The organism is Amycolatopsis antarctica (genome assembly GCF_002262875.1).
Classification (GTDB): domain Bacteria; phylum Actinomycetota; class Actinomycetes; order Mycobacteriales; family Pseudonocardiaceae; genus Amycolatopsis; species Amycolatopsis antarctica.
The window spans coordinates 57,672-173,014 of record NZ_NKYE01000008.1; the positions used below are offsets into that span (position 1 = coordinate 57,672).

106 protein-coding genes and 1 pseudogene (2 of these 107 cut by a window edge) are annotated in these 115,343 nt (G+C 70.6%); 47 read left to right on the forward strand and 60 right to left on the reverse strand.

Annotated features, from left to right (window positions below; translation table 11 throughout):
- From CFN78_RS14805 to CFN78_RS14830, 6 genes are all read right to left on the reverse strand, one after another.
- Positions 1-175 carry the 5' end (the start) of a hypothetical protein gene (locus CFN78_RS14805; RefSeq protein ID WP_094863381.1) on the reverse strand. It extends 206 nt beyond the left edge of the window, so only the first 175 of its 381 coding nucleotides appear in the window; its start codon is at positions 173-175; its stop codon lies off the left edge, out of view.
- A 138-nt stretch (positions 176-313) separates the two neighbouring features.
- On the reverse strand, positions 314-1,465 hold the full coding sequence (locus tag CFN78_RS14810) for an acyl-CoA dehydrogenase family protein (RefSeq protein ID WP_094863382.1): 1,152 nt from the start codon (positions 1,463-1,465) through the stop codon (positions 314-316).
- Between the two features lie 165 nt (positions 1,466-1,630).
- Complete coding sequence (locus tag CFN78_RS14815; RefSeq protein ID WP_094863585.1) at positions 1,631-3,133, reverse strand: PAS domain S-box protein; 1,503 nt, start codon at positions 3,131-3,133, stop codon at positions 1,631-1,633.
- Between the two features lie 14 nt (positions 3,134-3,147).
- Positions 3,148-3,777: a response regulator transcription factor gene (locus CFN78_RS14820; RefSeq protein WP_094863586.1), complete on the reverse strand. Its 630-nt coding sequence runs from the start codon at positions 3,775-3,777 to the stop codon at positions 3,148-3,150.
- 103 nt (positions 3,778-3,880) lie between these two features.
- A complete protein-coding gene (locus tag CFN78_RS14825; RefSeq protein WP_094863383.1) occupies positions 3,881-4,480 on the reverse strand; it encodes a TetR/AcrR family transcriptional regulator in 600 nt (199 codons plus the stop codon).
- Between the two features lie 53 nt (positions 4,481-4,533).
- Positions 4,534-5,469 carry an alpha/beta fold hydrolase gene (locus CFN78_RS14830; protein ID WP_240519458.1) on the reverse strand — a complete coding sequence of 312 codons (936 nt, stop codon included), beginning with the start codon at positions 5,467-5,469 and terminating at the stop codon, positions 4,534-4,536.
- Between the two features lie 165 nt (positions 5,470-5,634).
- Here CFN78_RS14830 and CFN78_RS14835 point away from each other — a divergent pair, with 165 nt between their 5' ends.
- The gene (locus CFN78_RS14835; RefSeq protein ID WP_094863384.1) at positions 5,635-7,689 is read left to right on the forward strand and encodes a diguanylate cyclase; all 2,055 of its coding nucleotides are present in this window, start codon (positions 5,635-5,637) and stop codon (positions 7,687-7,689) included.
- Positions 7,690-7,714: 25 nt separating this feature from the next.
- Here the strand turns inward: CFN78_RS14835 and CFN78_RS14840 are convergent, their stop codons facing one another.
- Positions 7,715-8,368, reverse strand: a complete 654-nt coding sequence (locus CFN78_RS14840) for a thiaminase II/PqqC family protein (protein WP_094863385.1) — start codon at positions 8,366-8,368, stop codon at positions 7,715-7,717.
- Positions 8,369-8,530: 162 nt separating this feature from the next.
- Here CFN78_RS14840 and CFN78_RS14845 point away from each other — a divergent pair, with 162 nt between their 5' ends.
- The 3 genes from CFN78_RS14845 to CFN78_RS14855 all read left to right on the forward strand — a co-directional run bounded on the left by CFN78_RS14845 (position 8,531) and on the right by CFN78_RS14855 (position 10,307).
- Positions 8,531-9,127: a class I SAM-dependent methyltransferase gene (locus CFN78_RS14845; protein ID WP_094863386.1), complete on the forward strand. Its 597-nt coding sequence runs from the start codon at positions 8,531-8,533 to the stop codon at positions 9,125-9,127.
- Between the two features lie 76 nt (positions 9,128-9,203).
- Entirely contained in the window at positions 9,204-9,824 is a 621-nt protein-coding gene (locus CFN78_RS14850; protein WP_094863387.1) for an L-threonylcarbamoyladenylate synthase, read from the forward strand.
- Positions 9,825-9,881: 57 nt separating this feature from the next.
- A complete protein-coding gene (locus tag CFN78_RS14855; RefSeq protein ID WP_094863388.1) occupies positions 9,882-10,307 on the forward strand; it encodes a hypothetical protein in 426 nt (141 codons plus the stop codon).
- A gap of 9 nt (positions 10,308-10,316) precedes the next feature.
- Here the strand turns inward: CFN78_RS14855 and CFN78_RS14860 are convergent, their stop codons facing one another.
- Together CFN78_RS14860 and CFN78_RS14865 are read right to left on the reverse strand one after the other, a co-directional pair.
- Positions 10,317-12,542, reverse strand: a complete 2,226-nt coding sequence (locus CFN78_RS14860; RefSeq protein WP_094863389.1) for a bifunctional polysaccharide deacetylase/glycosyltransferase family 2 protein — start codon at positions 12,540-12,542, stop codon at positions 10,317-10,319.
- Between the two features lie 9 nt (positions 12,543-12,551).
- The gene (locus tag CFN78_RS14865; RefSeq protein WP_094863390.1) at positions 12,552-13,241 is read right to left on the reverse strand and encodes a hypothetical protein; all 690 of its coding nucleotides are present in this window, start codon (positions 13,239-13,241) and stop codon (positions 12,552-12,554) included.
- A 581-nt stretch (positions 13,242-13,822) separates the two neighbouring features.
- Here CFN78_RS14865 and CFN78_RS14870 point away from each other — a divergent pair.
- Complete coding sequence (locus tag CFN78_RS14870; protein WP_094863391.1) at positions 13,823-14,104, forward strand: hypothetical protein; 282 nt, start codon at positions 13,823-13,825, stop codon at positions 14,102-14,104.
- 75 nt (positions 14,105-14,179) lie between these two features.
- Here CFN78_RS14870 and CFN78_RS14875 read toward each other — a convergent pair whose 3' ends face one another.
- Complete coding sequence (locus tag CFN78_RS14875; RefSeq protein WP_094863392.1) at positions 14,180-15,793, reverse strand: amidohydrolase; 1,614 nt, start codon at positions 15,791-15,793, stop codon at positions 14,180-14,182.
- Between the two features lie 228 nt (positions 15,794-16,021).
- On the opposite strand from CFN78_RS14875, the gene CFN78_RS14880 reads away from it, so the two are divergent.
- Positions 16,022-16,642, forward strand: coding sequence for a YigZ family protein (locus CFN78_RS14880; RefSeq protein WP_094863393.1), 621 nt, complete (start codon positions 16,022-16,024; stop codon positions 16,640-16,642).
- 55 nt (positions 16,643-16,697) lie between these two features.
- On the opposite strand, the gene groL is transcribed toward CFN78_RS14880, so the two are convergent.
- The 8 genes from groL to CFN78_RS14920 form a co-directional block, all read right to left on the reverse strand.
- Positions 16,698-18,386: a chaperonin GroEL gene (gene groL, locus CFN78_RS14885; RefSeq protein ID WP_094863394.1), complete on the reverse strand. Its 1,689-nt coding sequence runs from the start codon at positions 18,384-18,386 to the stop codon at positions 16,698-16,700.
- A 226-nt stretch (positions 18,387-18,612) separates the two neighbouring features.
- Entirely contained in the window at positions 18,613-19,347 is a 735-nt protein-coding gene (locus tag CFN78_RS14890; protein ID WP_240519459.1) for a metal-sulfur cluster assembly factor, read from the reverse strand.
- Positions 19,344-20,393 carry an amidohydrolase family protein gene (locus CFN78_RS14895; protein ID WP_094863395.1) on the reverse strand — a complete coding sequence of 350 codons (1,050 nt, stop codon included), beginning with the start codon at positions 20,391-20,393 and terminating at the stop codon, positions 19,344-19,346. Before CFN78_RS14895 ends, CFN78_RS14890 begins: the two co-directional genes overlap by 4 nt.
- A gap of 73 nt (positions 20,394-20,466) precedes the next feature.
- On the reverse strand, positions 20,467-20,835 hold the full coding sequence (mimD, locus tag CFN78_RS14900) for a propane 2-monooxygenase effector subunit MimD (RefSeq protein WP_094863396.1): 369 nt from the start codon (positions 20,833-20,835) through the stop codon (positions 20,467-20,469).
- Entirely contained in the window at positions 20,832-22,001 is a 1,170-nt protein-coding gene (locus CFN78_RS14905) for a ferritin family protein (protein ID WP_094863397.1), read from the reverse strand. The genes mimD and CFN78_RS14905 overlap by 4 nt, the downstream gene beginning before the upstream one ends.
- 64 nt (positions 22,002-22,065) lie before the next feature.
- Positions 22,066-23,124, reverse strand: coding sequence for an FAD-binding oxidoreductase (locus tag CFN78_RS14910; protein ID WP_094863398.1), 1,059 nt, complete (start codon positions 23,122-23,124; stop codon positions 22,066-22,068).
- 69 nt (positions 23,125-23,193) lie between these two features.
- Entirely contained in the window at positions 23,194-24,843 is a 1,650-nt protein-coding gene (locus tag CFN78_RS14915) for a ferritin family protein (protein WP_094863399.1), read from the reverse strand.
- Between the two features lie 198 nt (positions 24,844-25,041).
- Complete coding sequence (locus CFN78_RS14920) at positions 25,042-25,290, reverse strand: hypothetical protein (protein ID WP_094863589.1); 249 nt, start codon at positions 25,288-25,290, stop codon at positions 25,042-25,044.
- A gap of 204 nt (positions 25,291-25,494) precedes the next feature.
- Here CFN78_RS14920 and CFN78_RS14925 point away from each other — a divergent pair, with 204 nt between their 5' ends.
- Complete coding sequence (locus CFN78_RS14925; RefSeq protein WP_240519460.1) at positions 25,495-27,300, forward strand: sigma-54-dependent Fis family transcriptional regulator; 1,806 nt, start codon at positions 25,495-25,497, stop codon at positions 27,298-27,300.
- An 812-nt stretch (positions 27,301-28,112) separates the two neighbouring features.
- Positions 28,113-29,216 (forward strand): HNH endonuclease signature motif containing protein, encoded by a 1,104-nt coding sequence (locus CFN78_RS14930; RefSeq protein WP_094863400.1) that lies wholly within the window; start codon positions 28,113-28,115, stop codon positions 29,214-29,216.
- A gap of 362 nt (positions 29,217-29,578) precedes the next feature.
- Here the strand turns inward: CFN78_RS14930 and CFN78_RS14935 are convergent, their stop codons facing one another.
- On the reverse strand, positions 29,579-30,976 hold the full coding sequence (locus CFN78_RS14935; protein WP_240519462.1) for an SDR family oxidoreductase: 1,398 nt from the start codon (positions 30,974-30,976) through the stop codon (positions 29,579-29,581).
- Positions 30,977-31,152: 176 nt separating this feature from the next.
- Here CFN78_RS14935 and CFN78_RS14940 point away from each other — a divergent pair, with 176 nt between their 5' ends.
- The 3 genes from CFN78_RS14940 to crcB all read left to right on the forward strand — a co-directional run bounded on the left by CFN78_RS14940 (position 31,153) and on the right by crcB (position 32,722).
- On the forward strand, positions 31,153-31,530 hold the full coding sequence (locus CFN78_RS14940) for a glyoxalase superfamily protein (RefSeq protein WP_094863402.1): 378 nt from the start codon (positions 31,153-31,155) through the stop codon (positions 31,528-31,530).
- Positions 31,531-31,967: 437 nt separating this feature from the next.
- Positions 31,968-32,348: a fluoride efflux transporter FluC gene (locus tag CFN78_RS14945; RefSeq protein ID WP_205660531.1), complete on the forward strand. Its 381-nt coding sequence runs from the start codon at positions 31,968-31,970 to the stop codon at positions 32,346-32,348.
- Positions 32,345-32,722 carry a fluoride efflux transporter CrcB gene (gene crcB / locus CFN78_RS14950; RefSeq protein WP_094863404.1) on the forward strand — a complete coding sequence of 126 codons (378 nt, stop codon included), beginning with the start codon at positions 32,345-32,347 and terminating at the stop codon, positions 32,720-32,722. The genes CFN78_RS14945 and crcB overlap by 4 nt, the downstream gene beginning before the upstream one ends.
- 11 nt (positions 32,723-32,733) lie before the next feature.
- Here crcB and CFN78_RS14955 read toward each other — a convergent pair whose 3' ends face one another.
- The gene (locus tag CFN78_RS14955) at positions 32,734-33,249 is read right to left on the reverse strand and encodes a metallophosphoesterase family protein (protein ID WP_094863405.1); all 516 of its coding nucleotides are present in this window, start codon (positions 33,247-33,249) and stop codon (positions 32,734-32,736) included.
- A gap of 113 nt (positions 33,250-33,362) precedes the next feature.
- Between CFN78_RS14955 and CFN78_RS14960 the strand changes: the two genes are divergently transcribed.
- Both CFN78_RS14960 and CFN78_RS14965 read left to right on the forward strand, forming a co-directional pair.
- Positions 33,363-34,721 (forward strand): NAD(P)/FAD-dependent oxidoreductase, encoded by a 1,359-nt coding sequence (locus tag CFN78_RS14960; RefSeq protein ID WP_094863406.1) that lies wholly within the window; start codon positions 33,363-33,365, stop codon positions 34,719-34,721.
- A complete protein-coding gene (locus CFN78_RS14965) occupies positions 34,718-34,927 on the forward strand; it encodes a DUF2795 domain-containing protein (protein WP_094863407.1) in 210 nt (69 codons plus the stop codon). Before CFN78_RS14960 ends, CFN78_RS14965 begins: the two co-directional genes overlap by 4 nt.
- A gap of 161 nt (positions 34,928-35,088) precedes the next feature.
- Here the strand turns inward: CFN78_RS14965 and CFN78_RS14970 are convergent, their stop codons facing one another.
- Positions 35,089-35,862 (reverse strand): ANTAR domain-containing protein, encoded by a 774-nt coding sequence (locus CFN78_RS14970; protein ID WP_420807883.1) that lies wholly within the window; start codon positions 35,860-35,862, stop codon positions 35,089-35,091.
- A 542-nt stretch (positions 35,863-36,404) separates the two neighbouring features.
- Positions 36,405-37,505, reverse strand: coding sequence for an LLM class flavin-dependent oxidoreductase (locus tag CFN78_RS14975; RefSeq protein WP_094863408.1), 1,101 nt, complete (start codon positions 37,503-37,505; stop codon positions 36,405-36,407).
- 166 nt (positions 37,506-37,671) lie between these two features.
- Between CFN78_RS14975 and CFN78_RS14980 the strand changes: the two genes are divergently transcribed.
- The 8 genes from CFN78_RS14980 (at position 37,672) to CFN78_RS15015 (ending at position 44,562) form a co-directional block, all read left to right on the forward strand.
- Positions 37,672-38,436, forward strand: coding sequence for a thioesterase II family protein (locus CFN78_RS14980; RefSeq protein WP_240519463.1), 765 nt, complete (start codon positions 37,672-37,674; stop codon positions 38,434-38,436).
- A 162-nt stretch (positions 38,437-38,598) separates the two neighbouring features.
- Positions 38,599-38,778 (forward strand): hypothetical protein, encoded by a 180-nt coding sequence (locus CFN78_RS14985; RefSeq protein ID WP_094863409.1) that lies wholly within the window; start codon positions 38,599-38,601, stop codon positions 38,776-38,778.
- 124 nt (positions 38,779-38,902) lie between these two features.
- Positions 38,903-39,628: a DUF998 domain-containing protein gene (locus tag CFN78_RS14990; RefSeq protein ID WP_094863410.1), complete on the forward strand. Its 726-nt coding sequence runs from the start codon at positions 38,903-38,905 to the stop codon at positions 39,626-39,628.
- A gap of 61 nt (positions 39,629-39,689) precedes the next feature.
- On the forward strand, positions 39,690-40,451 hold the full coding sequence (gene fabG / locus CFN78_RS14995; RefSeq protein WP_094863411.1) for a 3-oxoacyl-ACP reductase FabG: 762 nt from the start codon (positions 39,690-39,692) through the stop codon (positions 40,449-40,451).
- A 38-nt stretch (positions 40,452-40,489) separates the two neighbouring features.
- Positions 40,490-40,942, forward strand: coding sequence for a MaoC family dehydratase (locus CFN78_RS15000; RefSeq protein WP_094863412.1), 453 nt, complete (start codon positions 40,490-40,492; stop codon positions 40,940-40,942).
- Between the two features lie 64 nt (positions 40,943-41,006).
- Positions 41,007-42,236: an acyl-CoA dehydrogenase family protein gene (locus CFN78_RS15005; protein WP_094863413.1), complete on the forward strand. Its 1,230-nt coding sequence runs from the start codon at positions 41,007-41,009 to the stop codon at positions 42,234-42,236.
- Positions 42,233-43,420 (forward strand): acyl-CoA dehydrogenase family protein, encoded by a 1,188-nt coding sequence (locus CFN78_RS15010; RefSeq protein ID WP_094863414.1) that lies wholly within the window; start codon positions 42,233-42,235, stop codon positions 43,418-43,420. Before CFN78_RS15005 ends, CFN78_RS15010 begins: the two co-directional genes overlap by 4 nt.
- Positions 43,417-44,562, forward strand: coding sequence for an acyl-CoA dehydrogenase family protein (locus tag CFN78_RS15015; RefSeq protein WP_094863415.1), 1,146 nt, complete (start codon positions 43,417-43,419; stop codon positions 44,560-44,562). The genes CFN78_RS15010 and CFN78_RS15015 overlap by 4 nt, the downstream gene beginning before the upstream one ends.
- Before the next feature lie 45 nt (positions 44,563-44,607).
- On the opposite strand, the gene cutA is transcribed toward CFN78_RS15015, so the two are convergent.
- The 3 genes from cutA to CFN78_RS15030 are packed head-to-tail and all read right to left on the reverse strand — an operon-like array spanning position 44,608 to position 46,518.
- Entirely contained in the window at positions 44,608-44,928 is a 321-nt protein-coding gene (cutA, locus tag CFN78_RS15020; protein WP_094863416.1) for a divalent-cation tolerance protein CutA, read from the reverse strand.
- 55 nt (positions 44,929-44,983) lie between these two features.
- Positions 44,984-45,769 (reverse strand): SDR family oxidoreductase, encoded by a 786-nt coding sequence (locus CFN78_RS15025; protein ID WP_094863417.1) that lies wholly within the window; start codon positions 45,767-45,769, stop codon positions 44,984-44,986.
- A complete protein-coding gene (locus CFN78_RS15030; protein ID WP_094863418.1) occupies positions 45,766-46,518 on the reverse strand; it encodes an SDR family oxidoreductase in 753 nt (250 codons plus the stop codon). Before CFN78_RS15030 ends, CFN78_RS15025 begins: the two co-directional genes overlap by 4 nt.
- A 47-nt stretch (positions 46,519-46,565) precedes the next feature.
- On the opposite strand from CFN78_RS15030, the gene CFN78_RS15035 reads away from it, so the two are divergent.
- Positions 46,566-47,180: a TetR/AcrR family transcriptional regulator gene (locus tag CFN78_RS15035; protein WP_094863419.1), complete on the forward strand. Its 615-nt coding sequence runs from the start codon at positions 46,566-46,568 to the stop codon at positions 47,178-47,180.
- Positions 47,181-47,219: 39 nt separating this feature from the next.
- Positions 47,220-47,699 (forward strand): nucleoside deaminase, encoded by a 480-nt coding sequence (locus tag CFN78_RS15040; protein WP_240519464.1) that lies wholly within the window; start codon positions 47,220-47,222, stop codon positions 47,697-47,699.
- Here CFN78_RS15040 and CFN78_RS15045 read toward each other — a convergent pair.
- From CFN78_RS15045 to CFN78_RS15090, 10 genes are all read right to left on the reverse strand, one after another.
- On the reverse strand, positions 47,672-48,871 hold the full coding sequence (locus CFN78_RS15045) for a YbfB/YjiJ family MFS transporter (RefSeq protein WP_165777563.1): 1,200 nt from the start codon (positions 48,869-48,871) through the stop codon (positions 47,672-47,674). The genes CFN78_RS15040 and CFN78_RS15045 overlap by 28 nt on opposite strands.
- Positions 48,872-49,043: 172 nt before the next feature.
- Positions 49,044-49,304, reverse strand: a complete 261-nt coding sequence (locus tag CFN78_RS15050) for a hypothetical protein (RefSeq protein WP_094863421.1) — start codon at positions 49,302-49,304, stop codon at positions 49,044-49,046.
- Positions 49,305-49,345: 41 nt separating this feature from the next.
- Complete coding sequence (locus CFN78_RS15055) at positions 49,346-49,978, reverse strand: TetR/AcrR family transcriptional regulator (protein WP_094863594.1); 633 nt, start codon at positions 49,976-49,978, stop codon at positions 49,346-49,348.
- Complete coding sequence (locus tag CFN78_RS15060) at positions 49,978-50,811, reverse strand: SDR family oxidoreductase (RefSeq protein WP_094863422.1); 834 nt, start codon at positions 50,809-50,811, stop codon at positions 49,978-49,980. Before CFN78_RS15060 ends, CFN78_RS15055 begins: the two co-directional genes overlap by 1 nt.
- Positions 50,812-50,827: 16 nt before the next feature.
- Complete coding sequence (locus CFN78_RS15065) at positions 50,828-51,985, reverse strand: acyl-CoA dehydrogenase family protein (protein WP_094863423.1); 1,158 nt, start codon at positions 51,983-51,985, stop codon at positions 50,828-50,830.
- Between the two features lie 32 nt (positions 51,986-52,017).
- Positions 52,018-54,012: an ATP-binding protein gene (locus tag CFN78_RS15070; protein ID WP_094863424.1), complete on the reverse strand. Its 1,995-nt coding sequence runs from the start codon at positions 54,010-54,012 to the stop codon at positions 52,018-52,020.
- A 4-nt stretch (positions 54,013-54,016) separates the two neighbouring features.
- Positions 54,017-55,615 carry an acyl-CoA carboxylase subunit beta gene (locus CFN78_RS15075; RefSeq protein WP_165777564.1) on the reverse strand — a complete coding sequence of 533 codons (1,599 nt, stop codon included), beginning with the start codon at positions 55,613-55,615 and terminating at the stop codon, positions 54,017-54,019.
- The gene (locus tag CFN78_RS15080) at positions 55,612-56,760 is read right to left on the reverse strand and encodes an acyl-CoA dehydrogenase family protein (RefSeq protein WP_094863425.1); all 1,149 of its coding nucleotides are present in this window, start codon (positions 56,758-56,760) and stop codon (positions 55,612-55,614) included. Before CFN78_RS15080 ends, CFN78_RS15075 begins: the two co-directional genes overlap by 4 nt.
- Entirely contained in the window at positions 56,757-58,382 is a 1,626-nt protein-coding gene (locus CFN78_RS15085) for an acyclic terpene utilization AtuA family protein (RefSeq protein ID WP_476692354.1), read from the reverse strand. Before CFN78_RS15085 ends, CFN78_RS15080 begins: the two co-directional genes overlap by 4 nt.
- 65 nt (positions 58,383-58,447) lie before the next feature.
- Complete coding sequence (locus CFN78_RS15090; RefSeq protein ID WP_094863427.1) at positions 58,448-59,239, reverse strand: TIGR03084 family metal-binding protein; 792 nt, start codon at positions 59,237-59,239, stop codon at positions 58,448-58,450.
- Between the two features lie 176 nt (positions 59,240-59,415).
- Here CFN78_RS15090 and CFN78_RS15095 point away from each other — a divergent pair, with 176 nt between their 5' ends.
- From CFN78_RS15095 to CFN78_RS15125, 7 genes are all read left to right on the forward strand, one after another.
- Positions 59,416-60,273: an enoyl-CoA hydratase-related protein gene (locus CFN78_RS15095; RefSeq protein ID WP_094863428.1), complete on the forward strand. Its 858-nt coding sequence runs from the start codon at positions 59,416-59,418 to the stop codon at positions 60,271-60,273.
- On the forward strand, positions 60,270-60,890 hold the full coding sequence (locus CFN78_RS15100; RefSeq protein ID WP_094863429.1) for an acetoacetate decarboxylase family protein: 621 nt from the start codon (positions 60,270-60,272) through the stop codon (positions 60,888-60,890). Before CFN78_RS15095 ends, CFN78_RS15100 begins: the two co-directional genes overlap by 4 nt.
- Complete coding sequence (locus tag CFN78_RS15105; RefSeq protein ID WP_094863430.1) at positions 60,887-62,347, forward strand: flavin-containing monooxygenase; 1,461 nt, start codon at positions 60,887-60,889, stop codon at positions 62,345-62,347. The genes CFN78_RS15100 and CFN78_RS15105 overlap by 4 nt, the downstream gene beginning before the upstream one ends.
- Before the next feature lie 399 nt (positions 62,348-62,746).
- The gene (locus CFN78_RS15110) at positions 62,747-65,731 is read left to right on the forward strand and encodes a ribonucleoside-diphosphate reductase subunit alpha (RefSeq protein WP_094863431.1); all 2,985 of its coding nucleotides are present in this window, start codon (positions 62,747-62,749) and stop codon (positions 65,729-65,731) included.
- An 80-nt stretch (positions 65,732-65,811) separates the two neighbouring features.
- Positions 65,812-66,891, forward strand: a complete 1,080-nt coding sequence (locus CFN78_RS15115) for a ribonucleotide-diphosphate reductase subunit beta (RefSeq protein WP_094863432.1) — start codon at positions 65,812-65,814, stop codon at positions 66,889-66,891.
- 437 nt (positions 66,892-67,328) lie between these two features.
- Positions 67,329-69,143: a putative bifunctional diguanylate cyclase/phosphodiesterase gene (locus CFN78_RS15120; protein ID WP_094863596.1), complete on the forward strand. Its 1,815-nt coding sequence runs from the start codon at positions 67,329-67,331 to the stop codon at positions 69,141-69,143.
- Positions 69,144-69,237: 94 nt separating this feature from the next.
- Positions 69,238-69,699 carry a peroxiredoxin gene (locus tag CFN78_RS15125; RefSeq protein ID WP_094863433.1) on the forward strand — a complete coding sequence of 154 codons (462 nt, stop codon included), beginning with the start codon at positions 69,238-69,240 and terminating at the stop codon, positions 69,697-69,699.
- Positions 69,700-69,823: 124 nt separating this feature from the next.
- On the opposite strand, the gene CFN78_RS15130 is transcribed toward CFN78_RS15125, so the two are convergent.
- The 3 genes from CFN78_RS15130 to CFN78_RS15140 all read right to left on the reverse strand — a co-directional run bounded on the left by CFN78_RS15130 (position 69,824) and on the right by CFN78_RS15140 (position 73,294).
- The gene (locus tag CFN78_RS15130; RefSeq protein WP_094863434.1) at positions 69,824-71,035 is read right to left on the reverse strand and encodes an LCP family protein; all 1,212 of its coding nucleotides are present in this window, start codon (positions 71,033-71,035) and stop codon (positions 69,824-69,826) included.
- 105 nt (positions 71,036-71,140) lie between these two features.
- Positions 71,141-72,469: a class I SAM-dependent methyltransferase gene (locus tag CFN78_RS15135; RefSeq protein ID WP_420807884.1), complete on the reverse strand. Its 1,329-nt coding sequence runs from the start codon at positions 72,467-72,469 to the stop codon at positions 71,141-71,143.
- 114 nt (positions 72,470-72,583) lie between these two features.
- Positions 72,584-73,294, reverse strand: coding sequence for an alpha/beta hydrolase (locus tag CFN78_RS15140; RefSeq protein WP_094863435.1), 711 nt, complete (start codon positions 73,292-73,294; stop codon positions 72,584-72,586).
- A gap of 176 nt (positions 73,295-73,470) precedes the next feature.
- Here CFN78_RS15140 and CFN78_RS15145 point away from each other — a divergent pair, with 176 nt between their 5' ends.
- Positions 73,471-74,199 (forward strand): SIS domain-containing protein, encoded by a 729-nt coding sequence (locus CFN78_RS15145; protein ID WP_420807885.1) that lies wholly within the window; start codon positions 73,471-73,473, stop codon positions 74,197-74,199.
- 148 nt (positions 74,200-74,347) lie between these two features.
- A complete protein-coding gene (locus tag CFN78_RS15150; RefSeq protein WP_420807889.1) occupies positions 74,348-75,634 on the forward strand; it encodes a glycosyltransferase 87 family protein in 1,287 nt (428 codons plus the stop codon).
- Here CFN78_RS15150 and CFN78_RS15155 read toward each other — a convergent pair.
- The 4 genes from CFN78_RS15155 to CFN78_RS15170 all read right to left on the reverse strand — a co-directional run bounded on the left by CFN78_RS15155 (position 75,621) and on the right by CFN78_RS15170 (position 80,075).
- Positions 75,621-75,830: a helix-turn-helix domain-containing protein gene (locus tag CFN78_RS15155; RefSeq protein ID WP_094863438.1), complete on the reverse strand. Its 210-nt coding sequence runs from the start codon at positions 75,828-75,830 to the stop codon at positions 75,621-75,623. The two genes, CFN78_RS15150 and CFN78_RS15155, sit on opposite strands and share 14 nt — an antisense overlap.
- Before the next feature lie 188 nt (positions 75,831-76,018).
- Entirely contained in the window at positions 76,019-77,647 is a 1,629-nt protein-coding gene (locus CFN78_RS15160; protein ID WP_094863439.1) for an ABC-F family ATP-binding cassette domain-containing protein, read from the reverse strand.
- 150 nt (positions 77,648-77,797) lie between these two features.
- On the reverse strand, positions 77,798-78,466 hold the full coding sequence (locus CFN78_RS15165) for an acVLRF1 family peptidyl-tRNA hydrolase (RefSeq protein ID WP_094863440.1): 669 nt from the start codon (positions 78,464-78,466) through the stop codon (positions 77,798-77,800).
- A 34-nt stretch (positions 78,467-78,500) separates the two neighbouring features.
- Positions 78,501-80,075, reverse strand: a complete 1,575-nt coding sequence (locus tag CFN78_RS15170) for a deoxyguanosinetriphosphate triphosphohydrolase family protein (protein WP_094863598.1) — start codon at positions 80,073-80,075, stop codon at positions 78,501-78,503.
- Positions 80,076-80,152: 77 nt separating this feature from the next.
- On the opposite strand from CFN78_RS15170, the gene CFN78_RS15175 reads away from it, so the two are divergent.
- Positions 80,153-81,283, forward strand: a complete 1,131-nt coding sequence (locus tag CFN78_RS15175) for a lycopene cyclase family protein (RefSeq protein ID WP_094863599.1) — start codon at positions 80,153-80,155, stop codon at positions 81,281-81,283.
- Positions 81,284-81,312: 29 nt separating this feature from the next.
- Here the strand turns inward: CFN78_RS15175 and CFN78_RS15180 are convergent, their stop codons facing one another.
- Both CFN78_RS15180 and CFN78_RS15185 read right to left on the reverse strand, forming a co-directional pair.
- Complete coding sequence (locus CFN78_RS15180; protein ID WP_094863441.1) at positions 81,313-81,963, reverse strand: response regulator; 651 nt, start codon at positions 81,961-81,963, stop codon at positions 81,313-81,315.
- Between the two features lie 34 nt (positions 81,964-81,997).
- Positions 81,998-83,293: a sensor histidine kinase gene (locus tag CFN78_RS15185; protein ID WP_240519465.1), complete on the reverse strand. Its 1,296-nt coding sequence runs from the start codon at positions 83,291-83,293 to the stop codon at positions 81,998-82,000.
- Between the two features lie 398 nt (positions 83,294-83,691).
- Here CFN78_RS15185 and CFN78_RS15190 point away from each other — a divergent pair, with 398 nt between their 5' ends.
- The 4 genes from CFN78_RS15190 to CFN78_RS15205 all read left to right on the forward strand — a co-directional run bounded on the left by CFN78_RS15190 (position 83,692) and on the right by CFN78_RS15205 (position 88,236).
- Positions 83,692-84,696, forward strand: a complete 1,005-nt coding sequence (locus tag CFN78_RS15190) for a hypothetical protein (RefSeq protein WP_094863442.1) — start codon at positions 83,692-83,694, stop codon at positions 84,694-84,696.
- Between the two features lie 19 nt (positions 84,697-84,715).
- The gene (locus tag CFN78_RS15195; protein WP_094863601.1) at positions 84,716-85,336 is read left to right on the forward strand and encodes a hypothetical protein; all 621 of its coding nucleotides are present in this window, start codon (positions 84,716-84,718) and stop codon (positions 85,334-85,336) included.
- Between the two features lie 71 nt (positions 85,337-85,407).
- Positions 85,408-86,109, forward strand: coding sequence for an HD domain-containing protein (locus CFN78_RS15200; RefSeq protein WP_240519467.1), 702 nt, complete (start codon positions 85,408-85,410; stop codon positions 86,107-86,109).
- A gap of 177 nt (positions 86,110-86,286) precedes the next feature.
- A complete protein-coding gene (locus CFN78_RS15205; protein WP_094863443.1) occupies positions 86,287-88,236 on the forward strand; it encodes an ABC1 kinase family protein in 1,950 nt (649 codons plus the stop codon).
- 66 nt (positions 88,237-88,302) lie between these two features.
- Here the strand turns inward: CFN78_RS15205 and CFN78_RS15210 are convergent, their stop codons facing one another.
- From CFN78_RS15210 to CFN78_RS15240, 7 genes and pseudogenes are all read right to left on the reverse strand, one after another.
- Positions 88,303-88,719: a metal-sulfur cluster assembly factor gene (locus CFN78_RS15210; protein ID WP_094863444.1), complete on the reverse strand. Its 417-nt coding sequence runs from the start codon at positions 88,717-88,719 to the stop codon at positions 88,303-88,305.
- 80 nt (positions 88,720-88,799) lie between these two features.
- A pseudogene (gene sufU, locus CFN78_RS15215) lies at positions 88,800-89,225 on the reverse strand (Fe-S cluster assembly sulfur transfer protein SufU); the annotation flags it as partial.
- Positions 89,226-89,229: 4 nt separating this feature from the next.
- On the reverse strand, positions 89,230-90,516 hold the full coding sequence (locus CFN78_RS15220) for a cysteine desulfurase (RefSeq protein ID WP_094863446.1): 1,287 nt from the start codon (positions 90,514-90,516) through the stop codon (positions 89,230-89,232).
- 49 nt (positions 90,517-90,565) lie between these two features.
- A complete protein-coding gene (gene sufC / locus CFN78_RS15225) occupies positions 90,566-91,336 on the reverse strand; it encodes a Fe-S cluster assembly ATPase SufC (RefSeq protein WP_094863447.1) in 771 nt (256 codons plus the stop codon).
- Positions 91,337-91,388: 52 nt separating this feature from the next.
- Positions 91,389-92,576 carry a Fe-S cluster assembly protein SufD gene (gene sufD / locus CFN78_RS15230; protein WP_094863448.1) on the reverse strand — a complete coding sequence of 396 codons (1,188 nt, stop codon included), beginning with the start codon at positions 92,574-92,576 and terminating at the stop codon, positions 91,389-91,391.
- A gap of 1 nt (position 92,577) precedes the next feature.
- Complete coding sequence (gene sufB / locus CFN78_RS15235) at positions 92,578-94,023, reverse strand: Fe-S cluster assembly protein SufB (RefSeq protein ID WP_094863449.1); 1,446 nt, start codon at positions 94,021-94,023, stop codon at positions 92,578-92,580.
- Positions 94,020-94,856 carry a helix-turn-helix transcriptional regulator gene (locus tag CFN78_RS15240; RefSeq protein ID WP_420807886.1) on the reverse strand — a complete coding sequence of 279 codons (837 nt, stop codon included), beginning with the start codon at positions 94,854-94,856 and terminating at the stop codon, positions 94,020-94,022. The genes sufB and CFN78_RS15240 overlap by 4 nt, the downstream gene beginning before the upstream one ends.
- A 215-nt stretch (positions 94,857-95,071) precedes the next feature.
- Between CFN78_RS15240 and mptB the strand changes: the two genes are divergently transcribed.
- The 5 genes from mptB (at position 95,072) to CFN78_RS15265 (ending at position 100,564) form a co-directional block, all read left to right on the forward strand.
- Complete coding sequence (mptB, locus tag CFN78_RS15245) at positions 95,072-96,646, forward strand: polyprenol phosphomannose-dependent alpha 1,6 mannosyltransferase MptB (protein ID WP_094863603.1); 1,575 nt, start codon at positions 95,072-95,074, stop codon at positions 96,644-96,646.
- Between the two features lie 25 nt (positions 96,647-96,671).
- Complete coding sequence (locus CFN78_RS15250; RefSeq protein ID WP_094863604.1) at positions 96,672-97,598, forward strand: ABC transporter ATP-binding protein; 927 nt, start codon at positions 96,672-96,674, stop codon at positions 97,596-97,598.
- 74 nt (positions 97,599-97,672) lie between these two features.
- On the forward strand, positions 97,673-98,398 hold the full coding sequence (locus CFN78_RS15255) for an ABC transporter permease (RefSeq protein ID WP_094863605.1): 726 nt from the start codon (positions 97,673-97,675) through the stop codon (positions 98,396-98,398).
- A gap of 66 nt (positions 98,399-98,464) precedes the next feature.
- Positions 98,465-99,463, forward strand: a complete 999-nt coding sequence (locus CFN78_RS15260) for a COX15/CtaA family protein (protein ID WP_240519469.1) — start codon at positions 98,465-98,467, stop codon at positions 99,461-99,463.
- A 156-nt stretch (positions 99,464-99,619) separates the two neighbouring features.
- Positions 99,620-100,564, forward strand: a complete 945-nt coding sequence (locus CFN78_RS15265; protein ID WP_094863450.1) for an acyl-CoA desaturase — start codon at positions 99,620-99,622, stop codon at positions 100,562-100,564.
- Positions 100,565-100,591: 27 nt separating this feature from the next.
- Here the strand turns inward: CFN78_RS15265 and CFN78_RS15270 are convergent, their stop codons facing one another.
- From CFN78_RS15270 to CFN78_RS15295, 6 genes are all read right to left on the reverse strand, one after another.
- Positions 100,592-101,836: a cytochrome P450 gene (locus tag CFN78_RS15270; protein WP_094863451.1), complete on the reverse strand. Its 1,245-nt coding sequence runs from the start codon at positions 101,834-101,836 to the stop codon at positions 100,592-100,594.
- A 71-nt stretch (positions 101,837-101,907) separates the two neighbouring features.
- Positions 101,908-102,171 carry a hypothetical protein gene (locus CFN78_RS15275; RefSeq protein WP_133116359.1) on the reverse strand — a complete coding sequence of 88 codons (264 nt, stop codon included), beginning with the start codon at positions 102,169-102,171 and terminating at the stop codon, positions 101,908-101,910.
- 29 nt (positions 102,172-102,200) lie between these two features.
- The gene (locus CFN78_RS15280) at positions 102,201-102,434 is read right to left on the reverse strand and encodes a hypothetical protein (RefSeq protein ID WP_094863453.1); all 234 of its coding nucleotides are present in this window, start codon (positions 102,432-102,434) and stop codon (positions 102,201-102,203) included.
- A gap of 49 nt (positions 102,435-102,483) precedes the next feature.
- Entirely contained in the window at positions 102,484-102,771 is a 288-nt protein-coding gene (locus CFN78_RS15285; protein ID WP_133116360.1) for a hypothetical protein, read from the reverse strand.
- A gap of 79 nt (positions 102,772-102,850) precedes the next feature.
- Positions 102,851-103,723, reverse strand: a complete 873-nt coding sequence (locus CFN78_RS15290) for an ATP-grasp domain-containing protein (RefSeq protein ID WP_094863455.1) — start codon at positions 103,721-103,723, stop codon at positions 102,851-102,853.
- The gene (locus CFN78_RS15295) at positions 103,720-104,046 is read right to left on the reverse strand and encodes a hypothetical protein (protein WP_094863456.1); all 327 of its coding nucleotides are present in this window, start codon (positions 104,044-104,046) and stop codon (positions 103,720-103,722) included. The genes CFN78_RS15290 and CFN78_RS15295 overlap by 4 nt, the downstream gene beginning before the upstream one ends.
- Positions 104,047-104,139: 93 nt before the next feature.
- On the opposite strand from CFN78_RS15295, the gene CFN78_RS15300 reads away from it, so the two are divergent.
- A complete protein-coding gene (locus CFN78_RS15300; protein WP_094863457.1) occupies positions 104,140-105,111 on the forward strand; it encodes a quinone oxidoreductase family protein in 972 nt (323 codons plus the stop codon).
- 63 nt (positions 105,112-105,174) lie between these two features.
- Here the strand turns inward: CFN78_RS15300 and CFN78_RS15305 are convergent, their stop codons facing one another.
- The 3 genes from CFN78_RS15305 to CFN78_RS15315 form a co-directional block, all read right to left on the reverse strand.
- The gene (locus CFN78_RS15305) at positions 105,175-105,759 is read right to left on the reverse strand and encodes an FKBP-type peptidyl-prolyl cis-trans isomerase (RefSeq protein WP_094863458.1); all 585 of its coding nucleotides are present in this window, start codon (positions 105,757-105,759) and stop codon (positions 105,175-105,177) included.
- Positions 105,760-105,769: 10 nt separating this feature from the next.
- Positions 105,770-108,094, reverse strand: coding sequence for a HelD family protein (locus tag CFN78_RS15310; protein ID WP_094863459.1), 2,325 nt, complete (start codon positions 108,092-108,094; stop codon positions 105,770-105,772).
- Between the two features lie 94 nt (positions 108,095-108,188).
- On the reverse strand, positions 108,189-109,169 hold the full coding sequence (locus CFN78_RS15315; protein WP_094863460.1) for a heme o synthase: 981 nt from the start codon (positions 109,167-109,169) through the stop codon (positions 108,189-108,191).
- 331 nt (positions 109,170-109,500) lie between these two features.
- On the opposite strand from CFN78_RS15315, the gene tkt reads away from it, so the two are divergent.
- From tkt to zwf, 4 genes are all read left to right on the forward strand, one after another.
- A complete protein-coding gene (tkt, locus tag CFN78_RS15320) occupies positions 109,501-111,609 on the forward strand; it encodes a transketolase (RefSeq protein ID WP_094863461.1) in 2,109 nt (702 codons plus the stop codon).
- Positions 111,610-111,644: 35 nt separating this feature from the next.
- A complete protein-coding gene (gene tal / locus CFN78_RS15325; RefSeq protein ID WP_094863462.1) occupies positions 111,645-112,763 on the forward strand; it encodes a transaldolase in 1,119 nt (372 codons plus the stop codon).
- Positions 112,764-112,770: 7 nt separating this feature from the next.
- Positions 112,771-114,393: a glucose-6-phosphate isomerase gene (locus CFN78_RS15330; protein WP_094863463.1), complete on the forward strand. Its 1,623-nt coding sequence runs from the start codon at positions 112,771-112,773 to the stop codon at positions 114,391-114,393.
- Between the two features lie 88 nt (positions 114,394-114,481).
- Positions 114,482-115,343: the 5' portion of a glucose-6-phosphate dehydrogenase gene (gene zwf / locus CFN78_RS15335; RefSeq protein WP_094863464.1), read on the forward strand. It continues 668 nt past the right edge of the window; the window shows 862 of its 1,530 coding nt (coding positions 1-862); the start codon lies at positions 114,482-114,484; its stop codon lies beyond the right edge, outside the window.

The window sequence follows — 115,343 nt, forward strand, 5'->3', positions numbered from 1 at the left end:
GGTCGTCGTCCATGCTGCCGAGCACGGTGACACCGGGCAACGCCGCGAGGTCGGCCATCATCGTCGAGAAGCCCTGCCACACCACCGCTCCCTGACCGGTGGGCAGGTCGAAGAAGTTCTGGTTGATCCCGATGCAGAAGAGCACGCGGAGCGGGCCGGTCGCGGTCTCGGACATGGTCGTCCTCTCGTTCGTGGTGCTGATGGGGCTGTGCGGGCCGGGCTCCGTCCCGCGGGCGCACCGGGCACGGTCGCCGGGCCGATGCGGTTCAAGGCGGCGCGGGCACACATCCCGGGTACGAGCCCAGGACGAGCCCTAGACGAATCCGGGGAACGCGGGCACGCCCATCAGCACCGAGCCCGCGCCGTCGTACATCCCCTCGGTCAGGAACGCGTGCTGCGGCACCACGGCGGCGTCACGCAGCAGCCGCTGCATCGGGTGCCCGGAGTGGATCGCCGTGGTGCCGGAGAGCCCGTAGGCCGAGCGGACCACGTCGAAGCCGACCTTCGCGGCGTGCGCGGCGGCCATGCGCAGCATGCCGGTCTGCACCGCCGTCGCCGGATCTCCGCCTTCCACAGTCGCGTAGACCTCTTCGGTGATCTCGTAGAAGAAGGCGCGGGCGGACCGGAGTTCGGCCTCGGCCTTCGCCACCGCGATGCGGTAGTACGCGCGGTCGGCGAGCTTCGGTGCCCCGGTGATCCCCGCGTAACCACCGCCGACCCGGATGGCGTGGTCGAGTGCCGCCCTGGCGATACCGAGGTTCACCACCGCCAGCACCTGGGCCGCGTAGGCCACCGAGGGGTAGCGGTACAGCGGCTCGTCGACGGAGGGGGCGCCACCACGGACGAAGGTCCACTCCTCCGGCACGACGACGTCGCGCACGACCAGGTCGTGGCTGCCCGTGCCCTCCAGCCCGACCACGTCCCAGTTCTCCGCGATCTCCACGTCGGCGGGCGGCAGTACGGCGGTCCGCGGCCTGCCGCCCGCACCGTCGCCGATGCCCACGCCGAGCAGGTCGGCCGCCATCGCACCACTGGCGAACTTCCACCGGCCGTCCACCCGGTAGCCGCCCTCGACCGGGGTCGCCGCCTGGACCGGGAACAGCCCGCCCGCGAAGACGACGTCCGGGCCGCCGGCGTAGATCCGCTCCTGGGTCCGCACCGGCAGTGCCGCGAGGTACACCGAGGCGGAGCCGAAGCTGGCGACCCAGCCTGCCGAGCCGTCGGCCTCGGACACCCGCTCGACCATCCGGAGGAACCGTGCCGGGGGCAGGGCGTCCCCGCCGAACCTGGCGGGCGTGGCGGCGCGGTAGAAGCCGAGCCGGACGAACTCGTCGACCATGTCGCGCGGCACGTGCCGCTTGGCGGTGAACTCCTCCCGCCGCCGGGTGACCTGCGCGAGCATGTCCGCGAACTGCGGTGTCGCGGTGGGGTCGCCGGTGCTCGCCGTGGGGACGGTGTCGGTCATCTGTTCGGGCTCCTCGCGTCGCCGTGGGTCCGGACCGCCCGCGTCGCCGTGGGTCGCACGGTCGTGGCAGCCGCAGGGCGACACTAGATGCGCGGGCGGCCGCGGACAATCAGGGAGCCCGTACTCGGGGCTGCGGGTTTCCCCGCTCCGAACTGAAGGAATCCCCTACTCGGGCGCCGGATCCCCGCCCGCGCCGGGATCCAGCGGCAGCGCGAAGGTGAAGACGGCGCCCCGGGGAGGGTTCTCGGCGGCGTCGATCCGGCCTCGGTGCCTGCTGACGATCCGGTGGCTCAGCGCCAGGCCGATCCCGTTGCCGTCCTCCTTGGACGTGAACACGCCGTCGAAGATCCGGCCCTCGGGGATGCCGGAGATGCCCTGCCCACGGTCGGACACGGCCAGTTCGGCGCCGTCGCGGACCCGGCGGGTGCCGATCTCCACCCGCCTGCTCCCCTCGGGCCAGCGGGCCATCTCGTCGATCGCGTTGAAGGCGAGGTTGATCACCACCTGTCCGATGAGGACCTTCTCGCAGCGCACCGGAAGCGCCTCGGCCGTCAGATCCAGGACGAGCTCGACCCCGTGGCTCTTCGCCCGCAGGTCCACGAAGTACAGGCAGTCCTCGACGATCCCGTTGAGGTCGGTGGACTGCTCGGACTGCTCCAGCCGGACCACGTACCGGCGCAGACTGCGCAGGATCTGGCTCGCGCGCTCGATCTGCAGCTTCGCGTTGTCCAGCCCCCAGGCGGCGGGCTCGTTCGCCTCCAGCGCGGGGCCGAGCCTGCCGCGCACCCCCTCCAGGAAGTTGTACGCCGCCGCCAGCGGCTGGCTCACCTCGTGCGCGATCGCCATCGCCATGTCGCCCATGGCGTTGTACCGCGCCAGGTATTCGAGGTTCTGCAGGTCCCGGCGATGTTCCTCCTCGGCGCGCACCCGGTCGGAGATGTCGTGCAGCAGCAGCAGATGCCCACGCAGGTCGCTCTCGATCTCGATGTACTGGCAGCTTCCGGAGAACCAGCGCAGCGTTCCCTCCGCGGTACGCAGCCGGTACCGGGCGTCCTGTGGAGGCGCGTCCGGGGACGCGGTCGCCATCATCAGCCGCAGCGCCTCGCGCGAGTCCCCGGCGCAGAACCCGCGGAAGTCCGCACCGGTCAGGTCGGTCACGTCCAGTTCCAGCAGCTTCGCCGCCGACTCGCTGGCGAAGGCGACGAAACCGTCCTCGTCGAGCACGACGATCCCCTCCGCCAGGTTGCGCAGGAAGGCGGTGAGCCTGCCCTCGGTGCGGACGAGGTCGTGCTGGACGGCCTTCTCCTCGACGATGTCCCGGAACTGGACCATCACGATCGGCCGGGAGCGCAGGTCGACCCGGATGGCGATCGCCTCGGTCAGGATCTCCTCGCCGCTCTTGGAGCGGTAGCACCACTCGGTGGCGCTGATGCCGTGGTCGACCGCGCGCTGCAGCCAGCCGACGCCGATCTCCCGGCGGTACTGCTCGGCGTTGCTGCTCATGTCCGGCGCCTTGAGCGGCTTCAGCTCGTCGACGGTGAATCCCAGCAGTTCGCAGGCGGCCTTGTTGGCCCAGATGATGTTCTTGGTCTTCGCGTCGTGCAGCAGGACGCAGTACTCCAGCGCCTGCACCAGTTCGCGGTAGTCGGCGAGGCCGAGCTCGGGCACGGGCCGGTCCCCGGTCACCGTGACCGCACCCGAGGGCCCGCGTGCAGCACGTCGCGAACCAGGGTGGCGATGCTCTCGGCCCCGGTCTTCTCCCGGATACGGGTGCGGTGCACGTCGACGGTCTTCACGCTGATGCCGAGCCTGCTCGCGATGTTCTTGCTCGCGACGCCGTCGACCACCAGTTCGAGGATCTCCCGCTCGCGTGGGCTGAGCGTGTCGAGACGGTCGGCGAGCTCCCGGACGGCGGCCGCACGGGCGAACCGGTCACCGGCGGTGCGCAGCGCCTTCTGCACCACGTCGAGCATGTGCTGCGGGTCGTACGGCTTCTCCAGGAAGTCCACCGCCCCGTTCTGCAGCGCCCGCACGGACATGCGGATGTCGCCGTGCGCGGAGACGAAGATGACCGGGATCGCCGATCCGGCCGCGGCGAGCGTCTCCTGGAGATCGAAACCGCTGGCACCCGGCATCCGCACGTCGAGCACCATGCAGGCCGGCTCCGCGGGGTCGTGGGCGTCGAGGAACGAGCGCACGTCCGGAAAGCAGCGCGACTCGATGTGCACCGACTCCAGCAGCCAGGCGAGAGAGGTACGCAGTTCCCGGTCGTCGTCGACGATGTAGACGATCCCGCCCGTTCGCACGTCCATACCCGCCTCGCCGCTCATCCGCCGGACCCCGGCCCGGACCGTCACCGCGTCCGTGCCCCGGCCGCCATCGTCCCGCACGCCCCTGGGCCCTGGCGAACGCGGCTCACCGGCCGAACGCCCGCAGCGTCGCCTCGACCAGCGCGTCGGCGAACGCCTCGTCGAGCGGCCCCGACCGGAGCAGCCAGCGCTGGGTCAGCGGCGCGTACAGCAGGTCGAGTACCAGATCGAGGTCGGCGTCCGCGGCGAGCTGCCCGGCCCGCTTGGCACTGCGCAGCCGCCGCTTCTTCGCCTCGGTCATCGGCCGTTCCAGCTTCTCCCGGTAGGTCTCGGCGAGGGCGGGATCGTTGATGATCTCGGTGTTCAGTGCCCGGATCGGGGCCTCGAAAGCCGGATCGGCGAACTCGGCCGCCGTCGCCCGCAGCACCGTCTTCAGGTCGGCCTCGAGGTCGCCGGTGTCCGGCAGCTCCACGCCCTCGCCGTCCGGGCCCTCGCTCAGCGTCAGGATCGAGTCGAAGACCACCGCGCCCTTGGACGGCCACCAGCGGTAGATCGTCTGCTTGCCCACACCGGCGCGCGCGGCGATGGCCTCGATGGTCAGCCGGGTGTACCCGAGTTCGGTGACCAGTTCCCGTGCGGCGGTGAGGATGGCTACCCGGGACCGCTCGCTGCGGCGGGAGCTGTCGGGCGCGCTGTGCGGTGCCATGGCGCGCACGGTATCGCGCGGCGACGCGCCGGGGCCCGGCTCTCCCCGCACGCTCAGTCCTGCCGGTGCGCCGTCCCGGCGGGTGCCGTGCTCTCGCGGGTCCCGGCCGTGTGGGCGAGGATCGCGTCGGTCAGCGGGCCGAACAGCGCGGGCGGCAGGGCGTGGCCGAGGCCTGGGATCTCCAGCAGCCGTGCCCCCCGGACGCACTGGGCGAGATGCCACGGATGCGGTGGCGGGAACAGTGGGTCGGCGGTGGCGGCGAGCACCAGCGTGGGCACCTCGGTCGCGGCCAGCGCTTCGGTGCGCAACAGCCCGGACTGGTCGGCGGCCGCGAAGGCCTCGGAGATGTCCTGACTGCCGGTGTGCTCGATGATGCCGCGTTCCAGTTCGCGGAAGTGCTGCTCGTCGAAGGGCAACTCCGCGCTGGCCAGCACCCGCCACAACCGGATCCTCCGGTCCAGTTCGGCGTCGAGTCCGGGCCCGGCCGCCGGGCGTGCCATCTCCTCGTCCAGCCAGGGGGCGACCCCGGGAAGTTCCGCGACGGGGACCGTGCTCCCGTCGGCGCGGGCGAACGGTGTCTCGCTCACGGCGATCGTGGCCAGCAGGGTGGCACTGAGCAGCCGTTCCGGATGGTCGGCCATCAGGAGCTGGGTCAGGATGCCGCCCAGCGACATGCCCACCACGTGCGCGCGTGCGATGCCGAGGCCGTCGAGCACGGCGCGCGCGTCCTCGGCGAGTTCGGCGATCCGGTAGGGCCGCGTGGCGTAGGACCAGGTCGACTTCCCGGTGTCGCGGTGGTCGTAGCGGACGACGCGGTGGTCAGCGGCCAGCGTCTCGACGAGCGCGTCCGGCCAGCCCAGCCCCGAGGACTGCGCGCCCATGATCAGTAGCAGCGGCGGGGCGTCCGCCGGACCGCGCTGTTCGGTCCAGAGCCGGACACCGGGTTCCACCTCGATGTACCGGACCAGTGGTGACGATGTATTCGGCACGGGGATCTCCCTCGGGGTCGACTGGGCTGGACTTGACTGAACGAGACGTATCGTCTCGCTAAGGCGACGGTACGTCAACCGGTACCGGCGTTCGCCCGCGTCCGTTCGGGCGGTGGAACGGAGCCCGGCATGCACCCGCGGTGAACGGCTCAGCATGATGGTCACGTGTGGATTGGCTATCTGATCGGCGGCGTCGCCGCGGTATGCGCGTACTACACCTCAGTGCTGGCCGACGCCCCGCCGGTCGTCCGCGTGACCCTCTACTGCCTGGTGAGTGCGTCCGCGGCGATCGCGGTGCTCTGCGGCTGCCTGCGCAACCGGCCCCGGTCGCCGCTGCCGTGGATCCTGATCGGGCTGAGCCAGGTCGTGTACGCGGTCGCGGACTGTTACTTCTACATCGCGCACTTCGTCCTGGACATCACCACGTTCCCGGCGCTGGCCGACATCTTCTACCTCGGCCACTATCCGCTCGTCGTCACCGGGCTGGTCGTGTTCATCCGGCGCCGCTCCCCCGGCGGTGACCTGCCCGCCCTGCTGGACGCGGCGCTGCTGGCGGTGGTCACTGCGACGATGTCCTGGCTCTACCTGATCGCACCGCAGGCACAGGCCGACTCGCCGACCCTGGTCAAGATCGTCTCCGTGGCCTACCCGGTGATGGACCTGATGATGTTCGCCGTGGCGCTGCGGCTGATCCTGGGCAGCGGCAGCAGGCCGTTGCCCTTCTTCCTGTTGTCCGCGAACCTTTTGCTGTTCTTCGCCGCCGACAGCACCTACGTGCTGCAGCAGCTCAACGGCACCTACGGGGCCGGGAACTTCCTGGACGCCATCTGGCTGTTCGGCAACCTCGCACTCGGCGCCTCCGCGCTGCACCCGACGATGGGACTGGTCGGCACCCCTCGGCCACCGGACTACGACCCCGGACCCGGCGGGTACCGGATCGTCGCGCTCTGCGCGGCCAGCCTCATCGCACCGGCGATCCTGCTGGTGCAGCACTTCCAGGGCGACCACGCCGACATCCCGGTCATCGCGATCGCGTGCGGGGTGCTGTTCCTGCTCACCATCGCCCGGATGGCGGTCCTGGTGGCGCACCAGCGCCAGATCGCCATCACCGACGCTCTCACCGGCCTGCACACCCGGCGGTTCCTGGAGACCCGGCTGCCCGCGGCGATGCACGAGTGCGATCGCTCCGGGGGCTCACTCGCGCTGCTGATCGCCGATGTGGACCACTTCAAGTCCGTCAACGACCGCTTCGGCCATCCGGTCGGCGACCGGGTGCTGATCGAGATCGCCCGCAGGCTCCGCGCGGTGACACGGGAGAACGACCTGCTGGCCCGGTACGGCGGGGAGGAGTTCGCGGTGCTGGTCCGCGGCACCGTCGGCGACGACGCCGCGGTCATCGGCGAACGCCTGCGCAGGCGGGTCGCCGAGACTCCGATCGCCCTGCCCGACGGCCGCCACGTCGACGTGACCATCTCGGTCGGAACGTCGAGTTACCCGCTGCACGGGACCACCTCGGCCGAACTGGTGACCGCCGCCGACCGCGCGCTCTACGCCGCCAAGGAACAGGGTCGCGACCAGATCGTGCTGGGCGACGATCCGGTCGTCGCCTCGACCACGGGCCACCGGCACGCCCCGGTGCTGCTCGATCTCGACGCCCTGGCCACCGAGGTGGACGGCTGGCTCTCCGCCCACGAGCACAGCAGCGCGGTCGGCGCCTGGGCGGGACTGGTGGCCGAGCATCTCGGCCACTCCCCCGCGACGGTGCGGCGCTGCGAGATCGCCGGCAGGCTGCACGACATCGGCAAGGCGATGATCTCCGCCGACATCTGGTCCAGCAGGGAGAAGCTCACCGACCAGGAGTGGCGGCGCATCCGCAGGCATCCCGACTACGGCTGGCGGATGCTGCGCGGTGTGCCGGGCCAGGAGGACGTCGCCGTGATCGTGCGCCAGCACCACGAGCGCCTCGACGGCAGGGGCTACCCGGACGGGCTCCGCGGCGCCGAGATCCGGGCCGAGGCACGGATCGTGACGGTCTGCGACTGCTGGGCGGCGATGCTCGCCGAGCGCGTCTACCACGCGCCGCTGACCGAGGAACAGGCACGCGCGGAACTGCTCGCCGGCCGTGGCACGCAGTACGACCCGGACGTGGTCGACGCTTTCCTCACCTTGTGGGACAACGGGATTCTCGGTCCACTGCCCAGGCTGCGGTCCCGGACCTGAGGCCGCGCCCGGAGCCGCCGGGAGGTCAGGACTGTTCGGCCAGGGTGTTCCAGAAGGTCAGCTCGTAGCTCTGGAAGAGGCGCGCGTAACGGCGGGCACGCACGGCGTCGAGGGTCCCCGCGGCGAGGCCCTCGTCCACGGCGGCGACGGCCTGGTCGTCCGGCTGCGGGGTGGCGAAGAAGTCGAAGAAGCCGCACGCCTGCTCACTGAACCCGTAGTGCTCGCGCATCCCTCCGGCGATCTCCGCGCAGTAACGGCCCCAGGCGGCGAAGTTCGCGGTGATGGCGACGGCGACCTCGGCGGGGTCCCCGTTCAGCGCGAGCCAGGCGAAGTAGGCCGGGTAGGCCTGGCAGCCCGCCTGCGGTTCGTAGGCGCGCAGGTCGTCCTCATCCATGCCGGCCTCGGCGGCGAGTGCGGGCAGTTTCGCCAGGGCCAGGTCCTCCCCGCCCGCGAGGCCGCCGAAGTAGCGCCGCGCCTCCAGCCCGCCGGAACGCGCCGCGAGGGTGTGGAAGCTGCGCCAGTCGCTGGGCACGATGTGCAGTTCCTCCGCCGCGATGACACCGAACACCCGCCGCGGAGCGGTACCGGCGGCGATCAGCGGCGCCAGCCGGTTCTCGTCATCCCGGGGCGCCAGTTCTTCCTGCACGGCCCGCAACAGTTCCCGCCCGGCGGAAGTCATCTCCCACGGCTCCTTCGTCTCGGTGGATGGTGTCGATCGGCGTGGCCCGGTGTCCGGCGCCGGAGGCAGCCTAGGCCCTGGCCGGTGCTTGCAGGGCGATGGGATTCGTGGCGGCGCGGTTGCCGGCACGGCAGGGGCGCCGACCTGGGATCGTTGCCCGCGATGGACGTCTACTGGAACCACAACACCGCCTACCACCCGCGGATCGTGACCGCGGCTCGGCGACTGGGCGGGACCGCGCTGGACATCGGCTGCGGGGACGGGTTGCTCGCCGCCCGGCTCGCCGAGGTCTGCGAGCACGTGGTGGGCGTGGAACCCGACGCGACGGCGATGGATCGGGCCCGCGTACGGCTGGGGCACCGGCCCGGGGTCACGCTGCACCACGGGTCGTTCCCGGCGTGGCCGCCGGACGGCGAGCGTTACGACCTGGTCACCCTCGTCGCCACCCTGCACCATCTCGACACCGCGACCGCGCTGACGCGGGCCCGTGACCTGCTCCGGCCGGGCGGCGAGCTGTTCGTCGTGGGACTCACCCGCAACGCGACCGCGGGTGACTGGGTGCTGTCCGGTCTGGCGCTGCCGTGGGTGCGGGCGCTCGGTGTGCTGCACCGGGAGCGCCGGGACGCCGGCCTGGTCACGGCGCGACCGCAGGAGTCCCTCGCCGAGATCCGTGGGCACGCGGACCGGTTGCTGCCCGGGGCGACCCTGCGCCGGGGCCTCTACTACCGGTACGTGCTGCGCTGGACCAGGCCGCGCTGAACCGCGGCCGGTGGGCCGCCACGCCGGGCGCCGCGGGCGGTCCCGGCCATCGGACGGGCACCTCTAAGCTCGCCGGATGGCGAAGTACTTCGACGTGCATCCGGACAACCCGCAACGGCGCACGGTCGGGCAGGTGGTCGACATCGTGCGCTCCGACGGTCTCGTCGCCTATCCCACCGACTCCTGTTTCGCGCTGGGTTGTCAACTGGGCAACCGGGACGGAATCGACCGGATCCGCACGATCCGGCGACTCGATCATCGCCACCACTTCACCCTGATGTGCCGGGACTTCGCGCAGCTCGGCCAGTTCGTGGTCGTCAACAACGCCGTGTTCCGCGCCATCAAGGCATCCACGCCGGGCAGCTACACCTTCATCCTGCCTGCGACGAAGGAGGTGCCGCGCAGACTGATGCATCCGAAGAAGAAGACGGTCGGCGTCCGGATCCCCGATCACGTCGTCACCCAGGCGCTGCTCGCCGAACTCGGTGAGCCGATGCTGTCCAGCACGCTGCTGCTGCCCGGCAGGGAGGAGCCGATGACGCAGGGCTGGGAGATCAAGGAGGAACTCGACCACGTGGTGGAGGCCGTCGTCGACTCCGGCGACTGCGGCACGGAACCGACCACCGTGGTGGACTTCTCCCAGGGTGAGGCCGAGATCGTCCGGTTCGGTGCGGGAGACCCAGCCCGCTTCGAGTGATCTCTCGCCGGTCGCCGTGCGCTGCCGGCCGGGCGGGGAACTGGCACGGTCGGGGGCATGGGACGTCCGAGCGGCACCGTCCGGGGTGCGAGGCACGTGGGGCGCACGATCGCGGGTACGGCCGTGCTCGCCGTGCTGACGGCGGGGGTGTGGTGGCTGTGGCTGGGTTCCGACACCACGTACCAGCCCGACCCGGTGACAGGCGCGAGCAGCGGCCCCTACGAGGCACCGCAGATCGCCGCCTGTGTGCTCTGCCTGGCCCTGCTGTGCGTCGGCGGCACGATGTTGTTGCCGCCGGCGCTGGTCGCGATCACCGTGACCGCCGCGTTCACGGTGACGTGGTCGATCCGGGCCTCGGCCGAGGACAGCAGCGGACTGTGGGCCGTCGGGGCCGCCCTGCTGGGTTTCGGCACGGCGGTGGGCACCGGCCTGGCGGTGACCGCGACGTGGGCGCTGCGCTCCCGCCTGCGACGCCGGCGCTGATCCCGGCCGTCACCCGGCTCGGCGGGCGGGCGAATCGCCCGGCACTCCCGCGGCGGGGGCCGGTACCGGCGAGTCCACATCGGACACCAGATTCGACTCCACAGTGGACTCCGGATCTTGGACCGTGGTGTCCGCGCGCCGGGCCATCGCTTCCAGCGCCCCGGTGCGCCGCATCTGCTGCCACCGCACCCGGATTCCGGACGCCGCGGCGCCAAGCGACTGTCCAAGTACGACGTACATCAACTGCCGGTAGACGAGCTGCTGCGCGGGCATCATCCACAGCACCCGCTTCGATTCACCGTCCAGGTGGAACGCGTACGCCGCGCCCGCGGTCTGGATTCCCAGCACCGACAGCCACAGCACCAGGGTGGTGACCGGGTTCAGGAAGAACAGGCCGTACACGAGGAAGACGTCGATCAGCGGTGCGGTCACCGGAAGCAGGATCTGGAAGGCGATGACGTGCAGCAGGCCGAACCGCCCGATCCGTCCCGCGGCGCCGCGCTGCAGGATCGCCCGGCGGTGCTTCCAGATCGCCTGCATCGTGCCGTAGGTCCAGCGGAAGCGCTGCTGCCGGAGCTGACGCACCGAGGTGGGCGCCTCGGTCCAGGCGACCGCGTCGGCCGCGTAGACCATCCGCCAGCCCGCCCGGCCGATCGCGATGGTGAGGTCGGTGTCCTCGGCGAGCGTCTCGCGACTGACCCCTCCGGCATCGGTCAGCGCAGCCCGGTGGAACGCACCGGCCGCCCCGGGAATCGTGGGCATCGACCCGGTCACGTCGTGCGCGCGGCGGTCGATGTTGAATCCCACCACGTACTCGATGTGCTGCAGGCGAGTCAGGAAGGTCGCCCGGTTGGCGATCTTCACGTTGCCCGCGACCGCACCGACCTCCGGATCGGCGAAGGGCCGCACCAGCCGTCCGACGGTCTCCGATTCGAAGATCGTGTCGCCGTCGACCATCACGATCAGGTCGTGCCGGGCGTGCCGGACACCGGCGTTCAGTGCGGCCGCCTTGCCCCCGTTCGCCTGCCGGACGACGCGAACTCCTGGCAGGTCCAGCGCCTCGACGAGTTCCGCCGTGCCGTCGGTGGAGCCGTCGTCGACGACGATCACCTCGATCGGATGGGTGCTCGCCACGATGGAGCGGATCGCCACCTCGATGTTGGCCTTCTCGTTGAACGCGGGCACTATCACCGACACGGGTGCGGTGACCGCGGGAAGCAGGCTCCAGCCCGGCACCCTGCGCGCGTGCCTGCGTGCGACGAGCACCATCAGCAGCAGGCGGGCGACCACCAGGATGCCGACCCCGAGCAGAATCCACTGCAGTACGGTCACCACCCCGATCGCCACCCCGACGACCCCCAGCAGGACGCCGCCCGCGAACCGGTCGTCGCCGGGGGCGGGCTGGTTGGCGGGCGGCAGCCCGACCGCCGCGGTGACCGTGGTGAAGCGGTACCCCTGTTGCTTCAGCGACGGGATGAGGATGTCGAGCGCGGCTACGGTCTGCGAACGGTCACCACCCGCGTCGTGCATCAGCACGATGGCGCCCTCCCCCGCCGGCGGGGTGGAGTTGCGGACGATCGTCTCCACGCCGGGTCGGCCCCAGTCGTCGCTGTCGGTGTCACTGAACACGCTCAGGTATCCGCGCGCCGCGGCCTCCTGGACGGTGCGGTAGCCGAGATCGTCGATCGATGCCGCCATCGACGAGAACGGCGGCCGGAACAGGTAGCTGGTCACCCCGGCCGCCCCCGAGATGGCGAGCTGCGTCTGGTCCAGTTCGAGATCGAGCTGCCACAGCGGCATCTCCACCGGATTGGCGTGGGTGAAGGTGTGGTGCGCCAGCTCCGAGCCGGACTGGTGGATCGCGCGGATCAGCTCCGGGTGGCTGGTCGCCCGTGAACCCACCACGAAGAAGGTGGCCCGCACCCCGTGCTTGCGCAGGACCGCCAGCACCTCGGGTGTCCAGCGGGGGTCCGGGCCGTCGTCGAAGGTCAGCGCGATGGTGCCCTCCGGCACGGAGCGCGAACTCACCGGGGTGTGCGCGGCGTCGACGACCGCTCCACCCTCGAGTACCGCCCTCGGCACGTTGCCGGTTCCCACCGGTTCGTGCCCCAGCGCGTCGTTGACGATTCCGGCGCCGGCGAGTCCGGAGATCACCAGCAGCACGCCGAGCAGGACGGTGGCGATGAACGCGAAGAACCAGGAAAGCCGGAAGCGCGGTCGTGGGATGGCGGGCATGGCGGGCCGCTACGGCGTGGCTGCCGGGTCGGCGGCGGGCTGGACCGTTTCGGCGGGCGGGTCCACGGTGCCGGGCGGCTCCGGCACGACGGAGGTCGGCTCGGGTTCGGGCACGGGTTCCGGTGCGGGCATCGGGGTGGCAGGCGGGACGGGAGGCTCGCCGGCGACGGGTGCCGCCGGTGTCGGCGGCGCCGGTGCGGCGACCACGGAGGCGAGCATGGCCGCCACCCGCGGCGTCGGTGCCGGCGCCGGACCGGAGAGGGCCGCGACCTGGGCCTGCGGTGCACGCACGGCCGCGGCGGGGACCCCCGCGGCCGGTGCCCGCCGCCCGCTCGGAACACCGGTCGCGGGCTCGCGCTCCGGCGGGACGACCTCGTCGGCGCGCACTCGCACCGGCGCACGGTCGAGCAGGGGCGCCTCCTCCACGATCCGCGGTTCGGCGTCCGCCCGTTCCGGGCGGTCGCCCCCGGTGTCCGGGAGCAGGTGGACGGGCGCCTGCGTCAGCAGGAGGGCGGCGACCGCGATGAAGGCCGCCGCACCGACCGACGCCGCTCCGCCGGACAGTCGCACCCAGATCCGCCGGCGCCCGCGCGCGTCGACGAACACGGGACTCACCAGGTCGGGTTCCCCGGGCGAGTCCCCGCCCCGCGAGCCGTCATCCATCCGCCGGTTCGTGTCGGCAACCTCTTCGTTCGACATCTGGTCTCTTTCTCACCGGGAAACAACGAATCGGCCCGCATACGCAGAAATCGGGCCGGCGACACCATCGGGGGGAACAGTTCGGCCGGGCGACAATTGTTCGTGGAACTCGATCTTGCGTTCTGTGACTGCTAATTCGAACCGATCAACGGCGACGTTACAAAATCGTCGAGAGCGCCGCGCAGGTCACACCGCGTCCGCCGCGATTCGCGGTATATCCGGCTTCTCGCCACAATACGTTCACCACATCGCATCGTCGGCCTACCCGGAAAATGGTTGTCACCGCACCGAAACGACAGCCGCGCGCACTCTCCGCTGTCGACCGGAGCCGATCCTGTGGTGAACCGTCGTGGAATTGCACTCGTGCTTCCCACTCCGCGCATACGTCCGATCGCCGTCCGTCTTTTGCGCCGTCACCCGGCCCGGCGAAACCGGCCCCGGGAGAACGACACACCGCGCAGCCTCCGGTGACGGTCTCCGGCGACCTCAGCAAATATGTCGATGTGACAGGGGCCCGCAACTTCGTAACATGCACGGTTCAGGGCACACCGCCACCGGACACCAGCACCGAGGAGCAGCCGATGCGCACAGCGAACGCCGTGATCACCGCCGCCGAGACCATCACCCTGAACGCGGCGATCGGCCGGTTCGAGCAGCACCGCGACGTACGAGCCGGCTACATCGCCGATGTCGACGGCGGTATCACCGCCGTACTGTGCACCGCGCCGACCGCGGTCACCTGCGAGGCGGTGACCACCTGCGGCGCGGTCCCGGAGTTCCCCGTCGAAGCGCGCCTCATCGAGTCCCGCAACGCCTCCGTCGGCGAGCTGATCTCGCTGCGCCGCACCGCCATCGCGGTCTGACCCGCCTCCTCCGGCACGGCCGGTCCCCGGACGGTCACCGCGACGCCCGGGGATCCGCCGTGTCCGGGCCGGGCGTCAGAGCGCCCCGTGCCGGAGTTCGCCGCCGACCATGGTGGCGACCACCCCGATGTCGGCAAGCCCGTCCACGGCGGTCCTGCTCGGATCCGCGTCCAGCACGGTCAGGTCGGCCATCTTTCCTCGTTCGACGGAGCCGCAGACGTCCTCCCGGCGGCAGGCACGCGCCGCGCCGACGGTGGCCGCCCGCAGCGCCTCCGTCACGGTGATCGCCTCGGTGGCGCCCACCGCCCGCCCACTGTCGGAACGGCGTTCCACCATGAACCGCACGGCCCGCAGCGGCGCCCCCGCCACCACCGGCCGGTCGGAACTCGACGCGATCTCCACCCCGGCGTCGAGCAGGGAACGGCCACGGTAGAGCCAGCCAGCGCGGTCCGGGCCGAGAACGTCGGAATAGTCGTCACCGTTGTCCCACAGGAACTCCGGCTGGATCACGGCGATCGCGCCGACCTCGGCGATCCGGGCGATCTGGTCGGGGCGCACCGTGCCGCAGTGTTCGATGCGGTGCCGCGGATCGGCTCGGGGGGTCCTGGCCCGTGCCTGTTCGAGCGCGTCCAGGGCGAGGTCCAGCGCGCGGTCACCGATGGCGTGCACGGCGAGCTGCCAGCCCGCGTCGTGTCCGTCGAGGATCGTCCGGCGCAGCACCTCCGGGTCGTCCTGGAGCTGGCCGGCATCCGTGCTGCCCGTGTAGGGCGCCGTCAGCGCCGCGGTGCGCGCCATGATCCCGCCGTCGAGCCACAGCTTGAGCGCGCCGATGTCGAGGGTGTGGTCGCCGAAACCGGTGCGCAGGCCCAGATCCAGGCCGCGGGCGATCCGGTCCTCCGGGTGCGCGGCGACCTCGCGCAGCGCGTCCGCCGCGACCATGAGCTGCATCCGTACCGGGAGCCGGTTCTGTTCCCTGGCGCTCTGGTACGCGGCGACCTCGACCGGGGGCGTGCCGATCAGCCCGCCCCCGATGCCAGCCTCGGCGCAGGTGGTGATGCCCTGCGCCAGGCAGGTGCGCCCGGCGCGTTCGATGGCGTCGACCAGTTCGCCGTTGCGATACGGCAGCCGGGCTCCCCGGACCGCGAGCTGGCCGCGCTCCAGCAGCAGGCCGGTGGGCTCGCCGTCGGCTCCGCGGTCCACATCGGCACCGAGCGCCGCCAGTTCCCCCGCCGGGAGCAGATCGAGCACCTCGGTCCCGACCACGCACGCGTGCCCGGACGTGTGCTGCAGCCAGAGCTTGCGGCCGTCGGCGACGGCGTCCAGCTCCCGGCGGGTCAGATGCCCGCCGATCGCCCGCTGGTCGTATCCGGTCACCTCGACCCAGTCACCCGGCCGCGCCGCCGAGGCCGTCGCACGCAACGCGTCCAGCACGGCCTCGCGGGTACGGACGCCGCCGAGGTCGAGGCCGTCGCCCTGGCTCATCCCCGACCACACCATGTGCGTGTGCGCGTCGACGAATCCCGGCAGCACGGTCGCACCGCCGAGGCGGACGGTCCGCGCGGCGCGCAGCCCGTCGAGTTCCTCGTCCACGCCGGCGATCAGCCCGTTCCACAGCCCGATGCGGCGGGCCACCGGCCGCAGCGGGTTCATGGTGAGCACGGTCGCGTCCTCGATGAGCAGGTCGAGCACCCGGGTTCCTCTCCGCCGCCTCGGACACCGTGCCGCCGGCGATCCTGTTCGCCTCCGGGCGCGGTGGTTTCCGTCCGGACCCTAACCGCCAGGACGGCGAGCACGGTGTGCGGAACTCGCTACAGCGGCGCCGTACACGACGTTATACACTTGGTGGGGTTGTCGTGCGGGGCCCGGACGCGGTCCGGATACTGCCGGGGTACGGGCTTCGGAGATCGGCGGTGCGGCATGCGGGTGATCGCGAACGGCGGGACGCACGAGATCGAGCTCCAGCGCTCCCGCTTCCTCTGCCACCTCGGCCGGATCGACGGCGAGGACGCCGCGGTCGCGTTCATCGCCGCCGTACGCAGGGAACACCGGTCCGCCAACCACAACTGCTCGGCCTTCCGCATCGGTTCGCACGCCGAATCGCAGCGTTCCAGTGACGACGGTGAACCGGCAGGGACCGCGGGTGTGCCGATGCTGGAAGTACTGGTGCGCCGCGAACTCACCGACATCGTCGCGGTGGTCACCCGCTACTTCGGAGGCGTGAAACTGGGCGCGGGCGGACTCGTCCGCGCGTACGGGAGCGCGGTGGCCGCGGCCGTCGACACCGTGGGTACCGTACGGCGGCTCCGGTTCGCCAGCCTGCGTGTCGGCGTCGGGCACGCCGACGCGGGCCGCCTGCGGAACGCGCTGCACGCCGCCGGTCACCGGATCGCCACGGTGGACTACGCCCGGGAGGCGACCTTCACCGTGCATGTACCGCAGTCGGGCACGGCGGCGTTCCGCGAGTGGCTGGCCGGCCAGACCGCGGGTGCGGCGGTCGCCGTCGAGGGCGAGCCGGTCGACCTCGACGTCCCGGACTGATCGGATCCCGCCCGGCGGTGCGGCGCTCCGGCACCGCCGGGCGGGTACGCCGTGGTCAGCCGACCGACGGTCCCAGCCCGAGCGACTGCGGTGTGCTCGAATCGGGGGACGGCTGGTGCAGCCCCTCGTCGAGTGGGCCGAACTCCGTCATCAGGGCCGCGCTGCCACCCCAGGGCGTCTGCTCCTCCGCGATCAGCGTGTTCGTCGTCAGCAGCATCCCGGCCACCGAGGCGCCGTTCTGCAGGGCGGACCGGGCGACCCGCAGCGGATCGACGATGCCGAGGTCGATCATGTTGCCGTAGCGGCCCTTCAGCGCGTCGAACCCTTCGTCCACACCCATCGCCGCGCAGCGGCCGACCACCTCGTCCGCCGGGAACCCGGCGTTCGCGGCGATCAGGTGGGCGGGCTCGGACAGGGTCTTGCGGACGATGTCGACGCCGATCCCGTAGTCGCCCTCGTGATCGAGCTCGTCCAGAACGGACGCGGCGTGCATCAGCGCCGCCCCGCCGCCGGCGACGATGCCCTCCGCCATCGCCGCCCTGGTGGCCGACAGCGCGTCCTCGACCCGGTGCTGCAGTTCCTTGAGTTCGGCGTTGGTCGGGGCGCCGACCTTGATCACCGCGACCTTGCCGGACAGCGAACCGATCCTCTCGGTCAGCACGTCCTCGTCGACACCGAAGGCGGCACGGTCCAGTTCGGCACGCAACTGCGCGACCCGGAAGCCGATCTGGTCGGCCGTCGCGCCGCCGACGATCGCGGTCCGGTCACCGTTGACCCGTACCTGGTCCGCCCGGCCGAGCTGGTCGATCGTCATGGTCTCCAGGGTGAAACCGGAATGCCTGCTGTAGACGGCGGCGCCGGTCATCGCGGCGATGTCCTCCAGCTTGTGCAGTCTGCGGTCACCGAAACCGGGGGCCTTCACCGCGACACACTGGAAGATCCCGTTGACGTGGTTGTGCACCAGCATGCTCAGAGCCGTGCCCTCCAGGCTCTCGGCGACGATCACCAGCGGCCGGGGCGCGCGCATGACCTTGTCCAGGATCGGCATGATCTGCTGGACCTTCGAGATCTTCTCGCTGCACAACAGGATGTACGGATCGTCGACCACCGCCTCCAGGCTCGCCGGGTCGGTCACCATGTACGGCGAGAGGTACCCGTTGTCGAACTCGAATCCCTCGACGAAGTCCACGCTCATCCCGTGCTCCGGGGCCTCCTCCACGGTGACGATGCCGCCGTCGCCGACCGTGTGCAGCGCCTTGGCGATCACGGCGCCCACCGCGTCGTCGTCGTTCGCGGAGATCGCCGCCACGCGGGCGTAGTCGGCCTCCGTCTCCACCGGGTGGGCCACCGTGCGCAGTTGCCGGACGAGCCGATTCACCGCGAGGTCGATCCCCCGCTTGACCAGTACCGGATTCCCGCCCGCCGAGATGGCCCGCATCCCCTCGCGGACGATCCCCTGCGCGATGACCGTCGCGGTCGTCGTACCGTCGCCGACGATGTCGTTGGTCTTGATCGCGGCTTCCTTGACGAGCTGCGCACCCATGTTCTCGAACTGGTTCTTCAGATGGATCTCCCGGGCGATCGTCACCCCGTCGTTGGTGATCACCGGCGAACCGGTGATCTTCTCCAGGATGACGTTGCGCCCCTTGGGGCCCAGCGTCGACTTCACCGCCTCGGCGAGCTGGTCCACACCGGACAGCAGCAGATCACGTGCCGTGGCGCCGAAACGTAGTTCCTTGGACATCGGTGGTCCTCCAGACGTCGATGGCCGGACAGGTCGCGGAAACGGGAACGGCCCCGCCGCGGCGATCCGCGGCGGGACGGTGGTGGGCGCCGGGCTGTACGGGATCGGCGACGTCCCGCGGCCACTCGAGCACGTGCTCCTCCCACCTCCCGGTCGTCGGCTACGGCATGTCTGACTGGTCTCGCTGGTCTCGCTGGTCTCGCTGGTCTCGCTGGTCTCGCTGGTCTCACTGTCGATCCCGGCGCTCCGCCTCACCCGCCTCCCCCTGGCCGGGCGTGGAGTACCTGTGCCTGAGCATTCCCCGGCAGATCCCCGTGTTCGCCTCGATCCCGACCCGGACCGTCCGGGCCTTGCGCAGATGCAGGGGCAGACCCTCGGCGGCGACGGCCGTACCGGTCGCCGGGTCCAGCAGCAGCGGGGCACTCGGTCCCGCGGGCAGGCCGAGCTCGGCACGGCGTCCGCGCAGCCGGTCGAGCCGCGCCGACGGGGGAATCTCGGCCAGCGTCATGTCCGCCAGTTCGCCGGGCGTCCTGCCCTCCGCCAGCAGCGGGCGGCAGACCTGCTCGGTCCCGGCGAGCACGGCCTTGCGGAGGAATCCCGCACGCAGCTCGTCGAGTTCTCCGGCCGCCTCCTCGCCGAAGGAGCCGGCGAAGCCGGCGCGGGCGGCCACTCCCTCGTTGATGATCGCCGCGGCGAAATGGTCCTCAAGCTCCACTCGCACGCACCGCAGTCCCTCCAGCGCGGACACGGCGTCGTACGCGTCGGCGACCATCAGGAAGGCGAAGTTGGGCGCGCAGAAGTAGGTCGGCAGGCGCAGGGTCACCGTGGCGTCCCCGTCGTCCGACACCTCGCAGGACGCGACGAACCCGAGCGGGACGATGGACTCGTCCAGCTCGGGATCGCGCACCGTGGCCAGCGCGACGAGCACACGTGACCGCCCGGTCATCGTGGGCACGCTCATCCCCGCGACACCAGTTGCGCGTCGTCCTCCGCAGCCGGGGCGCCCTGCCCGGCGTCCAGCGCGCACTCGGCGGGCACCTCGATGTCGTAGAGCCGCGCCGCGTTCAATCCGAGGATCTTCTTCTTCGTCGCCGTCGTCACCGCCGGGTAGTCCGAGTACTCCTCGCCCGGGTAGTCCCAGTCGACGAGACCCTCGATCTGCCAGCGGGGCTCCCAGATCCCGTAGTCGCTGCCGAAGGTCATCTTGTCCTCGCCGACCCAGAAAAGCAGCTCCCCCATCACCTTCGCGAAGAACCTGGGCCGTGCGTGCATGAGGCCGCCGACGACCACGGAGAGTCCCGCGTACACGTTCGGCTCCTGGGTCGCCATGAAGCAGAAGTCCTCGATACGCGGCAGTCCGACATGCTCGACGATGAAGTTGAGTCCCTGGAAGTCCGTGGCGGCGTGATCGACGTCGGAGACGTCGAAGGCGTCCTTGTCCAGCGGCCAGATCGTCGGTCCTTTGTGGACATGGACGTTGCGGATGCCGAGCTCCTGCGCGGCCTCCAGGAACCGGTACGTCTCCGGGTCGGAGAGTTTCCAGCCACGGGAGCCGTTACGCCACTCCGCGGTGTAGAGCTTGACGCCGATCGCCCCGTACCGTTCGACGTCGCGGCGCAGGGTTTCCAGTCCGGCGTCACCCTCCCGCGGGTCGAACCGGGTGTTGACGACGAACTTCCCGGGATGCCGCTCCCCCAGTTCGGCGTTGCGCTCGGTGGTGTTGAACCCTTCCCGGTACCACTCCTTGAGGTAGGTCGGCTGGAACACCGCCACGTCCACGTATCCGTTGGTGAAGACGTCGGTCATCAGGTCGTCCTCGGAGTATTTCCGGAACTTCTCGATCCCCCAGTGTGTCTCCGGCGGCCCGAGCCCCTGGTAGGCGTGGAAGCACTCGATCCAGCCCTTGGCGTACTGTTCCGCGCCGGCGACCCAGTTGTCCGGGGCCGCGTTCCAGAAGTGCATGTGGCTGTCCACCACGAAGTACTTCTCGCCGTTCTTTTCGTACACGGTGCCCTCCTGTGGGAGTCGGCGAACCGGGAACCCGCCGCGCACCGGCGGACCCGGCACGCGGCGGGCAGGGTCAGCCCGCCGAGAGGTCGAAACCGAGTTCCTCCGCGGCGTCCTCCGGATTGGCGAACATGATCGTCCGGTCGTCCTCGTGGATCATCCGGCCGTAGTGGGTGGACATGTTCTCCTCGAACTCCGCGGCGTCGAAGAACCCCGGCTCCTCGCCGAGCGCCTCGGAGATCTCGTCGTAGTCGAACTCCATCCGGCGGACGGCGTCCACCCGGATCATCGAGGGCAGCGGAGTGACCTGAACCCCCTCCTTGCCCTTCATCACCTCGGCGACGACGACCCCGACCTGGTTGTTCATCAGCGTGACACCGCACATGTTGGAGGCGGTGCTGTCGGACTTGAACGGGCTTTCCGCCGTGCGGTAGGTGCTCACTGCGCCAGCTCCTTCGGGTTGGGCAGGCCGAGGCCCGCCAGGATGCCGCTGAAACGGTTCTTCGCCCGGTCCAGACCGTCCTCGAATCGGGGCGGTTTGGCGTCCGGCTGCGACCACAGTGGCTGCAGCGTCCTGGCCGCCGAGATGCACCGGGGCACCCAGGTGGACAGCCACTGCCCCATCAGTGCGATGTTGTGCTCGGCGAACTCCTTGTCGTTGGTCAGGAGTTCGAACATCGCCTTGGTGTAGCGCAGGTCGCGCTCGGCGAAGTCGTACTCACCCGCACCGACGACGGTCGGCGTGACGAAGTCACCGTTGCCCGGTGCCGCCTGCTGCACCAGGTTGCTGCGGAACAGTTCGCCGACGAGTGGTTCGAACACGATGTTGGCGGCGAAGATCGCCTCGCACCAGTCGTCGATCCCGGTGAGCTGCTCGGCGGTCCGGCGGACCCCCTGCCACGCCGGATCCTCGTTCCACGCCTCCACGTGCGCGTCGCCCTCGAAGCCCTCGATCTCCTCGGTCAGCGTCAGGTTGTACAGCGCGAGGTCCTGCGCCGCGCGGATCCGGTGCATGCTGTTCACCGAGATCGCGTTGTTGTGCATGTTGGTGGGCGCCCTGCGGTTGGCGTTGGCGAACAGGTACAGCCCCAGACCGTGGTCGACGTGCATCCAGGCACCGACGTTGCGGGCGACGAACTGCACCCAGTTCGGGTTCCACTGCTCGAAGGCCTTCGACTGGCGCGCGGCATCGATGTTCTGGGTGAGCTGGCGGACCACGTTGGAGTTGTAGCGGTAGAGGGTGAGTTCCCATTCCTCGTTGGGATCACGGAACTCGTGCCAGCCATGCGCGGGCCATTCGTAGCCCTGCCCGCCGGAGCCGGCGAACCGTTCCGGCACCGGCCGGTCCGAGCCCCACGCCTTCAGCGCGGTCCACTCCAGCGGGTAGCCGCCGCGGCCGTCGGCGAACCCGTAGAGCCAGCCCTGGCTCAGGTAGTGCCGGGGGTCGGGCTGGACCTCGACGGTCACGTCCTCGTAGTGGGTCTGCTTGCGCTTCTTGGGGACGAAGTAGTTGTACCGGCGGGCGAGCGAATCGGGGAACTCCTTGGCGCCCGCCTCCGCGTCGGTGAACACCGGCTTCGGGACGCTGCGTTCTGCTGCGGTTGTCATCGGGTACTTCCCTCACCTCTCGGATAGGCGGGCGCGGCACGAACGCCGCCCTCGGCACATGGACTCACGGATCGGTCGGATCGGACGGGTCACCGGTGGTCGTGAACTTGTCGTAGAAGATGCGCTTGTCGGAGACGCCGAGCGAAGGGAGCAGTTCCACGGCCGCCTCGACCATCGGCGGCGGGCCGCAGACGTAGGCGTCCGCACCGGCGAGATCGCTCTCCCGCCTGCGCAGCACGTCGGTGATCAACCCGACCTCACCGGACCACTCCTCGTCGTCACCCGGCTCGGAAAGAGCGGGCACGAAGGTGAAGCCGGGCAAGGTCTCCTCCAGTGACCGCAACTCCTTCTCGAAGCACAGGTCCGCCATCCGCCGGGCTCCGTAGTAGTAGGTCGCCTTCCGGTCGAGCCCGCGCTCGGACATGGACCGGAGCAGGGACAGGATCGGCGCCATTCCCGCGCCACCACCGACGAAGACGAGATCGGCCTGCGGGGCGTCGCGCAGGGTGAAAACCCCGAACGGACCCGTCAGGTCGAGCCGGTCGCCCACGCTGACCGCCGAGGCGAGGAACTCGGAGAATGCGCCGCCCGGATAGATCCGGATGACGAACTCCAGCGTGCCGTGCTCCCGGCTGGACGTGTTGGCCATCGAGAACGACCGGCTGTGCTCGGTTCCCGGGACCGCGATGTCCACGTACTGGCCGGGAAAGAACCTGATCTCGTCCGGCTCCAGCAACCGCAGCACCAGGTGCCGCAGATCATGCGTGACCGGTTCGTTGGCCACCACCTCGGCCACCGCCCGCACTATCGGCAGGCCCGACCTGATCATCTCCTCGTCGTAGTTGAGCAGTTCGATGGTCAGGTCCTCGTAGGCATGCGCCCGGCAGAGCAGAGTGAAACCCTCGTCCAGCTCGTAGTCCGGCAGCGCGAACGTGGAATACCGGTCGTGCTCGACGTCCTCGCCGTCGAGGATGAAGGACTTGCAGGAGGCGCACTGCCCCTCCTTGCACCCGTGCATCAGCATGACGCCCTGTTCCGCGGCTGCGCGCAGGATCGTCTGGTCCTCGTCGACCTCGATCTCGATTCCTACCGGCTCGAATCGCACGACATGCTTGTCCGCCATGTCTCCCTCACGCTGTGGTGGGGTGGGCGGGACCGGCGACGCCGGCCCCGCCCACGCGCTCTGGTCCGATCAGGCTTCCGCGGGCGCCCGTCCGGCGGGCCCGCCGCGTACGTACCGGGCGGCGAACGCGTCGCGCTCGGCCGGCGTCATCTCGTTGAGCAGCACGTTCGGACTCTGCAACGGCGGGCACCGGCGCAGGTGGTCGAGCGTCCACATCTTCGAGGGATCCAGGTTCAGATGCGGCTGCGCGACCATGGTCTTGCCGTCGTCCCGTACGAAACCCATGTCCTGCACGACATCGGCCCAGTTCCACCCGTGATAGAGCGTCTCCCACTCGCGGGCGCCGGTCAGCTTGCCCATGTTGGGCGTCTCCCGGCCCTGGTAGGTCGGACGGAACGCGGTCTCGTCGGTCCACCGGCACATCTCGTGGCAGTAGGTGCGCCACTGCCCGTCGACCTCGGCCATCACCATGTCCTCGCGGACGAGGCACGGCACCATGCAGGTCCAGCAACGGTGCGGGTACTCGTAGTTCACGTCCTCGAAGACGATCGGATTGTGCCCGTTCGGCGTGGCGAGACGGTTGTAGTTCTCCCACCACTTTCCGTACCGGTCGTACCAGCCCGGATACTTGAACTCGAACCATTCGAAGTCGGTATCGGTCATCGGGTCGATCCGCCAGTAGTTGGCGAGCCAGCCGGTGGCGAAGAACTGCGCCACCTCGTGCACGTAGCCCTTGTTCCAGATCTGGTTCCAGGACTCCTCAATGAGGTCGTGCGGAATGACCAGTCCGTACTTCTCCAGCGGGACCAGATAGCTGCGGTAGTAGTCGTCGTAGATCCAGCGGCGCCACATCTCGGCGTAGCTGTCCCGTTCCTTGCGGCGGTCCTTCGTGCCGTACTCGATGAAGGTGCCGATCGCCGCGTCGACGACGCGGTGGTTGTTCCACCATGCGTACCGCAGATCCCGTTCGAGGAGCTGGTGGTTGCTCTCGTCGGACAGCGCCATCAGCAGTGTCGCATAACCGTTGCTGATGTGCCGGGACTCGTCGGACTGCACCGAGTGGAACACCGTCGGCAGCAGGTAGTCACCATTCGCGGCGGCCTCCGCGGGCATCGCGACGAACAGGGTGTTGGTGAACGCCGTCTCGGCGACGATGGTCAGGTAGATGCTGGCGGCGGTGATCGCGTCACCGGTGATGAACCCCTCGGCGAACTGCCTGCCGATGGTGCCGCAGTAGTCGCTCTGGAAGTTGCGGAGGCTGCTGTTGAAGCCCGCCGGGTCGATGTAGTTGTTCATGTAGAGGCGCTTCAGGTTCTGCTGGATCGTCGAGTGCCGGACCTCGTCGATCATCTGGATCGCCTGGCCGTTGTGCAGTTCCGGATTCGGCACCGTGTTGAACAGCAGCGGCATGGCCCGAGCGGCCGAGATCTCCGGCAGCGGGATGATGCTCAGGAACAGCTTCTGCCATTCCAGCCAGCGCTCCTGGACCTGGCGGAACATGTTCCCGCGAATGGCGCCGTCGGACGCGCCGTAGACCCGGTGGTCCTTCTCCTCCTGCATGGGGAAATAGGAGCGGAGAACCTGCTTCAGTGGATCCTTTTTCTTCGCCTTCTGGAACGTGTAATCGGTACCGTACTGCGATACCGGCTCGTGGTAGGCCGGTTCCCAGGACAGTTCCTGGATCTTCTGGTGGGCTTTCGCCACACTCTGGCGGCTCATTGGCACTCCTTACCCGTCGTTCGGGTTCGACGCTGACGTTTCATGCCTGCTGCCCGGGTCGCGCCGGCGTCTGCGACGCCTCGTCGGCGACCATCGCGCGAATGTCTGGGACAGACCGTCTGGTCAGGTGAAGTACACATCGGCGCGGATGTGTCGCGGGTCTCAACTTGAGACGACCTCGGATACGACTCGAACGGCTCACCGATCGCCGAGGACCGCCTGCCGCAGTTCCGCCAGCCTGCCGTCGTCGTCCCGCAGCGCCCGTTCGTTTCCCTCGAACACGGGCTCGATACCGAAGGCACGCAACAGTTCCGTGGCAGGCGGTCCGGGATCGCCCGCCTCACCGAGAACCGGATGCAGCCCGCGGTCGGCGAGATGATGGAAGACGAGATTGACGATGGTCCACGGGTTGCAGGTCTCCGCGGACTCTTCGCCGGCTCCGGTCATGGCGGCACCCTTTCGTCGGCAGAGCGGGGCCGCCCACCGACCGGCGCGCGGCGGTACTCGTATGACACGGCGGAGTCGCCGGAGCCGGGGTCTCATTTTGAGACGACGCGGAGCGCACATGTCCCACTACTATCGAGGGACGACGCAGTCCTGGACCCGCCTGCGGCGCCGCACACCTGCCGAAGACGTCAGGAGGGCACACCGGTGACCGGCACACCCCGAGCGGCGGCACCGGCCGGTGACGGCCGGCTTGCCCGAGCACGAGTGCGATTCCTGACCGACGAACAGGTGGACCCGCACGACGTACGGGACACCATTCTGGCGTCCTGGTGGCGTTCGCAGCAGTGGAACGTCACGGCCGACCGCGTGCAGCAGCCCTACGTCTGCGACCTCGACACCGGGCTGCCGCTGACCCGCAGCGCCGAACCGATCCTGCGCCGTCTCAGCGAACATCTCGACGGGCAGTCGATCAGCGTCATCCTCACCGACCAGTCCGGCGTGGTACTCAGCCGCATCACCGGGGACGGCGAGCTGAACCGGCACCTGGACACCATCCGGCTCGCACCGGGGTTCAGCTACGCGGAGGAGTTCGTCGGCACGAACGGCATCGGTACCGCCCTCGAAGCGGGCGCGCCCATGCACGTCTTCGGGCACGAGCACTACGCCGAATACCTGGACAACCTCGCCTGCGCGGGTGCCCCGATCCAGCACCCCATCACCGGGAAGACCGTGGGTGCCGTCGATCTCACCTGCTGGCGACGTGATGCCGACCCGTTGCTGATCACCCTTGCCCGGACCGCGGCCGACCAGATCCGGCAGGCGCTGTTGCTCGACAGCGGGGTGCACGAACTCGAACTGTTCCACGCCTACCTGCAGGCATGCCGCCGGACGAACGGCATGGTGCTGGCCGTCAACGACGATGTGGTGATCATGAACCACGCCGCCAGGCAGCTTCTCGACCCGGCCGACCAGTCGGTCCTGCTCGGGCACGCCGTCGAGGTGCTCACCGGACGGCGCCGCGCCCCGGTGCTGGTGGACCTGCCGACCGGGCGCACCGTCCGGATGGCCTGCCGGCCGGTGCGTGACAGCGACCGGGACGCGGGCGGGATCGTGCACGTCAGCCCCATCGAGCCCGGACAGTCCGCGGGCACCACCCAGTTGCTGCGCATGTTCCTGCCCGGCATCGTCGGTGCGGGCGCGCTGTGGATCCGCGCCTGTCACGAGGTCGACCGCGCCTATCGTGCCGGCGAGTGGCTGGTGCTCGGCGGTGAGCCGGGGGCGGGGAAACTGGCGCTGGCGAAAGCGGTGCACCACCGGTATAACGCTGCGGGCAGGCTCAGGATCGTCGACGCCGCGGACGCGGACGGCCCGGACTGGATCTCCACGGTGCGTTCGGAGTTGACCGAGCACCCCGCGGGCGCGCTCGTCGTCCGCCGGGTGGACAGGCTGGACGAGCCGAGTCTCGAAGCCCTGACGTCGGTGCTGCGGGAGGCTCGTTCCCGGCACGGCACCGATCTGCCCTGGGTCGCGGTGACCCAGGTGCAACCCGAACGGCCCAGTCCGGGACTCGCCGACCTGTGCGAACTGTTCCCCTGCACGGTGGAGATCCCGCCGTTGCGCCACCACGTCGAGGATCTGCGCGAACTCGTGCCGTTCCTCCTGTCCAGGCTCAGCAGCGGAGGGGCGCTGATGTGCTCCCAGGATGCGATGCAGTTGCTCCTGCGGTCCGATTGGCCGGGCAACGTCGAGCAGCTTTTTCAGGTACTCAAGCGGGTGGTGCGGCGGCGTCGTCGTACCGGTTCGATCCAGGCCCACGATCTGCCTGCCGAGTACCACACGGTGAACCGGCGTGCGCTGACGCCACTGGAGGCGATGGAGCGCGACGCCATCGTGCGCGGCCTGCTCGACAGCGGCGGTAACAAGGTGCGCGCTGCCACCGCGCTCGGCATGTCCAGGGCGACGATCTACCGCAAGATCCACGACTACGGAATCGTGCTCCCCCACCACTGAGATCAGATTCACGCGGGTGCCTCCGGCCCCACCCGAGGAGGCGCCTGGGCTTCGGGCGGGCCGCTTGTCGCTGTGGCTCGGTGAAGGGTTCATATCATCGGGGTGTTCTCGGGTTTCGGGCACGCCTTCGGCGGGCCGTGTGAAACTGTCGCTCCTCGGGGCGTTCGCCGTTGCTGGTCACCAGCGACAGTTCCCCACGGGACGGGTTTCTCGGTTCCGTATTCTTCGGCGCGGGTTGGTTGTCGCGTTTGCTTGGCGTGTCTCACTTGGTGCCGTTCCCTTGTTGTGGCTTGCGGTTTTCTTTTAGCAACTTTGGACGTCCGCGCGTGGCTCTGGGTGGCAATGCTGTCTGGCTCCTGTTCGGACGGGGGTGTGGCGTCTGGCTGTATGGGCGCGGATGCGCTCCGCTACGTCACATAGGGGCATCGTGGTACCTGTCCGGCATGCGGTCTCGCCGCACTGTGGCGCGGGTTCGGTGTCGCCTTCCGGAGAGGAGTATTGCCGTCGCCGACGGCCCGTACCACCATTGTTCCGCGATCGTCACCGCCTATAGAACGGTTACCATGGCATCCCGCATCGCTCGAACATCAAAGTCCGCACGAATGGCACATTCGTATGTGCGAGTGCTCGATGGTGTGATTGGAATTGTTCGGCGGTGTCGGTAGAATGGGTTCATGATCAGTGGGGGATCTGTTGAGGTTCGGTTGGCTGCGATTCTTGATATGGATTCGCGGGAAACGGTGCGGGTTGATCACGGGGGTCTGGCCGGTGTTCGACTGTCTTCGTTGTCGGCGCGTGGGCTTCTTCGGGTGATGCGCGATGCCGAGGTCGCCCGATCGCGTGCCGAGGCTGTGCAGGTGCGGGCGGTGGCTCGGTTCGCGGCGTTGTCGGAGGAGTCGCGCGGGGTGGCGGCGGAGGTCGCGTTGACCCTGGCCACCACCGAGCACCGTGCACAGCGGATGGTGGCGATGGCGCAGGCGTTGACTTCTCGGCTGCCCGCGACGTTGGCTGCTCTGGACACCGGCACCATCGATGCGTACAAGGCATCCAAGATCGTGGATGCGACGAATCCGTTGTCGGACGAGCAGGCCGCTGCCGTGGACGCGGCGATGGTGGGTCGGCTCGACGGGCGGAATCCGTCCAGCATTCGCCGCGCCGCCGTGCGGCAGGTCGCTGTGATCGATCCGGACGGGCATGCTGAGCGGGGGCGGAAGCGGCGTCTGGAACGCAGCGTGCAGTTGGTGCACCAGGACGACGCCATGAGCACCCTGATCGCCGATCTGCCTGCCGAGACCGCCACGGCGATCTACGGGCGCGTGGACCGGATCGCGAAAACCCTGCGCGGTGGGGGCGAAACCCGCACCCTGGAACAACTACGCGCCGACGTGTTCGCCGAACTGTGCCTCGGTCACCGCACCGCCGAGACACGTACCGAAGTGTTCGTGCACGTCGCCGCCACCACCCTGGCCGGGGCCGACGACCATCCCGCCGAGCTGTCCGGTCACGGGCCGGTACCGGCCTGGCTGGCCCGCCACCTCGCCACCCGCCCGGACTCGGTGCTACGCAAGGTCGTCACCGACCCAGTCACCGGAACCGTGCTCGACCTCGGACGCAGCCGCTACCGGCCACCCGCCGCACTGGCCGAGTGGGTGAAGGTACGCGACCGGGAATGCCGGATGCCGGGTTGCCACCGGCCATCCCACGCATCCGACATCGACCACACAGACGACTGGGCACGAGGGGGCAAAACCAGCGCCGCGAACCTGACCGGACTCTGCCGACGACACCACCGCCTCAAGGTTGTTCCCGGCTGGCACTTCCGGCAGGACGACACCGGCACCCTGCACGTCAGGACCCCCACCGGGACACACCACCAGAGCCGACCGGAACCCCTCCATTCCGCTCCACCGTTCTGAACAGCCCGAGCGACAACCGGACGGCAGCGACCTCACAGACCCGGTGAACGCGGGCCGGCCATCAGCAGGCACCGCGACCCGACCAGTATCGGTGCCGGACGGCGATCCGCGAACCGCCCGGCGACGCTCACCCTGGCGACCCCCCGCAGCCGAAAGCCGCCAACCACCGAAACCCGAACCCCGCCGCGTCGGCCAAGGCCCCGGCAGCAGAACCAGCAACAGGCCAACGGACCTCACAATTGCCGCAACTCCGCCCGCAACGACACCGACCGGCCCACCAACGGCAAACCCGACGCCGGACCCCGCGGCCATCGTTCCACCCCAGACATCCATCCACAATGGATGGTCGCGGGGATTCGCGATCAGCCCACCGGTGCGGGCCGTTCCGCCTCCCGCACCAGATTCCGGGCCATGACCGAGAACACCAGGTCATGGGCCGGCTTCTGCAGCAGCCAGTACAACCGCCCCGCCACCCCCCGAGGACGGAACCGCACCGTCTGCTCGTACCGGCTACCGCCGTCACCGGAAGGCACGGCACGCATCGTCAGGGTCGTCACCCCCGGCATCCGCATGTCCGCGCGCAGAACCAGCCTGCGAGCCACCGGATCACACTCGCGCACCGTCCAGAAATCGACGGCGTCCCCGGGCGAGACCTCCGCCGGACGGCCTCGGTACAGCCCGATGCCACCGAGCGCGTGGTCCAGCGCACCCCGCAAGGTCCACACCAGCGGCAGGGTGTACCAGCCGTTGTCCCCACCGACCCCGGCGATGACCCGCCACAGCGATGCCGGGGCCGCCGCGGAGTCCACCGACCGTGCGTCCACATACGGTGCGGCGGTGCCGGCACGTACCGGCACCGGCCTGGGCTCCGCACAGCGGGCGATCGCCCGGTCCACGCTCGACAACCCACCCGGCGGATCGGCGATGTGCCGGGCGATGCCATGTTCCGCCGTGTCCAGATCATGTTCGAGCGAACGGAACAACGGACGCGCCACCACCCCCGGCACCGAGGTCACCAGCCCCGCCAGTACCGCCGAGAGTTCGTGCGACCACACCGGCACGGGCACCGGTAACCGCCAGGGCAGACCAAGAGTCCGCGCGCACCGCTGGACGAGTTCGAGATAGCTCAGCGACTCCGGGCCGTTCAGATCGAACACCCCGTTCACCGGGGCCGGCATGCCGGCAGCCGTGACCAGATAATGCAGAACGTCGTCCACCGCGATCGGCCTGCTACGCCGGGACATCCACCCCGGACGCGGCACCAGTGGCGACAACCGGGTGAAGGTGCGCAGCAACTCGAAACTCGCCGACCCGGCACCGATGATCATCGACGCCTGCAGCACCAGTGCCGGGGTGCCGCCACCGGTCAGGATGTCGCCCACCTCGGCCCGCGACCCGAGATGCTCGGAGACGTCCCTCCCGTCGTGCGGTCTCGCACCGCCCAGGTAGACGATCTGCCGGACACCGGCGCTCGCGCACTCCCGGACGAGAATCTCCGCCGCCTCCCGATCGATCGACGCGAAATCCTGACGGGACAGCGAATGCACGAGGTAGTAGACGACCTCGACCCCGCGGAGCGCACGCCGCACGTCACCCTCATCGGTCGCGTCCCCGACCACCGTCTCCACACCGGCGGGCGGCCGGAACGACGGCCGGGCGCCGCGCGCCATCGCCCGCACCTCATGCCCGTCGCCGGCCAGGCGCTCCACCAGCGCGGTGCCGACATAACCTCCCGCACCCACCACCAGGCAACGTGTCATCATTCGTCTCCCGTCCGCGCCGGCAGGCGGGGCCGCCGGACCATCGCGGCCCGCTCGCCGCCGCACGCTGCCAGTCTGCGGTGTGCGCGCCCCCTCCGCTCGGCACGACCGGCCCGCGCGGCGAACCCCGCGCTCGGGGAACGGAATCTGTCGTACCCCGGCCCTAGTGTCGGCGCATGGACTGGAAAATCGAACTCGTCGCCATCCCCGTCACCGATGTCGATCGCGCCAAGGCCTTCTACGTCGACCAGGTGGGCTTCGTCGCCGACCACGATCACCAGGTGCACGACACCCTGCGCTTCGTTCAGCTCACACCCCCGGGATCGGCCTGCTCGATCGTGCTCGGCACCGGCATCACCGAGATGCCCCCGGGTGCACAGCAGGGGCTGCAGATGGTGGTCTCCGATGTCGCCGCCGCCCGCGCGCGATTGCTGGCGAAGGGCGTCGAGGCGAGCGAGATCGACGAGCAGCCGTGGGGCTCGTTCGTGACTTTCGCGGACCCGGACGGCAACACCTGGGTGTTGCAGCAACTGCCCGCCCGCGACTACACATGACCACCGGGCAGGGCGCGCGAGCGAACGCCGCCTCCGCCCGCGGCATCAGCGCCTCCGCCCGGCAGGGTGAGCCACCATCGCCGGTCGAACCACGCCGGCCAGCGGAGCCGGGCCATCGGCGGCGATCGTGAGCGGACCGTGGTCCCGCCCGCCGGGCTGCCTGACTCCGCCGGGGTCCAGCGCCGGAAAACTCCCGTCCGGTCCACAGCCGCCCAGTCCACAGTGGACCATTGGATCGGTGGCGGTCCGCCGCGGCCGGTGACTACACTCGGCCGGACACGGTGGTGGGACTCGCCGTACCCGAACCGCGGCCTACGCGCCGCCAACGGTCCCTGCGGTGACATCGCTCCCGGACGTTCCGGGAGCCGCAGCGGCACGCCCAGGAGACGATCATCGCCACCGACGGTTCCGGCACCCCGACCGGCCTCCCGGCCACCCTGGCCGCGGTCTCCGTCGGCGGGGTTCTCGGTGCCCTCGCCCGCTACGCGATCACCCTCGCCTGGCCGTCCGCTCCCGGCACGTTTCCCTGGGCAACCGTGATCGTCAATGCCTCCGGATGCCTCGCGATCGGGGCGTTCCTGGTCGTGATCACCGAGTATCGGACGGCCCACCCGCTGCTGCGGCCGTTCGCCGCGACCGGACTGCTCGGCGGCTACACCACGTTCTCCGCGTACTGCGGCGACATCGTGGGACTCGTCGCCGAGGGCAGGCCCGGCCAGGCCATCGGCTACCTCGCGCTGACGGCCCTGTCCGCCATGGCCGCCGTCGTCTGCGCTGCCAAGGGCACCCGGGCCGTGCTCGGCGGGCGCACACGATGACGGGTGCGCTCCTCGTCGCGGCCGGCGCCGCCATCGGCGCGCCACTGCGTTACCTGGTGGACCGCGCCGTCGGCGCGCGGTACAGCGGCCGCTTCCCGTGGGGCACCTTCGCCGCTAACGTCGCGGGCAGCCTGGTACTGGGCATGCTCACCGGTGCCACGCTGGCCGGTGCGGCGGGCCCCGGCTGGCAGGCTTTCCTCGGCACCGGACTGTGCGGCGCGCTGACGACGTACTCGACCTTCTCCTTCGAGACCCTGCGGCTGGCCGAGTCCGGCGCGCGGGGGCTGGCACTCGCCAACGTCAGCGGCACGGTCGTGGCCGGGCTCGCCGCGACCTACGCCGGCCTCGGCGGCGCCTCCGCGCTGCTCGGGTGACCCGGCGGCGATCAGCGGGAGCGGTGTGCGCGCGGCGGAAGCCGGTGCAGTTCCACCTCACCCAGCCCGCCGTCGGCGATGCGCGCGGTCAGGTAGGTGTGGTGCGGCTGGCGCCTTCGATCGGTCGGCGACCCCGGATTGAGCAGTCGCATACCCGCGCCGGTGACGCTGTCCCACGGGATGTGACTGTGCCCGAACACGAGCACATCGGCGTCGTCGATCATCCGGTCGCACCTGGCTTCGCGGCCGGACGCCGCGCCCGTCTCGTGCACCACCGCCAGCCGCACGCCGCCGAGATCCACCCGCGCGACCTCCGGCAGCCGCGCCCGCAGGGCCGGGCCGTCGTTGTTGCCGTACACGCCGACGAGCCTGCGCGAGTGTTCCTGGAGGGCGTCGAGGGTCGCCAGGTCCACCCAGTCCCCCGCGTGGATCACCACGTCCGCGCGACCCGCCTCCTGCCAGACCTCCTCGGGCAACCTTCGTGCGCGCACCGGCAGATGGGTGTCGGCGATGATGAGCAGGCGCACGATTCGCGTCCCCCGTCGAGTCGGTTCCCGGTGCCGGAAAGCCTACGGCGGTTTTCTCCCCGGCCGTACGGGTAGCCCCCGGGTGAGCACATCACCGGTGAAGGAGGTCAGCGATGCGGCGACAGCGTGTGGTGATCGTGGGCGGCGGGTTCGCCGGCCACCACGCGGCGAAGGAGCTCACCCGGCTCCTGCCCGCCGATGAGCACGAGATCGTGCTGATCAACCCGACCGACTACTTCCTCTACCTTCCGCTGCTGCCCGAGGTCGCGGTGGGCATCCTGGATCCGCGGCGGGTGTCGGTGTCGCTGCCCGCGACCCTCCCCGGTGTGCGGCTGGCGCTCGGCGAGGTGACGCAGGTCGATCCGGCGCGGAACACGGTGACCTACACCGACCCGGAGGACGTCACCAAATCCCTGCACTACGACCGGCTGATACTCGCCGTCGGCAGTGTGAACAAACTGCTGCCCATCCCGGGCGTCGCCGAGCACGGGCACGGATTCCGCGGGGTACCGGAGGCGCTGTACCTGCGCGACCACGTCACCCGGCAGATCGAACTCGCCGCCGACACCACGGACCAGCGGGAGCGGGACGCCCGCTGCACCTTCGTCGTCGTGGGCGCCGGGTACACCGGTACCGAGATCGCCGCGCAGGGCCCCGACTTCACCGCCTCGCTCGCCCGCAGGCATCGAGAACTCGACGGGCAGTCGATTCGCTGGCAACTGCTCGACGTCGCGCCGCGGGTGCTGCCGGAACTCGATCGCAGGCTGTCCAGAACGGCCGACCGAGTTCTGCGCGAGCGTGCGGTGGACGTGCGCATGGAAACCTCGGTGGACGAGGCGACCGCCGAGGGCGTCACCCTCACCACGGGCGAGAAGGTGCCCACCCGGACGCTGGTGTGGTGTGTCGGTGTACGACCGGACCCGCTCGTCGACGATGTCGGGCTGGAGACCGTCCGGGGCAGGTTGCTGGTCGACCCGGACCTGCGGGTTCCCGGCCACCCCGAACTGTTCGCCTGCGGTGACGCCGCGGCGGTACCGGACCTGACCCGCGAGGGCGAGTACACCGCGATGACCGCCCAGCACGCGGGACGCCAGGGCACCCTCGCCGGACGCAACGTCGCGGCCTCACTGGGGTATGGCCACACCCGTCTGTACAAGCACCACGACCTCGGATTCGTCGTCGACCTCGGTGCCCGTGCCGCGGCGGCGAACCCGTTGCGCATCCCGCTGTCCGGTCTGCCCGCCAAGGCGGTCACGCGGGGCTACCACCTGCTGGCGATGCCCGGAAACCGGTTGCGCACGGCCGTGGACTGGGCGCTCGACGCGGTCACCAGCAGGCAGACGGTGCAACTCGGGCTGGTCCGGTCCGGGGCCGTGCCGCTGGAGACATCCTCGCCGGAGGTCCCGCACCTGCGGGACACGGCGGACGACGGCCGCCGAGTGCGGTCGGGAACCGGGAAGGAGACGCGATGAACGAGCGAGGACAGGATGCCGTGGAGCATGCCCTCTCCGGAATGGAGTACCCGTGCCGTCGCGAGGCGCTGATGCGGCACGCGGCCTCCAACGGTGCCGACGACGACACCCTGGGACACCTGGGTTCGCTGACCGGCGATCACTTCGACGATCTCGCGGCCGTGCGGGAATCGCTGCGACACAAGGATGGCAGGGCAGGCGACTAGGGATTCTCGCGCAACCGGTGTGGTCGCGGTATTCGCGCCGAGGCGACGGCCGGCGGCGATGGCGGGAAGCCCGGATACGACACCGGCACGACGACGTCCCGCTGCCGTGCGGCCACGGCCTCGATCACGAATCCCGTCGCCCGAGAATCACCGCACCCGCGTTAGCCCGGGACGTCGTCGCCGCCCGTTCCCGCCACACCGGCGACGAAACGCTCGGCGAGGAGCCGCAACTTGACCTGCTCGCGCTGCGACTGCTCGACCAGCAGGGCGAACGCGGAATCCGCGTCGATCCGCCGCGCGGCCATGATGATGCCCTTCGCCTGGTCGATGACGGCACGGGATTCGAGTGCCGTTCTGAGCTGCCCGGCGAGCGCCCGTGCGTCCAGGTAACGCGAGGCTGTGCGGAGCCCGGCTTCGACGGCGGTCGTGTACAGCTCCAGCAGTGCCGCCTCGGCCTCGAAGAAGCCGTGCGCCTGGCGCCCGTAGAGGTTGATCGCCCCGGAGTGGACGTTGTCGATGACCAGCGGTGCCGCGAGGTAACTGCGCACTCCGGCCCGGCGAGCACTCGCGGCGAAGGCGGGCCAGCGTTCGTGTGCCTCCTCGACATCGACCCGGACGACCTTGCCGGTGGTCGCCGCCTCCAGGCAGGGCCCGTCGCCGACCCGGTACTGGTCGGCGTCGACCTCGGAAACCGTCTCGTCGGTGATGGCCGCCGTCGTGGGCTTGCCGTCCCGCAACAGCGTCACTCCCGCCATGTCCGCACCGGGCACCGCCTCCGTGGCGTGCTGGCAGACCCAGCGCAACATCGCGGGCAGGTCGTCCGCACGGTCGAGCATCTCCGTCAGTGACTCGATCGCCCCGGTGACGTCGTCGATGTGCCGCAGCGACACCTCGGCGTCCTGGCTTCTCGCTTTCGGCATCGCGTCGGAGTCCATCTCCGCTGACCTCCCCGGTTGACGAACGGTCCCGCACGGCCCGGCCGTTGCCGGGGCGATCGAGTCCATGCAACCACATCCGCGCCCGCCGGAGTGCCGGGCGACTCGGTCACGTTCCGTGCGGTGACCTGTCGCACCGGCGCCCGCACGATTGCGCGGCCGGCTCGCGGGGTAAACCGCGTACAGGTGGACGCGGGTACCCGGGTGCTCACGGACACCAGGCCCCCGATTCTCAGACCGCGAGAGCCGGGGGCCGCCCGCACGCGGAACCGCCGATCGCCGCACCATCACGACGAACGCCGCACATCGCTGCTCGGTTCGGGTCACCGGCCGGCGACAGAGCGTGCTCCATTCGAGTGGTCACGCGGGAGCACCGTCACATGGGCGCCGCCGGTGGCGTTTCCTGTTATCTGTCACTGGGGCGACAACCATTGGAGGCGATCATGGACACGTTGCGGGACCGCGACCTTTGATCGAAAGGCACCGCGGGTGCCCGCCCGTCATGGCCGGGCACCCGCGGCCGCCGCCCGCACCTCGCCGGGTCAGCCGGCGCTCTCCCGCACCGTCTCCGTCCGCGCCGTCTCCAACCGGGCCGTGTGCGTCGGGCCGTCCGGTACCCGCGCCGGGCGCATGCCGTCCATTTCCTTGCGCAGCACCGGAATCACCTCCTCGCCGAGGAGGTCGAGCTGCTCGAGGACCGTCGTCAGCGGCAGTCCGGCGTGATCGAGCAGGAAGAGCTGCCGCTGGTAGTCGCCGAAGTGCTCGCGGAAGGTGAGCGTCTTGTCGATGACCTCCTGCGGGCTACCGACCGTCAGCGGGGTCTGCTCGGTGAACTCCTCCAGCGAGGGGCCGTGACCGTAGACCGGGGCGTTGTCGAAGTAGGGCCGGAACTCACGGACGGCGTCCTGCGAGTTCTTCCGCAGGAACACCTGACCGCCGAGGCCGACCGTCGCCTGATCTGCCGTGCCGTGCCCGTAGTGCTCGAACCGGGCCCGGTAGAGCTCGACGAGCCGGATGAAGTGTTCCTTGGGCCAGAAGATGTGGTTCGCGAAGAAGCCGTCGCCGTAGTACGCGGCCTGCTCGGCGATCTCCGGGCTGCGGATCGAGCCGTGCCAGACGAACGGGGGCAGCCCATCGAGAGGCCGGGGCGTCGAGGTGAACGAGCGCAGCGGGGTGCGGAAGCGCCCGTCCCAGTCCACGGACTCCTCCCGCCAGAGGCGGTGCAGCAGGGCGTAGTTCTCCAGCGCCAGCGGGATGCCGTCGCGGATGTCCTTGCCGAACCACGGGTAGACCGGGGCCGTGTTGCCGCGGCCCATCATCAGGTCGACGCGGCCACCGGCGAGATGCTGCAGCATCGCGAAGTCCTCGGCGATCTTCACCGGGTCGTTGGTGGTGATCAGCGTCGTCGACGTGGACAGAATGATCCGCCGGGTGCGGGCGGCTACGTACCCGAGCATCGTCGTGGGCGAGGACGGCACGAACGGCGGGTTGTGGTGCTCTCCGGTGGCGAAGACGTCCAGCCCGACCTCCTCGGCCTTCTGCGCGATCGTGACCATCGACGTGATCCGCTCCGCCTCGGACGGGGTGTGGCCCGTCGTCGGGTCGGTGGTCACGTCGCCGACCGTGAAGACTCCGAACTGCATGACAGGTCCCCTCTCCGCATTGGTAGTTGAGTGCTCAACTATACCTTCCGGTCAACCGTTCGCCCATCCGCGGTATTCCCCGCCGTCTCCGGCCGCATCCGGCGGGAGTCATAGGATCGCCGGGCCCGGCGCGCACGTGGCGGGCTCCGTGTCGAGAGGACCTCGCGTGACTGTGCCCGGGCCCGCCCGTGACCCGTGGATCCGGCGGTTCCATCCCGCGCCGGACGCTCCGGCCCGACTCGTCTGCCTTCCGCACGCCGGTGGCGCGGCCGGCTACTTCTTCCGCCTGTCCCGGTCACTGCCGCCCGCCGCCGAGGTGCTCGCCGTGCAGTACCCGGGCCGCCAGGACCGTTCCGCGGAACCGCCGCTGGGCGACATCGTCCGCACCGCCGAGGCGGCGCTGCCCAGCGTGCGCGCGGCGGCGGACCGGCCGCTCGCGCTCTTCGGGCACAGCATGGGCGCCCTGGTGGCCTTCGAACTCGCCCGGGGACTGGAGCGTGCCGGGGCCCGGGTCGACGCGCTGTTCGTCTCCGGCATGCGGGCACCGACCTCGCCGTTCGGCGGGAGCCTGCACACCGCCGATGACGAGACCCTGCTCGAGGACGTCCGCGCCCTCGCCGGGACCGACCAGCGGATCCTCGAGTACGACGAGCTGCTGAAGCTGGCACTGCCGTCGATCCGCGGCGACTACCGGGCCGTCGAGACCTACCGCTACCGACCCGGCCCGCCGCTGCGCTGTCCCATCGTGTCGATGATCGGTGACACGGACCCGAGAGTGCTGGCCGAGACCGCGGCGGGCTGGGCAGGTGAGACCAGCGCGGCGTACCGGCTGGAGACCTTCGGCGGCGGGCACTTCTACCTCGACAACCACTGGAACGCGATCGTCACGCTGCTCGGAGAGCAGCTCCGCGAGTCCGCGCGCCACACCTGAGACGCCGCCGTCGATATCACGGTGAGTTACCCTTATCGCCGCCCGTAACCGATCCTCGCTGGTGGCGGATCCGCGAGAATCGCCCACCGACCTGCTCGACGTTTACTTCCCGTGTGCATCGGGCAGCTACAAGAGAGACGACGAACAGCCTCGGGAGTTGCCATGAACACCAGATTCGACACCACCGCCGCCGCCACCGCCCGCCCGAACTGGAGTGCCGAGGGCGCCACGGTGATCAAGCGCGGCCTGCGCCGCCTCGCACAGGCCGGTCTGATGAGCACCGCGGAGCGCGACCGGCTGCTGGCCAGGATCACCGCCCTGCCGATCCGCCCGGCGCGCTGACCCCTGCCGGGTACCGGCGGCAAGTTCCCGCCGGGCGGGGGCCCGTAGTGCGGCGGCCACCCCGGGCGGTTCACTTTTGCCTCACCTGCGGGACGGCAGAATCGGACATCCCGGAAGGAGACCGATGCCGCCCGCCCCGCCCTCGCCACGATCACACCCGGATGTCCCCTCGCTCGCACCCGCCGACGCCGCACGGCCGTCCACGCTGCCCCTGCTGGGCCTGGCCGCGGTCGTGCTCGGCGCACTGCTCGTCGCCGCGCTGCAGGTGCTCCCGCCGACCGACACCATCAGCCCGATCCGCCGCACCATCAGCGAGTACGCCCTGACGACCAGCAAGTGGGTGTTCGACGCGGGCGTCCTGCTGGTCGCCCTCGGCTCGGCGGTCGTCTTCCTCGGCCTGGTCCGCCGGGGCCCGCTCCTCCCCCGCTCTGCGGCCTGTCTGTTCGGCGGACTGTGGACGCTGAGCCTGCTGGTCATCGTCGTCTTCCCCAAGCACAACTGGTCGGTCGGACCGAGTATCGGCGGCAACATCCACCGGGTCGCCAGCATCGTCGCGTTCGTCTGCCTGCCGCTGGCCGTCGTGGCCGCCGCGCGCACCGTTCTCGCGCACACGGCGGTCCGCAGGCGGATCGCGCAGGCGCTCGGCGTGACGGCCCTGCTGTGGTTCGTCCCGATCGTCATCGGCATCGTCCGGATGATGGGTGGCGGCGAGGCCTGGTGGCGGTTCGTGCCTCTCGGCCTGGTCGAGCGGCTGATGGCGGTGAACGCCCTTCTCGCGGTCGGTTTCCTGGTAATCGCGGCCGTCCTGCCGCGCCGGCTGGACATGAGGCAGGTCACAGCCCAAGCTTGACGGCTAGCGGTACGTTTCTAAGCGCTTGCTTAGCCGTCAGGCCGACCCCAGGAGGAAATCCGTGTCCGAGTCCCACTCCCGCGTCGCGATCGTCACCGGAGCTGCCCGCGGTATCGGTGCCGCGATCGCGAAGCGGCTCTCGTCCGACGGATTCGCCGTGGGCCTGCTCGATCTCGACGAATCCGCCTGTGCCGCGGGTGCCGAGGCGATCACCGCCGCCGGTGGCAGGGCCGTCGGCGTGGGGCTGGACGTCAGCGACGCCGCCGGCGTGGAGGCTGCCGTCGACCGGGTCGCCGCGGAACTCGGCGCGCCCACCGTGCTGGTCAACAACGCGGGCATCACCCGGGACAACATGCTCTTCAAGATGACCGAGCAGGACTGGGACTCCGTGCTCGGCGTGCACCTGCGCGGGTCGTTCCTGATGAGCCGGGCGGCCCAGAAGCACATGATCGACCAGAAGTGGGGCCGGATCGTGAACCTGTCCAGCACCTCGGCGCTGGGCAACCGTGGTCAGGCGAACTATTCCGCCGCGAAGGCGGGGATGCAGGGCTTCACCAAGACCCTCGCCATCGAGCTGGGCAAGTTCGGCGTGACGGTGAACGCCATCGCGCCGGGCTTCATCGTCACCGACATGACCGCGGCGACCGCGGAGCGCGTCGGCATGGGCTTCGAGGACTTCCAGAAGGCCGCGGCCGAGCAGATCCCGGTCCGCCGGGTCGGCAGGCCGGAGGACATCGCGAACCTGGCGTCGTTCCTCGTCTCGGAGGACTCGTCGTTCATCTCAGGGCAGGTCGTGTACGTGGCGGGCGGGCCCACCGACTGACCCGCCCCACCGGGCACGCACACACGAGGGAGCAACCAATGAGGGTCTTCTCCGGACTGGACGAACTCGAGTCCGCTGTCGGCGAGCACCTTGGCCACAGCGACTGGCACACCGTGACACAGGACCAGGTGGACACCTTCGCCGACGCGACCGGTGACCACCAGTGGATCCACGTGGACGCCGAACGCGCGGCGGCCGGGCCGTTCGGCGGGACGATCGCCCACGGATACCTGACCCTGTCGCTGATCCCGATGCTGGCGGCGGGGATCTATCGGGTCGACGGCGTCACCATGGGCATCAACTACGGCCTCAACAAGGTCCGCTTCCCCAGTCCGGTGCCCGTCGGGGCGCGCATCCGCGGCGGTGCCGAGCTGCTGGAGGTCAGCGACGCCGGGAAGACGACCCAGTCCATCGTCCGCTGGACCATCGAGATCGAGGGTGCGGACAAGCCGGCCTGCGTCGCCGAGATGGTCGCGCGCTTCACCGCCTGAGCCCGGAAGCCGCCCGGCTTCCCACCGCCCGCGGCAGCAGGCCGCACGACCACCGGAGAACCGTATGGACTTCGCGTTCGACAGCCGTACCGAGGAACTGCGCGAGCGACTCACCGCGTTCATGGACTCGCACGTCTACCCGGCCGAACGGGTGTTCCACGACCAGCTCGCCGAGCGCGAGGACCCATGGGCCGGCGTGCCGGTCGTCGAGGAACTCAAGGCGGAGGCGCGGAAGCGGGGACTGTGGAACTTCTTCCTGCCCGGCGAGCACGGGGCGGGGCTGACGAACCTGCAGTACGCGCCGCTCGCCGAGATCACCGGCCGCAGTCCGCACCTCGCGCCGACCGCGATCAACTGCGCGGCACCGGACACCGGGAACATGGAAGTGCTCTCGATGTTCGGCAGCGAGGCGCAGCGCGAACGCTGGCTCACGCCGCTGCTCAGCGGCGAGATCCGCTCCGCCTTCGCGATGACCGAACCCGATGTCGCTTCCTCGGACGCGTCCAACATCGGCACCCGGATCACCCGGGACGGGGATTCCTACGTCGTCAGCGGCCGCAAGTTCTACATCTCCGGGGCGATGAGCCCGGACTGCAAGATCCTGATCGTGATGGGCAAGACCGATCCGGACGGCGAACCGCGGCGGCAGCAGAGCATGATCCTGGTTCCCCGCGACACCCCCGGTGTCACGATCGTGCGGGGAATGCACGTGTTCGGCTACCCGGACGACGACCACGGCGGGCATGCCGAGATCGTTTTCGACGACGTCCGTGTGCCCGCCTCGAACCTGATCGCCGAAGAGGGCTCCGGTTTCGCCATCGCGCAGGCCAGGCTCGGCCCGGGACGCATCCACCACTGCATGCGCCTCATCGGGATGGCGGAGCGGGCGATCGAGTTGATGTGCGCCCGCGCCGTGGCCCGCACCACCTTCGGCAAGCCGATCGCACAGCAGGGCATCGTGCAGGACTGGATCGCCGAGTCCCGCGTCAAGGTCGAACAGCTCCGCCTGCTGGTGCTCAAGACCGCGTGGCTGATGGACACCAAGGGAAACCAGGGCGCGCACACCGAGATCCAGTCCATCAAGATCGCCACCCCGCTGGCCGTGGAGTGGATCCTGGACAAGGCGATCCAGACGCACGGTGCGGGTGGCGTCGGCCAGGACTATCCGCTGGCCTCGCTGTGGGCGCACGCCAGGACCCTGCGGCTCGCCGACGGCCCGGACGAGGTGCACAAACGGTCGCTCGCCCGGCGCGAGCTGAAGGCCTACCTGCCGAGGGAAGGTGGCCGGCGATGAGTGCCGTCGACGCGGACGACCTGCGCCGCCGCACCCGGGACCTGCTCACCGAGCACCCCCCGGAGCGGACGCCGCGCCCGGAGTTCCTGCGTGCCCGCTTCGACGCCGGCCTGGCTTGGGTGCACTTCCCGGAGGGACTGGGCGGGCTGGACGCTCCCCGCGCGCTGCAGTCCGTTGTGGACGCCGAACTGACGTCCGCCGGGGCGCCGGACAACGATCCACGCCGGATCGGGATCGGCCTCGGGATGGCGGCACCGACGATCCTCCAGTTCGGCGGACCCGAACTGAAGGAACGCTTCCTCCGTCCACTGTGGACAGGCGAGGAGGTGTGGTGCCAGCTCTTCAGCGAACCGGGCGCGGGGTCGGATCTCGCCGCGCTCGGCACCCGTGCGGTGCGTGACGGCGACGACTGGATCGTCACCGGGCAGAAGGTGTGGACCTCCAGCGCGCACACGGCCCGCTGGGCCATCCTGGTCACCCGCACGGATCCGGACGTCCCGAAGCACCGTGGCATGACCTACTTCGTCTGCGACATGAGCGCGCCCGGCGTCGAGGTGCGCCCGCTGCGCCAGCTCACCGGCGAGGCCGAGTTCAACGAGGTGTTCCTGGAGGGCGTCCGGATCCCGGACGCCCATCGGCTCGGTGAGATAGGCGCGGGCTGGGGCGTCGCCCAGACCACCCTGATGAACGAACGGGTGGCGATCGGCGGCAACGCCCAGCCCCGTGAGGGCGGCATGCTCGGCATCGTCGCCGGGACGTGGCGCGACAACCCCGGCCTGCGTACCGCGGAGCTGCACGACCGGTTGCTGCGGCTGTGGGTCGACGGCGAGTCGATGCGCCTGGCGGGAACCCGGCTCCGGCAGCAGCTCGCGGTGGGCAAACCCGGACCGGAGGGTTCGGGGATGAAGCTCGCGTTCGCCCGCCTCGCACAGGCCCTCTCCGGGCTCGAGGTGGAACTCCGCGGCGAGCGGGGACTGCGCTACGACGACTGGACGATGCGCAGACCGGAGATCGTGGACTTCACCGGCCGGGACGCCGGATACCGCTACCTGCGGGCCAAGGGCAACTCCATCGAGGGCGGCACCTCGGAGGTACTGCGCAACATCATCGCCGAACGGGTGCTCGGACTGCCCTCGGAACCCCGGGTGGACAAGGACGTCGCGTGGAAGGACCTGCCCCGATGACCGTCACCGAGCCCGCGTCGCACCCGCCGGACCTGCTCTACACCGAGGTCGAGACCGACCTGCGGGCGAGTGTGGCCGACCTGCTGGCCGATCGCTGCGCTCCCGCCGCGCTGCTCGCCCGGTGCGAGAGCGACCAGCCCTACGACCTCGACCTGTGGCGCACACTGGCCGCCGACGTCGGGATCGCCGGGCTGATGGTGCCCGAAGCGGCGGGCGGGCACGGGGCGTCCGCCCGGGAGACGGCCGTGGTGGCCGAGGAACTCGGCCGCAGCCTGGCACCGGTGCCGTTTTTGGGCAGCGCCGTGCTGGCGACCTCGGCGCTGCTGTCGGCAGGTGAGAGCGGCGCCGCGGCCGAGCTGCTCGCCCGGCTCGCCTCCGGGCGGGCGGCCGGCGCGCTGGCCGTGCCGCTGACCGCGCTGCCGGGTGAGGCGTTTCCCGGCGGCGTCACCGTCGACGAGGACGGGGCGCTGACCGGAAGCGTCGGGGCGGTCGCCGACGCCGCGGTCGCCGAGGTGCTGATCGTGCCCGCACTCGGCCCCGACGGGCCCGCGCTCTACGCCGTCGAGGCCGGCACGCCCGGTGTCACCGTCACGCCGTTCGTCCCGCTGGACCTGACCCGCCCGCCTGCCGACATCGCTCTCGACGGTGTCCAGGGCGCACTGCTCGCCGGGCAGGACCGCGCGTCCACCGCGGTCGACGCCGCACTCACCGCGGGAGCCGCCGTGCTCGCCTCCGAGCAGCTCGGCCTTGCCGAGTGGTGCCTGGACGAGACGGTCGGCTATCTCAAGCAGCGATACCAGTTCGGCCGCCCGGTGGGCTCGTTCCAGGCGTTGAAGCACCGGCTCGCCGATCTGTGGCTGGAAGTGGTATCCGCGAGGGCCGCGGCCCGCTACGTGGCCGACTGCCTCGCCTCGGGCTCGGCCGACACCGCGGTCGCCGCGTCGCTCGCACAGGCGAACTGCTCGGGTGTCGCGGTGCACGCCGCGGAGGAGTGTGTCCAGCTCCACGGTGGCATCGGCATGACCTGGGAACATCCCGCGCACCTGTATCTCAAGCGTGCCAAGGCCGACGAGTTGGCGCTCGGCACGCCGGGGCGGCACCGGGCAAGGCTGGCGACGTTGATCGACCTTCCGCCGGCGTGACCCCCTGCCCGGCCGCGGAGACCCGTGCCGTGGACGAGGAACTGGTCAACGGGTCTCGGACACCAGCCAGGCGAGGTAGGCGGCGCTGCCCCCGGTGATCGGGGTCGCGATGATCTCCGGGACCTCGTAGGTGTGCTCGCCCTCGAGGAACTCGATCAGCGGGCGGAGCCGGTCGCCCGCGGTCTTGAGTTCGACCCGCCACTCCCGTTCGGTCCGCACCTCGTCCTCCCAGCGGAAGACGCTGGTGATCGGGCCGGACACCTGGGCGCACGCGGCGAGTCCCGCTTCGATCGCCCCGGTGGCGAGACGGCCCGCCACCTCCTCGCTGCCGGTGGTGGACGTGACGATGATCTGATCGACGGACATCGCCGGATCCTACGAGACGCCCGCCCGTCCGGCGCGGTGCGCCGCGGGGGCAGGCTCAGCCGCCGGTGGCCTCCTCGATCTTGCGCTGGAGTTTGTTCATCCCGCCCAGCCACCGGTCGTTCTGGGTCGCGCGGTGCGCGTAGTACTCCGCCACCTCCGCGTGCGGCAGAATCAGGAACCTGTTGTCCGCCATGGCTTCCAGCACCGATTCGGCGACCTGGTCCGGTTCGATCGCGGTCGCGCCCATCACCAGGTCGCCCGCGGCGCCGGTGTCGGCGAGCATCCGGGTACGCACCCCCTGCGGGCAGATGGCCTGGACGGTGATGCCCCTGTGCCGGTACGTCGCCGAGAGCCATTCCGCGAACGCCAGCGCCCCGTGCTTGGTCACCGAGTACGGGGCCGAGCCGAGGCTGGTGAGCAGCCCGGCGGCCGACACCGTGGCGAGGAAGTGCCCGCTCCCCCGCTCCAGCCAGCCGGGCAGCAGAGCGCGGGCCGCGCGGACGTGCGCCATGACGTTGACGTCCCAGGCCGCCGCCCAGACGTCCTCGGGCGCCTCGGGCCCGCCGTGCGGGGCGATTCCCGCGTTGGCGCAGTAGAGGTCGACCTGACCGAGTTCGGCGCGGGCACGGGCGAGCAGCGCGGCGATGCCCTCCTCGCTCGCGGCGTCGGCCACCACCGACGGCGCGCCGAGTTCGGTGGCGACGGCGGCGACGGCATCGGCGTCCACATCGGACAGCAGGACTCGCGCGCCCTCGGCCTGGAACCGGCGGGCGAGGGCCGCACCGATGCCGCCGCCGGCTCCGGTGACGACGACGCCGGCACCGTCCAGCGTGGTGCTCACAGGCCACCGCCTGCGGTCACGCCACCGTCGAGGACGATGGTCTGCCCGGTGATCCAGCCGGCCTGGCCGGACAGCAGGAAGGCGACCGCGCCGGCGACGTCCTCCGGCACGCCCAGCCGTTTCATCGGGTAGGCGGCAGAGACCTCCTCCTCGCGGCCTTCGTACAGCGCGGTGGCGAACTGCGTCTTCACCACGGCGGGGGCGACGGCGTTCACCCGGATGCCCGGTCCCAGCTCGGTGGCCAGTTCCAGGGTCAGGCGCAGCAGTGCGGCCTTGCTGACGCCGTACATCCCGATGCCCGGTGAGGCACGGATCCCGGCGATGGAGGAGACGTTCACCACCGATCCGCCGTGTTCACCCATCCAGGCGTCGCGGCAGCGCCGGATCCAGGCCAGCGGGGCCAGCACGTTGACCGCCATGATCTTGGCGGCGAGCCCGTCGTCGATGTCCAGGGTCGGCCCGTATGCCGGGTTGATGCCCGTGTTGTTGACGAGCAGGTCGAGGCTGCCGAAGGTCTCGACGGTCCGGGCCACGACCTCCGCCTGGTGCTCGGCGTCGTCGGCCTTCCCCGGCACGCCGAGGGCGACGTCCGGGCCACCGAGCCGGGTGACGGCCTCCGCCAGCGGTTCCGGGTTGCGCGCGGTGATGCACACCCTGGCGCCCTGCCGGACCAGCTCCTCGGCTATCGCCAGGCCGATACCGCGACTGGCACCGGTGACGACGGCGACCTTGTTCTCGAACGAATTCATTGCTGTCGGCCTCCTCTTCGGACTAAGCGCTCGCTTACAATGCCACTGTGACCCCGTCCCTGTCAGCAGAGCTGTGGCCCGACGTGTCGCCGGACGCCGCCCGCAGGCTCATGCTCGCCGGTGTCGAGTCGTTCGCGGGCCGCGGTTTCCACGCCACGACCACCCGGGACATCGCCACCAAGGCCGGGATGAGTCCCGCCGCCCTGTACGTCCACTTTCCCTCCAAGGCGGCTTTGCTGTTCGAGATCAGCCGCAGCGGGCACGAGCAGACGCTGCGGGTGACCCAGCGGGCCATCGAACGGGGCGGTACCCCGGTGGAGTCGGTGCGCGAACTGGTGACCGACTTCGTCGCCTGGCATGCCCGCAGGCACACGGTCGCGCGCGTCGTCCAGTACGAGCTGCACGCGCTGCCGCCGGAGGAGTTCGCCGTCATCGCGGGCCTGCGCAGGCGGATCGAGCGTGCGGTCCGGGACGTGGTGGCGGCCGGTGCGGCCGACGGTTCGTTCCGGGTGGACGATCCGGCGACCGCGACCCGGGCGCTGCTGTCGCTGGGTATCGACGTCGCCCGCTGGTACACCGATCGCACCAGGACCGCGCCGGCGACACTGGGCAGGCAGTACGCGGCGCTCGCGCTGCGCATGCTGGGCGTTCCGGAGGCCTGACGGGTTGCGCGGCCGGTCCCGCCACCCGAGAGTGGGGCCATGCGAGCGGAGGCGATGCTGGCCATCGCGTACGAGGAGGCCGTGCGGGGAGGGGCCGAGGGCGGCGTGCCGATCGGCGCCGCGCTGTTCCACCACGACGGGACGCTGCTCGGCCGCGGGCGCAACCGCCGGATCCAGGACGACGATCCGTCCACCCATGCCGAGACGGCCGCGTTCCGCGCGGCGGGGCGGCGGCCGCACTACCGTGACACGACGATGGTCACCACCCTGTCGCCGTGCTGGTACTGCAGCGGACTCGTCCGGCAGTTCGGCATCTCCCGGCTGGTGATCGGCGAGTCGCGGACCTTCCACGGCGGCCACGACTGGCTGGCCGGACTCGGTGTGGAGGTCACCGTGCTCGACGACGAGGCGTGCACGGACCTGCTGGCGGGCTTCGTGAGCGCGGCGCCGGAATTGTGGTTCGAGGACATCGGCGGGCCGCCCGGTGAGGCTCAGTCCGCGGTGCGCCGCAGTCCCTGAACGAACGCGAGCACGGACGCGATCGCGAGCAGCGCCGCACCGATCGTGAGACCGGCGGACACCCCTCCGTGACCGTCGGACAGCGCCCCGGACAGCAACGGACCGGCGCACTGCCCCAGTGCGAACACCACCGTCAGCGCTCCGATGGCGCCGGTCCAGCGATCGGTGGGCAGCACCCGGCGCACCGAGCCGGTGACCGCCGTGACCACGGTGAGGAACGAGCCGCCGAAGAGCACGGCGGAGACCGCGAAACCGGCCGTGCCGGTCCACACCACCGGAATCGCCGCCCCGGTCGTCAGCACGGCGAGCACGAGGGCAGTGCCGTACCCCGGACGCAGGCGGGCGAGCACGGTGTTCCAGGCGAACCCGGCCCCGGCCGCCGCCCCGCCCAGCAGCACCCAGAATGCCGTGACCTGACCGGGTTCGGCACCGGAGGATTCCAGCAGGGCGATGATGAACGTCATGTAGGCGATGTAGCCCGCGCCGAAGAGTCCGTAACAGGTGGCGAGCGCGATCAGGGGACGCAGCTCCGCCGGAGCGGCCGCGAGGTCCCGCCCACCGGGGGCGGACTGCCGCAGGCGACGGACGACCGGGACGACCGCGAGCACGGCCAGTGCCGACAGCGCGCCGATCACCGCCCAGGCCGCCCGCCAGCCACCGGCGTGGAGCACCACGGGCACCACCAGACCGGAGAGCAGGATTCCCGCGCCGCCGCCGGCGAAGTACACGCCCAGCGCCAGGGTGGCGGTCCGGTCGGTGCTGTCCCGCCCGGCACGCGCGACGAGACCGCCGCCGACGACGAAACTCACTGCGCCGGCGGCGCCCGCGCCCAGCCGGAGCAGGAAGACCGCGGCGCTCGCGCCGGTCAGCGCGGAGGCCGCCAGCAGCAGGGCGGTCACCAGCAGGCTCAGCAGGAACATCCGGCGCTCACCGAACCGGCGGGCCGACCGGGCCGCCACGAGCGCGCCGACCAGGTATCCCAGTGCGTTGGCGGTGTTCATCGTGCCCGCGGTGGCGAAGGACCAGGACAGGTCGGCGCGCATGTCCGGCAGCACGAGGGCGTAGGCGAAACGGCCGAGACCGAGCGCGACGGCGGGGCCGAGCATCAGTCCTGCGGCGGCGCGCAACGGTCCCGGTTCCACATCCGGGCGCGGTGACGCCGATGTACCCATGACTGCTTGGTAACACCTTCGGGCCCGGGAGACCATCACTTCGACGTGCGGTGTGCGAGGCCTCACCGTGGTGACGAGAAGAGCGCCCGCGCGACGGAACGGGGTTGGCCGGGCACGGACGGTGCCCGCGTCGGGGCGAGTCCGGTCACCGCACGGTTCGGCGCCGAACGGCTCAGGCCGCGGGACGCTCGGTGAGTGCCGCGCGGCCCGCGTCGGTCAGCTCCGCGGGTACTCGCTTTCCCACCACACCGATGACCGTCGGGCGGATGAAACCGTTGCGTGCGAGCTCGTGCGCCGTCATCTGGTCGCAGCAGGCCACACCGTCGATGAAGAGGTCGGGCTCGCAGCTGCACGACATGTGCACCCGCTGCGCGGCTACCGCGCGCAGCAGGGCCATCGCGCGATGTGAGAGTTCGACCGTATGTCCGGACACCGTCTTGCCCCTTCCATGAGTCTCTGTAATGAGAGACACATCTACGACGGTATCGTGACGCCTGGGGTTCCATTCTTCTGGACGGCCGGAAGGGTGGGTTCGAGCAGTCTGGCCCACTGCCGCGCGATCTGCGCGCGGCGTTTCGTGTCGTCGCTGAGCAGATTCGCCAGTCCCAGGCCACGCGCGAGGTCCAGGGTCGCCTGCACGGTTTCCCTGGCGCCGGCGTCGGATTCGTTGACACCGAGTAGTTCCACGGCCACCCGGTGCGCCTCCCTGCCGACCCGCGCCTCCAGTGGGGCAAGCGTCGCGCGCAGGTTCTCGTCGGTGGAGGCCGCCACCCAGACATGCAGGGCGGCGCGGAACATCCGGCCGCTGTACAGGTTCAGCAGCATGTCCACAATGGACTGGGTGCGCGCCGAGCCGGCAGGCAGCTCCGACGCGCGCGAGCGCAGCTCCGCGATCTGCACTTCGGCGAGGTACTCGACCGCACCGGAGACCATGTCCTCCCTGGTCGGGAAGTGGTGCTGCGCGGCGCCACGCGACACCCCGGCGCGCTCGGCGATGAGCGCGACGGTGGTGCCGGTCCAGCCCAGCTCGACGATGCACTCGACGGCCGCTTCGAGCAGCCGCCGCCGTGTCGTCCGGCTGCGTTCCTGTCGTGGCTCGCGCACGATCAGGCCGGTTCGACCCAGAAGTCGAGCTGCAGGTCCTCTTCCTTCTCGCACAGCCGGTACTTCGCGAAGTCCGTGACACCCTCACCGGCGAGTACCACGTCGTCGATGAAGAAGTTCCCGGTGACCTCGCGGCTGGGCTTGGTCAGGATCGCGTGCGCCGCGTCGGCCATGATCTCCGGCGTACGCGAGCGGTTCGCCATCTCGGCGCTGATCACGTTGCGCACGGCGGCGGTGTCGATGGTGGTGCGCGGCCACAGGGAGTTCGCGGCGATGCCGTCGCTCGCGAGTTCCGCGGCCAGCCCCACCGTCACCAGGCTCATCGAGTACTTCGCGATGCTGTAGGCCAGGTGGCCCATCGCGAACCACTTGGGGTCGAGGCTGATCGGCGGCGACAGGGTCAGCACGTGCGCGTTCTCGGCCGCCCGCAGGTGCGGGATCGCGGACTTGGCCAGCAGGAAGGAACCGCGCGCGTTGATGTCCTGCATCAGGTCGTAGCGCTTCATCGAGATCGCCTCGGTGGGCGTCAGGTCGATGGCGCTCGCGTTGTTCACCACGATGTCGATGCCGCCGAAGCGCTCCACGGTCCGTGCGACGGCGGCCTCGACCGAGGCGTCGTCCCGGATGTCGCCGACGATCGGCAGCGCCTGCCCACCCGCCTCCTCGATGGCGGCCGCCGCCGTGTGAATGGTGCCGGGCAACTTCGGGTGCGGCTCGGCCGTCTTCGCGATGAGGGTGACGTTCGCCCCGTCCCGGGCGGCACGCAGTGCGATGGCCTCGCCGATGCCCCGGCTGCCGCCGGACATGATGATCGTCTTGCCTGCCAGTGAACTCACGTTCGTTGTCTCCTTCTCAGTAGGACTTGGGCAACCCGAGACTGTGCTGTGCGACGAAGTTCAGCACCATCTCACGGCTCACCGGTGCGATCCGGCCGACACGCACCGCTCCCAGCAGCGTGCCGAGGCCGTACTCACTGGCCATGCCGTTGCCACCGTGCACCTGTACCGACTGGTCCACCGCATGGACGGCCGCCTCGGCTCCGGCGTACTTGGCCATGTTGGCCGCCTCACCCGCTCCGAAGTCGTCGCCGGAGTCGTAGAGCGCGGCGGCCTTCTGTGCCATCAGCTTCGCCAGTTCGACCTCGATCTTCACCTGCGCGAGCGGGTGCGCGAGGCCCTGGTGGGTGCCGATGGGGGCGCCCCAGACGCTGCGTTCCTTCGCGTACCGCACCCCTTTGTCCAGGGCGTAGCGGGCCACGCCGACGGAGAACGAGGCGCCCATGATGCGTTCCGGGTTGAGCCCGGCGAAGAGTTGGGCGATCGCGGCGTCCTCGGACCCGACCAGTGCGTCGCCCGGCAGCCGGACGTCGTCGAGGAACAGGCTGAACTGGCTGTCGGCGGAGACCAGGTCCATCTCGATCCGCGAGTACTCGACACCGGGAGCGTCGGTGGGCACGATGAACAGCGCGGGCTTGAGCTTGCCGGTACGCGCGTCCTCGGTGCGGCCGACGACGAGCACGGCGTCTGCCTCGTCCACACCGGAGATGTAGACCTTGCGCCCGCCCAGCACCCAGTCCGAGCCGTCGCGGCGGGCGGTGGTGGTGATCTTGTGCGAGTTCGATCCCGCGTCGGGCTCGGTGATGGCGAACGACATGCGCACCTCGCCGGTCGCGAAACCGGGCAGCCAGCGCTCCTTCTGTTCCTGCGTGCCGTAGCGGGCGATGACGGTGGCGCAGATGGCCGGGGAGACGACCATCAGCAGCATCGGTGTCCCGGCGGCGCAGAACTCCTCGCAGACCGCGGCGAGGTCTCCGATCCCGGCTCCCCCGCCGCCGTACTCCTCGGGCACGGACACGCCGAGGTACCCCAGGCGTCCGGCCTCGTCCCACAGTTCGTCGGTGTGGCCACCCGAACGGGCCTGCTTCAGGTAGTACTCGTGGCCGTAGGCGGCACCGAGTTCCGCGACGGCCTTGCGCAGCGCGACCCGCTCCTCGGATTCGGTGAAGTTCATGGCGTCCTCCTGTGTCGGGGCAGAGCGGGGTGTCATGCCGCGTCTTCGGGTGTCGCAACCTCCGGTGTACCGGCCTCGGGTGTCACCACGGCCAGCACCGCGCCGAGTTCGACCTGCTGTCCCACTTCGACGGGCAGGCCGGTGACCACGCCGTCGGCCGGGGCGGCTATCCGGTGCTCCATCTTCATCGCCTCCAGCCACACCATCGGCGTTCCGGCGGTCACCGTGTCGCCCTCGGCGACCGCCACGCGCAGGACGGTGCCGGGCATCGGGGCGAGCAGCGAACCGGCGGCGAGCGCGGCGTCCGGATCGGGAAACCGCGGCACGGGGGTGAGCCGCACCGAACCGAGTGGGGAGTCGACCACGACCAGGCCGGGGTACGTTCCGACGGCGAACCGCCTGCGCACACCGCCGACGACGAGGGTGACGGCCCCGGGCGCCGAATCGGCGAGTGCGACGCCGGGCAGGGCCTCGCAGCTCAGGCCCGAGCGGGTCAGCAGGTACTCGATCTCGTACTCGGTGCCCTCGTGCAGGTAGGTGCGCCGCTGGGAGGTGGACGGCAGGTTCCGCCAGCCACTGGGCAGCCTGCCCAGCACCCGGGCGTCCTGGCGGTTGCCCGCGGCCGCGGCGAGCGCGGCGGCCAGGGCCGAGAGCCGCACGGTGTCCTGGTCGGCCAGCGGCCGGGCGATCACGTCCAGGCCCTTGCTCGCGAAGAACGAGGTGTCGGCCGATCCGGCCAGGAAGTCCTTGTCGCGCAGCACGTTCACCAGAAGGTCGCGGTTGGTGACGACGCCGTGCACGGTCGCTCCGGCCAGTGCCGAGGCGAGGGTGCGCGCCGCGGCGGCCCGGTTCGGTCCCCAGGCGATCACCTTGGCCAGCATCGGGTCGTAGTGCACGCCGATCACCGACCCACTGGTGACGCCACTGTCCAGGCGGATGCCGTGCCGCGCCGGGCCGGTGAACTCCGCGACCACGCCGGGCACCTGGAAGCGGTGCAGGGTGCCACTCTGCGGTTGCCAGTCCGCGGCCGGATCCTCGGCGTAGAGCCGGACCTCGATGGCATGGCCGGTGCACTGTGGAGGGTCGGCGGGCAGGGACTCGCCCTCGGCGACCCGCAGTTGCAGTTCCACCAGGTCGACGCCCGTGGTCGCCTCGGTGACCGGGTGCTCGACCTGCAGGCGGGTGTTCATCTCCAGGAAGTAGAACCGGCCGTCGGGTGCGGCCAGGAACTCCACGGTTCCCGCGCCGACGTAGTCGATCGCCTTCGCGGCGGCCCTGGCGGCGGAGAACAGTTTCTCCCGCATCGCCTCGTCGACCAATGGCGAGGGCGCCTCCTCGACGACTTTCTGGTGCCTGCGCTGGATCGAGCACTCGCGTTCACCGAGCGCCCACACCGTGCCGTGCTGGTCGGCCAGCACTTGCACCTCGATGTGCCTGCCGGTCTCCAGGTAGGGCTCACAGAACACCGTGCCGTCGCCGAACGCCGACGCCGCCTCCGCGCTCGCACTCGCCACGGCCTCGGCGAGCTCGCCGGGTTCGCGCACCACGCGCATGCCGCGCCCACCGCCACCGGCGGAAGCCTTGACCAGCAAGGGGAACTCGGCGGCGGAGACAGCGTCCGGGGCGAGTTCGGTGAGCACCGGTACGCCCGCGGCGGCCATCAGCCGCTTGGACTCCACTTTGGACCCCATCACCTCGATCGCCCGCGGCGAGGGGCCGACCCAGGTGAGCCCGGCGTCGAGCACGGCCCGCGCGAACGCCGCGTTCTCCGACAGGAAGCCGTATCCGGGATGCACGGCGTCCGCCCCGGCGGCCCGGGCGGCCTCGACGACCAGATCGGCGCGCAGGTAGGTGTCGGCCGGGCTGTCACCGGGAAGCCGGACGGCGGCGTCGGCGCGGCGGGCGTGCGGGGAGTCCGTGTCGGCGTCGGAGTGGACGGCGACGGTGCCGATCCCGGCGTCACGGCAGGTGCGGAAGACCCGCAGCGCGATCTCGCCACGGTTGGCCACCAGCAGGTTCGTGATCATGCGCTCACATCCGGAAGACGCCGAAGCCCTCGGCGCCCTTGACGGGTCCCGTGTGGACGGCCGACAGGCTCATCCCGAGGACGGTGCGGGTGTCGCGGGGGTCGATGATGCCGTCGTCGTAGAGCATCCCGGACAGGAACATCGGCAGGGACTCCGCTTCGATCTTGCCCTCCACCATGGCGCGCATGGCGGCGTCGTTCTCCTCGCTGTAGTCCTGGCCCCGGCTCTCGGCGGACTGCCGCGCCACGATGGAGAGCACCCCGGCGAGCTGCGCGGCGCCCATCACCGCCGATTTAGCCGTCGGCCACGCGAAAAGGAATCTGGGGTCGTAGGCGCGGCCGCACATGCCGTAGTGCCCCGCGCCGTAGGAGGCACCGATCAGCAGCGAGATGTGCGGCACGGTCGAGTTGGACACCGCGTTGATCATCATCGCGCCGTGTTTGATGATCCCGTTCTGCTCGTAGGACTTGCCGACCATGTAGCCGGTGGTGTTGTGCAGGAACAGCAGCGGGGTGTCCGACTGGTTGGCGAGCTGGATGAACTGGGTGGCCTTCTGCGCCTCCTCGCTGAACAGCACGCCCCTGGCGTTGGCGATGACGCCCACCGGATAGCCGTGCACGCTCGCCCAGCCGGTCACCAGGCTGTTGCCGTACAGGGGTTTGAACTCGTCGAAGTCGGACCCGTCTACGACACGGGCGATCACTTCGCGCGGGTCGAAAGGCACCTTGAGGTCGGGCGGCACGATACCGAGCAGGTCCTCGGCGTCGTACCGCGGCTCGTCGTAGCCGGCGGCGGGCACCGGTCCGTGCTTGTGCCAGTTGAGGCGTTTGACGATGTCGCGGCCGAGGCGGATCGCGTCCCGCTCGTCGGTCGCGAGGTAGTCGGCGAGGCCGGAGACCCTCGCGTGCATCTCGGCACCGCCCAGCGACTCGTCGTCGGACTCCTCGCCCGTCGCCATCTTCACCAGCGGCGGGCCCGCGAGGAACACCTTCGCCCGCTCGGCGACCATGACGACGTAGTCCGACATCCCCGGAAGGTACGCACCACCCGCGGTGGAGTTGCCGAAGACCAGCGCGATCGTCGGGACGCGGGCCGCCGAGGAACGGGTCAGGCCGCGGAAGGTGCGGCCGCCGGGGATGAAGATGTCCTTCTGCGTCGGCAGATCCGCACCGCCGGACTCGACGAGATTGATCGTCGGCAGCCGGTTCTGGTGTGCGATGTCGGCCGCGCGGAACCCCTTCTTCAGCCCGGACGGGTTCATCGCCCCGCCCTTCACCGTCGGGTCGCTGGCGATGATCATGCACTCGACGCCCTCGACCACGCCGATGCCGGTGACCAGGCTGCCGCCGACGGTGAAGTCGGATCCGTACGCGGCCAGCGGGGAGAGTTCCAGGAACGGCGAGTCCTGGTCCAGCAGCAGCTCGACGCGTTCGCGCGCCAGGAGTTTGCCGCGATCCCGGTGGCGCTGTACGTACTTCTCGCCACCGCCGGCCACCGCCTTGGCGTGCTCGGCCTCGATCTCGGTGAGCTTGCCCAGCATGGAATCGCGGTTCTCGGCGAACTCGCCGGATTTTGAGTCCACAGTGGACCGCAGAATGGTCATGCGGTGTACCCCAATCGCTTCGCCGCCAGGCCGTCCAGGATCTCGTTCGTGCCGCCGCCGATGCCGAGGATCCGGATGTCGCGGTAGTGGCGTTCCACTTCGGACTCCCGCATGTAGCCGAGTCCGCCGTGCAACTGGACGGCCTCGTGCACCACCTGCTCCCCCAGTTCGACGGCGGTGTTCTTGGCGAAGCAGGCCTCGGCGACCACCTCCTCGCCCGCGACGTGACGTAGCGCGGTATGCCGGGTGTAGGTGCGGGCGAGGTCGACCTTGCGCGCCATCTCGGTGAGCTTGTGCTGTACGAGCTGCCGGGAGATCAGTGGACGGCCGAAACTCTCCCGCAACCGGCACCAGTCCAGCGTCAGATCCAGCGCCCGTTGTGCGGTGGCGTACGCCTGCACCGCCAGCGACAGGCGCTCGGTGACGAAGTGCGTCGCGAGTTGCGTGAAGCCGGTGTTCTCCGGCCCCACCAGGTTCGCCGCCGGCACCCGGACGTCCACGTAGGACAGTTCCGCGGTGTCGGAACAGTGCCAGCCCATCTTCTCCAGCTTGCGGCTGACGGTGAAGCCGGGTGTTCCGCGTTCGACGACCAGCAGGGACAGGCCAGGTGCGCCCTCGCCGCCGGTGCGCACCACGGTGGTGACGAAGTCCGCGCGGCAGCCGGAGGTGATGTAGGTCTTGGCGCCGTTGACGAGGTAGTGCTCACCGTCCCGGCGCGCCGTGGTGTGCACCGAGGCGACGTCGGAGCCGCCGTCGGGCTCGGTGACGGCCAGCGAGCCGATCAGCTCGCCGGCCAGAGTGGGGGCCGCCCAGCGGCGGATCTGCTCCGCATCACCGGCGGAGACCAGGTGCGGTACGGCGATACCACAGGTGAACAGCGAGGCGATGAGCCCGCCGCAGCCGCCCGCGTAGTGGATCTCCTCGGTGATGGTGAGCGCGTCGAGGTAGTCACCGTCGCCACCGCCCGCGGAGCCGGGGAACGCCGCACCGAGCAGTCCCAGCTCGCCCGCACGCCGGTGCAGGGAGCGGGGCAGTTCACCGGCTCGCTCCCAGTCGTCCAGGTGGGGCAGGACGTCCGACTCGACGAAGGCGCGCACGGTCTTGCGCAGCGCGAGCCGTTCGGGTGTGCGGAAGGGGTCGGTCACAGCAGCTCCTCCGGGATGTCGAGTTCCCGCGAGCGAAGCCATTCACCGAGCGCTTTCGCCTGCGGGTCGAACCGGGCCTGGGTGGCGACGCCGCCGCCGAGCAGTCCCTCGACGACGAAGTTCAGCGCCATCAGGTTCGGCAGCACGTACCGGCGGACGGTCAGTTCCGCGGTCTCCGGCAGCAGCCGCCGGAACTCGGCGACGGTGAGCGTCTCCGCCAGCCAGGCGAACGCCTTCTCTCCGCGCACCCAGACGCCGACGTTCGCGTCCCCGCCCTTGTCGCCGCTGCGCGCGCCCGCGACCAGGCCGAGCGGAGCACGTCGGGTGGGCCCGTCCGGTGCCGGCAGGGGCACGGTGGGCTCGTCCGCATCGGACAGTGCGGCGGTGTCCGCGGAGGGATCGATGTCCACGGTGGACTCATCGGGAAGCAACGCACGGTGCGGTACCTCGGCGCGGTCCACATAGGCGGCCTCGTAGAGGCCGTACGGCGCGGCGGCCGCCGGCGGCGCGGTGACGTGGAAGCCCGGATAACTGGCGAGTGCCAGCTCGATGGCGGCCCCGCTGAACGCGCGCCCCACCACCTCTGCGTCGGGATCCTTGACGACGCAGTGCAGCAGCGCGCTGGCCTCCTGCTCGGTACCGGCGTCGGCGCGGTCGGTGCGGGCCAGCGTCCAGCGCACCTCGATGGGCCGTCGCGTCGAGAGCGCCTCGTCGAGCTGGCGCCGGACCAGTTCCGCCTTGGCGTCGATGTCGAGTCCGGTGAGGACGAAGGTCACCTCGTTGCGGAATCCGCCGAGCCGGTTCAGGCAGACCTTGAGCTCGGGCGGCGGTGGTTCGCCGGTGGCACCGGTGATCCGCACACGGCCGGGGCCGTCCCCGTCCAGTCGCAGGGTGTCGAAGCGGGTGGTGACGTCCGGGCCGGCGTACCGGGCGCCGGTGATCTCGTAGAGCAGTTGCGCGGTGACGGTGCCGACGGTGACCGCTCCGCCGGTGCCCTCGTGCTTGGTGATCACACTCGAACCGTCGGCGTGCAGTTCGGCGATCGGGAACCCGGGGCGGGTGACCTCGTGTTCGCCGAAGAACGCGTAGTTGCCGCCGGTGGCCTGTGTTCCGCACTCGATGACGTGCCCGGCGACGACGGCACCGGCGAGCGCGTCGTAGTCCCCCGGGCCCCAGCCGAAGTGGCTGGCGGCCGGGCCGACCACCAGGGAGGCGTCGGTGACCCGGCCGGTGACCACGACGTCCGCCCCCGCGTCGAGGCAGGCGGCGATGCCCCAGGCTCCGAGGTAGGCGTTCGCCGTCAGCGGGGAGCCGAGGCCGAGATCGGCGGCGCGCGGAAGCAGGTCGTCGCCCTCGACGTGGGCGATCCGGGCGTCCACACCGGTCCGCGCCGCCAGTTCGCGCAGGGCCGCGGCCAGTCCCGCCGGGTTCAGCCCCCCCGCGTTGACCACGATCCGCACGCCCTTGTCCTTGGCCAGGCCCAGGTTCTCCTCGAGCTGGCGCAGGAAGGTCTTCGCGTAGCCGCGAGCCGGATCCTTGAGCCGGTCGCGGCCGAGGATCAGCATGGTCAGCTCGGCGAGGTAGTCGCCGGTGAGCACGTCGAGCGGACCGTCGGTGAGCATCTCGCCGACGGCGGAGAACCGGTCGCCGTAGAAGCCGGAGGCGTTGCCGATCCGCAGGGCGACGCTCACGCGGGCACCGCCGGATCCCGCCCCTCACCGGGCGGCCCCGCGAACGCCTGTGCGATACCGAGCCACTCGGTCACCTCCTCGCCCTCGGCGCGCAGGCCGGTGTCGTCCCGGTGCCGCCGCTGGGTGACGAGAAGGCAGAAGTCGAGCGCGCTGCCGGTGAGACGCTGCGGCGCGTCCTCGGGGCCGAAGGTCCAGGTGCCGCCGCCGGGTGTGGTCAGCTCCACCCGGAACTCGTCCGGCGGCGGGGCCAGCGAGTGCAGCTTGAACGCGAAGTCGCGGGTGCGGACGCCGAACCGGGCGACCTGCCACAGCCGGGCGGTCGGCATCCGGACGACACCCAGCGCGTCGGCGACGTCCTGGCCGTGCGCCCAGGTCTCCATGATCCGCGCGCTGGCCATCGAGGTGGCCGACATCGGCGGTCCGTACCAGGGGATCCGGCTCCCGGAGGGCAGTGCGGCGAGCGCACGGGAGAGGTCCGCGCGTCCGTCTCGCCAGAGCCGCAGCAATTCCGCGGGCGGCGTCCCGGCCAGTTCGGCGGCACCGTCGTCGACGAACCGCTCCCCCGCGCTCACCGCCTTCTCGATCTCGGCCGGGAACTCGTCCGGGGTGCGTACCGCGACCAGCGACTTGCGATCGGTCCAGGCGAGGTGTGCGATCTGGTGGGCGATCGTCCAGCCCTCGGCCGGGGTGTCCCGCGCCCAGTCGGGACCCGGCAGCGCCGAGACCAGCCCGTCGACCTCCGCGCTCTCTCCGGCCAGATCCGCCAGAACGGCATCCAGGTCCGCCACGCCGCCTCCTCGCAGTCGATACCGGACGAGACTCGCACCAGCCAAGTAAAAAATCAAGCACGCATGATTGTTTTACTCATCACGGGCGGGAAAGCTTGTTGGCGCTTTGCCAGCAACGCACTGGTGCAATACCTTCGCCCCAGGCACTCACCCGAGCAGCCACCCGAGGAGGTCGCGTGCCCGACTACACCGACATCACGTATTCGGTCACCGACCGGATCGCGCACATCACCCTCGACCGGCCGGACGCGCGCAACGGTTACACCGTCACGATGGCCGACGAACTGAGCGACGCCTTCGACCGGGCCGACCACGACGAGACCGTCCGGGTCGCCGTGCTTTCCGCCGAAGGCAAGGACTTCTGCGTCGGCGCCGACCTCTCCCAGGGTGGCTTCGACTTCGCTGCCGAGACCGGCCCGGACGCCGGCTGGCAGGAACCCGCCGGGCGTTGCTCGAAGCGGATCTTCCGGATGAACAAGCCGGTGATCGCCGCCATCCAGGGCGCCGCGATCGGCGGCGGCATCACCATCACCCTCTCCGCCGACTACCGGCTCGCCAGCACCGACGCCCGGTTCGGCTTCGTCTTCGTCCGCCGGGGCATCTACCCGGAAGGTGCCTCGGCATGGTTCCTGCCCCGCCTGGTCGGCATGGGACGGGCGATGGACTGGATGATCAGCGGCCGTGTGTTCCCCGCCCAGGAGGCACACCAGGCAGGGCTGGTGCACAGCCTGCACGAGCGGGACCAGTTGCTGGACAAGGCTTTCGAGCTCGCCCGCGATCTGGCAGCCAACACCGCTCCGGTCTCCGTCGCCGTCACCCGGCAGCTTCTCTACCGGATGTCGACGGCGGAGTCCCCGATCCCCGTGCACGAGCTGGACTCCCGACTCATCGGCGGACTCGGCGGCAACAGCGACGCCGTCGAGGGAGTGATGTCCTTCCTGCAGAAACGGCCACCCGAGTTCCGGCTTCGCGTCGACTCCGATCTGCCCGGCTACCTGCCGTGGACGACGGCGAACGGTGACGAGCAGCCGTGACCGCCGCCTATCCCCCGCAGCCCTGGCACCTCGCCGGCGAGGCACGAGTCTCACTCTGGCGGATTCCCGCCGCCCGGCTACCGCGGATCCCGCCGGGCGTCACTCCCGCCCGGGTCGCCGGGCGGGCCGTCGCCGGGACCGCGTGGATCGACTACCAGCCGTCGGGACAACTCGCCTACCGCGAACTGCTCGCCGCTGTGATGGTCCACAATGGACCCCGGCTGTCCGTGTGCATCACCGAGATCTGGGTGGACAGCGAGGTCTCACGCGCGGGTGGGCGCGCACTGTGGGCGATCCCGAAGGACCTCGCCACGATGGAGTTCGGTCCGGACCGGACGTTCACCGCCGTCGGCTCCGAGTCCGGAGACTGGATCGCCACGGCGGGGTTCACCATGGGGCCGCGCTCGCCGCTGCGCCTACCCTCGGCGTTCCGGGTCTCGCAGGCGGCACCGGAGGGCGTGCGGCACAGTCCGGTGACCGCCACCGGCAGGCCCGCCACCGCCCGCGCGGCCTGGCGGTTCAACCCGGACGGCCCGCTCGGGTATCTCGCCGGGCACCGCCCGGTACTGAGTCTCGCGCTGTCCGGATTCGACATGCGATTCGGCGCACGGCCGTGACCGCCCCCTCGGCCGAGCCGCGGGTGCTGATCGTGGGTGCGGGCTTCGGCGGCATCGCGCTGGCCATCGAACTGCGCCGGCACGGCATCGAGGACTTCGTGGTGCTGGAGCGGGCAGGCGAACTCGGCGGCGTCTGGCGGGACAACACCTACCCCGGTGCCGGCTGCGACGTGCCCTCGCCGCTGTACTCCTTCTCCTTCGCCCCGAACCTCGCGTGGCCACGGCGTTACGCCGGGCAGCGCGACATCCGCGACTACCTGGCGCGCACGGCGGAACGGTTCGGCGTCCTGCCGCACATCCGCTACGACACCGAGGTCACCTCGGCCGGATTCGACGAGTCCACCGGTCGCTGGCGGGTCACCACCGCGCACGGGGAGACCTACTCCGCCGGGGTGTTCGTTCCCGCCGTCGGCCAGCTCTCCCGCCCCGCGTGGCCGTCTATCCCGGGAATCGGCGCCTTCCGCGGCCAGTCCTTCCACTCCGCGGAATGGGACCATTCCTGCGCCCTGCGCGGAAAACGTGTCGCCGTCGTCGGAACGGGTGCCAGCGCCATCCAGTTCGTACCGGAGATCCAGCCGGAGGTGGACCGCCTCCTGGTTTTCCAGCGTTCGGCTCAGCACATCATGCCGAAACGCGACCGACGGTACAAACCCTGGCACCACAAGGCTTTCCGGATGATCCCGGCCCTTCAGGGAATCGACCGGCTGGGTTTCTGGCTGTACGCCGAGTTCGCCCAGCAGTGCCTTTCGGTATGGCAGCGTTTCATTCCGTTGTTCCGCTGGCAGACCGCGCGGCACCTGCGCCGCACGGTCGCCGACCCCCGTTTGCGCGCGGCGCTGACACCCGACTACGAGATCGGCTGCAAACGGGTGCTGTTCAGCAACGACTACCTGCCCGCCGTCGGCCGGGAGAACGTCACCCTGGTCACCGAGCGGATCACCGAGATCACTCCGGACGGCCCGCGCACCGCGGACGGCACCCTGCACGAGGCCGACGTCATCGTCTACGGGACCGGGTTCGCCGCGCTCGACCTGCTCGCGCCGATCACGGTCACCGGCCGCGGCGGCATCCCGCTGGCCGACACCTGGCGGGAGGGCGCGCGGGCACACCTCGGCATCAGCGTGCCCGGTTTCCCCAACATGTTCCTGCTCTACGGGCCCAATACCAATCTCGGTGGCGGATCGATCATCCACATGCTGGAAAGCCAGGCGCGCTACGTCCGGGACGCCGTCACCCGGCTGCGTGGCCGGGTCGCCGAGGTGCGCCCCGAAGTGGAGCGGCGCTGGGACGCCGAGATACAGGGAAGGCTCGCCCGCTCGGTGTGGACCCGGTGCAGTAGCTGGTACCGCAACAGCCACGGACGGGTGGTGACCAACTGGCCGGGACGCACCCGCGAGTACCGTCGGCGAACCCGCCGGTTCGCCTCGGCCGACTACCAAATCGGCTCCCCCGGGTGACCCGTGACCGGCCCGCCCCGGAGGAGCACCAGCGGCTCTGACCCACCTGGGGGAGGTCACTGCGAGTGTGCTCCGGAACACCGGACACGCCAGCATATTGGGGCATGTGCGAACGTCGACCCCAAGATGTAGTCTCTGGACACCGGCGAGGAAAGCCGGCGGGAAACCGCCGGGAGGGTTCCGCCAACGCCTCGCCGGTGTCGTCGACAGCCAGGCCGTCCGAGGAGAATGCCGTGCCCTCACGCCAGTGCGAACGTCCCGGACGGGCGCCTGGCCGGCATCTCCGCGAGCCCCGTACACACCGTCCGCCCGCCGTCACGGGCTGAGCACCGAACCACCGTCTCGCCCCGGTCCACCGTGCCGGGGCGAGCGGCCGAACGCATCCTTGGGAGTCCACGCATGAGCACCGAAGCCGCCCAGCGCCCGCCGTCGACCGCGGATACCGCCGCCACGACGGTGCGTGTCATCCGCCGCGACGGCGCCGTGTCGCCGTTCGACGCGAGCAAGATCTCCGTGGCGATGACGAAGGCGTTCCTGGCGGTCGAGGGTGGCGACGCCGCGGCCTCGTCACGCATCCACCACCTGGTCGCCGATCTCACCGGCCAGGTCGAGTCCTCCCTGCTGCGCCACGCGGGCCCGGACACCGCCCTGCACATCGAGCAGATCCAGGACCTCGTCGAACTCGTCCTGATGCGCGGGGAGCACCACAAGGTCGCCAGGGCGTACGTGCTCTACCGCGACGAGCGCGCCAAGGCCCGGCAGGTCGCCGCGCCGACGAAGGCGGAGGCCTCGATCAACGTCCGCGCCGCCGACGGTGTGCTGCGCCCGCTCGACTGGGGCCGGGTCGCCCACGTCGTCGGTGAGGCGGTCGCCGGCCTCGACGACGTGGCCGCCGAGCCGGTACTGACCGAGGCGCGTCGCAACCTCTACGACGGGATCACGGCCGACGAACTGGCCCTCGCGCAGATCATGGCCGCTCGCACGCTCGTCGAGCAGGAACCGAACTACTCCTACGTCAGCGCCCGGCTGCTGCTGGACAAGCTGCGCGGCGAGGCCCTGACCTACCTGGCCGGCAGCCCGACGCTGGCCAGCCAGAACGAGATGGCGCACCGCTACGGCGGTTACTTCCGGGACTACCTCACCCGGGCCATCGAACTGGAGCTCGTCGACCCCGAACTGGCGACCTTCGACCTCGGCCGGATCACCGCCGCGATCATGCCCGAGCGCGACCTCGACTTCGGCTTCCTCGGCCTGCAGACGCTCTACGACCGGTACTTCCAGCACCACGACGGCGTCCGGTTCGAACTGCCGCAGGCCTTCTTCATGCGCGTCGCGATGGGCCTGGCGATCCGCGAGGACGACCGGGAGTCCCGTGCCATCGAGTTCTACGAGCTGCTGTCCTCGTTCCATTTCATGGCCTCCACCCCGACTCTGTTCAACTCCGGCACCACCCGCCCCCAGCTCTCCTCCTGCTTCCTGACCACGGTCGACGACGACCTGGACTCGATCTTCCAGGCGTACAAGAACAACGCGCTGCTGGCGAAGTACTCGGGCGGCCTCGGCAACGACTGGACCCCGGTCCGCGGTCTCGGCGCGCACATCAAGGGCACCAACGGCCAGTCGCAGGGCGTTGTGCCGTTCCTCAAGATCGCCAACGACACGGCCGTCGCGGTGAACCAGGGCGGCAAGCGTAAGGGCGCGGCGTGCGCGTACCTGGAGACCTGGCACGTGGACATCGAGGAGTTCCTCGACCTCCGCAAGAACACCGGTGACGACCGCCGCCGCACCCACGACATGAACACGGCGAACTGGGTGCCCGACGAGTTCCTCCGCCGCGTCGAGTCGGACGCCTCGTGGACCCTGTTCTCCCCCAACGAGGTCCCCGATCTGCACGACCTCTACGGCAACGCCTTCGCCGAGCGCTACCGCGAGTACGAGGCCGCCGCCGAGCGAGGCGAGATCAAGGTGTCCCGCCGGGTCCGGGCGGTGGACCTGTGGCGCCGGATGCTGACGATGCTGTTCGAGACCGGCCACCCGTGGATCACCTTCAAGGACCCGTGCAACCTGCGCTCGCCGCAGCAGCACGTCGGTGTCGTGCACTCCTCGAACCTGTGCACCGAGATCACGCTGAACACCGACGCCGAGGAGGTCGCCGTGTGCAACCTCGGCTCGGTGAACCTGCTCAAGCACGTCACGCCGGACGGGCTCGACACCGAGCGCCTGGAGCGGACCGTCGGCACCGCCGTGCGGATGCTCGACAACGTGATCGACATCAACTTCTACACGATCCCGGAGGCCAGCCGATCCAACCTGCGGCACCGTCCGGTCGGGCTCGGCCTGATGGGCTTCCAGGACGCGCTGTTCGAGCTGGGGCTGCCGCTGTCCTCCGACGCGGCGGTCACCTTCGCCGACACCAGCATGGAGCACATCTCCTACTACGCGATCACCGCCTCCTCGGCGCTCGCCGCCGAGCGTGGCCGGTACGAGTCCTTCGAGGGTTCCCTGTGGAGCAAGGGAATCCTGCCGATCGACTCGATGCAGCTGCTGATCGACGCCCGGTCCGGCGACGCGCTCGACGTCGACACCTCCTCCACGCTCGACTGGGACACACTGCGGGAGACCGTGCGCACACAGGGCATGCGCAACTCCAACGTCATGGCCATCGCGCCGACCGCGACGATCTCCAACATCTGCGGTGTGGGGCAGTCGATCGAGCCGCTGTTCCAGAACCTGTTCGTCAAGTCGAACATGTCGGGCGACTTCACCGTCATCAACCCGCACCTGGTCACCAGCCTCAAGGAGCACGGCCTCTGGGACGAGGTGATGGTCTCCGACCTGAAGTACTTCGACGGCAGCCTCGGCCAGATCGACCGCGTCCCCGCGGACCTGAAGGCGCTCTATGCCACCGCGTTCGAGGTGGAGAGCAAGTGGCTGGTGGACGCGGCCTCGCGTCGGCAGAAGTGGATCGACCAGGCGCAGTCGCTCAACCTCTACATCGACTCGCCGAGCGGCCGCAAGCTCGACGAGCTGTACCGCTACGCCTGGCACAAGGGCCTCAAGACCACGTACTACCTGCGTGCCCGGTCGGCCACGCACGTGGAGAAGAGCACCCTGCGGGGCACCGACGGCAAGCTGAACGCCGTCTCGGCGACCCCGGCCGCGGCGGCCGCCCCTCCGGCGGCCGCCCCCGCGCCGACGGCATCGGGCTCGCCGAGCCCCTCGCCCACCGCCGCGGTCCCGGCCGCCACCGCCCCGGACGCCGTGCCGCCGGCCACGCCCCCGGTCGCGGAGCGTCCCGGGCCGAAGGCGGAGGACGTCGACTTCACGGCGACCGACGGGGCCGCCTGCCGCATCGACGACCCGGACTGCGAAGCCTGCCAGTAGCACCGACTCCGTTCGTGTGTGGCGCCGGACCGGGACGGATCCGGCGCCACACACGACCACCGACCTGGAGCGCGACCACCATGACGAACACCGAAAGCCCGCTCGCCGACACCACCGGACTCGGTGAGATCGAGGTCGGCGCGGAACGCATCAGCGTCGACGACAAGCGGATGATCAACGCCCGCGCCGACGTGAACCAGCTCCTGCCGCTGAAGTACCGCTGGGCGTGGGAGAAGTACCTGGCCGGCTGCAACAACCACTGGATGCCGACCGAGGTCGCCATGCAGGCCGACATCGCGCTGTGGAAGTCCGCGGACGGCCTGACCGAGGACGAGCGCCGGATGCTCAAGCGCAACCTCGGCTTCTTCGCCACCGCGGAATCGCTGGTGGCCAACAACATCGTGCTCGCGGTGTACCGGCAGATCACCAACCCGGAGTGCCGCCAGTACCTACTGCGCCAGGCCTTCGAGGAGGCCGTGCACACGCACACCTTCCAGTACATCTGCGAGAGCCTCGGCCTGGTCGAGGGCGAGCTGTTCAACATGTACCGCGAGGTGCCGTCGATCTCGGCGAAGGACGCCTGGGCGCTGAAATACACCCAGGCCCTGGAGAACCCGGAGTTCGAGACCGGCACGCCGGAAGCGGACCAGAACTTCCTCCGGGCGCTGGTGGCGTTCTACGTCATCTTCGAGGGCATGTGGTTCTACACCGGTTTCGCGCAGATCCTCTCGCTCGGCCGCCGCAACAAGATGGTGGGCATCGCCGAGCAGTACCAGTACATCCTGCGTGACGAGTCGATCCACCTGAACTTCGGCATCGACTGCATCAACCAGATCAAGATCGAGAATCCGCACCTGTGGACCGAGCAGTTCCAGGCGGAGGTCCGCGGCATGCTGACCGAGGCCTGCGAACTGGAGATCGCCTACGCCCGCGACACGATGCCGCGCGGCATGCTCGGGCTGTCCGCGCAGCTCTGTGAGCAGTACATGCGGTTCATCACCGACCGCAGGGCGCAGCAGATCGGCCTGGCACCGATCTTCGGCGAGAACGAGAACCCGTTCCCGTGGATGTCCGAGGCGATGGATCTGAAGAAGGAGAAGAACTTCTTCGAGACCCGGGTCATCGAGTACCAGTCCGGTGGCGCCCTCGACTGGGACTGAGCCACCTGAGGGTGCGGACTCCGGGCACGCTGTTCGGGGACACCGTTCGGCGGACGCGGGCGGGACACAGGATCGACGGTCCCGTCCGTGTCCGTGCGGACGTCCGGAGCGTCCCGGCCGCACCGCCCTCGTCACGGCGTTCCGCTCGTCCCCGGTCATACCGGCAGTGGAGGGCTCGTCCCCGCGTGACGACCGCGCCCCCACCGGTGGAGGATCGCGCCCGTCGCCTATTACTTCGAGTAGTCAATTGATCGCGGTCGATCACCCATTCAGTCGGTAGACACCGAACCGGCCACATGGTGACGTGACGAGGTTCCAGGACCGCTCGTCGGGGGCGTCGTCATTCACCGTTCCACGTCGGCGCTGAGCTGGCCTAATGCAAACTCGCGAAGAGGTGGAGAGTGCCCGAACCTGGTACGGCGCCAGGACTGATCGACATCGCCCGGCGGTGGGCCGCCAGGCTGGGCGACACGAACGGCGTATCCCTTCCCGCGGACGAACTGGAGTCCGTGTTGCTGGAGGTGGCCAGGGAGGCGCACGCCTCCGCCGACCACGCCGGGGCGGCCGCACGGGAACGTTTCACCGCGCTCTACGCCAACTCCCCCGTCGGCATCGCGCTCGCCGACCCCTCCGGCCGCGTCGCCGAGGCCAACGCCGCGCTGGGACAACTCCTCGGCTGCCCGCCGGAAGCCCTGCGCGGCACGGAGATTCCGAGTCTCGGCGCCGGCGAGCGCAATATGACGCAGTTGCGCACCGGGCTGGCGGACCTGCACGGCAACGAGGTCTCGCTGTACCACTCGCGGCTGCTCCTCGAGCACGCCGACGACGGCCCGATGTGGGTGCACGTCACGCTGGCACGACTTCCGGGAGACGGTCCCGGCCCGGGCTATCCGATGCTGATCGTCGAGGACGCGAACGAGCTGCACCTGCTGCAGGAGACGCTGCGGCACCAGAACCTGCACGATCCGCTCACCGGCCTGCCCAACGCCTCGCAGTTCTCCGCGAAGCTGGAGACCTCGATGAGTTCCGGGGCCGACACCCAGATCGCCTTGGTGTACCTGGACATCGACGGCTTCAAGGTGATCAACGACGGGCTGGGCGCCGGCGTCGGCGACCAGGTCCTGCGCGAGATCGCGGGCAAACTGCAGGCGTTGTTCACCACGCACGACGCGTTCGTCGCCCGGTTGTCCGGCGACGGCTTCGCGATCGTCATGGTCGGCGAGCTGACCCCGGCCGAGGTGGTCGATCTCGTCGAGCAGGCGCTGGCGGACCTGGCCGAACCGGTCTACCTCGACGAGTTCGGTATCGGCGTCAGCGCCAGCGTCGGCATCGTGGTACGCGACGCCGCCGAGGGCACGCCTGCCGACCTGTTGCGCGCCGCCGAACTCGCGCTGCACCGAGCCAAGGAGGCGGGCAAGGCGCAGTGGATGCTGTTCGACCCCGCGCTCGACGCCCGTGACCGCAGCCGTTACCAGCTCGGCGCCGTCATCGCGGGGGCACTGGAGAACGGCGAGTTCTCGCTGATCTACCAGCCGACGGTGAAGCTGGCCGACCAGAAGCAGCTCGCCGTGGTCAACGCCGGGCTCCGCTGGAACCACCCGCACCTCGGCGAACTGGACTCGGACGAGTTCTACCCGCTGGCCGAGACGACCGGCATGACCATCCCGCTCGGCCGGTGGCTGCTCACCGAGGCACTGGCCGCCACGGCCCGCTGGCGTGCCGACTTCGGCGAGGCCGGACCGGAACTGTGCGTGCGCCTGCCTGCCCGGCTCGCCACCGACCCGGACCTGGTGCTGCTCGTCCGCGAGGAGCTGGAACGCAACGAGCTGCCGCCCCGCGCCCTGCGGCTCTGCGTGGACGGCCGCTCGCTGTTCGACGCGAACGGCGAGCTGATCGACTCGCTCGCCGTGCTGGCCGAACTGGGCGTGCAACTCGTGCTCACCGTGCACGGGACGGCGGACCTGGAGCTGATCCCGCACCGGGAGCTGCCGGTCGGGCACGTCATCCTCAGCGGGCCGGTCGTCGACGCCATCGGCGGTGACGACCCGGCGTCCGCCGCCGCCTGGCATCTCGACCTGCTGGTCGAACGCGCCAAGCAGCTCCGCCTGCGCATCGGCGCGGAAGGCGTGCGCGACCAGGACCAGGCAGCCCGTCTGCGCGAGCATGGGATCATGGCCGCCCGGGGCCCGTTCATCGCCGAGACGGCCACCAGTGCCGACATCGACGCGCTCATCGCCCGTCACGCGAGCTGAGGCTCGGCAGGCGACAATGCCTCCTGCCGACCAGGCCGGATCGCTCTCGGTTCCGAACCCCGGGTGAGAAACCATGTCCCGCGAAAGGAACCACATGAAGCAGGCAGAGCAGGCTCCGGACTTCACCCTCACCGATGAGTCGGGAACCGAGCGGACCCTCTCGACACTGCTGGAGAACGGCCCGGTCGTGCTGTTCTTCTACCCGGCCGCGATGACCGGCGGCTGCACCGCCGAGAGCTGCCACTTCCGTGACCTCGCGGCCGAGTTCGCCGAGGTCGGTGCGCAGCGGGTCGGCATCAGCCCGGACTCGGTCAGCAAGCAGCAGCAGTTCTCCAGCGCCAACGATTTCGACTTCCCGCTGCTGTCCGACCCGGACGGCACCGTGGCGAAGCAGTTCGGCGTGCGCCGTAAGTTCGGCCCGCTGCTGACCAAGCGGCACACCTTCGTGATCGACACCGATCGCACGGTGCTCGAGGTCATCAAGAGCGAGCTCAAGTTCAGCAAGCACGCCGACGAGGCGCTCGACGTGCTCAAGGCCCGCAAGAAGGCCGCGTAACCGGCGGCCCGCGCGGTGCCGGGGCTGTCGCCCCCGCGCGCACTGCCGCCCGCGGACCGGCGCCCCACCGGACGCCGCGCGATCCCGGTACACCCCGACGGTCCCGGGATCGCGCGGCCACCGGTCAGCTCACGATGACGTCGTCCGGGATGGCGGTGTCGTTGGTCAGTGCGTCGAAGAGCTGACCGGACTTCTCCTTGTCCCAGTTCTCCGCCGAGGCGGAGGTGGTGGGCACGGTGGTGGTGACCACGCCGCCGGAGGAGATCCCGCGCATCGCCCAGGCGAAGCCGACCAGGTTGTGCAGGTGGTCGTCGGTGTCCATGGTGAGCGCTTCGGGCGCGGAGGACAGCAGCGGGAACAGGTCGAACGGGTTGAGCAGGGTGCCGGGGCTGGACATCTCGCTCACCAGTGCGCCGATGAACTTGCGCTGGTTGGCCACCCGGTCGAGGTCGGAGCGGGGAGTCGCCTCGCTGTATCGCATCCGGACGAACCCCAGCGCCTGCGCGCCGTCGAGTTCCTGCAGCCCCGCCGGGATGGTGATGCCGGTCTTGGTGTCCACCATCTCGTTCGGGATGTCCATCTCGACGCCGCCGATGGCGTCGACGATGCTGGCGAAGCCACCGAATCCGATCTCCGCGTAGTGGTCCATCCGCAGCCCGGTGGCCTGCTCGACGGTCTGCGTCAGCAGCGGGGCGCCGCCGAAGGAGAACGCGGCGTTGATCTTGTTGGTGCCGTGGCCGGGGATCTTCACGTTGGAGTCGCGCGGCAGGCTGAGCAGGGTCGGCGGGGTGTCGTTGTCCGGCAGGTGCGCGATCATGATCGTGTCCGTGCGCTGTCCGCCGGTGTCACCGGTGGCCAGGCGCGCCTCGTCCTCCGGATCGAGCCCCGCGCGGGAGTCCGAGCCGACGATCAACCAGTTGGTGCCCTCGGCGGAGGCCGGCCTGCCCTCGTAGTCGGGCAGTGCGTCGATGCGGTTGATCGAGGTCTCGAGGTAGATCCACATCCCGCCGATCAACACCAGGATCACCAGCAGCAGCGAGCCGGCGATCTTGCCCGGCCCGAACCTGCGGCGCCGTCCGCCGGGATGCCCGGGCGGTGGCCGCCCCGGCGGCTCCCGCCGCGGCGGCGGCTGGTGCGGGGGCTGATGCGGCGGTGGCTGGTGCGGCGGGCCGGAACGCATCGGCCGCTGCGGCGGCCGCTGACCGGGTGGGCGTCCCTGCTGCGGCCCCCGGCCGGGCAGGGGCATCATCTGCGCGCTCTGGTGGTCGCGGGGCCCGCGTGGCCGGCGAGGCCCTGGTGGCGGCTGCTGGCCGCCGTAGTCTCCGCCGTACGTCATCGCCCATCTCCCAATCCGCTAGGTCGGCGCGTGCGGTGACCACTAAACCGCACCCGCCGTACCCAGGGACGCCCGACACCCCCGAAGGTTGTGCCGGTAGCCCGGTCAGTGTGCGGGCTTGGTGAATCCGAACTGGTGCACGTTCAGGTACCCGGACCGGAAACCCGCCTCGGAGTAGGCCAGGTAGAACTCCCACATCCGGCGGAACATCTCGTCGAATCCCAGATCGGCGACCTCGCTCCAGCGGCTGTTGAACCGCTCCCGCCACTCGCACAGCGTGCGCGCGTAGTCCTGGCCGAACTCGCGCACCGCGTCGAGCCGGAGGTTCGTGCTTCCCGAGATACCGGCCTTCACCGAGTCCGTGGACGGAATGAGCCCGCCGGGGAAGATGTACTTGTGGATCCAGGTGTACGAGTCCGAGGCGGCCAGCATCCGGTCGTGCGGCATGGTGATCGCCTGCAGGCCGAACCGGCCGCCGGGACGCAGTCGCTTGCCGATGGTGTCGTAGAACGTCGGCCAGTAGGCGGCGCCGACGGCCTCGATCATCTCGACGCTGACCACGGCGTCGTACTCACCCGTCGAATGCCGGTAGTCGCACAGCCGCACGTCCACGCTGCCGGACAGGCCGGCGGCGGCGATGCGCTGCTGGGCTAGGACCTGCTGTTCCTCGGAGATGGTCAGTGAGGTGACCTTCGCCCCGCGCCGGGCGGCGCGGATGGCGAGTTCGCCCCAGCCGGTGCCGATCTCCAGCACCTCGCTGCCGGGGCCGACGCCCGCATAGTCGAGTACGCCGTCGATCTTGCGGTACTGGGCGGTGGTCAGGTCGTCACCCTCGGCGAACAGGGCCGAGGAGTACATCATCGTCTCGTCCAGGAAGGTGCCGAACAGGTCGTTCGACAGGTCGTAGTGCCGGTGGATGTTGGACCGGGCACCGTCGACCGTGTTCTTCTCCGTGGACGGCTGCCTGCGGTCGACGAACCGCCGGAACCGCTGCAGTGCGGGCGGAACAAGTGTGGCCATCCGCTCGGCGAAGGGTGTCAGCACCTCCGCGAGCGCGTCGGAGGTCCAGTCCCCCACCATGTACGCCTCGCCGAAGCCGATCTTGGCGTCGACGCCGAGACGGTGGAAGAACGCCGCGGGCCGGTGCAACCGCATCTCCGGCGCGTCCGGACCGCCCGCCCCCAGCGTGCTGCCGTCGGGCAGGGTGATCCGCACGTCCAGCGGGCGCACGGCCCGGCGGAACAACACCTCGGCGATCCGGGCCCGGAAGGCGGACCGCGGGGCGTGCTCGAGCCCGTCCCAGCGCGCCGGGTCCGCCTGGACCGTCGGTGCGGAGTGCGTGCGGACGTCCGCCGCGGGCCGCACCGCCGCGGGACGGCCGGCGTCCGGCTGGTCGGACGGCGACGGGTTCCGGTCGACGCGTGAGCTGGTCAAGGCACTCCCTCCCGCCGGTGCTGTCGTGGCCGGCGAATGGTGGAACGGGACCCCGGTGGGCGTCCCTGGCTTCCGGCGTCCCGTCCGGATCTTCTCCGGTCACGGGACGCTGATTCACTTCTCGGTCTGCTGGACGGGTATTCGCAGCCGCTGGTCGTCCGGCTTGGTCCACGCGGCTGTGACGCTCCGGTCGGACGTCGGCAACCCGAGCGTCTCCAAGGTGAACGTGCTCGCCAACCGTGTCCACACGGCGGAACGCCGGAGCATCGCGTGTCCTTCCGCCTCGATCTCGAACCGGGCCAGCCGCGCGCTGCCGGCCGCGGCCCTGGTCGCGAACGAGTACGAATCGGCGGGATCGGTCATTCGGTCCCTGGTGCCGTGAACGATCAGCACGTCCTTGCCGCGCACACCCGTCACCGGTTCGGGCCCCGGCGTCCACGGCGCGAGTGCGCACACTCCCACCACAGCCGGGTCGTCGGCGACCCGCAGCGCGGTGCGTCCGCCCATCGAGTGGCCGACGAGCACCACCGGCAGGCCGGGGTGCTCGGCGCGGATCCGGTCGAGTGCCCACCGGGCGTCGCGCACCGGGTCGAGATCAGGAGCGTTCCAGCCGCGGACGCGGTTGCGCAGCAGCCACACCGCGACACCATGCTCGTGTCCCGCCTGGTGGATGTCCCGCGCCAGCGGGACCATCCGCAGGTACGCCAGCCGCCACGGGTGGACGGCCGACTGTCCCCACTCGGCGCCGCCGTGCAACACCAGCACGACCGCCTTCGCCGGGCCGGCGGCGCGCCGGACCGACAGGGACGGAACGTCCTCACTCATCTACGGACCACCTTCACCTGTCGGCCACCGCTTGCGCGACGATGTTCTCCGGGACCACGCCTGCCCGCCGGTCTTCTTCCATGGGGCCGACCCAAGCAGGCAGCGTGCGGCGGCGCAGCGCCGGAGGCTCGTCTCGCGAAAGTATTCGGAACAGATCCCACCAGGGAAGGGAACATGTGGTGAGCACCACTGAACTCGGCAGGCTGACGACGGCCGCGATCACCGCCGCGGAGCGGGCGAACGCCGCCACCATCACCGAGGCCGCCGCACTGGTGCTCGGCTGCCTGCGGGCGGACGCGCTGGTCCTCACGGCCGGCGCGGGCCACTCGCTCGCCGCCGTCGCCGAGACCTTCTACCGGGCAGGCGGCCTGGCTCCGGTCTACCCGGTCTACCACCCGGACCTGTTGCCGATGCACGGCGCCGGGGCCAGCACTCTCGCCGAGCGGCGGCAGGGGCTGGCCGCCGAGGTGCTGTCCGGGATCGGCCCTGGACCGGGCGACGTGCTGGTGGTGTTCTCCACCTCCGGCGTCAATCCGTATCCGCTGGAACTCGCGTCCCACGCACGGGAGGCCGGGCTGGCCGTGGTGGCGGTGACCTCGCCCGCCAGTTCGGCCGCGGCGCCCCGGCGCGGCGGCGGGATTCTCGCCGAGCAGGCGGATGTCGTACTGGACACCGGCATCCGCCCCGGCGACGCCAGCTACCCGGAACAGGCGCCCAGGACGGCCGCGCTCTCCACGATCGTCAACGCGCACCTGTGGAACCTCGTACTGGCGAGCGTGCTGGAACTCGCCGCGGCCGAGGGGCTGGAAGTGCCGCTGTGGCGCAGTTCCAACACTGTCGGCGGCGATGAGGCGAACGCCGCGCTGCTGGAGCGCTACCGGCCACGGGTCCCGCCCCTGCGCTGACCGGCGGCCGGCGTAGGTCCACATCGGACGGTCACCGGCAGGGTCCCGGTCCGGGCGGCGGAAGTGCCGGCGCGGCTCGTCCGCTCACCCACGCGCGGCATCCCGCGACATCCGTGCCGCACGGCACGGTAATCTGCGCGCCGTGGGGATCACGGCGCGCGGCGGCAGCGGGCCCGCGACGGAGCGGACGGTCCGGCCGGCCCGGGCGTTGCTCGTCGACCTCACCTTCTACGGCGTCTGCGCGCTGTACGCGCTGTCGCAGGCGTTCGCCTCGGAGTTCTACGGGTTCCGTGTGTGGGGCGCCTTCGCCCTCGTGGGATACGGCCTGGCGGCGGTACACACCGGCTGGCTGCTCGCGCAGTCCCGTACCCGCCCGCCGAGGCCGGGCGCGCGGTGGATCCCGCTCGCCGTGGTGGCCGGTCTGTGCATGGTCGTGCCGCTGGTGGTGCTGGTGATCCGCAGGCTGACCGGCGTCGACTGGTTGATCACCCCGGGCTCGTGGGCCGCGCAGCCCGAGGTCTGGGTGATCGAGCGTTCGGCGGCCCTGCTGCTGAGCCAGGGCACGCCGTACGTCGACGTGTTCTCGCTCGGCAGGCCCCCCGAGGTCAACGACTACACCCCGTACGGCCCGGTGATGACGGTCTTCGGCCTTCCCCGGGCGCTGTTCGGCGGGACTCCGGTCGGTGACGCACTGACCGACGCGCGCCTGTTCTTCGCGCTCGGCGCGGCGCTGTGCGTGTTCGCCACGCTGCGCCTGCTCGGCTCGCCCCGGCTGCCGGTGCGCGGGGTGCAGCTCGCACTGGCGTTTCCGCTCACCACGCTCACGTTCGCGGTGGCGGGGCCGGACCTGGCCATTCTCGGCCCGATGGTGCTCGCCGTGGCGCTGGCCGCGCGGGACCGTCCGGTCGCCGCGGCCGTGGTGATCGGCTTGGTCGGCAACGCCAAGCTGCTCGCGCTGCTCGCCGCGCCCGTGCTGGCGTTCCTGGTGGCGGCGAGACTGGGCAGGAAGGGACTCGGTGCCCACCTGCTGACCCTGCTGGGCACCTCGATCCTGCTCAACGTCCCGGTCTGGCTCGTCGATCCGGCGGCGTTCACCGAACATGTGATCCGGTTCCCGGCCGGGCTCGGAGCCGTCAGTTCGCCTGCCGCCAGTCCCCTTCCCGGTCACCTGATCGCGAGCACCGGCACGGCGGGAACGGCGATCGCGTTCGCCCTGCTGGCCTGCGCCGCCGTGGCGATCGCGTTCTGGTTGTTCCGCCGTCCGCCCGTCACCGGCTCGGACACCCTGCTACGGACCGCGATCGGTCTGGGCGCGTTCGCGCTGCTCACGCCCGCCACCCGGTTCGGGTATCTCGTGTACCCGGTCGTGCTTATCGGCGCGATGCTGTGCTTCCGCCGGGGCGGGGAGAGCCCCGCTCGCGCTACTTCTTCTTGACCCGCGTCGCACCACCGCGCCCGCGCAGTTCCACGCCGGATTCGGACAGCACGCGGTGCACGAAACCGTAGGAGCGGCCCGTCGACTCGGCGAGTGAACGGATGCTGGCACCCTTCTCGTATTTCTTCTTCAGGTCAGCGGCAAGCTTGTCGCGCGTGTTCCCGGTGATGCGCGCGCCTTTCTTCAGGTCAGCCACGTCGTTCCGCCTTCCGACCAAGAGTGTTCTGGGCCACACTCGACCCCTCAAGCGCAATGATCGATCAATAGGACGCGGAATGCCAGACGGGGGGAGAAAAACCTCTCGGAAAGCGCACTACATTGGGCCGCACGAGTGCAATATCGGGTACTGATCGACGTCAGGCACCGATGCCCGGTAAGCGTTTTTCAGGCGAGCTGGACGAGTTCGAGGTAGTCGGGAGACCAGTGGTCCTCGGTCCCGTCGGGCAGCAGGATCACACGTTCGGGCTCCAGCGCCTCGACCGCGCCCGGGTCGTGGGTGACCAGGACGACCGCGCCCGCGAAGCTGCGGAGCGCGTCGAGTACCTGCTCGCGGCTGGCCGGGTCCAGGTTGTTCGTCGGCTCGTCGAGCAGCAGCACGTTGGCGGCGCTGGACACCAGCCCGGCCAGAGCCAGGCGGGTCTTCTCACCACCGGAGAGCGTCCCGGCGGGCTGGTCGAGCTGTTCCCCGGTGAACAGGAACGAGCCGAGCAGGTTGCGCAGTTCCTGCGCCCCGGTGTCCGGCGCCAGATGCCGGATGTTCTCCCACACGCTCGCCGAGTGATCCAGCGTCTCGTGCTCCTGCGCGTAATAGCCCAGCCGCAGGCCGTGACCGGCGATGGTGCCACCGGTGTCCGGCGTCTCCATACCGCCGAGCAGCCGCAGCAGGGTCGTCTTGCCCGCGCCGTTGAGGCCCAGCACGACGACCTTCGATCCGCGGTCGATCGCCAGGTCGACGCCGGTGAAGATCTCCAGTGAACCGTAGGACTTGGACAGCCCCTCGGCGGTGAGCGGCGTCTTGCCGCACGCGGCGGGCGAGGGGAACTTGATCCGTGCGACCCGATCGGACTGGCGGGTGGCGTCCAGCCCGGAGAGCATCTGCTCGGCACGGCGGGCCATGTTCTTCGCGGCCACCGCCTTGGTCGCCTTGGCACCCAGTTTGGCCGCCTGCTGCTGCAGCGCCGAGGCCTTCTTCTCGGCGTTCGCCCGCTCCCGGCGGCGGCGCTTCTCGTCGGTGGCGCGTGCGTCGAGATAACGCTGCCAGGTCATGTTGTAGTGGTCGAGCTCGCCACGGGTGGCGTCGAGGAACCAGACCTTGTTGACGACGTCGCCGAGCAGCTCCACGTCGTGGCTGATCACCACCAGCCCGCCCTCGTGCTGCTTGAGGAACCCGCGCAGCCAGGTGATCGAGTCGGCGTCCAGGTGGTTCGTGGGCTCGTCGAGGAGCAGGATCGTGTCCGACTTGCCGCCCGCGCCCGCCTCGGACGCGGCGAACAGGATCCTGGCCAGCTCCACCCGGCGGCGCTGCCCGCCGGAGAGGGTGGACAGCGACTGGGCCAGCACCCGGTCGGCGAGGCCGAGGTTCGCGCAGATGCGCGCCGCCTCGCTCTCCGCCGCGTACCCGCCGAGAGAGGCGAACCGCTCCTCCAGCCTGCCGTAGCGGCGCACGGCCTTGTCCCGCGCCGAATCGTCGGCGTGCTCGGACATCGCCGTCTGTGCCTTCTCCATGTCCCGCACCAGCGTGTCGAGTCCCCGGGCGGACAGCACCCGGTCCTTGGCGCTGACCGAGAGGTCACCCTCGCGCGGATCCTGCGGCAGGTAGCCGAGTTCGCTGCCGTGGCGGACCTCGCCGCTGTAGGGTTCGCCCTCGCCGGCCAGGACGCGCAGGGTGGTGGTCTTGCCCGCGCCGTTGCGGCCGACGAGACCGATGCGGTCGCCGGACTGGATGCGCAGGGACGTGTCCGAGAGCAGAATGCGCGAGCCCGCGCGCAGCTCGATGCCATTGGCCGTGATCAAGGGAAACTCCAGGAAGAGGTGCGGGGTCGGGACAGCAGGGCGACACCCGCGGCGCGATCACGCGGGTGTGGGGCTGCTACTCCAGGAGGACGACCACGAGCGGAAGTGTACGCGGTCGCGCCCGGGCGCACGGCGCCGCGGTGGGCGGGCTCACGTGTCGCGGACGACGATCTCCACCGCCACTGCCCGCTCCGCGGCGTCGTCGAGCACCGACCGCCGCGGTTCCCCGACATCGAGAATCCGCGACTCGGCGCGGGCGAACAGAGGCGCCAGCCGCGCGTCCTCGCGCAGTTCGGCGAGCGCCCTGCGATCGCCACCGAGCACTACGGCGTCCACTTCGGACAGACGGGATCCCAGTACTTCCAAGGCATCCTCGGCCGCGGCACGCAATGCCTGCCGGGCCTGCCCTTCCCGGCGACGGGCGAACCGCTGCTGCGACCAGCCGCCGGCCGAGTTGCGGCCGTGCACCAGTCTGCGGTCGGTGCGCGAAACGGTGACGGAGCCGCCGAGAGCGACGCCGACACTGTGGCCGCCGAGACGGACCAGGAGCAGGCCGATTCGCCGTGGCAGGAGCAGGTGCGCCACCAGCGGGGCCACGCACAGTCCGGGACGTACGCCCTCGGCGTCCAGCGGCTCGAAGGGCACCTCGACGGTCGCGGTGGTGCCGTCGCCACCGGTCACCACGACCCGGCGGGCGGACAGCTCGGTACCCGTCACTCCGCCGTTGCGCTCGGCGAAACGCTCGAACCAGCCCGCCAGCCGCTCGGGCGGTACCTCGATCGCCCGCCCGCCACCGGAGACCGCCCGTTGCCTCGCCACCCCCTGAGGCTACGGGGTGCGAGGCGACGGCGGCTCAGAGCACGAACGAGTCCGACCACGGCTGCGCGGCACGGCCGGAGAGCGCGTCCAGCAGGCTCACCGCCTGGCGATCGGTCAGCGAGGCCACGAAATCGATCACCGCGCGACCCCGGGCGAGCCCGCGCACGGCGTCCGCGCCGGACACCTCCTCGCCGGTGGCCCCGACCAGCAGCTCCGGGGCCTGTCCGGCGAGCGCCGCGTACTCGGTGTGCGCCAGTTCGACGAGGTCGTGCAGCCTGCGCGGCAGCCGGGAGGCCTCCTCCGAGTCGCCGAGCCAGCCGTCGAGCGCGTCGACGAGACCGTTGACGACGTTGGCCTGCCCGCGCTGGTGCAGTGCCAGGTCCGGCCGCAGCAGCACGAACCGGCGGTGCACGAACTTCAGCACCTGGACCTCGTGCCACTGTGCCGGCCGCAAGCCGACATGACCCGAGCGGACACCGGGGTCGGGCAGTACCAGTACGCCGTCCACCAGCCGCCGGGTCCAGCGCGCGGAGAACGCCGCGGTGCTCTGCTCCGCTTCGGTGGAGCCGTCGAACGCCGCGGCGAGCAGGTCGTCCACGAGCTCGGCGCGCACCCGCGCGACGGCGTGCATGAACGCCTCGTCGTCGACGATCCACGAGTCCTTCGCGTGCAGCCGTCGCCGCAGGCGCTCCAGCGAGTGGCCCGGCGCCCGCCGGTGCCTCGCCAGCAGCTCGTCGTCCATATCGGACAGTTCGATCGCGTGCCGGAACCAGTGGCCGAGCTCGGCGGCCACCGAGGCGTGCTGTAGCACCCCGATGCGGTGGAAGTCCTGCAGATCGTGGATCGCGTAGGCGATGTCGTCGGCGGTGTCCATCACCGAGGCCTCGACCGTCTGCTGCCAGGGCTCGATCCGCCCGGCGAAGACCCCGCGCGCCTCGGCGAAGTCGTCGATCTCCGTGCTGTAGGCGGAGAACTTGCCCGAGCCGGTGCCCGGCGCGTCGGCGGGCTCGGCGGCACCACGCGGCGGTACCCGCATGCCGGACGGGTGCGGCGCCGGCAGGTGCAGCCGCGCCCACGGATACTTCAGCACGGCCGCGCGGACGGCGGCGGTGAGGTCGAGGCCCACCGCGGATGGTCCCCGCACGTCGGTGGTGGTGAGGATGCGGAACGTCTGCGCGTTGCCCTCGAAGCCGTCGGCGAGGCCGTACCGGTGCCGGGCGATGCGGTCGAGGACCCGCTCGCCGAGATGGCCGAACGGCGGGTGCCCGAGGTCGTGTCCCAGCGCGGCCGCCTCGGTCACGTCCGGGTCGCAGCCACCGAGCTTGTCGGCCAGCGCGGCCGGTTCCGGGTCGCGGTTGATCCGCTCCGCGATCGCCCGCGCCACCTGCGCCACCTTAAGGCTGTGCGTCAGCCGGTTGTGCAGCAGACCGGAACCGGCGGCACTGACCACCTGGGTCACCCCGCCGAGCCGGGCGAAGAACGGGGACGCGGCGATCCGGTCGCGATCGGCGCGGAACGGGCTGCCCGGCAGGTCGCCGATGTCCTCCGCGCCGGCTCCGTGGCCGCCGTCGCGCCGGTGCGTCCTGGGATCCGTCGATGGTGCCGCCATGCGCATCACCGTATCCGCCACTCCCGGCCCCGTTGAGCCACCACACCGGCGAGCGGCCGGTGTGGTGGGATCGGCTCGTGGCCGATGTCGTGGTGGCGGGCGCGGGGCCCGCGGGAGTGGCGCTGGCCGGTGCCTGCGCGCGGCACGGCCTGCACACCGTCCTGCTCGATCCGGCACCGTCGCGGCCGTGGACCGCGACCTACGGCCTGTGGCGCGACGAGCTGCCCGGGCTGCCGGAAACCGCGATCGCCTCGGCCAGCCCGTCCGTGCTGGCCGTGGCCAGGTCCGCCCGGACGCTCCAGCGCGAGTACCTGGTCGCCGATACCGCGGGCCTGCGTGCCTGGCTCACGGCGGACGGCGTGGAACACGTCCGGGGCGAGGCGGTCCACGTGGTCCACGGGCCCGGCGGCTCCACGGTCACCCTCGCCGACGGGCGCAGGCTGGCGGCCGGGGTGGTGGCCGACGCGACCGGGGCCCGGCGGGTACTCGGCGGCGCACCCGGACGTACCCGCTCGGCGCAGGCCGCGTACGGGCTGGTGCTGCCGCGTGCCCGTGCGGCGGGCCTGTTGTCCGCGCCCGCCGTGCTGATGGACTGGCGCGGGGCGGACCGCCCGGACCCGACGTTCGCGTACGTGGTGCCGCTGGCCGGGGACCGCGTTCTCGTCGAGGAGACCTCGTTGGCCCGCTCCCCCGCGCTGACCATGGCGGCACTGGCGGCCCGGCTGCACGCCAGGCTCGCGGCCGCGGGCGTCCCCGCGGACGGCACGGCGGAGCGGGTGCGCATTCCGCTGGACCTGTCGCTGCCGCGGCCGGGTCGCGTCGTGCCGTTCGGGGTCGCGGCGGCGATGGTGCACCCGGCGACCGGGTACAGCCTGGCCACCTCGCTCACGCTGGCGCCACGGGTGGCCGCCGCCGTCGCGGCGGATCTGCCCCGGGGTCCCGCCACGGCTGCCCGGTCCGCGCGCCGGGAGATCTGGACCCCGCGCGCGCTGGCCGTGCACCGGCTGCGCAGGTACGGGCTGCGCGCCATGGAGGCCATGCCACCGTCCGCGCTGATCGACTTCTTCGAGCTGTTCTTCGGCCTGCCGCCCGAGGCGCAGCGAGCGTTCACTTCGGGCCGGGAGGACCTGGCAGGCACGTCCGCGGCGATGTCCGCACTGTTCCGGCAGGCGCCCTGGCGCCTGCGTGCCAGGCTGCTCGGCGGATGAGCCCCGGTGCCGCCTGACCGGCTGAGCGGTCAGCCGAGCGGGATGAAACCCGACTCGTACGCCCGGATGACCGCCTGCGTGCGGTCGCGCGCGCCGAGTTTGCCGAGCAGGTTGCCGACGTGGGTCTTGATCGTCTGCACACCCAGGAACAGTTCGCCCGCGATCTCCACGTTGGACAGACCGGCGGCCATCAGCCGCAGCACCTCCGACTCGCGCTCGGTCAGGCCCGCTGCCGCGAGCCCGTCCCGTCGACCGCGGCCGCCGCTGCGGGCCGCGAGCTTGCGGATCGCGGAGGGGAACAGCAGCGACTCCCCCGCGACCACCGTGCGGACCGCTCCCGCGAACTCCTCCGGCCGCGCGCGTTTCAGCAGAAACCCGTCCGCCCCGGCGCGCAGCGCGTCGTAGACGTAGTCGTCGTTCTCGAACGTCGTCACCACGATGATCTTCGGCGGACGCTCCATTGTGGACACGAGGTGCGCGGTGGCCCGGATACCGTCCACCGAGGGCATCCGCACGTCCATCAGCACCACGTCCGGCCGCAGGCGGGCCACCAGCCCCGGGACCTCGGCCCCGTCCGCCGCCTCGCCGAGGACAGCCAGGTCCGGTTCCGAATCGAGGATGGCCCGCAACCCCGCCCTGACCAGATCCTCGTCGTCGACGAGCAGCACGCCGATCGTCACGGCACCTCCACCCGGGCACCGGGTCCTTCGGTGTTCATGCCCTCTCCCCCATGGCCTTCTCCTCCACAACGTTCTCGCCCACAGTTTTCTCCCGCCCGGTGTTCTCCCCCCACGGCAGGGACACCGCGACCTCCCAGTTCCCGTTCGCGCGGCCCGCGCGCAGGTCGCCCCGCAGCACGTCCACCCGTTCGGCCATCCCGCGCAGGCCGCGGCCGCCGGAACCGCGTGTGCCGGTCTCCGGCCCGGACACCGGATTGGTCACCGCGAGATCGAGACGGCGCTGTCCCGCGCTCACCCGCACGGCGACCGGGACCCTGCCCGCGTGCCGGAGCGCGTTCGTCAGACATTCCTGCAGGATCCGGTAAGCCTCCCTGGAGACGACCGGAGGCACCCCCGCGAAATCGCCGGAGACTTCGGCGCGCACAACCGTCCCGGCCATCTCGGTGGCCGAGAGCAGGGCCCCGAGCTGGTCAAGGCCCGCCTGCGGCGCCGTGCCCGCGGCCTCCTCGCGGAGCAGGCCGAGCACATGGTCGAGGTCGTCCAGCGCGGCGCGGGCGGAGTCCTCGATGGCGAGCAGGGAACGCTCGGCCACCGCCGGATCGCGGTGCAGGGTGCGGCGCGCGGCGCCCGCCTGCAGCGTCACCACGCTCAGCGCGTGCCCCACCGAGTCGTGCAGTTCCCTGGCCAGCCGGTTCCGTTCGGCGAGCCGCTCGGTGCGCCGCTCCAGCAGGGCGATGCGCTCGGCGGGCGGGAGGCCGAGCAGGGCCGCCGCGGCGCGCCGTAGCAGCGCCCCGCTGCCCGCGACGAGGTACACCAGCCCCACCAGCCCGGCCGCCAGCACCGCCGGGATCCACGCACTGGCCCAGCCGGGCGGAACGACCACCACCGAGCCGCCGAGATCGATACTGCCGCTGATGGGCCCGCCGAAAGAGAACGCGACCGCCATCGGCAGCGCGATCGTCAACCAGCTCACCACCCCGCCGGTCAGCACGTGCAACGCGAACATCGCGCTGGAACGCAACCGGACCCGCATGCTGCCGGTGGGCCCGAACGTCGCGCCGGGAGCCGGATCGTCGAGCATCTCCCGCACGGCGGCGCCCTCGAGCACTCGGACGGCCGGGATGAGGGAGCTCGCGAACAGCACCACCAGCGCGAGCACGGTGCCGGCCAGCAGGCTGCCGGTCATGTCGAGGCCCCACGGCACCACCGAGGGCACGACCACGGCGACCAGCAGCAGGTAGGGCACGAACATCGCCCCGCCGAGGATCAGGTACGCCCATCGGCGGTAGGTGGATCCGCGGACGAGCGGGCCCAGGATTCGCCGCGTCACCGGAGGATCCTCGCAGAACACACCGCCCAGCGGATCCCTCTCCGGCGGGAACGCGGCCCAGTCGAGCGTGTGCGCCCCGGACGGGGACGAGCACCGCGGCCGAACCGGCGGCGGCCGGGCGGACCGGCGGTCACCCGGCGGCGCCTGCCGCTGGTCCGTTCGGCGGACGGGGACTTTCCGGCGGACGGGTGCCCGGCGCGTGGAGTCGCGAAACGGCGCGCCGATAGGCCATTCGTGCGGCCGACAGCGCTGGGTGAGAATTGATCACCAAATTGCCGGTTTCTTTCCCCCGAATTCCTTATTTCGTCCGAGACGGTCAGCGCGTACAGTAGCAATCCGCTGTCGAACAGACACGGAGAGCACTCAATCACGGGCGAGTGAGTCACGGGAGGTGAACTGTGTCCGCGGACGCCACGAGGCTCCGCAGTAATCCGATCCAGGAGATTTTCTGGACCAGAACGGGACTGCTGCTCCTGATCCTGATCCTCGTCTCCGGAACGTCGTTGCTGCTCGCCAGTGGAATGTCAGCGGGAACAGGGAAGACACTTGTCAATTCCCTCGGCACCGGAACGATGATCTCGGCCGTCGTCAGCTTCGGCCAGACGCTCATCACCTCGAATGCGTCGCAGAAAGCACTTGTGGCGCCGGTAATCGAGGAGAGCAGGCGCACCCTGCAGGAACTGAGCGCCGAGTACAGGTCACTGAATCAGGAATTCTTTCCGACGGACGTGTTCGAAGCGGGCAACGAGCCCGACCCCGGGTTCAACCAATTGCTGATGCAGGACCTGCGCGCGACGAAACAGTACTTCTTCCGCGGCTTCTCGGGCAGGCACGCGGCCGCCCGGCTGCTGCTGTCGCACACCGAACCGGAGGTGAGGGTGGTCATCGCCGACCCGCGCGAGGCGACCACCGGCAGCGGACGCGCCCGGTACCTGCTGCGGCACGAGGGCGCCGAGGCGGACCTCGACGAGATCCGCACCCGGCTGCGGGACGAGACCTGGATGGGACTGGCAGGGCTGTACGCCGCGCGCAGCCGGTGCACGCAGATCGAGGTGACCGTCGTCGACGACCCCCCGCTCGACCGGATGGAGATGTTCGACTCCTGCGTGTGGGTCACCCTGTACAGCGACACCGAGGGCGCCAAGGCCCTGTATCCCCGGACGCTGCGTTTCGCCGAGAAGTCCTACATCTACGGCATGGAACGCACCGAATTCCTCCGCGTCTGCAACGCGCGCGGTGGCAAACATTTCCACATAGCACCGGACATGCCGGAGGAGGAGTTCCTCGGGTTGTTCGAGAAACTCACCGGAGCGAGATTGCCATCAGCACAGTTCCAAGAACTCGACGACAAGTTCAGAGCGTTCCTCCAGGAGTTCTCGTCCGTGGCGGAACTCGGTGGCTGAGGAGGTGACGGAGAATTCGATGATGCGCAGGCTCGCGGACGGGGTCCGCGAAGTACGGGTACCGCTGACCGAAAGCTGGCACCAGGTCGACACCTGGTTTCAGCGTGAAATCGCGCGCCCGGGAATACGGGAGCAGCTCCGCGAGCACCTCGCGACGCTGAGCCCGCGGCGCCGGACAGTTCTGGCGGCCCGTTCACGGGAGACGACCACGCATTTCGCGTGGTGCCTGCTCGACGAACCGGAAGACCCTTTCTCATTTTGGCTGCACGAGTACAAGCCGCAGCGCGACTGGCGTCCCGGATACGCGGATTCGGTGCACAACCACCGTTACCACTTCTGCACCACGGTGCTCAGCGGCGCGTACCGGCACGAGCGCTACGACGTCACCCTCGACCCGGTGTCCGGCCTGATCACCTCGGCGGCGCTGCGGCACAGCGCCCAGTGCGAACAGGGCGCGGCCGGTGTCCTGCTGGCCGAGGACTACCACCGCATCCCGCACGCCGAGGACGGCACGATGACCTTCCTGATCAAGTCGCGCCCGGTCAGTGAGTGGAGTCTGTCCTACGACCCGCCGACCGGCACGAGCCACCGTCACGTGCCGGTGGAACGGCGTCTGGGGGCACTGCTGGACCGCCTCTGACCCCGAAGATCCACTGAGCCAACGCCTATGATCGCTCCATTTGGCCACGACTGCTGAATGGAGACGGAGTCATGCGCAGCCAGCTTGTCGGTATCGCCACCCCAGCCGGAACGCCGGGCCAGACGGTGCCGGACACCGCCCTGCGCCGGATCGAGGCGAGCGTGCGCACGCTGTGCGTCCGGTACGCGCAACGGCTGCCCTTCCACGGCTGGCACCACGTCGGCTTCGTGCGTGCCAAAGCGGTGGAGTTCGCCGCGCGCAATGGTGCCGATCAGGCGATCGTCGAGGCCTCGGCGCTCGTGCACGACGTCAACTACCTGGTCCGGCGCAACTCCCCCGCCGCCGAGGGCCAGGGCCTGCGCCGGTCCATCCTGAACCGGGCGGGCGTCCCCGCCACCCTCGCGCAGTGCATCGACGAGATCGTCGACGAGGCGGAGATGGACGGCCGGGACGCCGGGATCTCGCTGGAGGCGCAGGCGCTCAGCGATGCGGACACCCTGTTCAAGGCGCTCCCGGTGACCCCGGTGATGCTGGCCCACCGCTACCTGGAGGAGAACGGGGTCAGCCTGCGGGAACTCGCCGACAAGATCGTCGGTGAGCAGTGCGGCGTCCACGACAGCGGCTACTACTTCTACGACGCCGAGGCGGCCGCGACCTACTCCCGCTGGGCGACGGCCAACCTGGAGCTGTGGCGCTGCATCCGTGACGCGATCGACGATCCGGCCGTCGAGACGCTCCTGGACTCCGTGGACCGGGTGCCCGCGGCGTCCTGAGCGGCGGAGCGGCGCCGCGGGTGGTGGCGCGATGGTGGCAGACGCACGGACGGGCCGGTGCCGGTTCCCTCCCGAGGGGAGGTGGCACACCCCGCGGAGCGATCCGGGCGGCGCGATCCGCATGGTCCGCTGTACCGGACGGCCCCGATCCGCGGGGCCCGCACAGGTACGGATGCCATGTCCTCCTTCGTCGTCGGGCTGATCAGCCTGCCCCTGCACCTGTTGATGTCGTGGCCGCTGGTCGGCGCCGCGCGGCGCGTCCTCGGCGTGCGGATCGGCCTGGTCCGGGCATTGGCCGGCGCCGCCGTCGGCTGGGTGGCCGCCGGCGCGATCGTCGTCGGGCTGCCGGTGATGACGCACGAGGCGATGGTGCCCGCGCTGGTCATCCCCATCGCCGGCGGCGCGTTCCTGGTCACCCTCGTCTTCCTCTTCGTCGCCGAACTGGCGCTGCCCAGCGGCGGCGCCGGGCTGCTCGGCGGCCTGCGCTCGCTGCGGCGGCGGGCGAGGCGCACCCGCCGGTACTCGCAGATCACCCGGATCGCGGTACGGCACGGTCTCGGCCCGTACCTGACCGGGCGCCGGGATCCCGGTTCCGGTGGTCATCGGCACGCCGTCTCGGCCCGCTCGTTCCGGCTGGCGCTGGAGCAGGGCGGGACCACCTTCGTCAAGCTGGGACAGGTGCTCTCCACCCGGCCGGACGTCCTGCCGCCGGCGTTCATCGCCGAGCTCGGCCTGCTGCGGGACTCGGTCGCGCACGCGCCGGCGGACGCGGTCAGGCAAGTGCTGCGCGAGGAGTTGGGGGCCGACCCGGACGAGGTGTTCGCCGAGTTCCATCCGGAGCCGCTCGGCGCCGCCTCCGTCGCCCAGGTGTACCGCGCCCGGCTGCGTTCCGGCGAGGACGTGGTGGTGAAGGTGCGCAGGCCCGGCATCGCGACGCTGGTGGAGCGGGATCTGGACATCGTGCACAGGGTCGCGCGCTCCCTGCACCAGCGGGCGTCCTGGGCCCGCGACCTGGGCATCGTCGATCTGGCCGAGGGGTTCGCGGCGGCGCTCACCGAGGAACTGGACTTCCGGATCGAGGCGCGCAACCTCGCCGCGGTCGCCGCGGCCTCGGCGGGAGGGGTGGTCACGGTGCCCGTCGTGCACGCGGGGCTGTCCACCGAGCGGGTGCTGGTGATGCAGCGTCTCGACGGCGTCTCGGTCACGGCGGCACCGCGGCGCGACCGGACGCCGCTGGCCACCGCGCTGCTGGACTGCGTCCTGCGACAGGTGCTGCTGCACGGCCTGTTCCACGCCGACCCGCACCCCGGCAACGTCCTGCTGCTCGCCGACGGCAGGATCGGTCTGCTGGACTTCGGTTCGGTGGGCCGTATCGACACCGGTCTGCGGGACGGACTTCGCGCGCTGCTGCTGGCGGTGGACCGCGGCGACCCGGCCGCCCTGCGCGACGGCCTGCTGGAGATCGTGGACCGTCCGGACGAGATCGACGAGCGACGGCTCGAACGCGCCCTGGGCGCCCTGGTCGCCCGGCACCTCAGTCACGGTCAGGCGCCGGACCTGGAGCTGTTCACCGACATGTTCCGGATCGTCGCCGACTTCCGGCTGTCCGTCCCGCCGCCGATCGCGGCCGTGTTCCGTGCGCTGGCCACGATGGAGGGCACGCTCGCGCTACTCGCTCCCGGTTTCGACGTTCTCGCCGGCTCCAGGGCGTTCGCCGCCGAACAGATCGGCGAGCGGCTGCGGCCGGACTGCCTGCGCCAGGCCGCCGCCGACGAACTGCTCGCGCTGCTGCCGGTGATCCGGCGGCTGCCACAGCGGCTTGACCGGATCGGCGGCGCGCTGGAGCAGGGCAGGCTGTCGGTGAACGTACGGCTGCTCGCCGACGAGCGCGACCGCACCGTCATCTCCGGCTGGCTGCACGAGGTGCTGCTGGCGATGACCGGTACGGCGACCGGTCTGATGGCCGTGCTGTTGCTGGCGAGCACGAGCGGCCCACGGGTACTGGCCGAACTCACCCTCAACCACCTGTTCGGCTACAACCTGCTGGTGGTCAGCGCGCTGGTCGGGTTGCGCCTGCTGTTCCTCGTGTTCCGGGAGCAGCGGCGCCGGGCGGCCGGAGCCGGGTGATCGGGGCCGGAACGCACGCGGGCCCCGTCGGGCGCTTGCCGACGGGGCCCGCGGACACGGATGCGGTCAGACGGTGAACCCGAGCGCCCGAAGCTGCTCGCGGCCGTCCTCGGTGATCTTCTCCGGGCCCCACGGCGGCATCCAGACCCAGTTGATCCGGAAGTCCTTCACCAGTCCCTCGCCACCGACGAGCACCGAGGAGACCTGGTCCTCGATCACGTCGGTCAGCGGGCAGGCCGCCGACGTCAGCGTCATGTCGATCGTGGCCGTGTTGTCCGGCTCCACGTGGATGCCATACACCAGGCCGAGGTCGACGACGTTGATGCCGAGCTCGGGGTCGACCACGTCGCGCATGGCCTCCTCGAGGTCCTCGATCTTGGCCACCTCGCCACCGGCGGGCGCCTGCTGCTCGGGCAGGTCGGCGGCCGTGCGTCCCTCGCGGTGCTCCGGGGTCGCCGTGGTGGTGCTCTGGTCCTCGCTCATCGGGCTTCCACTCCGTTCGTTGCCGCCGGATTCGTTGCCGTCGCCTGCCCGGCGTCCACCGTGGACGGTGCCGGCGCGCCCGAACGGCCGAGGGCGTCCTTGAACGCCATCCAGCCGAGCAGCGCGCACTTGACGCGAGCCGGGTACTTGGCGACCCCGGCGAAAGCGATCCCGTCCTCCAGGACCTCCTCGTCGGGTTCCACCTTGCCACGTCCCTGCATCAGTTCGACGAAGGCGTCCATCGTGGTCAGTGCCTCGTCGACGGTGTGCCCGACGACCAGGTCGGTCAGCACCGAGGTCGAGGCCTGGCTGATCGAGCAGCCCTGGCCCTCGTAGGAGATGTCCGCGACGGTGCCCTCGTCGAGCCGCACCCGCAGGGTCACCTCGTCGCCGCAGGTGGGGTTCACCTGGAACGACTCGCCGTCGAACGGGTCCCGCAGGCCGCGACCGTGCGGGTTCTTGTAGTGGTCCAGGATGATCTCCTGGTACATGCTCTCCAGGTTCATCGGCTCAGACCACCCCGAAAAATCGTTGCGCCTCGCGGACTCCCGCACACAGTGCGTCCACTTCGGACAGATCGTTGTAGAGGTAGAACGACGCGCGCACGGTGGCCGGTACGCCGAGCCGCCGGTGCAGCGGCCACGCGCAGTGGTGTCCGACGCGGATGGCGATACCGAGGCTGTCCAGCACCTGACCCGCGTCGTGCGGATGCACTCCGTCGACGACGAACGACACCGCGCCACCACGGTCGACGACCTCGGTGGGCCCGACGATGGTGACCCCGGGGATCTCGCGCAGGCCGCGGATCGCGGCCTCGGTGAGCGTGTGCTCGTGCGCGGCCACCCGCTCCATGCCGATGGCGGACAGGTAGTCCACCGCCGCACCGAGCCCGACGGCCTGCGAGGTCATCGGCACGCCCGCCTCGAACCGCTGGGGCGGCGGGGCGAAGGAGGAACCCTCCATCCGCACCAGCTCGATCATCGAGCCACCGGTGAGGAACGGGGGCATGGCCTCCAGCAGTTCCCGGCGTCCGTAGAGCACGCCGATGCCGGACGGTGCCAACATCTTGTGCCCGGAGAACACGGCGAAGTCGACGCCCAGGGCCCGGAAGTCCACCGGGCCGTGCGGCACCGACTGGCAGGCGTCGAGCAAGGTCAGCGCGCCGACCTCGCGGGCCCGCCGCACGATCGGCTCGACCGGGTTGACCGTGCCGAGCACGTTCGACTGGTGGGTGAACGCCACCAGCCTGGTGCGCTCGGTGATCAGTTCGTCGATGCCGGTGAGATCGAGCCTGCCCTCGTCGGTCACCCCGAACCAGCGCAGGGTCGCCCCGGTGCGCTGGCAGAGCTGCTGCCACGGCACCAGATTCGCATGGTGCTCCATCTCGGTGATGACGATCTCGTCCCCGGGGCCGACCGCGAAGCGAGCGGCCTCCGGCGACGAGGTGACCGCGTTGCTCATGGCGTACGCGACCAGGTTCACGCCCTCGGTGGCGTTCTTGGTGAACACCAGCTCACCCGCCGTGGCGCCGACGAATCCGGCGATGCGCTCCCGGGCATCCTCGTAGGCGTCGGTGGCCTCCTCGGCGAGCTGGTGCGCGCCGCGGTGCACGGCCGCGTTCGCCGTCTCCAGAAACCGGCGCTCGGCGTCCAACACCTGGCTGGGACGCTGCGAGGTCGCCCCGGAATCCAGGTACACCAAGGGCTTCCCGTCCCGCACCGTGCGGGACAGGATCGGGAAGTCACCGCGCAGGGCGGCGACGTCGAGTGGCAACGAGTGTGCTGCCGTGGTGGTCATCGCCGACTCCTCTCGGTGTCGCGGTCGGGAACTACGGCGGGGTCCGCGATCAGGCGGTCGCGGGCTCGTTCTTCACGGCGTACTTCACGTAGCCGTTCGCCTCGAGCTCGTCGGCGAGTTCAACGCCGCCGGACTCCACGATCTTCCCGCCGGCGAAGACGTGCACGTGGTCGGGCGTGATGTGCTTGAGGATCCGGGTGTAGTGCGTGATCAGCATGATCCCGCCGTCACCCGCGGCCTTGAAGGCGTTGACACCCTCGGAGACCACCCGCAGCGCGTCCACGTCGAGACCGGAGTCGGTCTCGTCCAGCACGGCGATCTTCGGCTTGAGCAGCGCGAGCTGCAGGATCTCGTGCCGCTTCTTCTCTCCACCGGAGAAGCCCTCGTTCACGCTGCGCTCGGCGAACTCGGCGGAGATGTCGAGCTTGCCCATCTCCTCCTTGACCTCCTTGACCCAGTGGCGCAGCTTGGGGGCCTCGCCACGGACCGAGGTTGCCGCGGTGCGCAGGAAGTTGGACATCGAGACGCCGGGAACCTCGACCGGGTACTGCATGGCCAGGAACAGGCCCGCCCGGGCGCGCTCGTCGACGCTCATCTCCAGCACGTCTTCACCGTCGAGCAGGATCTCGCCCGAGGTGACCTCGTACTTGGGGTGGCCGGCGATGGCGTAGGACAGCGTGGACTTGCCGGAACCGTTGGGGCCCATGATCGCGTGGGTCTCGCCCGAGCGGATCGTCAGGTCGACACCCTTGAGGATCTCCTTGGCGCCCTCGTCGGTGGTGACCGAGGCGTGCAGGTCCTTGATTTCCAGAGTTGCCATATCTCTTCGTTTCTCTTCTGTGGCGGGAAAGTTCAGCGGGCGGGGCGGCGGCTCAGACGCCGACGGCTTCGAGTTCGGCCTCGATCGCGGCCTGCAGCCGCTCACGGACCTCGGGGATGTCGATCTTCACCAGGATCTCGTGGAAGAAGCCGCGCACCACGAGCCTGCGGGCCGCCTCCTCCGCGATTCCGCGGGACTGCAGGTAGAAAAGCTGCTCGTCGTCGAATCGCCCGGTGGCGCTGGCGTGGCCGGCACCCTCGATCTCGCCGGTCTCGATCTCCAGGTTCGGCACCGAGTCGGCACGCGCGCCCGCGGTGAGCACGAGGTTGCGGTTGAGTTCGTAGGTGCGGGTGCCCTCGGCGGCGGCGCGGATCAGCACGTCACCGATCCAGACGCCGTGCGCCCCGTCGCCCTGCAGCGCGCCCTTGTACATCACGTTGGACTTGCAGTTGGGCACCGCGTGGTCGACGAAGAGCCGGTGCTCCTGGTGCTGCCCGGCGTCGGCGAAGTACAGCCCGAGCATCTCCACGTCCCCGCCGTGATCGGCGAAGGTGGCCGTGGGGCTGACCCGGACCAGGTTCCCGCCGAGCGTCACCACGATGTGCTTGAGCTTCGCGTCGCGGCCGAGGCGCAGGTGCTGCTCGGAGACGTGCACCGCGTCGTCGGCCCAGTCCTGGACGCTGACGACGGTGAGCTGCGCCCCGTCACCGATGACGAACTCGACGTTGTCGGCGTAGATCCCGGAGCCGCGGTGGTCGAGCACGATCGCCGCCTCGGCGAACTGCTCCGCACGCACCTGCACGTGACCGTAGGCGACCTTGCCCTCGCCCGGGCCGGTGATGGTGACCGTGCTCGCCGTGGCGGCCTTGGTCTCCTTCGGCACGGTGATCAGCGTCGCCTGCTCGAAGGAGCTGTACGCCTGTGCCGCGATGCGGTCGCTGGGCGCACCGGCCTGGCCGAGCCGGGAGTCGTCGCGCGGTACCGACTCCACGGTCACCTCGGGCGCCGCGTCGGCCTCGATCGTGGCCGTGCCGGTGGCGGCGGCACCGTCGTGCAGGCCGTGCAGGCGCTTCATCGGCGTGAAACGCCAGTTCTCCTCGCGGCCGCGGGGGACCTCGAAGGCCTCGACGTCGAAACCGGTGAACCGCTCGCCGCGGGAGGCCGCCGGGACGACGGCCTCCGCGGCGAGCGCGGTGTTCTCGGTGCCCGTGTTCTCGGTGTTCTCTTGCGTAGCCGTCATGTCAGCCGACGGACCCTTCCATCTGCAGTTCGATCAGGCGGTTCAGTTCGAGGGCGTACTCCATCGGCAGCTCGCGCGCGATGGGCTCGACGAACCCGCGCACGACCATCGCCATGGCCTCCTCCTCGGTCAGACCGCGCGACATCAGGTAGAACAACTGGTCCTCGCTGACCTTCGAGACGGTCGCCTCGTGGCCCATGGACACGTCGTCGTTGCGGATGTCCACGTACGGATACGTGTCCGATCGGGAGATGGTGTCCACCAGCAGCGCGTCACAGACGACACTGGAGCGCGAGTTGTACGCCCGCTTGGCGACCTTCACCAGGCCGCGGTACGAGGTACGGCCACCGCCGCGCGCCACCGACTTCGACACGATCGTCGAGGAGGTGTGCGGCGCCAGGTGCTCCATCTTCGCGCCGGCGTCCTGGTGCTGGCCCTCGCCCGCGAACGCGACCGAGAGGACCTCACCCTTGGCGTGCTCGCCCATCAGGAACACCGAGGGGTACTTCATGGTGACCTTGGAGCCGATGTTGCCGTCGACCCACTCCATCGTCGCGCCCTCTTCGCACTTGGTGCGCTTGGTGACGAGGTTGTAGACGTTGTTCGACCAGTTCTGGATCGTCGTGTAGCGGCAGCGGCCGCCCTTCTTCACGATGATCTCCACGACCGCCGAGTGCAGCGAGTCCGACTGGTAGATCGGCGCCGTGCAGCCCTCGACGTAGTGCACGTAGGCACCCTCGTCGACGATGATCAGCGTGCGCTCGAACTGGCCCATGTTCTCGGTGTTGATGCGGAAGTAGGCCTGCAGCGGGATGTCCACGTGCACGCCCGGCGGCACGTAGATGAACGAGCCGCCCGACCAGACGGCGGTGTTCAGCGCGGAGAACTTGTTGTCCCCGGCCGGGATCACCGAGCCGAAGTACTCGCGGAACAGCTCCGGGTGCTCCTTCAGCGCGGTGTCGGTGTCCAGGAACAGCACGCCCTGGGCCTCGAGGTCCTCGCGGATGGAGTGGTAGACGACCTCGGACTCGTACTGCGCGGCGACGCCCGCGACGAGGCGCTGCTTCTCCGCCTCGGGGATGCCGAGCCTGTCGTAGGTGTTCTTGATGTCCTCGGGCAGGTCCTCCCAGCTCGTGGCCTGCTTCTCGCTGGAGCGGACGAAGTACTTGATGTTGTCGAAGTCGATGCCCGACAGGTCCGCGCCCCAGTTGGGCATCGGCTTGAGGTCGAACAGCTTCAGGGCCTTGAGGCGTGCTTCGCGCATCCACTCCGGCTCGGACTTCTTGTCCGAGATGTCGATGACGACATCGTCGTTGAGTCCTCGGCGGGCGCTGGCGCCCGCGGCATCGGAGTCGGACCACCCGAACGCGTACTTGCCCAGAGAGTCGATCGTCTCTTCCTGGGACAGGGGCGCTGTGGTGGTGCGCTGCTCGGCAGCGGCAGTCATACGGGTTGCCCTCCATTCGCGGATGCTGCGTTACGCCCGTCGGGCGGCTCGGCCGTCCGGTCGGGCTCGGTGCTACTGCCCGGGCGCGCGACGCCCGGGCCATTCCCCGCCTGGGAGACGGGTACGTGCGTGGTGCACACGCTGTCACCGCGTGCGATCGTGGCCAGCCGCTGGACGTGGGTGCCCAGCAGTTCGGCGAACGCCTCGGTCTCCGCCTCGCACAGCTGAGGGAACTCAGCGGCGACGTGGGCGACCGGGCAGTGGTGCTGGCAGAGTTGCTCGCCCGCGCCGACCTGACGGGTCGACGCAGCGTAGCCCTCCCTGGTCAGAGCGGCCGCAAGGGCCTCAGCCCTGGCTTCCGGGTCGCTGTGCCCGAGGACGGCCTCGCGGTGCGGGCCGACCAGTGCCTCCATCCGGCTCTCGGCGAAGGACCGGACGGCCTGCTCCCCCGCGTGCTCGGCGAGGAAGCGAACGGCCGAGACGGCCAGATCGTCGTAGGCGTGCCCGAAGCGGGCCCGGCCCGGCTCGGTGAGCAGGAACAGTTTCGCCGGCCTGCCCCGTCCGCGGGGCCCGCGGCGCGGTGCGTCCCTTGTCTCGGCCTCGCCGTCGGTGACCAGCGCGTCGAGGTGCCTGCGGACCGCCGTGGCGCTGATGCCGAGTTCCCCGGCCACCGTCACCGCCCCGATCGGCCCCCGCTCCAGGAGCAGGCGCGCCACCTCGTGCCGCGTCCGCCCGTCGGCCGTGACCTGCACGGGCACGGCGGCAGGAGCGGTACGCCGGACGTCGCCGTCCGGTTGCCCGTACCGCTCGGGCGAGCCACCGTTCTTTTTCACAACACAAGTGTGTCGTATTTCCTCGGCGAGGGCAAAGCAGCCCCTTAGGACGGTGACCGGTCTCACCCCGGACGGTGAATGGATACGCTGCGCGCGTGGCAGTGGGCGAACGGGCGATACGGCGGCTGAGCAAGAGCAGCGGCGTCGCGGCGAGCACGGCCGGCGGGGGCACCCCGGCCGGGGCCGCTGCCGGGACCGCGGTCGGCGCGCAGGCCCTGCCTAGCGGCTTCCTGGACACGCGGCCCCTCGACGCCGGGGAACGGAAATCCCTCAACGTGGTGCGGCGCTTCGGCACCGTCGGTTCCCTGCTGCTCGCCATCGGCTCGCTCGGCGCGGGGGCCGCGCCGACGATCAACCCGGTGCAGGACATCCCGGTCCTGCGGATCTTCACCCGGATGACAACGACCTCGCTCGCGATCGCGTTCGCGGGCATGGGCATGCTGGTGATCGGCTGGCTGCTGCTGGGACGTTTCGCCCGGCCAGGCGCGCCCCGGATCGCCGGCCGGGGACAGCTCGACCGCACGCTGGTCATGTGGATCGCGCCGCTGCTGCTGATCCCGCCGCTGTTCTCCCGGGACGTCTACAGCTACCTCGCGCAGAGCGAGATCGTGCACCGCGGCATGGACCCGTACTCGCTCGGGCCCGCGCAGGCGCTCGGCGTGGCCGATCCGCTCACCTCCGGCGTCTCCAACATGTGGCGGGAGACCCCCGCCCCGTACGGGCCGATCTCGCTGACCCTCGGCGACTGGATCGCGGGCATCACCGGCAACAGCATCACCGGTGGCGTGCTGCTGCACCGCCTGGTGGCCCTGCTCGGTGTCGGGCTGATCGTGTGGGCGCTGCCGCGGCTGGCGCGCCGGTTCGGCGTCCAGCCCTCCACCGCGCTCTGGCTCGGGGCGGCCAACCCGCTGGTCCTGTTCCACCTCGTCGCCGGGGCGCACAACGACGCGCTGGCGATCGGGCTGATGATGGCGGGACTCGAGCTCGGCATCCGCAGGTTGCCGGTGCGGGTCGCCGGTGACTCGCCACCCCCGCTGGCCCGGGGCGAGATGCTGTTCATCGGTCTCGGCGTAGCGGTGATCACGCTCGGCGTGGCGGTGAAACTCAATGCGATCCTGGCCCTCCCGTTCTTCACGGTGATGGTGGCCCGGCGCTGGCACGGCACGATCCGCGACCTGATGCGCGCCGCCGTGCCGATGGCCGTGGTGTTCGGCCTGGTTCTCGTCGCGGCCTGCGTGGGCTCAGGTCTCGGCTTCGGCTGGGTCGGCGCGCTCGGTACCCCGGGAATGGTGCGGAGCTGGATGTCGCCGACGTCCGAACTCGGCCACGTGTCGGGCGTACTCGGCATCGCGCTCGGCCTCGGCAACCACACCAACGCCGTGGTGTCGATCTTCGGCGTGCTCGGCTACGTGGTGGCGGGCGCGGTGACGGTCAAGTTCCTCTGGGCAAGCTTCCGCTGGCGGTACCGGCCGATGATCGGGCTGGGCGTCTCGCTGGGAGCGGTGATGGTCCTGCACGTCGCGCTCCAGCCCTGGTACCTGCTCTGGGCGGTGATCCCGCTGGCAGCGGCCGCGGGCACCTCGCGGTTCCGGGTCGCGGCGACGGCGGCGAGCGCGGTACTCGCCCTGCTGGTCTTCTCCACCGGCGGCACGTTCGGCGGCAGGCTGTACGTCGTCGTCAACGCCTATCTGGCCGGCCTGGTCGTCATCGGGCTGGCCCTGCTGGTGGTGCGCCGCTACGCGCCGGGCCTGCTGCGCAGACCGAGCCGGACGCCGGAGGAGGCCACCTGACCGGCGCGCCGTACCCTTGACCGTCGTGAGTGCACCCGCCGTCGAGATCTCCGGTCTGGTGAAGCGCTACGGGTCCGCAACGGCCGTGGACGGCCTCGACCTGCGCATGCCGAGAGGACGGCTGCTCGCTCTGCTCGGACCGAACGGCGCGGGCAAGACGACGACCGTGGAGATCTGCGAGGGCTTCCGCCGTGCCGACGCGGGAACCGTCCGCGTGCTGGGTCTCGATCCGGTCGCCGACGGGGCCCGGCTGCGGCCGCGGATCGGCGTGATGCCGCAGGGCGGCGGGGCGTACCCCGGCGTCCGGGCGGACGAGATGCTGGCGCTCGTCGCCTCCTGCGCGGCCAACCCACTGGACCCGGCCTGGCTGCTCGACGTACTGGGGCTCGCCTCGGCCAGGCGCACCCCGTACAAGCGGCTCTCCGGTGGCCTGCAACAACGGCTCTCCCTGGCGTGCGCGCTCGTCGGCAGGCCCGAGCTGGTGTTCCTCGACGAGCCGACGGCGGGCATGGATCCGCAGGCCAGGCATCTCGTCTGGGACCTGCTCGGCGCGCTGCGCTCGGACGGGGTCAGCATCCTGCTCACCACCCACCTGATGGAGGAGGCCGAGGCCCTGGCCGACGACGTGGTGATCGTCGACGGCGGGCGGGTGGTCACTTCCGGCACCCCCGGCGAGCTGACGGCCGAGGGCGCGGACGCCGGGCGTCTTCGCTTCCGGGCCAGACCCGGCCTGGACACCGAGCTGCTGGCCGCGGCGCTGCCCGAGGGCTACCGGGTGCAGGAGTCGACGCGCGGCGCCTACCGCGTCGACGGCGAGGTCGACCCCCAGGTGGTCTCCGCGGTCACCGCCTGGTGCGCCCAGCACGGGGTGCTCGCCGAGGAACTGCACGTGGGCAGGCGCGACCTGGAAGAGGTCTTCCTGGAACTGACCGGACGGGAGCTGAGGACGTGACCACCGGCGAGACCGCGGCGCGCTTCGCCCCCGGCACGTTCACCCCCGATCCGGGACGCGGCAGGCTGGGCCGGATGCTGCTCACGCACGCCCGCGTCGAGACGGCGATGACCCTGCGGCACGGCGAGCAGATCCTGCTCACCCTGCTGATCCCGCTGGCGCTGCTGGTCGGGTTGACACTGCTGGACGTGGTGCCGACCGGCGACCTCGGCTCAGTGTCCAAAGTGGACTGGGTGACGCCGAGGATACTGGCGCTGGCGGTGATGTCCTCGGCTTTCACCGGCCAGGCGATCGCGCTCGGGTTCGACCGGCGCTACGGCGTGCTCAAGCGGTTGTCCGCGACCGCGCTCCCCCGCTGGCTGCTGATCGCCGGGCGACTGCTCGCCGCGCTCGTCGTGGTGGCCATCCAGGCCCTCGTACTCGGTGCGGTGGCGGCACTGCTGGGCTGGTCGCCCTCACCGGGCGGCCTGCTGGCCGGCGTGCTGCTGCTCGTGCTCGGCACCTTCGCCTTCGGCGCTCTCGGCGTGCTGCTCGGCGGCTCGCTGCGGGCGGAGGCCGTGCTGGCGCTGGCCAACGTCGTCTGGTTCGTGCTGCTGCTGGCGGGCGGCATCCTGCTGGCCCCGTCCGCGTTGCCGGGCGTGATCGGGGACATCGTCGCGCTGCTGCCGTCGGGGGCGCTCGCCGAGGGGCTCCGCGGCGCGCTGGTGGACGGCGCGCCGAGCTGGCAGCCGGTGGCCGTGCTCGCGGTGTGGGCCGTGCTCGCCGCCGGCCTGGCGACGCGGACGACCCGGCTGACCTGAGGTCCGGCTCACCCGCGAGCGGAGGCGGCGGCGAACCGGGCCCGGACGCGTCCTACCATCGGTCGCGTGCCCTCCACCCCGTTGCGTTTCCCGTTCTCCCTCGTGGCGCGCCTGCCGTACCCGTCGACCGCGGTGCAGCGGGCGATCGCCATCGCGGCGGTGGTGACGCAGGGCGGCATCGGCGTCACCGGTTCGGTCGTGCGCGTCACCGGATCCGGCCTCGGCTGCCCCAACTGGCCCACCTGCGTGTCCGGCAGCATGTTCCCGGTCGAGCACCCGGAGTACGCGGCGCTGAACCAGTGGATCGAGTTCGGCAACCGGATGCTGACCGGCGTGGTCGTGGTGGTGGCGGCGCTGTGCGTGATCGCGGCCTGGCGGATCCGGCAGGAGCACCCGCAGCGGCACCGCCTGGTCCGGCTGGCCTGGACGATGCCGCTCGGTGTCGTCGCCCAGGCGGTCATCGGCGGCATGACGGTGCTGACCGGGCTGCTGTGGTGGACGGTGGCCATCCACTTCCTCGTCTCCGCCGGGCTGGTGTGGCTGGCGGTTCTGCTGCTGCACGCCTTCGGCGAGGGTGACGCGCCGGCGAGCTGGCGGATCGGTTCCGGCGACCGCGCGCTGCTGGCCGGGATCGTCGCGGTGCTGTACGCGGTGCTGGCGGCCGGTACCACGGTGACCGGCGCCGGGCCGCACGGCGGGGATCCGGAGACGCCGCGCCTGCAGGCGCCGGTGGAGACGCTGGCCCAGGTGCACGGCGGGTTGCTGGTGCTGTTCCTGCTCGCGCTGACGGTGTTCGGTGCGCGCCTCGGCCGTGCGGGTGCGTCCCCCGCGCTGTGGCGGCGCTACGCCCTGGTCTGGGTCGTCGCGCTCGCCCAGGGCGGCCTCGGCACCCTGCAGTACGCGCTGGGTGTACCCGAGGCGCTGGTCTCCTTCCACGTTCTGGGCTCGGCGGTCGTCATCGTCGCGTTGGGGGCGATGTGGTGCGGTGCCCGCGATCGCGGCCCCGCGCCCGGGCCGGTGCCGGCGGGACCACCGGAGGCACGCACTCCCGAACCGGCGAGCTGACCGCATCGGCAGGGGCTCGCGACCACGTTCCGTGTCCCACGCGGGCGAGCCCACGTCACCCGGACGAGGCGGCTACTCTCGTCCGAGGCATTTTCCACGAGTTGTCCGTTTCTCCCGCCGTCCCGCCCCTTCTCGATAACGAGGTACCGCTGAGCCATGAGCACTGACTCCGCGACGCACACCGCAAAGCCGATCCTGTCCGGCGAACGATCGACAGGCCAGATGATCGTCCTGAAGACGTTCCTGCTGATCCCCTTCGTCGCGCTGCTCGCGGCCGTCCCGTTCACCTGGGGGTGGGGCCTGAGCTGGGTCGACATCGGTCTCGCCGTGGCGTTCTACTTCATCGGCATGCTGGGTGTCACCGTCGGATACCACCGGTACTTCACGCACGGCGCGTTCAAGACGGGCAGGCCGCTGCGGGTCGCGCTGGCGATCGCGGGCGGCATGGCCGTGCAGGGCTCGGTGATCTTCTGGGTCGCCAGCCACCGCAGGCACCACGCGTTCGCCGACCGGGAGGGGGACCCGCACTCGCCGTGGCTGTTCGGCTCCTCGCCCGCCGCCCTGCTGCGCGGTTTCTGGCACTCGCACATGGGCTGGATGTTCCGCCGCGAGGTGACCAACTTCGAGCGGTTCGCCCCGGACCTGCTGGCCGATCGCTCGCTGCAGGTGGTGAACCGGCTGTTCTGGCTGTGGATCACGCTCAGTCTCGCGCTGCCCGCGCTCATCGGCGGGCTGCTCACCTGGTCGGTCTGGGGCGCGGTCACCGCGTTCTTCTGGGCCGGGCTGGTGCGGATCGGCTTCTCCCACCACATCACCTGGTCGGTCAACTCGATCTGCCACATGATCGGCTCCCGGCCGTTCACCAGCCGGGACCGGGCGGCCAACTTCTGGCCACTGGCGATCCTGTCGATGGGCGAGTCCTGGCACAACTCGCACCACGCCGACCCGACCTGCGCCCGGCACGGCGTCCTGCGCGGTCAGCTCGACATCTCCGCCCGGCTGATCTGGCTGTTCGAGAAGCTGGGATGGGCGCGCAACGTGCGCTGGCCGAAGCCGGAACGGATCGCGGCGAAGCTGGCCAAGCCGGCAGGCGCGCCGTAGCTCCCGCCGGCCGGGGCGGGCCCGGTGTCAGACGCCGGGCCTGCCCGAGGGCACCCGTTCCGGACTGAGCACCACCGGCAGCACCCGCACCGAGCGCAGCAGTTCCGAACGCACCCACGGCACCTCCTGCTCCGGGCCGGACAGCGCGATCCCCGGGAAGTGGTCCAGCAGCGCGGACAGGCCGATCGTCAGCGAGGTACGGGCCTGGTGGGTACCCGGGCAGTAGTGCCTGCCCGCGCCGAACGCCAGGTGCCCGGCGGTGTCCCTGGTGATGTCCAGGCAGTGCGGCTCGGGGAAGTGTTCGCCGTCCCGGTTGGCCGCACCGAGCGCGAACACCACCAGGTCGCCCTCCTTGATCTCCCGTCCGCCGATCTCCATGTCCTCCACGGCGCAGCGCTGCGAGCTGATGTTGTGCGGTCCGGTGAAGCGCAGCAGCTCCTCCACGGCCTCGGAGGCGCGCAGCGGCTCGGCCAGCAGCAGCCGGAGCTGCTCGGGGTGGGTGAGCAGGGCGAGCGTGGCCGTGGCGAGGAAGCTGACGGCGGTCTCGACGGTGATCAGGATGAAGATCAGGCAGGCCCGGACCAGCGCGTCGGCGTCCTGCCTGCCCTCGGAGGCCACTTTCGCGGCCAGCGCGGACGCGATGTCCTCGCCGCCGGTGGCGCGCCTGCGTGCGATGAGCTCGTCGATCATCGGGAACAGCCCGGCCAGGGCCTCGGCGCGCTGCTCGGGCGTGTCCGGCGCCATCCAGCCCGCGACGTACCCGCCGAACGCGGGCAGCTCGTCTTCCTCGTATCCGAGCAGCGCACCGGTGACGTGGGTGGCGTAGGGCATGGTGAACCGGGAGACGAGATCCAGCGGGCCGTCCACGGTCGCGAGGTCCGCCAGCAGCCGGTCGGCGATGTTGCGGTACACCGGCGCGCGGGTCCGGGCGAACTCGCCGGACAGCTCGTCCTTCACCACCACGCGGACCTCGTCGGTGAAGGAGCGCATGAACTCCCCCATCTCCAGGATCTGCCCGAGGCGCTGTTCGCCACTCGCACCCTCTTCGAGGCCCGCGTCGCGGCGCTGCGCCACCCTGGCGGCGGCGATCCGGCCGGGATCCTTCGACAGCCGTGGATCCCGCAGGCCCGTCCGGATCTCCGCGCTGCCGAGCACCAGCCAGAACCTGCTTCCGTCGGTGCCGTGCAACACGTGTACCGGAGCCTGCTCCCGCAGTCCGTCGAAGCGGCTGAACGGGTCGCGGTAGAAGTCGTCGTCGAGTTCGAACAGCATTGCCGCGCCTCTCGTGAGTAGGTCGCGGCCCGCCGGACAGGATGAGCGACCGGCGGGCCGCGACCGGTGTGTCAACTGGTGATCGCGCGAGTCCTGGCGGCCACCAGCTCGGCCACCGAGGCGTTGCCGCCGACCTCGATCATCGGCGCGGCCAGCACACCCTGGAACGCACCGCCGTCGACCGCGCAGACGTTGACGATGTCCACCGTGACGCCGGTGGTGACCGCCGTCAGGGTGGCCGTGCCGAGCGCCGCCTGGTTGGCGGGCAGTGCCCCGTCCATGGGGCCCGGCTTGATCAGCTCCGCGGCCACTGCCACGGTTGTCGGTGCCGTCATCGCACTCTCCTCGGGGTTGGAATCGTCGATCAGGCGGTCATGGCTCCGGCCCGCGCCGCGACGAGGTCGGCGACGGGTGCGTGACCGCCCACCTCGATCGCGGGCACCGACATGGACTCCCGCGCACCGCCGATGGTCTCGACGAGCGCGATGCCGGTGACGACGAAACTGCGCCCCTCGGCGATGCCGACGGGCTGACGTCCGAGCGGAGCGTCCACCGTGCCGGTGTCGGCGGCGGCGGAGACCGCGGTCGGTCCTGTCATGCTGACTCCTTCCCTGGTGTGCCGGCTGCGCTGCCGTCGCGGCGCGAGCTCAGCCGGCCAGCGCGGTGGAACGGGCGGAGACCAGCTCGTTCACCGACGCGTTCTCCGCGACCTCGATACGCGCGATCAGCGGGGTGGAGGTCGCCCCGCAGATGGTGGCGGCCAGGGTCGCGGTGGTGAGCGCGCCGAAGACGCCCATCTTCTCCTCGGCGCCGGGCAGGCGACCCTTGAGCGCGTCCAGAGTCGGGGTGCTGGCGGCCTCGATCACGGAATTCTGCACGGTGCATCGCTCCTTCTGCTCCTGGACGTGGTCGTGGTCCACGTCTCCACCAGGCACGCTATGGAACGATCACCGGCCGTACATCAGCACTTTCGCTGATAGATGTGCCAAGGGAACGTCGTTCGCACTATTGGCGTCACCGGAGGGAGGCGCGTATGGCGGAGGCGAACCGCAGCGGCGCTCCAGGATCTGCCTGCCCGAAGCCCAGCGACGGCTCAGTCAGTTCCAGTTCGAGCAGTACGGCGCTGCCGTCGTCGGCGCGCAGCACGTCGACGCGGGCGTAGAGCAGCTCGTGACGGGCCAGGCCGAGCAGGCCGGCAGCAGCGTCCATGACGTCCTCGGCCAGCGCACGCGAGGCCGGGTCCGGCTGGGTGGCGCCCAGTTGCTCGGCCACGAACAGCCCGGAACCGTCGGTCTCGGCACCGGTGAGCATGGGGCCCTTGGTGAAGGCGTGCGAGTAGACCCCGCCGAGGAACACCAGCGCCGTCTCGCCCTCTGTGTCCACAGTGGACTGGTATGGCTGCAGTAGCGCGGTCTGCCCGGCCCGGTGCAGTTCGCCGAGGTGCCTGGCGGCCTCCTCGACCGAGTCGGGCGCGAACCGGCCGGCACCGATGGAACCCATACCCACCGCCGGTTTCAGCACGAACGGCACCTCCGGCCAGGACGGTCGGACACCGGGTGCGACCAGTTCGGTCGGCACGATCGCGACACCCGCACCGGCCAGATCGGTGAGATAGCGCTTGTCGGTGTTCCACCGCACGGTGTCCACGGGGTTGCGCAGCGCGGGCACCGAGGCGCACCAGGCCAGGAACTCCTCCCGCCGGGCTGAGTAGTCCCAGGTGCTGCGCAGGACAACCAGCTCGGCACCGGCGAAGTCGACGCTCTCGTCGTCCCAGACCACCCAGTCCGCGCCGCGGCCCACCGCCGCCAGCGCCGCGGGAACGGCATGCTCGTCACCGTCGCCGCGCGGAAGTCTCGCACAGCTCACCAGGAGTACACGTGCGCTCATCGGCGGGCTTTCGACCCTGCCATCCGCCTGCGGTGCGCCGCCCCGATGTCCGTCGCGTTGACGGTCTCGGAGTCCCACTCGGCGGCCTCAATGTCCTCGATCGCCTCGACGAGTGCCGCGCCGGTCGCCACGGAGGGGACGAACACGTCGCCCATCGCGCCGTCCGCACCGACCAGGACCACCCTGGCGCCCGCGCGTCCGACGTGCTCCACCACCGCCTTCGACGGCTTGCCGTGCGCGGCCGCGAATTCGCGCGCCGCGGTGAGCTGCCGCTGCGTAGGCGGGGTGGTGCCGGACTCGGTCTTCTCGGTCTCCTCGGCCATTCTCGGCATTCTAGGTGTATCCGGCACGTGCGGCGGAACATCGTCCGCGAGGCGATGGTTGTACCGGTCACGGCCGATATCCGAGGAGGACGAATGCCAGCAGCGATCCAGGTACGCCGGACGGGTGGACCCGAGGTTCTGGAGTACACCGACGTCGAGGTCGGCGACCCTGGCCCGGGCGAACTGCTCGTCGACGTGCGCGCGGCGGGTGTCAACTACATCGACACGTACCACCGCGGCGGCGTCTACCCGCTGGAGCTGCCGTTCACGCCGGGGATGGAGGGCGCGGGCACCGTCGCCGCCGTCGGCCCGGAGGTGACCGGTTTCATGGTGGGCGATCGGGTCGGCTGGCAGGGGGTACTCGGCAGCTACGCGCAGCGCCATCGTGTGCCCGCGGGGGTGGCCGTGCGGATCCGGGACGGGATCTCCGACGAGGTCGCCGCCGCCACGCTGCTCCAGGGCGTCACCGCGCACTACCTGGTGGCCTCGACGTACCCGGTGCGCCAGGGCGACACGGTCCTCGTGCACGCCGCCGCCGGTGGGGTCGGCCTGCTGCTGACGCAGCTCGCCAAGGCACGCGGGGCACGGGTGCTCGCCACGGTGTCGACGGCCGAGAAGGAGGAACTCGCCAGGGGCGCCGGGGCGGACGAGGTCATCCGGTACACCGAGGTCGACTTCGCCGGGGAGGTACGCAGGCTGACCGGGGGCGAGGGGGTCGCCGCGGTCTACGACGGCGTCGGCAAGTCCACTGTGGACGGTTCGCTGGCGAGCCTGCGGCCGCGCGGGGTCCTGGCCCTGTTCGGCGCGTCGAGCGGACCGGTGCCGCCGATCGACCCGCAGTCGCTGAACAAGGCCGGGTCGGTGTACCTCACCAGGCCCACCACCGTGCACTACACGGCGACGCGCGAGGAACTCGACTGGCGGGTGGGCGAACTGTTCGACGCGGTCGAGGCCGGCTCGCTCTCGGTGCGTATCGGCGGGCGCTATCCGCTGGCCGAGGCTCGCCAGGCGCACGAGGACCTGCAGGGCCGCCGCACCACCGGGAAACTCCTGCTCCAGCCGTGACGGATGCCCCGGACGACGGCGGGCCCGGAACGGCATGCGTTCCGGGTCCGCCGTGGTCCGCGATCAGGCCCCCGCGGGGGTGACCTTCACCGCGTCGACGACGAAGGCGAGCGTCTCGTTGGGCTTGATGCCCTGCCCGCCGGGACCGTAACCCTTCTCCGGCGGCACGATCAGCAGCCTGCGCGCGCCCTCCTTCATTCCGACGAGGCCCTCGTTCCAGCCGTCGATCACCTGGGCCTGGCCCAGGTTCTCCAGCGGGAAGGTCTCGCCACGGTCGAAGGAGTTGTCCTTGACGACCTTGTCCGACCAGGTCACCAGCAGGTAGTTGGCCTCGATGGTGCTACCGGGGGTCGCCTCGGCGCCGGTCCCGGGCACCAGGTCCTCCGACACCAGCGACTTCGGCGGCGAGCAGGTGTCCGGGATGGTGATCGTCGGCTTCTGTCCCGGTTCGCCGGCCACCTGCACGTCCTGTGCGGTGCACTCCGGGCCCTGGGCCACCGGCGCCTCGGCCGGCGGGGCGCCCGCCGACTGCGCCGGCGCGGGGTCGGTGCCCGGGGGAAGATCGGACGGTTCTTCCATCGTCGGGCTGCACGCCGCCAGTGCGAGGGCCACACCGGCCACCGCGGTCATGTTGCCAAGTCTGCGCATGGCGGACAGCTTATCGGGACGCCGCCGCACTCCCGTCCTGGCCCGGGCGGTCACCCGGCCCGCTCAGTGCTGGGGGCCGCGGACCGGTGTGCAGCACGGTCAGCCGCTGCGTCGCCCGCGTCAGCGCGACGTAGAGGTCGTTCCAGCCGCGCGGGGAACCGTCCACGATCTCGCCGGGTGCCACCAGGACGACCGAATCGAACTCCAGTCCCTTGACGCCGGCGACATCGAGCACCGCCGGATTCGGTTCGCCGGCCTCGGACCGGGTGGTCGCGTCGGCGAGGGTGCCCCTCAGTTCGCGGCACATCCCCTGCGGGCACACCACGGCCACCGTGCCACCGCCCACCGCGCCGACCTCGGCGGCGGCGACCTCGCGCAGCACGGTGGGCAGCGCGGCCATCGCGAGATCGCGCTGGACGGGGGCGAGGCCGGTGCTGCGTACCGAGGTGGGCGCGTCGAGCGCGGGGTCGACCTCGGCCAGCGCCTGTCCGGCAAGCTCCATGATCTCGGCCGGGGTGCGGTAGTTGACGGTCAGTTCGCGCAACCGCCACCGGTCGGCGACATACGGGCCGAGGGCCCCCGCCCACGAGGACGCACCGCCTTCCGCCCCGGTCTGCGCCACATCGCCGACGAGCGTCATCGACCGGCTCGGGCAGCGGCGCATCAGCAGGCGCCAGTCCATTTCGGACAGTTCCTGCGCCTCGTCGACGATCACGTGGCCGAAGGTCCAGGTCCGGTCCCGCGCCGCCCGCTGCGCGGCGGTGAGGTCGCTGCGACGCTGCTGCCGTTCGGCGAGCAGTTCGGCGTCCAGCACGTCGCCGACCCGCAGCACCTCCTCGTCGATGATCTCCTCGTCCTGCTCCATCACGTCGAGCACGCCCTCGGCGTAGGCGCGCTCCTCCCGCTCCCGGCGGACGGCCTCGGCACGGGACTCGGTGTCGTCCTCGCCGAGCAGCTCGGCCAGTTCGTCCAGCAGCGGCACGTCGGCCGGGGTGAACGGCGCCCGCGGATCGCGCAACAAACCGGCCAGTTCCGGCTCGGTGAACCGGACTCCGGCGGCCGTGCGCAGCAGGCTCTCGTCCGAGAGCAGCTCACCGAGCAGCCGTTCCGGGCCGATCAGCGGCCACAGCTCGTGGAGCGCGGCGGCCACGTTCTCGTCGGCGGCGAGCTCGGCGCGGATGTCGTCCAGGTCGCGCGGGTCGAGCAGGTCCTCCCCGAGCCTGCGGGCGGTCTGCCGGGTGAGCGCGTCGAGCACGTCGTCGACGAAGAGCCGGCGGGCCTGGTTGTGCGGCCTGCGCGAGCGCCGGGCCCGGGTCCTCGCCTCCGTGCAGGTCTTGCGGTCCAGCCGGAGGATCTCCCGCTCGACCTCGATCTCCACGACCGGCTCGGGTACCCGCTGCCGGTCGCGGACAGCGTCGGCGAGCACCTCGACCATCGCGATACGGCCCTTGACCTCCGCCGGCCGTGGCAGCTCCAGCCCGTTCGCGCGGACTCCGGGGTACAGCTCGCCGACGGTGGCGAGCAGCACGCCCGTCTCCCCCAGCGACGGGAGCACCTGGCCGATGTAGCGCAGGAAGGTGTCGTTCGGCCCGACCACCAGCACGCCGCGGGTGGTGAGCTGCCGCCGGTGTGTGTACAGCAGGTAGGCCGCCCGGTGCAGCGCCACCGCCGTCTTCCCGGTGCCCGGTCCGCCCTGCACGACCAGCACTCCGGGCAGTGACGCGCGGATGATGCCGTCCTGCTCGGCCTGGATGGTGGCGACGATGTCGGACATCTCGCCGGTGCGCCTGCGCTCGAGCGCGGCCAGCAGAGCCGCTTCTCCGGCCAGCCCGAGGTCCTGCCCCTGGTCGGCCTCGCGCAGGTCGAGGATCTCGTCGTCGACGGCGGTGACGCGGCGGGAGAGCGAACGGATGTGCCTGCGCCTGCGCACTCCGTCCGGTGAGGCGGCCGTCGCCAGGTAGAAGGGGCGGGCGACCGGGGCGCGCCAGTCGACGAGCAGCGGGCGGTAGTCGTCCTCGGTGTCGAAGAGACCGAGCCTGCCGATGTAGGCGGTCTCCTCGCCTGCCGGGTCGTCGTGGAAGTCGAGCCTGCCGAAGCAGAGACCCTGTTCGACGGAGTTGAGCTGGGCCAGCCGGTCGCTGAATGTCGTGGTGGCCACATCGCGTTCGGTACGGGCCTGCGGGGTGCCGCCGGTCTGGCTCAGGGTCTCGTGGAGGCGGCGGGTGGCCAGCTCGCGTTCGGCGTCGAGATGGCGGTACAGCACGGTCAGGTAGCGCTGCTCGGCGGCGACCTCGGTGTCACCTTCGGATTCCCGGTGTTGCGGAGACACGGACAATCGGGTCCTGCTTTCGGTCGGGGGTATCGCCGGATCACAACGGGCGGCACGCCCCGGTCATTCCACCGGCGCGGGACCGGGGTGCCCGGACCGGTCAGAACGGCAGGCCGAGGACCGGCAGGCCGATCGCCGAATCGGCGGCGAGGGCGACGAACACGATCATCAGATAGGTGTTGGACCGATGGAACAGGGCCATCGGCCGGGTCTGGACCCCACGGTTCACCGCGGCGCGCAGTCCGTGCGCGTAGAACAGGAACCAAGCGCCGGCCACGGCGGCGAACGCGGCGTAGAGCCAGCTCGTTGCCGGGAGCAGCAGCAGCGTCCAGCCGACCATGACCCACGAGTAGACGACGATCAGCTTCGCGACGTGCTGCGGGGTGGCCACCACGGGCAGCATCGGCACACCGGCCCGCTCGTAGTCCTCGCGGTACTTCATCGCCAGCGCCCAGGTGTGCGGCGGCGTCCAGAAGAAGATGACCCCGAACATCACGAACGCGGGCCACTGCACGCTCTCGGTGACAGCCGCCCAGCCGATGACGACCGGCATACAGCCCGCTGCCCCGCCCCACACCACGTTCTGCGGTGTCCGGCGCTTGAGCACCAGCGTGTAGACGAAGATGTAGAAGAGGATCGTGGCGATCGCGAGCACGGCGGCGAGCGGATTCACCGTGAGATACAGCACGGCGAAGGAGGCCGCACCCAGCGTCAGCCCGAACACCAGGGCGCCGCGCCGCGGCACCGAGTCGCGGACCAGCGGCCGTTTGCGGGTGCGGTTCATCACCTTGTCGATGTCCGCGTCGATCACGCAGTTCAGGGCGTTCGCCGAGCCCGCAGCCATGGTGCCGCCGAGCAAGGTCGCCAGTACCAGCCACGGGGACGGGATCTCGCGGCCTGCCAGGAACATCGCGGGAATGGTGGTGACCAGGAGGAGCTCGATCACGCGCGGCTTGGCGAGCGCGAAATACGCACCCACGGTGCCTCGCACGGTCCGCCGGCCATCGGCCGGCTGGTCACCGGCTGGGTGCACGGCGCTGGTGTGGTCACTGCGGTCGTGCGCAGCGTGCACCAACGACATCTCGCTCCCTGCGTCAGATCGGGGTCGGGCGCAGGCTCCGCGTCGCTCCGCGGCGAACGCGGACTCGGCAGGGTTGACGCCCGACACGAATCGTAGTCGTGGCACCGCGACCGCCCGATCGCGGGGTTCGCCGGTGTCAGCCGCCGATCCCCGTGGTACTCCAACCACTAGGCTGGCCGTGACGTGCGGAGCGTAGCCGTCCGGCCCTTCGGATCTCGTCCGTCCGTGAGGACGCGAAGGGTTTCCGGATCGATTAAGCTCACGTCGGCGTGGCAAGTAGGTCAGTGCAGCAACGAAGCAGCGATACGTGACGATCCAGGAGTGCAGTTCAGTGTCTCAGAGCGCGTCTACCAGCGAGAACAACCCTCTCCTCAGGAAGAATCTGCCCGCCGACTGGTCTGAGCGGGACACCCGCGCTGTCGACACCGTGCGCGTCCTCGCCGCGGACGCCGTGGAAAACTGCGGCAGCGGGCACCCCGGCACGGCAATGAGCCTGGCGCCGGTCGCCTACTCCCTGTTCCAGCGGATCATGCGGCACGATCCGGCCGACCCCGAATGGCCCGCCCGCGACCGGTTCATCCTCTCCGCCGGGCACAGCAGTCTGACGCTCTACATCCAGCTCTTCCTCGCCGGTTACGGTCTCGAGGTCGAGGATCTCCGGCAGTTGCGCAAGTGGGGCTCGAAGACCCCCGGCCACCCGGAGTACCGGCACACCGACGGCGTCGAGACGACCACCGGCCCGCTGGGGCAGGGCCTGGCCAACTCGGTGGGCATGGCGATGGCCGCCCGCCGCGAGCGCGGCCTGCTCGACCCGGACGCCCCGATCGGCGAGAGCCTGTTCGACCACCACGTCTACGTGATCGCCTCCGACGGTGACATCGAGGAAGGCGTGACCTCGGAGGCGTCCTCGATCGCGGGCCGCCAGGAGCTGGGCAACCTGGTGGTGATCTACGACGACAACAAGATCTCCATCGAGGACGACACCAACATCGCGCTGTCCGAGGACACCGCGAAGCGCTACGAGGCCTACGGCTGGCACGTCCAGGTCGTCGACGGCGGTGAGGACGTGGTCGCGTTCGAGAACGCGATCGCCGCGGCCAAGGCGGAGACGACGAAGCCGTCGTTCATCCTGCTGCGCACCGTCATCGGCTACCCGGCACCGAACCTGATGAACACCGGCAAGGCACACGGTGCCGCGCTGGGGGCCGACGAGGTCGCCGAGGTGAAGAAGATCCTCGGCTTCGACCCGGAGCGGGACTTCCAGATCGACGACGAGGTTCTGGCGCACACCCGCGAGGCCGTCGAGCGCGGCAAGTCCGAGCGCGCCGCCTGGCAGCAGAAGTTCGACGCCTGGGCCGCCGCGAACCCGGAACGCAAGGCGCTTGCCGACCGGCTGGCCACCCGCACGCTGCCCGCGGGCTGGGCGGACGCGCTGCCGAGCTGGGACGCCGACCCCAAGGGCATCGCCACCCGCAAGGCCTCCGGGGAGGTGCTGAACAAGATCGGCGCCGCGCTGCCCGAGCTGTGGGGCGGCTCGGCGGACCTGGCCGAGAGCAACAACACGATCATCAAGGGCGCCGAGTCGTTCGGCCCGCCCAGCGCGTCCACCGACATGTTCACCACCAGCCCGCACGGCCGGAACCTGCACTTCGGTGTCCGCGAGCACGCGATGGGCTCGATCCTCAACGGCATCGCGCTGCACGGCGGCACCCGCCCGTACGGCGCCACGTTCCTGATCTTCAGCGACTACATGCGTCCCCCGGTGCGGCTCGCCGCGCTGATGAAGGCGCCGGTCACCTACGTGTGGACGCACGACTCGATCGGCCTCGGCGAGGACGGGCCGACGCACCAGCCGATCGAGCAGCTCTCCGCGCTGCGCGCGATCCCCGGCCTGAACGTGATCCGCCCGGCGGACGCCAACGAGACGGCCGCGGCGTGGAAGGCGCTGCTGGAGGTCAACGACGCGCCGTCCGGCCTGGCACTGACCCGGCAGAACGTGCCGGTGCTTGAGGGCACGAGGGAGAAGGCGGCCGAGGGCGTCGCCCGCGGCGGTTACGTACTGGCCGACACCGAGGGCACGCCGGACGTGGTGCTCGTCGGCACCGGCTCCGAGGTCCAGCTCGCGGTCGAGGCCAGGAACACGCTGGCGGCCGAGGGCGTTGCCGCCCGTGTGGTCTCCATGCCGTGTGTCGAGTGGTTCGACCAGCAGGACGCGGCGTACCGCGAGTCGGTCATCCCGGCCGCGGTCCGGGCGCGCGTGATCGTCGAGGCGGGCATCGCGCAGTCCTGGCACCGCTTCGCCGGTGACGCGGGCGAGATCGTGTCGCTGGAGCACTTCGGCGCCTCGGCGGACTACCAGACGCTGTACCGCGAGTTCGGGATCACCGCGGACGCCGTCGTCGCGGCCGCGAAGCGCTCGCGCGACAACGTCAAGAGCTGACCCGCACTCCCGCAACCGTAGAAGGGATGACGCACATGAGCACCAACGATCGCCTAGGCCAACTGGCCGAAGCCGGCGTCTCGATCTGGCTCGACGACCTGTCGCGGGAGCGGCTGAACTCCGGCAACCTGGCCGGGCTGATCCGCGACAAGCACGTCGTGGGTGTCACCACCAACCCGACGATCTTCGCGAACGCACTGGCCGACGGTGAGGCCTACGACGAGCAGCTCCGCGAGCTGGCCGCCAGGGGCGCGGATCTCGACGGTGTGGTCCGGGACCTGACCACCACCGACGTACGCAACGCGGCGGACCTGTTCCGGGACGTCTACTCGGCCTCCGGAGGTGTGGACGGCCGGGTGTCGATCGAGGTCGATCCGCGGATGGCGCGCGATGCCGACAACACCGTCGCCCAGGCGCAGGACCTGTGGAAGACGGTGGACCGGCCGAACATCCTGGTGAAGATCCCGGCCACGGAGGAGGGCCTGCCCGCCATCACCGCGACACTCGCCGAGGGCATCAGCGTGAACGTGACGCTGATCTTCTCCGTGGAGCGCTACGAGGCGGTCATCGAGGCGTACTTCGCGGGCCTGGAGCAGGCCAAGGCGAACGGCCACGACCTGGCGGGCATCCACTCGGTCGCGTCCTTCTTCGTGTCCAGGGTGGACGCCGAGGTCGACTCCCGGCTGGAGAAGATCGGCACGGACGAGGCGAACGCGCTCAAGGGCGAGGCGGCCATCGCCAACGCCCGGCTCGCCTACGCGGCGTTCGAGAAGCGGTTCGCCTCGGACCGCTGGACGGCGCTCGCCGCCGAGGGCGGCAACGCGCAGCGTCCGCTGTGGGCGTCCACCGGGGTGAAGAACCCGGACTACTCCGACACCCGCTACGTCGATCAGCTCGTCGTCCGCGACACGGTGAACACGATGCCGGAGAAGACGATGGACGCGGTCGCCGACCACGCCGAGATCGACGGCGACAAGGTCAGCGGCACGAAGGACGCGGCGCAGGCGGTGTTCGACCGGATCTCCGCCGTGGGCGTGGATGTCGCGGACGTCTACAAGGCTCTCGAGGACGAGGGCGTGGAGAAGTTCGAGAAGTCCTGGACCGAACTGCTGGACACCGTGACCGGGCAACTCGACAACGTGAAGAAGGGCTGAACCGCCGATGGCCGAGGAAACCGGGGTGACGGTCGCCGACGCGGGCCTGGCCGACCGCGCCGCCGCGCTGGTGGACAAGCTGGTCGCCGACGGCGTGGCGAGCAGGCTCGCCGCGCGGGACGCCACGCTGTGGGGTCCGGACGCGGAGGCCGAGGCGTCCGTCCGGCTGTCCTGGACCTCGCTGCACCAGACGTCCCGGCCGTTGATCGGGGAGATCGAGGCCCTGCGCACGGAGTTGCAGGGCGAGGGCGTCGACCGGGTCGTCCTGGCCGGGATGGGCGGCTCCTCGCTGGCTCCCGAGGTGATCACCTCCACCGAGGACGGGGTGGCGCTGACCGTGCTCGACACCACCGACCCGGGCCAGGTCGCCGACGCGCTCGCCGGTGATCTTCAGCGGACGGTGCTGGTCGTGTCGTCGAAGTCGGGCGGCACCGTCGAGACCGACAGCCACCGGCGGATCTTCGCGAAGGCGTTCGCCGAGGCGGGTGTCGACGCGGCGAGCCGCATCGTGGTGGTGACCGACCCCGGTTCTCCACTGGCCGAGCTGGCCGAACGGGAGGGGTACCGCAAGGTGTTCCTCGCCGATCCGGAGGTCGGCGGGCGTTATTCGGCGCTGACCGCGTTCGGGCTGGTCCCGGCCGGGCTGGCCGGGGCGGATGTCGCGCGTCTGCTGGACCAGGCCGCACTGCTGGCCGCGGACTTGTCCACGGACAGCGCCGGCAACCCGGCCCTGCGGCTGGCCGCGGCGCTCGGCGCGGCACACGAGGCGGGCGCGGAGAAGGTGGTGCTGGCCGACACCGGTTCGGGCATCACCGGTTTCGGCGACTGGGCGGAACAGCTCATCGCGGAGTCCACCGGGAAGCAGGGCACCGGTCTGCTGCCGGTGGTGGTGGACGGCCCCGCCGCGGCCGGTTTCGCCGACGCCGGACCGGACGCGACCCCGGTGGCCATCGGCCCGGCGAACGCCGCCGCGACGATCTCGGTCACCGGCACGCTGGGAGCTCAGATCCTGCTCTGGGAGTACGCGACCGCGATCGTGGGCAGGCTACTGGGCATCGACCCGTTCGATCAGCCGGACGTCGAGGCGGCGAAGAAGGCGGCACGTTCACTGCTGGACTCCCCCGACCCGGCCACGGGCGCCAGCTCACCGTCCACTGTGGATGGACATGTGGAGGTGCACGGCACGGTGGGCGCTTCGGGCGACGGGACGCTCGCCGATGTGCTGACCGAGTTCCTGGACACGGTGCCGGACAACGGTTATCTGGCGGTGCAGGCGTATCTCGATCGGCTGGACGACGCCTCGGCCGCGTTGTTGCGTGCGGAGCTGGCGAAGCGTACCGGCCACCAGGTCACGTTCGGCTGGGGTCCGCGGTTCCTGCACTCGACCGGGCAGTACCACAAGGGCGGTCACCAGAACGGCGTCTTCCTGCAGCTGACCGGTGCGGCCGTGGATGATCTCGAGGTGCCGGACCGGCCGTACACCTTGGGTACGCTGCAGCTCGCGCAGGCGCTGGGCGACGGCCAGGTGCTGGCCGATCACGGGAGGCCGGTGCTGCGGTTGCACCTGACGGACCGGGCCGCCGGGCTGGCAGAACTGGTGCGGGCGGTCCAGCAGGTCCGGCAGGGCTGAGATCGGGTACGTGGACCATGCCGGACGGACCAGCGGACCGTTCCTGCCGGGCGGGCGAACCATCGAACACGGCACGCGGGGGTAACGAGTGAGCAAGCGGTGGACGAATCCGCTGCGGGATCCACGGGACAAGCGACTGCCTCGGATCGCGGGCCCGTCGGGCATGGTGATCTTCGGCGTCACCGGTGATCTGTCCCGTAAGAAGTTGATGCCGGCGATCTACGATCTGGCGAATCGCGGGTTGCTGCCCGCGGGCTTCTCGCTGGTGGGTTTCGCGCGGCGGGACTGGGCTGACCAGGATTTCGGGGAGCTGGTGCACGACGCGGTGGCCGAGCACGCGCGGACCCCTTTCCGGGAGTCGGTGTGGAATCGGCTCGCCGAGGGAATTCGTTTCGTGCAGGGCAGCTTCGATGACGACGATGCTTTCGATCGGCTGGCCGCGACGGTGCGCCAGCTCGACGAGGAGCGGGGCACCGGCGGGAACACGGCGTTCTACCTGTCGATTCCGCCGGGGGCGTTTCCGGTGGTGACCAAGCAGCTCGCTCGTTCCGGCCTGGCCGGCGCGGACGAGGAGAGCTGGCGCCGGGTGGTGATCGAGAAGCCGTTCGGGCACGACCTGTCGAGCGCACGTGAGCTGAACGGCATCGTGAACCACGTTTTTCCCGAGGAGTCGGTGTTCCGCATCGATCATTACCTCGGCAAGGAGACGGTGCAGAATCTGCTGGCGATGCGGTTCGCGAACCAGATGTTCGAGCCGATCTGGAACGCGAACTACGTGGACCACGTGCAGATCACGATGGCCGAGGACATCGGCCTCGGCGGCCGCGCGGGATATTACGACGGTATCGGCGCGGCGCGCGACGTGATCCAGAATCACTTGTTGCAGCTTCTCGCGCTGACGGCGATGGAGGAGCCGACCTCGTTCGACCCGAAGGCGTTGCGCGCGGAGA

Bases quoted from the DNA above. Each gene is read 5' to 3' on its own strand.
- CFN78_RS15015 (WP_094863415.1), top strand. From the start codon at position 43,417: ATGACCGTCACCGAGCCCGCGTCGCACCCGCCGGACCTGCTCTACACC.
- CFN78_RS14965 (WP_094863407.1), top strand. From the start codon at position 34,718: ATGAACGAGCGAGGACAGGATGCCGTGGAGCATGCCCTCTCCGGAATG.
- CFN78_RS15040 (WP_240519464.1), top strand. From the start codon at position 47,220: ATGCGAGCGGAGGCGATGCTGGCCATCGCGTACGAGGAGGCCGTGCGG.
- CFN78_RS14890 (WP_240519459.1), bottom strand. From the start codon at position 19,347: ATGAGCGTGCCCACGATGACCGGGCGGTCACGTGTGCTCGTCGCGCTG.
- crcB (WP_094863404.1), top strand. From the start codon at position 32,345: ATGACGGGTGCGCTCCTCGTCGCGGCCGGCGCCGCCATCGGCGCGCCA.
- CFN78_RS15070 (WP_094863424.1), bottom strand. From the start codon at position 54,012: ATGATCACGAACCTGCTGGTGGCCAACCGTGGCGAGATCGCGCTGCGG.
- CFN78_RS15255 (WP_094863605.1), top strand. From the start codon at position 97,673: ATGCTGCTCACGCACGCCCGCGTCGAGACGGCGATGACCCTGCGGCAC.
- CFN78_RS14845 (WP_094863386.1), top strand. From the start codon at position 8,531: ATGGACGTCTACTGGAACCACAACACCGCCTACCACCCGCGGATCGTG.
- CFN78_RS14820 (WP_094863586.1), bottom strand. From the start codon at position 3,777: ATGGACGTGCGAACGGGCGGGATCGTCTACATCGTCGACGACGACCGG.
- cutA (WP_094863416.1), bottom strand. From the start codon at position 44,928: ATGTCCGTCGATCAGATCATCGTCACGTCCACCACCGGCAGCGAGGAG.
- CFN78_RS15140 (WP_094863435.1), bottom strand. From the start codon at position 73,294: ATGAGTGAGGACGTTCCGTCCCTGTCGGTCCGGCGCGCCGCCGGCCCG.
- CFN78_RS14990 (WP_094863410.1), top strand. From the start codon at position 38,903: ATGCCGCCCGCCCCGCCCTCGCCACGATCACACCCGGATGTCCCCTCG.
- CFN78_RS14920 (WP_094863589.1), bottom strand. From the start codon at position 25,290: ATGACCGGAGCCGGCGAAGAGTCCGCGGAGACCTGCAACCCGTGGACC.
- CFN78_RS15195 (WP_094863601.1), top strand. From the start codon at position 84,716: ATGATGCGCAGGCTCGCGGACGGGGTCCGCGAAGTACGGGTACCGCTG.
- CFN78_RS15315 (WP_094863460.1), bottom strand. From the start codon at position 109,169: ATGTCGTTGGTGCACGCTGCGCACGACCGCAGTGACCACACCAGCGCC.
- CFN78_RS15030 (WP_094863418.1), bottom strand. From the start codon at position 46,518: ATGAATTCGTTCGAGAACAAGGTCGCCGTCGTCACCGGTGCCAGTCGC.
- sufD (WP_094863448.1), bottom strand. From the start codon at position 92,576: ATGACGGCTACGCAAGAGAACACCGAGAACACGGGCACCGAGAACACC.
- CFN78_RS15130 (WP_094863434.1), bottom strand. From the start codon at position 71,035: ATGACGTACGGCGGAGACTACGGCGGCCAGCAGCCGCCACCAGGGCCT.
- CFN78_RS15220 (WP_094863446.1), bottom strand. From the start codon at position 90,516: ATGACCACCACGGCAGCACACTCGTTGCCACTCGACGTCGCCGCCCTG.
- CFN78_RS15000 (WP_094863412.1), top strand. From the start codon at position 40,490: ATGAGGGTCTTCTCCGGACTGGACGAACTCGAGTCCGCTGTCGGCGAG.
- CFN78_RS15115 (WP_094863432.1), top strand. From the start codon at position 65,812: ATGACGAACACCGAAAGCCCGCTCGCCGACACCACCGGACTCGGTGAG.
- CFN78_RS14865 (WP_094863390.1), bottom strand. From the start codon at position 13,241: ATGTCGAACGAAGAGGTTGCCGACACGAACCGGCGGATGGATGACGGC.
- CFN78_RS14940 (WP_094863402.1), top strand. From the start codon at position 31,153: ATGGACTGGAAAATCGAACTCGTCGCCATCCCCGTCACCGATGTCGAT.
- CFN78_RS15270 (WP_094863451.1), bottom strand. From the start codon at position 101,836: ATGCTGTTCGAACTCGACGACGACTTCTACCGCGACCCGTTCAGCCGC.
- CFN78_RS14840 (WP_094863385.1), bottom strand. From the start codon at position 8,368: ATGACTTCCGCCGGGCGGGAACTGTTGCGGGCCGTGCAGGAAGAACTG.
- CFN78_RS14910 (WP_094863398.1), bottom strand. From the start codon at position 23,124: ATGGCGGACAAGCATGTCGTGCGATTCGAGCCGGTAGGAATCGAGATC.
- CFN78_RS15280 (WP_094863453.1), bottom strand. From the start codon at position 102,434: ATGACAGGACCGACCGCGGTCTCCGCCGCCGCCGACACCGGCACGGTG.
- CFN78_RS15045 (WP_165777563.1), bottom strand. From the start codon at position 48,871: ATGGGTACATCGGCGTCACCGCGCCCGGATGTGGAACCGGGACCGTTG.
- CFN78_RS15200 (WP_240519467.1), top strand. From the start codon at position 85,408: ATGCGCAGCCAGCTTGTCGGTATCGCCACCCCAGCCGGAACGCCGGGC.
- CFN78_RS15265 (WP_094863450.1), top strand. From the start codon at position 99,620: ATGAGCACTGACTCCGCGACGCACACCGCAAAGCCGATCCTGTCCGGC.
- CFN78_RS15010 (WP_094863414.1), top strand. From the start codon at position 42,233: ATGAGTGCCGTCGACGCGGACGACCTGCGCCGCCGCACCCGGGACCTG.
- CFN78_RS14850 (WP_094863387.1), top strand. From the start codon at position 9,204: ATGGCGAAGTACTTCGACGTGCATCCGGACAACCCGCAACGGCGCACG.
- groL (WP_094863394.1), bottom strand. From the start codon at position 18,386: ATGTCCAAGGAACTACGTTTCGGCGCCACGGCACGTGATCTGCTGCTG.
- CFN78_RS15085 (WP_476692354.1), bottom strand. From the start codon at position 58,382: ATGCTCACCGACGGTCCGCTCGACGTGCTCACCGGCGACTACCTCGCC.
- CFN78_RS14960 (WP_094863406.1), top strand. From the start codon at position 33,363: ATGCGGCGACAGCGTGTGGTGATCGTGGGCGGCGGGTTCGCCGGCCAC.
- CFN78_RS14970 (WP_420807883.1), bottom strand. From the start codon at position 35,862: ATGGACTCCGACGCGATGCCGAAAGCGAGAAGCCAGGACGCCGAGGTG.
- CFN78_RS15005 (WP_094863413.1), top strand. From the start codon at position 41,007: ATGGACTTCGCGTTCGACAGCCGTACCGAGGAACTGCGCGAGCGACTC.
- CFN78_RS14985 (WP_094863409.1), top strand. From the start codon at position 38,599: ATGAACACCAGATTCGACACCACCGCCGCCGCCACCGCCCGCCCGAAC.
- CFN78_RS15305 (WP_094863458.1), bottom strand. From the start codon at position 105,759: ATGCGCAGACTTGGCAACATGACCGCGGTGGCCGGTGTGGCCCTCGCA.
- CFN78_RS14880 (WP_094863393.1), top strand. From the start codon at position 16,022: ATGCGGGTGATCGCGAACGGCGGGACGCACGAGATCGAGCTCCAGCGC.
- CFN78_RS15125 (WP_094863433.1), top strand. From the start codon at position 69,238: ATGAAGCAGGCAGAGCAGGCTCCGGACTTCACCCTCACCGATGAGTCG.
- CFN78_RS15290 (WP_094863455.1), bottom strand. From the start codon at position 103,723: ATGAGCGCACGTGTACTCCTGGTGAGCTGTGCGAGACTTCCGCGCGGC.
- CFN78_RS14810 (WP_094863382.1), bottom strand. From the start codon at position 1,465: ATGACCGACACCGTCCCCACGGCGAGCACCGGCGACCCCACCGCGACA.
- sufC (WP_094863447.1), bottom strand. From the start codon at position 91,336: ATGGCAACTCTGGAAATCAAGGACCTGCACGCCTCGGTCACCACCGAC.
- CFN78_RS14935 (WP_240519462.1), bottom strand. From the start codon at position 30,976: ATGACACGTTGCCTGGTGGTGGGTGCGGGAGGTTATGTCGGCACCGCG.
- CFN78_RS14975 (WP_094863408.1), bottom strand. From the start codon at position 37,505: ATGCAGTTCGGAGTCTTCACGGTCGGCGACGTGACCACCGACCCGACG.
- sufB (WP_094863449.1), bottom strand. From the start codon at position 94,023: ATGACTGCCGCTGCCGAGCAGCGCACCACCACAGCGCCCCTGTCCCAG.
- CFN78_RS15170 (WP_094863598.1), bottom strand. From the start codon at position 80,075: ATGGCGGCACCATCGACGGATCCCAGGACGCACCGGCGCGACGGCGGC.
- CFN78_RS14825 (WP_094863383.1), bottom strand. From the start codon at position 4,480: ATGGCACCGCACAGCGCGCCCGACAGCTCCCGCCGCAGCGAGCGGTCC.
- CFN78_RS15110 (WP_094863431.1), top strand. From the start codon at position 62,747: ATGAGCACCGAAGCCGCCCAGCGCCCGCCGTCGACCGCGGATACCGCC.
- CFN78_RS15275 (WP_133116359.1), bottom strand. From the start codon at position 102,171: ATGACGGCACCGACAACCGTGGCAGTGGCCGCGGAGCTGATCAAGCCG.
- CFN78_RS14915 (WP_094863399.1), bottom strand. From the start codon at position 24,843: ATGAGCCGCCAGAGTGTGGCGAAAGCCCACCAGAAGATCCAGGAACTG.
- CFN78_RS15295 (WP_094863456.1), bottom strand. From the start codon at position 104,046: ATGGCCGAGGAGACCGAGAAGACCGAGTCCGGCACCACCCCGCCTACG.
- CFN78_RS15205 (WP_094863443.1), top strand. From the start codon at position 86,287: ATGTCCTCCTTCGTCGTCGGGCTGATCAGCCTGCCCCTGCACCTGTTG.
- CFN78_RS14870 (WP_094863391.1), top strand. From the start codon at position 13,823: ATGCGCACAGCGAACGCCGTGATCACCGCCGCCGAGACCATCACCCTG.
- CFN78_RS14930 (WP_094863400.1), top strand. From the start codon at position 28,113: ATGCGCGATGCCGAGGTCGCCCGATCGCGTGCCGAGGCTGTGCAGGTG.
- CFN78_RS14905 (WP_094863397.1), bottom strand. From the start codon at position 22,001: ATGACAACCGCAGCAGAACGCAGCGTCCCGAAGCCGGTGTTCACCGAC.
- CFN78_RS15065 (WP_094863423.1), bottom strand. From the start codon at position 51,985: ATGAACTTCACCGAATCCGAGGAGCGGGTCGCGCTGCGCAAGGCCGTC.
- CFN78_RS14855 (WP_094863388.1), top strand. From the start codon at position 9,882: ATGGGACGTCCGAGCGGCACCGTCCGGGGTGCGAGGCACGTGGGGCGC.
- CFN78_RS15210 (WP_094863444.1), bottom strand. From the start codon at position 88,719: ATGAGCGAGGACCAGAGCACCACCACGGCGACCCCGGAGCACCGCGAG.
- CFN78_RS15300 (WP_094863457.1), top strand. From the start codon at position 104,140: ATGCCAGCAGCGATCCAGGTACGCCGGACGGGTGGACCCGAGGTTCTG.
- CFN78_RS15330 (WP_094863463.1), top strand. From the start codon at position 112,771: ATGGCCGAGGAAACCGGGGTGACGGTCGCCGACGCGGGCCTGGCCGAC.
- CFN78_RS14860 (WP_094863389.1), bottom strand. From the start codon at position 12,542: ATGCCCGCCATCCCACGACCGCGCTTCCGGCTTTCCTGGTTCTTCGCG.
- tal (WP_094863462.1), top strand. From the start codon at position 111,645: ATGAGCACCAACGATCGCCTAGGCCAACTGGCCGAAGCCGGCGTCTCG.
- CFN78_RS15075 (WP_165777564.1), bottom strand. From the start codon at position 55,615: ATGACCATTCTGCGGTCCACTGTGGACTCAAAATCCGGCGAGTTCGCC.